Source organism: Janibacter sp. YB324, assembly GCF_014217915.1.
Taxonomy (GTDB): domain Bacteria; phylum Actinomycetota; class Actinomycetes; order Actinomycetales; family Dermatophilaceae; genus Janibacter; species Janibacter indicus.
This window is the reverse complement of sequence record NZ_CP060120.1, coordinates 3,212,921-3,325,530: the sequence shown is the minus strand read 5'-3', so window position 1 is coordinate 3,325,530 and position 112,610 is coordinate 3,212,921. Positions and strand designations below refer to the sequence as shown.

Here is a 112,610-nt window from a genome sequence, read left to right as displayed (position 1 = left end):
CCGACGACGTGTCGGGGGTACCGATGCACCAACCCTCCTGTCACGGAGAGACCGTGACCGCACAGACCGAAGGAGGCGGGTTATCAGCATGCGTCAGTACGAGCTCATGGTCATCTTCGACCCCGAGACCGACGAGCGGGCCGTTCAGCCGCTGTTCGACAAGTTCCTCACCGTCGTCACCAAGGACGGCGGCAGCGTGGACAAGATCGACCACTGGGGCCGTCGTCGTCTCGCCTACGAGATCAACAAGAAGGCTGAGGGCCTCTACGCCGTCGCCAACCTGACCTGCACGCCGGCCACGAGCAAGGAGCTCGACCGCCAGCTGGGTCTCTCCGAGCAGGTCCTGCGGACCAAGCTCATGCGCGTCGACGCCTGAGGCGTCCACTTCCAGCCTGTCGGTCCCGGCTGACAGGCTCACCTGAGAGATCACCGATCGACAAGGAATCCCCATGGCAGGCGAGACCCCCATCACCGTAATCGGCAACCTCACGGCGGACCCGGAGCTGCGGTTCACGCCGAGCGGCGCGGCCGTGGCCAACTTCACCGTGGCCTCGACCCCGCGCACCTTCGACCGTCAGACCAACGAGTGGAAGGACGCGGAGACGCTCTTCATGCGCTGCTCCGTGTGGCGTGAGGCCGCCGAAAACGTGGCGGAGTCGCTCAACCGCGGGACCCGCGTCGTCGTCACCGGTCGTCTCGTCTCCCGCTCGTGGGAGGACAAGGAGACCGGGCAGAAGCGCTCCGTCATGGAGATGCAGGTCGACGAGGTCGGCCCCTCGCTGCGCTACGCCACGGCCAAGGTCACCAAGACCCAGCGTGGCGGCGGTGGCGGCGGTCAGGGCGGCGGCTCCTGGGGCGGCGGCGGTGGCCAGGGTGGTTCCGGTGGCGGCTTCGGCGGCCAGCAGGACGACCCGTGGGCGACCGGCGGCGGCCAGGGTGGCGGCCAGCAGGGTGGCGGCGCGTGGGGCGGTGGCCAGCAGGCCCCGGCCCAGGGTGGCGCTCCCCAGGGCGGCGGCCAGGGCGGCGGTGGCTGGGGCAATGCCCCGAGCTACGACGAGCCCCCCTTCTGATCGATCTCTTACGCCTGACCCCGGTCGGGCACTGACACCACTTCCATCCCGAGGACCAACCTCGGGCTCTCATTGACACGAAGGAGAGCACCACGATGGCCAAGCCCGTAGTGCGCAAGCCCAAGAAGAAGGCCAACCCGCTCAAGGCGGCGAAGGTCGAGAACATCGACTACAAGGACGCGAACCTGCTGCGCAAGTTCATCTCCGACCGCGGGAAGATCCGTGCGCGTCGCGTCACCGGCGTCTCCGTCCAGGAGCAGCGTCGCATCGCGACCGCCGTCAAGAACGCCCGGGAGATGGCGCTGCTGCCCTACTCCTCGTCCAACCGCTGATCCGCGGCCGAGAAGCAAGGAGCAGACATGAAGGTCATCCTCACCCACGAGGTCACCGGCCTCGGTACCGCCGGTGACGTCGTCGACGTCAAGCCGGGCTACGCCCGCAACTTCCTCTTCCGCCGTGGCCTGGCCACCGCGTGGACCAAGGGTGCGCAGAAGCAGGTCGAGGCGATCGCCGCCGGCCGCGCCGCTCGCGCCGTGAAGTCCCTGGAGGAGGCCCAGTCGATCAAGGGCAACCTCGAGGCCCAGCAGGTCACGATCAGCGCCCACGCCGGTGACTCCGGTCGCCTCTTCGGCGCCGTGACCAGCCGCGAGGTCGCCGAGGCCGTCAAGGCCGGCGGTGGCCCCGAGCTCGACCGCCGCACCATCGAGATCCCGACGCCGATCAAGTCGGTCGGCCCGGCCCAGGCGCTCGTGCGTCTGCACCCCGAGGTGCAGGCCACGGTCGCGCTGGACGTCGTCGCCGGCTGACCCTGCACGACCCCGTGCGAAGGGGGCGCCCGCCGACGAGGCGGGCGCCCCCTTCGTCGTCCCGGTCACAGGGGAGTCCTCCCCCTGCCACCCACTCAGCCCGTGCTCTAGTGTGGCCGCGGTTCGTCATCAGCTTGGGGAGAGAGACATGCGTACACGTGCCATCGCGCTGGGGGCGGCCGCCGTCCTCGCGCTCAGCGGTTGCTCGATGCTGGGTGGGGACGACGAGGGAGCGGACGCCACCTCCCAGACCTCCGGAGTCGTGACCGGCAATCCTGACGAAAACGGGGCCAAGGTCGCCGGGATCGACCTGAAGAACCCGCCCGCGGCCATCGCCGAGGCGACCGTACAGATCAACAACGACTCGGTCGACACGACGAAGATCGAGCTGCTCGAGCTGCGGCGCGACGACAACGTCATGCTCGCGACTTTCCGCCTGACGGGCGAGGGCCGCGGCACCGAGAACAAGTCCGCCTTCAAGTTGCTCGGCTGGAGCTCCTTCGAGCCGGTCCTGATCGACATGAAGAACCTCGAGAAGTACCGCCACGTGGACGACCTCACCAGCGATGCGACGGAGGCGAGCGCTCCTCTGGGTCAGCCGGTCTACGTCTTCACCGCCTTCCCGCTCCCGCGCGAAGGCGTCACCGCGATGGACCTTCGGGTGACCTCTGAGTCCCCGGCCATCGAAGACGTCCCGATGCCGCAATGACCACCCGCACCCGCGGTCGGATCCTGATCGCCGCCACGATCGTCGCCCCTTTCGTCGTCGTCGGGGCCTCCACCGCCGGCGCGGTCGACGACGAGCCGTTGACGAGCGACACCCTGCCGACCCTCTCCGACAGCGAGGTCAACGAGCACCGGAGCCCGATCGACGTCCCTGAGGTGGATGCGATCGACGTCCCGGACATCGACCCCTTCGAGCCCGAGGTGACGACCTCGGGCGGCAGTACCGTCGTTACCCTCGACACCGACGTGCTCTTCGAGTTCGCCGAGGCCGAGCTCGGCGAGAGCGCCCAGGAGGCCGTCGCGGAGGCCGTCGCCGACGTCCCCGACGGCGCGAAGGTCACGGTCGTCGGCCACACGGACTCGGTGGGTTCCGACGCAGCCAACCTGAAGCTGTCCAAGGAGCGAGCCCAGGCGGTGGCAGACGTCATCGAGGACGAGCGGGACGACCTCGAGCTCGACGTCAGCGGCAAGGGGGAGAAGGACCCGGTCGCGGACAACGACAAGGGTGGCGAGGACAACCCCGAGGGCCGGGAGAAGAACCGCCGCGTGGAGATCCGCTACCAGGGCTGACGGTGGGTAGTCCTCCCCATGGTCTGCGCAGCCCCGTCGACCGTAAGGTTCCGGTAAGGACACCACGAGCACGGGGAGAACCACCATGTCGCAGCCACCCTTCGGTCAGCAGCCGCCCACGCCCGGGCCCGGTCAGCCGCCGCCCCCGCCCGGCTACGGGCCGGCCCACGGCCAGCAGCCCCCGCCGCCTGCCGGTTACGGGCAGCCCGGTGGGCAGTACCAGCAGGGCTACGCCCAGCAGGGGTACCAGCCCGGTCACCCGCAGCAGCCCGGCCAGTGGGGCCAGGCGCCGGTGCAGCCGCCGGCCCCGAAGTCCACCAAGGCCCTCAAGTGGGGGGCCTTCAGCGTGGCGGGTGTCGTCGCCCTCGGCGTCGTCGGTGGTGGCGCGGTCTTCGCCTACAGCAAGCTCAACGGTGGCGGGGCCCAGCCGGAGGAAGCCCTCCCGGCCACCTCGGTCGCCTTCGCCAAGATCGACCTCGACCCCTCGGCAGACCAGAAGGTCGACGCCTTCCGCTTCGCCCGCAAGTTCCCCGGCATGCGCGACTCCCTCGAGGGCGTCGACGAGAACGGCGACCTGCGCAAGGAGATCTTCGACGCGATCAAGGAGGACGGCGGGCTCGAGGGCGTCGACTACGCCCAGGACGTCGAGCCGTGGCTCGGCCAGCGCTTCGGTGTCGCGCTCCTGCCCGCAGCCGACGGTGGCACCGAGCCCGAGGTCGTCGTCGCCCTCGCGAGCACCGACCAGGACGCCGCCAAGGAGGGCCTGTCCAAGGTCACCAACGGCGAGGGTGGCTACTGCTCGGTCCAGGCCGACTTCGCGATCTGCGGCGAGGAGCAGTCGGTCGTCGACAAGGCGGTCAACGACGCCGCGGGCGCCAACCTCGCCGACAGCGACGCCTTCCGGCAGGACATGGACGACCTCGGCGAGGACGGCATGATGACCGGCTGGATGGACGCCGGCCGGGTGAGTGAGCTCGGGCTCTCGACGGGCACCGTCCAGGCCGACCAGCAGGGCCGGATCGCCGCGGCCGTCCGCTTCGACGGGCCGACCCTCGAGGTCGCCGGAAGGGTCAACGGCCTGCCGGCGGGCAGCGTCCCGTCGGGCGAGGGCACGATGGTCGGCGACCTGCCGGCCGACACCCTCGGGGTCTTCGCCGTCACCGGTCTCGACGAGTCGCTGCGCAAGGCCTGGCCCGAGCTCGACAAGAACGCCAAGAGCATCCTCGGCGACGACTGGCAGGAGGGTCTGGACTCCTTCACCAACGAGACCGGCGTCTCGGTGCCGGACGACCTCGCCAAGGCCGTCGGCAGCGACACCGCGATCACCGTCGGCGCGTCGGCCGACGAGCCCAAGGTCGCGCTCGTCACCAACGGCGACCGCGGCATCATCGACAAGCTCACCGGCGCGGTCGACTCCGGGGGCACCTCCGGCGCCCCGCAGATCACGGTCAAGGACGCCGGTGACAACCGCACCGTCGTCGCCACGCCGGCCGGCTACGCCGACGAGGTCGCTCGCGGCTCCGGCCTCGGTGACAGCGATGCCTTCAAGGACGCCGTGCCCGAGGCCGACGACGCGAGCACCGTGCTCTACGTCGACATCAGCAAGGCCGTCGAGCTCTTCGGCGACGAGCTCGACGACGAGGAGCGGGCCAACATCGAGCCGCTCTCGGCGCTGGGCTTCTCGATGACCGGCGAGGACGACCACGCCGAGTTCGCGCTGCGCCTGACGACGAAGTGACCCGCCTGCCCGGCACCGGACTTTCGCCGGTGCCGGGCAGCAGGCAGGATGCAGGGGTGACTTCCATGGGGCAGACGGACGGCAGCACGCGCGAGGACTACTGGCGCACGGTCGGGCAGGTCGGCGCGCAGCGTCGGCCGCTCGGTGACACCGACGAGCCGGCGCAGTGGCCGGGCGGGTCGTCGACCTACCGGCACGTGACGACCCCGCACTCGGGGATCATCGCGACCGACGGGCTGTCCGACGGCGCCGGCGACTCGCTGGGCCTCGAGATCTACGTCGAGGGCCGCGAGCTCGTGCAGGACCCCGACGGCGAGGGCCGCTGGCTCGTCGCGGCGCTCGAGGAGGCCGCTGGTGCGCTCGCCGCTGCGGGGGCCGAGCAGGTCGACGCCGCGCTGCGCGACCACACCCTACTCTCGCTCGAGATCTCCGCCGGCGAGGCGCCGTCCGACTGGGCCGACGCCGGGCGTCTGGGTGTGCTCGTGGGCGTCGAGCTGCCGGGGCGCCCCCAGTCCATCGGTTCCGACGTGCGGGTCCTGGCGATCACGCCGCTGCGCCCGAGCGAGCTGGCCGTGGTGACCAGCGAGGGCCCCGGTGGGCGTCGCCGCATCGCCGAGGCCCTGGCGGGCCAGGGGTGGTACTCCTACGCCGACAGCACCCGCCCGCCCGTCGCCTGACGTCGTCGGCACACGTCGCCGGACCGCCCGACCGGAGCGAGGTACCCCCCACCGGATAGGCGGTCGCGACCACCTCGACCCGTGGATCAGCGGGTCGCGCCGGTGACCGCCCACGCGTCGCCCCGGATGCGCCAGGCCATGCAGGCCCCGCGCAGCACCATGAAGGCCGTGAAGGCCAACCACAGCGTCACCACGGCCGCCTCGGGACCGTGGTCGCCGCCGACGACCCGGGCCAGGAGCACGACGGGGACGTAGGCGAGCAGCACGAGGCTCATCGACCCGGCGAGCCAGCGACCGTCGCCGGCCCCGATGAGCACCCCGTCGACGACGAAGACGTAGCCGGACAGCGGCTGGCACAGGGCGACGAAGACCAGACCCGCGGCGATCGCGCTGCGCACGGCGGGGTCGTCGGTGAAGAGCGCGGGCAGGACCCGGTGCAGCGAGAGCAGCCCGACACCGAGCACGACGCCACCCCAGATGCCCCACCGGACCATGAGCGCCGTCGCGGCGCGGGCACCGGCCGCGTCACCACTGCCGAGCTGGGCTCCGGTGAGGGCCTGGCCGGCGATGGCGAGGGCGTCGAGGGCGAAGACGAGCAGTGACCAGATCGTCGTCGTCACCTGGTAGGCGGCGAGCGGCACGTCGCCGAAGGCCGCGGCGGTCGCCACGGTGAGCAGGATGATCGCGCGCAGCGCGAGCGTGCGCACGAGGAGGGGGACCCCGTCGAGGGCCGCGGACACCACCCGTCCGACGTGCGGGCGAAGGGAGGCCCCCGCGCCTCGTCCCTGCCGCAGGATGACCGCGAGCAGCGCGAACGCCATGCCCCACTGGGCGATGACCGTGCCCCACGCGGCACCGCCGATGCCCATCCCCGCCCCGAGGACGAGGGCGATCGACAGCACGGCATTGGCACCGAAGCCGATCGCGGAGACGACGAGCGGGGTGCGGGTGTCCTGCAGGCCGCGCAGGATCCCGGTCGCGGCGAGCACGAGGAGCATTGCGGGCAGACCGAGGGCGCTGATCCGCAGGTAGACGACGGCCTCGTCGAGGGCGGCCGGGGAGGAGCCGAAGGCCTGGGCGAGCGGCCGCGCCCCCAGCCCGACGACGATCGCCGCAAGCGCCCCGAGGCCCGCAGCGAGCCAGATCCCCCCGACCCCGACCTCGATCGCACCGCGCCATGAACCGGCGCCGAACTGCCGGGCGACGACGCTCGTCGTGCCGTAGGCGAGGAAGACGAAGACCCCGGCTGCGGTGAGCAGCACCGAGCTCGCCGCCCCCAGGCCGGCGAGCGGGACGACGCCGAGCCGGCCGACGACGGCCGCGTCGACCATGAGGAAGAGTGGCTCCGCGACGAGCGCGAGGAAGGCGGGGACGGCGAGCGAGAGGATCTGCCGCGGCCCGACCTGGGCTGCGGGTGCGGGTGAGGTCACCCCCGCACCCTACGAGCGCCCTGCCGGCCCGGGTCTCGCGCCCGCGCGACCCCGCCCGAACCTGCATTGCCGTAGGGCAATGCAGGTTCAGGTGGCATGAGGGCGCATTGCCGTAGGGCAATGCGGGTTCAGGTGGGCTCGGGTTGGGTCAGGGGGGTCGGGTGGATCAGGGGGGTCGGGTGGTCTAGGCGGCCCAGAGGCGGGCGTAGCGGCCGCCGGCGGCGACGAGTTCGTCGTGGGTGCCGGCGGAGCGGTGCCCCCGCCGTCGCGGGAGGGGCCGGCTGCTCGATCGCCGCCCCATGAGAGCACATCGGCGCTCGGCCGCCATCACGGGCGAGGGAGCGCTACAGTTACTCGCGAGTAGGAGCTTGGCATGACCGCACCGCACCGCCGCACGAGGCGAGGGTTGATCCCCTTCGTCCTGCTCCTGCTCGTCGCCCTGCTCGGCGGCAGCGCCACGGGGGCGGGAGCGGACCCCCAGCCGTGGTACGAGCAGAGCGACCCGCTGCCGGAGGACTCCGAGCTCGGCGTCACCGGGGCGCCGTTCACCGGGACCGGGCCGAAGGGGGAGGTGCGTGGCCTCATCGACGCGCACACGCACCTGATGTCCGACGAGGGCTTCGGCGGCGACATCGTCTGCGGCAAGACCTTCAGCGAGCTCGGCATCGAGGACGCCCTCACCGACTGCCACAGCCACGGCAGCGACGGCCGCACCGGCCTCATCGAGAACGTCACCCACCTCGAGGGCAAGGGGCCGCTCGACCCGCACGACACCGATCTCTACCCGACCTTCAAGGACGCCCCCACGTGGTCCTCCCTCACCCACCAGCAGATGTACTACCGCTGGGTGGAGCGGGCCTGGCGCGGTGGCCAGCGGATCATGGTCGCGGACACGGTCAACAACTCCGTCCTGTGCTCGCTGCCGACCCAGGTCAACACCAGCTCGTGCAACGACATGGACGTCGTGCGTCGCCAGGTGAAGAAGACCAAGGAGCTCGAGGCCTTCGTCGACGCGCGCCACGGCGGCCCGGGCAAGGGCTGGTTCCGCATCGCCTACTCGCCGGAGGAGGCCCGGCGCTATGTCGAGCAGGGCAAGATGGCCGTCATCCTCGGCATGGAGGTCTCCGCTCCCTTCGGCTGCGGCATGACCCTGGGCGTCTCGCACTGCTCCAAGGCCAAGATCGACGCCGGTCTCGACGAGGCCAAGGAGCTCGGGATCCGCTCGATGTACCTGTGCCACAAGTTCGACAACGCGCTGTGCGGGGTGCGCTTCGACTCCGGGACCCAGGGCATCGTCGTCAACGTCGGCAACTTCCTGACGACCGGGCAGTTCTGGCAGGTGGAGCGCTGCCGGACGCAGCTGCACGACAACACCGTCGAGGGCGGGGTCATCCCGCCCAAGGTCGCCGAGCTCGTCCCCGGACAGGTGCTGCCGATCTACCCGGAGGGCCCGCACTGCAACCGGCGCGGGCTGACCTCGCTGGGCGAGTACGCCCTGCGCGGGATGATGGACCGCGACCTCATGGTCGAGATCGACCACCAGAGCGTCAAGGCGGCCTCGCGGACGATGGAGATCCTCGAGTCCGAGGCCTACCCCGGCGTCATCTCGAGCCACTCGTGGATGGACAAGCACTTCACCGAGCGGGTCTACCGGCTCGGCGGGTTCATCACCCAGTACGGCCACGGTGCCGAGGAGTTCGTCGAGGAGGGGCACGCCGAGCGGCCGGTCCGGCAGAAGTACGACGTCGGCTACGGCTTCGGCATGGACATGAACGGCTTCGGCGGGACGCCGCCGCCCCGTGACGACGCGGCCGACACACCGCTCGTCTACCCCTTCGCTCCCGTCACGGGCTCCGGGAGCGTCGACCGGCAGGTGACCGGTCAGCGGATCTGGGACTACAACCGGGACGGCGTCGCCCACTACGGGATGGTCCCGGACTGGGTCGAGGACATGCGCAGCAACCACGGCACGGAGGGCCGGCAGGTCGTCGACGACCTGCTGCGCGGTCCCGAGTCCTACCTGCGCACCTGGGCGGCGACGACCGGCTGGGAGCAGGGTGCCGACCTGACGAAGGGAGCGGTCGCCACCGCGAGCAGCACGGAGTGGAGCCTCACCGGCAAGCTGCGCCCCGGCAGTGCCATCGACGACGACGCCGCGACTCGCTGGTCGAGCCGGTGGGGCGACGACGCCTGGTGGGCGGTCGACCTCGGCACCCCGCGGATCGTGCGCCGGGTGAGCCTGGACCAGGAGGCCGCCCACGCCTCGCGCTACCGCGTGCAGACCAGCCTCGACGGGCAGTCGTGGACGACCGTGGCGACGGTGACCGACGGCGACGGCGGGCTCGACACCCACACCATCAGCCCGACGTCCGCGCGGCACGTGCGGGTGGTCACCGACGAGCGGGCCACGAGGTACGGCGTCTCGCTGCACGAGGTGCGGGTGACGAGCTAGGTCGCCGGGTCTCGACCACCGTGGGGCCGGGGGAGTGCTCCCCAGTGCCCCGGCCCCGGTGACTCCGTAGAGTGGCGCCGTCACCACGGACACCACAGCGAAGGGGAGCGACGTGCCGCCCACGAGCAGGATCAGCAAGGACCAGCTGGAGCGGGCCCGGAGCCTCGTCGCCTCGGTCGACAAGGGCTTCGAGTCCAAGGTCGTCGGCCAGCGACGGCTGCGCGAGACCCTCCTCATCGGTCTGCTCACCGGCGGTCACGTGCTGCTGGAGTCGGTGCCCGGCCTGGCCAAGACGACGGCCGCGCACGCGCTCGCGACGGCCATCGGTGGTTCCTTCAAGCGGATCCAGTGCACCCCCGACCTGCTGCCGAGCGACATCGTCGGCACCCAGGTCTACGACGCCAGCCAGGGCAAGTTCGTCACCCAGCTCGGCCCCGTGCACGCCAACTTCGTCCTGCTCGACGAGATCAACCGCAGCTCGGCCAAGACGCAGTCGGCGATGCTCGAGGCGATGCAGGAGCGGCAGACCTCCATCGGCGGCCAGGTCTTCAAGGTGCCCGAGCCCTTCCTCGTCCTCGCGACGCAGAACCCCATCGAGCAGGAGGGCACCTACGTCCTGCCCGAGGCCCAGCTCGACCGCTTCATGCTCAAGGACCTGCTCGACTACCCCAGCCCGGCAGAGGAGGCCGAGGTCGTGCGCCGCATCGACGCCGGCGTCTTCGAGCAGCCCGAGCGGGCGATGATCGACATCGCCGACGCCCGCGAGCTGCAGCGTCTGGCGGGGTCGGTCTACCTCGACAAGGCGATCCTCGACTACATCACCTTCCTCGTGGCGGCGACCCGCACCCCGCACAAGGTCATGCCGCCGGAGCTGGCCCGCTACGTCGAGATCGGCGCCAGCCCGCGAGCCTCGATCGCCTTCGCCAAGGCCGCCCGGGCCGCCGCGCTCCTCCAGGCGCGCGACCACGTCATCCCCGAGGACGTGCGCCACCTGGCCCATCGCGTCCTGCGCCACCGCGTGCTCCTCACCTACGAGGCCACCGCCGACGACGTGCGCGTCGAGACGATCATCGACGCCATCGTGCGCTCCGTGCGCACCCCGTAAGGACGTCATGACGCGTCTGGTCCACAAGGTCAAGGGCAAGCTGTCGATCCACGTCCGACGCCGGTCGGTCGCGCTGCTCGACGGCGGCTACGCCTCTGTCCACAAGGGCCGCTCGATGGACTTCGACGACCTGCGCGAGTACGCGGTCGGTGACGACATCCGGGACATCGACTGGAAGGCATCGGCCCGGCACGGCTCGATGCTCATCAAGCGTTATGTCGCCGAACGCCACTTCTCGCTCATCATCGTCATGCCCGCCGGCCGGGAGATGGCCGCGACGGCCGCCGGTGGTGAGCCCAAGCGCGACATCGCCGTCCTCGCCGCCGGGGTCCTGGGCTGGCTCGCGATCCGGCACGGCGACGACGTCGCGATGATCAGCGGTGCCCCCGGACGCATCCACGCGACCCGCGCCCGCAGCTCCGAGGGTCACCTCGAGCACCTGCTGCAGGAGACCCTGGCGCGCTCGCAACCGGACTCGCCCTCCTCGGACCTGCCCGGGCTCCTGCGGCACATCACCCGCAACGTCAAGGGCCGCAAGGTGCTGCTCGTCGTCGCCGACGACGGCGTCGAGCCCGCCGAGGTCGAGGACACGCTGCGCTCCCTTCGCCTGCGGCACGAGGTGATCTGGGTCGACGTCGCCGACCTCGACCCGCTCGGGGTCGACCCCGAGACCCTCGTGCGCGATGTCGCCGTCGACCACCCGCTGCCCGACCTGCTGCTCTCCGACCGGGAGCTCGCGACCGCCTTCACCCGGTCCGAGAGCACCCGCCGCCACGACATCGAGGCCATGCTGCGGCGCACCGACGTCTCGTCGGCCCGCGCCGGTCACACCGACGAGGTCGTCCCGATGATCGTCAAGATGCTCGAGAGGAGGCGTCGTGGACGCTGACCCGATCTACCTCGAGCCGCAGGGCTACTCGGTCATCTGGCCCGTGCTCGGCTTCTTCATCATCTTCGGGCTGCTCGTGTGGGCCGCGTGGATCTGGCTGCTCACCCGGCCCCCCGAGTCCGAGGACGGCTCCGGCTCGCTGCCGCCCGCGGCGCTGCTCAAGCTGCGCCGCGACGCCCTCGCCCGGATCGACAAGGTCGAGGCGGCGGTCGCCGCCAAGAAGACCTCGCCGCGCGCCGGACACCACGAGCTGTCGCAGATCGTGCGCGGCTTCGTCAGCAAGGCGAGCGGGCTCAAGGCCGAGACGATGACCGCCGCCGACCTGCGTGAGCGCGGTCCGGCGCACCTGGCCCAGCTCATCGAGGAGTACTACCCGCGGCAGTTCGGCCAGGCCGAGGCCGACCCGCCGAGCTTCGCCCGCTCCGCCAAGGCCGCGCGTGACGTCGTCGGGGGGTGGTCGTGATGGGTCTGGCCTTCTGGTGGCTCACCCTGCTCCTGGTCCTCGCGGTCCTCGCGGTCGCCGGCCTCGGCTGGTGGCGAGCCGGGCGCGACACCGCCGCCCGCGACGCGGTGCTCGTCGCCCACTCACGGCGACTGACCCGGCTGCCGGCCTACCGCGCCGCGATCGGGCGGCAGAAGGTGCGCCTCGCGAGCATCGCCGCGCTGCTGGCCGTCGTGCTCCTGCCGCTCGCCGTCGCCGCCGGTCGCCCCGGTACGACCGAGACGATCGACCCGGAGAAGAACAACCGCGACATCATGCTCTGCCTCGACGTCTCCGGCTCGATGTACTCGACCGACCGGGCCGTGCTCGAGAACTTCTCCGAGATCGTCAAGAGCTTCCGCGGCGAGCGGATCGGGCTGGTGCTCTTCAACAACCAGGCCGTCACCGCCTTCCCGCTCACCGACGACTACGACCTCGTCTCGGAGCAGCTGGCCGGCTACGCCGAGGGCTTCACGCTCTTCGGCGGCAGCGAGTACGACCCGACCTCGGGCACCTTCAACGAGCGCATCCTCGCCAGCTCGCTCGTGCCCGATGGACTCGCCAGCTGTGTGCAGAACTTCGACCACGCCGAGGAGGACCGCCCACGCGCGATCATCCTCGGCACCGACAACGACGTGCACGGCGACGGGGTCTACACCCTCGACGAGGCGACCGAGCTGGCCAAGGAGCGCAAGATCCGCGTCTACGCGCTCAACCCGCTCGCCATCGGCAGCGACCACACCGAGCTCTCGGCCGCGACCGAGGAGACCGGGGGCCGGACCTGGGGGCTCGACCAGCCCGGGGCGACCGAAGAGGTGACCAAGAACATCGAGAAGCTCGAGGCCGCCCGGCTGCCCGATGTCGCGCCGGTCCATGTCCGCACCGACCTGCCGCGGGTGTGGCTCGTGCTCAGCCTCATCGGCCTGGTCGTGCTCTACCCGCTGCTGTGGAGGTGGCGCCGATGAGCTGGCACCCTGTCCTGCCCTGGCCAATCGTCGTCGTCCTCGGGCTGCTCCTCGTCGGCTTCACCCTGTGGCGCCTGCTCGTCGACTCCCACCACCGGGTGCGCTGGGGGCTGCGGCTCGCGACCGCCGTGGCGATGGTCGTCGCCCTCATGGGCCCGGCCGTCAACGGCGCGATCGCCCGTCAGGCCGCCTCCGACGTCAGCGTCTTCTTCGTCGTCGACACGACGACCTCGGCGATGGCGCGCGACCACAACGGTGACAAGACCCGCCTCGAGGGCTATCGCGAGGACATGGCCAAGATCCAGGAGGAGATGCCCGGGGCACGCTTCGCCATCATCACCTTCGACTACACCGCCCGCGTGACGATGCCGCTCACGACCGACACCAATGCGCTGAAGACGGCCGCCGACAACCTCCGGGCCGAGAACAGCCTCTACTCCGGCGGGTCGTCGGTGACCGTTGCCCAGGAGCGGCTGAAGCTCACCCTCGAGGGGGCCAAGAAGCGCCAGCCCGAGCGCTCGCGCGTCGTCTTCTACCTCGGCGACGGCGAGCAGACCGCGAGCGAGGAGCCGGCCCCGTTCGACCTGGGTGACCTCGTCGACGGTGGCGCCGTCCTCGGCTACGGGACCGAGGCGGGCGGCCGGATGGCGTCGACCTCGGCGGACGGCACGACCGGTGAGGACATCAAGGACAGCCAGGGCAACCCCGGCGTCAGCAAGATCGACGAGAAGCAGCTCGAGGAGATCGCCGACCAGCTCGGCGTGCCCTACACCCACCGCGCCGGCGGCGACATCGCCCCGGCCCTCGAGGACGCCGACCCCGGCACGACGGTCGAAGGGGAGGGCGCGGCCATCGAGACCTACACCTCGCTCATCTGGGTCTTCGCCCTGCTCATGTCGCTGCTGCTGCTCATCGACCTCTTCGTCACCACGCGCGAGATCGGCCGACTGCGGCGGGTCGAGGCAGGAGGCACGCCATGACGGCACCCATCGAGCCGCGGCTGCGGCGCCGCCGCCGGATGATCCTCGCGACCATCCTCCCGGCGATCGTCCTGGTCGTCCTGGCCATCCGCTTCCTCACCCTGCCCGTCTTCATCGGGCAGGCGCAGGACGCCCACGGTGGCGACGACGGTCCCGGCATGGTCAAGGCGGCCGACCGACTCCACCCGCTCAACATCGTCGAGCGGTGGCGGGCCCCCTTCGTCGAGGGGACCGGCAAGTCGATCGACGGTGACCTCGAGGGCGGCCGGGCCGACCTCGAGACCGCGCTGGAGCGCACCAAGAACCCGCAGGACGACTGCACGGTGCGCACCAACCTCGTCATCACGATCTCCCAGCAGGCCGATGCCGCCAAGGAGGCCGGTGACGAGGACAAGGAGAAGTCGCTGGCCGAGGAGGCGCTGAAGCTCATCGAGGAGGGCCCCGAGGGCTGCCTCGACGGCAGCGACGACGGCAACGGCGGCGAGGCCGGCCGCAAGCAGCAGGAGCAGAAGGACAAGCTCGAGGAGCAGACCGGCAAGTCCCAGCCCGAGGAGCCGCAGGAGCCCGAGGACAAGGGCGACGACGGCGAGGGCGAGGACGAGGAGAAGAAGGACCCGAAGCAGAAGGAGCTCGAGGAGCGCAACCAGCAGGGTCAGCGCCAGTCCGAGACCGACCGCCGCGAGGAAGAGGGCGAGGAGAAGGGCAGCTCCGGCGCCGGCGTCGACAAGCCCTGGTGACTCAGCAAGCCCTGGTGACTCAGCGCTCGTCGAGCATGAGGTCGATCGTGTAGTCCTCGGCGCGGTAAGCGTGGTCGCCGAACTCGATGGCCGCCCCCGAGGCGTCGAAGGCCATGCGGGTCATCGTCAGCACCGGCTGGCCGGAACGCAGCCCGAGCGCCCGCCGCTCGGCGGCCGTCGGCATGCGCGCCCCGATCGACTGGCGCGCGACGACCGGCTTGACCCCCCGCTTGCGCAGCAGCGCGTAGAGCCCTTGGGCCTCGAGGCTCTCGAGGGTGATCTCGGCGTGGGCCGGCGGGAGCCAGTTGTGCATGATCGCCAGCGGCTGGTCGCCGGCGGAGCGCACCCGCACCACCGAGAGCATCTCGGTGTCGGCCGCGAGGTCGAGTGCCGCGGCGGCCCGCTCGTCGGTGCGCATCTCCATCTCGATGACGCTCGTGCGCGGCTCGCGCCCCTCGGCCTCGAGGTCGTCGAAGAGCGAGGACAGCCGGGCCTTGCGGTGCACCTTGCGGTTGGCGACGGTCGTGCCCAGCCCCCGGCGGCGCACGAGCAGCCCCTGGTCGACCATCTCCTGGATCGCCCGGCGGACGGTCGGCCGGGAGAGCGAGAGGCGCCCCGCGAGGGCGACCTCGTTTTCGAAAGGGTCGCCGGGCTCGAGGCGTCCGTCGTCGATCGCGGCGGTCAGCTGCTCGGCGAGCTGGTGGTACAGCGGCACCGGGGACTCCCGGTCGATGACCACCTCGAGCTGCATCGCTGACATGGTCGGAGCATACGCGGCGGGGTGCATGACAGCCATACGTCAGTATGTCCTGACAAACTGTTGACAGGCCCCTTGGCGTGGGGAAGAGTGACCCGCACACCCCGCACGAACCACGCAAAGGAGCGTCCCCGGATGCGGATCGGACTCGTCGGCCTCGGCCGGATCGGCGCCTTCCACGCCGAGACCCTCGTCGGGTTGCCGGAGGTCGACACCCTCGTCATCACCGACGCCCGCGACGGCATCGCCGACGAGGTCGCCGCCCGCCTGCGCGCGACCGGTTCGGTGGCGCAGGTCGAGGTCGTCGCCCCCGACGCGCTGATCGACGCGGACCTCGACGGTCTCGTCGTCGCGACCGCCACCAACGGCCACGCCGAGTGGATCCGCCGCGGTGTCGAAGGGGGCGTCCCCACCTTCTGCGAGAAGCCCGCTGCCGGCAGCCTCGACGAGACGATCGAGCTGGCCCGTCTCGAGGCGAGCAGCGGGGTCCCGGTGCACATCGGGCACCAGCGGCGCTTCGACGTCGGCTTCCGCCGGGCGCAGGAGGCCGTCGCCTCCGGCGAGCTCGGCTTCGTCCACACGATCCGGGCCAACACCCACGACCAGGCGCCCCCGCCGGCGGAGTTCATCCCGACCTCGGGCGGCATCTTCCGCGACTGCGGGGTCCACGACTTCGACGCGGTCCGCTTCGTCACCGGCCGCGAGATCGCGAGCGTCTACGCGGTGGGCGCCAACAAGGGCGCCGACTTCTTCGCCGAGGCCGGCGACGTCGACACCGGCGCGGCGGTGCTCACCCTCGACGACGACACCCTCGTGCTGATGTCGACGACCCGCTACAACGGCGGGGGCCACGACGTGCGCATGGAGGTCATGGGCGAGCGCGGCACGATCACCGCCGGCCTTGACCACTCGCTGGCCATGGTGAGCGCCGAGCCCGACGTCGACTTCCCCCGCGGCCCGCAGCGCTGGTCCTTCATGGAGCGCTTCCTGCCGGCCTACCGGGCCGAGCTCACCGCCTTCTTCGAGGTGGCCGTCGGCCGCCGCGAGAGCCCCTGCACGATCGCCGACGCGCTCGAGGCCTATCGCACCGCCGAGGCGTGCGAGCTCTCGCGCGCCGAGCGCCGCCCCGTCGCCATGACCGAGATCCGAGGACTGTGACCATGATCGCCGCCACCACGCGTCGCCCGCTCACCGAGCGCATCGCCGCCGCCCCGATCTCCTGGGGGGTGTGCGAGGTCCCCGGCTGGGGCTGGCAGCACCAGCCGCCGACCGTGCTGACCCAGATGCGCGACCTGGGCATCGCGGCGACCGAGTTCGGGCCCGACGGCTTCCTCCCCGACGACCCGCAGGGCAAGGCCGACACCCTCGCCGAGTACGGCCTGGCGGCGGTCGGGCAGTTCGTACCCGTGGTCCTGCACGACCCGGCGATCGACCCCCTTCGCACCGTCGAGACCGCGATGGCCGGCCTCGTCGCGGCCCGGGCGACCACGGTCGTCATCGCCGCCGCGACCGGCGCGGAGGGCTACGACGCCCGCCCCGAGCTCGACGACCAGCGCTGGACCACGCTCTTGGCCAACCTCGACCGGATCGCCGATGCCGCTGCGGCGCAAGGCCTCACGGCCACGCTGCACCCGCACGTGGGGACGATGGTCGAGTCCGGCGAGGAGACCGACCGGGTGCTCGCCGGCTCCCGCATCGGGCTCTGCCTCGACACCGGTCACCTGCTCATCGGCGGGGGTGACCCCGTGCGAGTCGCCCGGGAGCACCCGCAACGGATCGCCCACATGCACCTCAAGGACGTCGACCTCGCCTGGGCCCGCAAGGTGCAGGACGGCTCGGCCAGCTACACCGATGCCGTCGCGGCCGGCATGTACGTCGCCCTCGGTCGCGGTGACGTCGACATCGCCGCCATCGTCGCCTCCCTCGAGACCGCCGGCTACGGCGGCTGGTACGTCCTCGAGCAGGACACCGTCCTGGCCGGTGACCCCGCCGACCCCGTCACGCCGCAGGGGGCCGCGGACCCGGTCGCCGACGTGCGCGAGTCGGTGGGGTACCTGAGTGAGGTCGCGCGGGTGGTCGAGGGGTCTCGAGGCTCGTCGCAGAGCTCCTCGCACCTCGACCAGCGAGAGGGGACGCAGGCGTGACCTACGACCTCATCACCATGGGCCGGACGGGGGTGGACATCTACCCCCTCGACCACGGGGTCCCGCTGGAGGAGGTGCGCACCTTCGAGAAGTTCCTCGGCGGGTCGGCGACCAATGTCGCCGTCGCCGCCGCGCGCCACGGTCGCTCGGCCGCCCTCATCACCAAGACGGGGGCCGACGCCTTCGGCCGCTACGTGCGCGCCGAGGCCGAGCGCCTCGGTGTCGTCGGTGACTTCATCACCCCGATCAGCGGTGACGGGCCGCCGACGCCGGTGACCTTCTGCGAGGTGCATCCGCCCGACGACTTCCCGCTGTACTTCTACCGCTACCCGACCGCGCCCGACCTCATGCTCACCGAGGAGGACCTGCCGCTCGAGGCGATCCGCGGCGCGCGGGTCTTCTGGACCACGGTCACCGGGCTGAGCGCCGAGCCATCGCGGGCGACCCACCACGTCGCCTACGCCGCGCGTGGCCGGGCCGAGCACACCGTCCTCGACCTCGACTACCGGCCGATGTTCTGGGCCGACCCGAGTGAGGCGACCCACGAGGTCGGCCGCGCCCTCGAGCACGCGACCATCGCCGTCGGCAACCGTGAGGAGTGCGAGGTCGCCGTCGGCGAGACCGACCCCCAGCGCGCTGCCGACGCCCTGCTCGAGCGCGGACTCGAGCTGGCGATCGTCAAGCAGGGCCCCCGCGGGGTGCTCGCCGCGACCGCCGACGAGCGGGTGGAGGTTCCCCCCTTCGCCGTCGAGGTGGTCAACGGACTGGGTGCCGGTGACGCCTTCGGCGGGGCCCTCGTCCACGGGCTGCTCGAGGGCTGGGACCTGCGGCGGATCCTCGAGTTCGCCAACGTCGCGGGAGCGATCGTCGCCTCCCGGCTCGAGTGCAGCACCGCGATGCCCACGGTCGCCGAGGTCGAGGCCGGCCTGGCCAAGTGGGCGGCGAAGGGAGTCCGGGCATGAGCACGCAGCCGGTCACCGGGGCGACGCGCCCCGTTGCGGTCGACATCGCCGACATCACCGGCACCCGGGCCACCGACCCCGGTGCCATCGCCCGCGGCTGGGCCGCCCGCACCCGCCGCCCGCTCCTGGCCGACGACGGCCGGATGCTCCTCGTCGCCGCCGACCACCCGGCCCGCGGCGCCCTGGGCGTGCGGGGTCAGGCGATGGCCATGGCCTCGCGCTCGGACCTGCTGCGCCGCCTGGCCACCGCGCTGTCGCGGCCGGGCGTCGACGGGGTGCTGGGCACCCCCGACGTCCTCGACGACCTGCTGCTCATGGGGGCGCTCGAGGGCAAGGTCGCCATCGGGTCGATGAACCGCGGTGGGCTGCAGGGCTCCTCCTTCGAGCTCGACGACCGCTTCACCGGCCACACGGCCGCCGAGATCGTCGCCAGCGGCATCGACGGCGGCAAGATGCTCACCCGCATCGACCTCGACGACCCAGCGAGCGTCGCCACCCTCGAGGCGAGTGCCCGAGCGGTCACCGAGCTCGCCGCGCACTCGACCATGGCGATGGTCGAGCCCTTCTGGTCGACCCGTCGCGACGGCAAGGTCGTCAACCTCCTCGACCCCGACTCGACGATCCGCTCGATCACCGTCGCCTCCGGGCTCGGCGCCACGAGCGCGCACACCTGGCTCAAGCTGCCCGTCGTCGACGAGCTGGAGCGGGTCATGGACGCCACGACCCTGCCCTCGCTGCTCCTCGGCGGCGACCCCCAGGGCGACCCCCGCGACACCTACGCCTCATGGGGCCGCTCGCTGACCCTCCCGCAGGTGCGCGGGCTCGTCGTCGGGCGCGCCCTGCTCTACCCGCCCGACGGCGACGTCGCGACCGCCGTCGACATCGCCGCCGACCTCGTCCACGGAGGCGCCGCATGAGCCACGCCCCTCGCACCGGAGCCGACAACGACCGGTGGTACCTCCCCTTCGCGCCGCAGGGAGCCGCCTGGGCCGTCGAGGTCACCGACGAGATCGACGGCTGGCAGCACACCAGCCTGCGGGTGGCCGTGCTCGCGCCGGGTGCGTCCGTCGGCCACCGGCTCGACGGTCAGGAGGCGCTCGTCGTGCCGCTCGTCGGCGGGGTGAGCGTGACCGCTGACGGCACCGAGCACGTGCTGGCCGGTCGCCCGAGCGTCTTCGCCGGCCCCACCGACGCGCTCTACGCCCCTGCGGGGACGGCCCTGGAGCTGACCAACACCGGCGACGCCGAGGCACGCGTCGCGGTCTGCGGTGCCCGGGTCGACGACCCTAGCGGTGGGGGACGCGAGGTCGTCGTGATCGGCGCCGACGGGGTGCCCGTCGAGCAGCGCGGCGCCGGGGCGTGCAGTCGTGAGGTGCGCGGTCTCGGCATGCTCGACACGCTGCCGGCCGCCGAGCAGATCCTCGTCTGCGAGGTCGTCACGCCCGCCGCCGGCTGGTCCTCCTACCCGCCGCACAAGCACGACACCGACCGGCCCGGTCAGGAGAGCGAGCTGGAGGAGATCTACTACTTCGAGACCCAGTCCGTCGGTGACGCCGACGCTGGGCGGGCGCCGCTCACCCGGGGCACCGACCGCGAGGACGGCCGCCAGCCCGTCGGCTACCAGCAGGTCTACGGAGCGGAGGGGCGACCCATCGACGTGCTCGTCGAGGTGGCCACCGGTGACACCGTGCTCGTCCCGCACGGCTGGCACGGCCCTGCGATGGCCGCGCCCGACGCCGACCTCTACTACCTCAACGTCATGGCCGGCCCCGGCCCCGAGCGGGCCTGGCTGATCTGCGACGACCCGGCGCACGGCGCGATCCGGGAGACCTGGGCCCTTCGAGACAGTCGCTGCGCGACTTCCTCAGGAACCGAGGAGGCGCGATGACGGGTGCGGCTGACCGTGGCGCAGGCGGTGGTGCGCTTCCTCGGCGCGCAGTGGAGCGAGCGCGACGGGGAGCGCCAGCGCCTCTTCGCCGGGGTGCTCGGCATCTTCGGCCACGGCAACGTGGCCGGCGTCGGCCAGGCCCTGCTCCAGGAGGAGCTCGCCGCCGGCGAGGGCGGGCCCGCGCTGCCCTACGTGCTCGCCCGCAACGAGCAGGCGATGGTCCACACCGCCGTCGCCTACGCCAAGCAGCGCGACCGGCTCCAGACCTGGGCGTGCACCGCCTCGGTCGGCCCCGGCAGCACCAACATGCTCACCGGAGCCGCGCTCGCGACGATCAACCGGCTGCCGGTGCTCCTCCTGCCGAGCTCGACCTTCGCCACCCGGGCCGCGGGGGCGCTGCTGCAGGAGCTCGAGCAGCCGCACGGCGGCGACCTCACCGTCAACGACGCCTTCCGCCCGCTCTCGCGCTTCTACGACGAGGTGCGCCGGCCCGAGCAGCTGCCGGCGATCCTCCTCGCCGCGATGCGGGTGCTCACCGACCCGGCCGAGACCGGCGCGGTGACGATCTCGCTGCCGCAGGACGTGCAGGCCGAGGCCTTCGACTGGCCGGTCGAGCTCTTCGCCGAGCGCACCCACCACATCGCCCGGCCGCCGGCCGAGGCCTCGCGGATCGCGGCCGCCGCCGAGATCATCCGCTCCGCGCAGCGCCCGATGATCGTCGCCGGCGGTGGGGTGCACTACTCCGGCGCCGAGGACGCCCTCGCCGCGCTGTGCGAGGCGACCGGGATCCCCGTCGGCGAGACGCAGGCGGGCAAGGGGTCGCTCCTCCACGGCCACCCGCAGCTCCTCGGAGCGGTCGGGTCGACCGGCACGACGGCCGCCAATGCCGTTGCGGCGCAGGCCGATGTCGTCATCGGCATCGGCACCCGCTACCAGGACTTCACGACGGCGAGCCGGACCGCCTTCGCCGCCGACGGGGTGCGCTTCGTCAACCTCAACATCACCCCCTTCGACGCGGTGAAGCACTCCGGCCTGACCGTCGTCGGTGACGCCCGCGAGGCGATCACGGCCCTGACCGCCGCCCTCGACGGCTGGGGCGTCGACGACGACCACCGGCAGGAGCAGACCCGGCTGTGGGCGGAGTGGGACGCGCAGGTCGAGGCGGCGCACCACCCGTCGCCCGAGGTCACCGATGCGCTCGCCGACGGGCTGCTCACCCAGGGCGAGGTGCTGGGACTGGTCAACGAGCTCTCCGACCCGCGTGACGTCGTGCTCTGCGCTGCCGGTTCGATGCCCGGCGACCTGCACAAGACGTGGCGGGTGCGCGACCGGCGCGGCTACCACGTCGAGTACGGCTACTCCTGCATGGGCTATGAGGTGCCCGCCTCGATCGGGATCCGGTGGGCCGACCCGACCCGCGAGGTCTGGGCCATGGTCGGCGACGGCGGCTACCTGATGATGCCGACCGAGCTCGTCACGGCCGTGCAGGAGCGGACCAAGGTCATCGTCGTGCTCGTGCAGAACCACGGATTCCACTCCATCGGGTCGCTGTCGGCCTCGCTCGGCAGTCAGCGCTACGGCACCGCCTACCGGGCCCGGGGCGACGGGGGCCGCCTCGACGGCGACCGGCTGCCCGTCGACCTCGCCGCCAATGCCCGCTCGCTCGGCGCGCACGTCATCGAGGTGCACGACCGGGCGGGCCTCGAGGCCGCCATCGCCGAGGCCAGGGCGGCGCCGGCCGACGCAGGCCCCGTCGTCATCCACGTCGAGACCGACCCCATGGTCTTCGGGCCCGACTCGCGCTCGTGGTGGGACGTGCCCGTCGGCGAGGTGAGCGAGCTCGAGAGCACCCGCGCCGCGCGGGCCGAGTACGAGCAGGCGAAGTCCCGGCAACGAACGCATCTCGCCCCGGCGGATCTCCCGCCGTCCGGCACACCGGACAGCGACACTCACAACTGAATCGAAGCCGGCGCCACCCGGGCGCCGCTCCCCGACGTCCCCCGCAACGGAGCGGGAGAGATGAAGAAAGGCTGGACCCATGTCCCGTATCACCCGCGTCAGCGTCGTCGCGACATCGGCCGTGGCCGCTCTCGCCCTGGCTGCCTGCTCCTCCTCCGGGGGCAAGCAGACGGACGAGGGAGGCGGCGGTGGCGGTGGCGGCGTCGACACCCCTGAGATGACGGTCGCCTTCATCACCCACGCCGAGCCCGGAGACACCTTCTGGGACCAGGTCCGTGCGGGGGCCGAGGACGCCGCGAAGAAGAACAACGTCAAGCTCGAGTACACCGCCAACCCCGAGGGGGCCGGGCAGTCCAACCTCGTCCAGCAGGCCACGGACAAGAAGGTCGACGGCATCGCCGTCACCCTCGCCAAGCCCGAGGCGATGAAGGGCAATGTCGAGAAGGCCGTCGCCGCCGACATCCCCGTCGTCGCGCTCAACGCGGGCATGGACGACTGGAAGGAGATGGGCGCGCTGTCCTTCTTCGGCCAGGACGACGAGCTCGCCGGCGAGGCCGCCGGTGAGCGGCTCACGGAGGAAAAGGCGGGCACGACCCTCTGCGTCATCCAGGAGCAGGGCCACGTCGGCCTCGAGTCCCGGTGCAAGGGCGTCGCCGCGACCTTCGACAAGTCGGAGAAGATCTACGTCAAGGGCACCGACACCGCCAACGTCCAGTCGACGATCACCGCCAAGCTGCAGCAGGACAAGGACATCACCCACGTCCTGACGCTCGGGGCCCCCTTCGCCCTCATCGCCCAGAAGTCCGTCGACGAGGCCGGCAGCAAGGCCAAGGTCGCGACCTTCGACCTCAACGACGAGGCGCTGCAGCAGATCAAGGACGGCAACATCGAGTGGGCCGTCGACCAGCAGCCCTACGTCCAGGGCTACCAGGCCGTCGACTCGCTGTGGCTGCGCGTCAACAAGGGCGCGTCCGTCGGCGGTGGCGAGCCGAGCTTCACCGGCCCCGCCTTCGTCGATGACAAGAACGTCGATCTGCTGCTCGAGGACTGATCCACCGATGACCGCACCTTCGATCGCCCCCGAGGCCGATGACCGGGTCGTGGCGAAGGGGAGGATGGGCCTCCTCTTCGCCCGACCGGAGGTCGGGGCCCTCATCGGGGCCCTGGCCGTCATGGCCCTCTTCCTCGCCGTCGCCCCGTCCTTCCGCAGCCTGGGCAACACCGGCACGATCCTCTACGAGGCCTCGGCCATCGGGATCATGGCCGTCGGCGTCTCGCTGCTCATGGTCGGTGGCGAGTTCGACCTGTCGACCGGTGTCGCCGCCACCGCGTCGGGCATCTGCGCGGCCCTCACGGCGTGGAACTTCGGGCTCAACGTCTGGATGGGGGTGATCGCGGCCCTCGTCTTCTCGCTCGCCGTCGGTGCCTTCAACGGCTGGCTGCTCATGCGCACCGGGCTGCCGAGCTTCCTCGTGACGCTCGGGACCTTCTTCGTCCTCCAGGGCGCCAACCTCGCGGTCACCCGACTCGTCGGTGGGACCGTCTCGACGCCGACGATCTCGGACATGGACGGCTTCGAGTCGGCCCAGCGGGTCTTCGCGTGGAGCGTGTCGATCGGGCCGGTCAACATCAAGGCCCTCGTCGTCTACTGGCTCGTCATGGTCGTCATCGGCGCCCTCGTCCTGCAGCGCACGCGCATCGGCAACTGGATCTTCGCCGTCGGTGGTGACGCCGACGCCGCCCGCGCCGTCGGTGTCCCCGTCAAGGCGGTGAAGATCGGGCTCTTCATGACCGTCGGCTTCTGCGCGTGGATGCTCGGCATGCACCTGCTCTTCAACTACCAGGTGATGCAGTCCGGCGAGGGTGTCGGCAACGAGTTCATCTACATCATCGCCGCGGTGGTCGGTGGCTGCCTGCTCACCGGTGGCTACGGCTCGGTCGTCGGTGCGGCCCTCGGCGCGCTGATCTTCGGCATGACCCGCCTGGGCATCAACTACGCGGGGTGGAACGTCGACTGGTTCTACACCTTCCTCGGCGCGATGCTCCTGCTCGCCACCCTGGTCAACCTCTACGTCAAGAAGAAGGCGGATGCGCGATGAGCACGCAGACCGGGCCGCGGCGCGCGGCCGACGTCCAGCCCCTCGTCGTCATGCAGGACGTCGGCAAGTCCTACGGCAACGTCAACGCACTGCAGGGCGTCAACCTCGAGGTCTACCCGGGTGAGGTGACCTGCGTTCTCGGCGACAACGGCGCGGGCAAGTCGACGCTCATCAAGATCATGGCCGGCCTGCACGAGCACACCGCGGGCACCTTCGAGATCAACGGGGTGAGCCGAAACCTCGCCTCGCCGCGCGCGGCGCAGGCCCTGGGCATCGCGACGGTCTACCAGGACCTCGCCCTGGCGCCGCTCATGTCGGTGTGGCGCAACTTCTTCATGGGCAACGAGATCCGCAAGGGTCCCTTCCTCGACTCGCGGGCGATGCGACGCATCGCCGACGAGGAGCTGCAGAAGATGGGGATCCACATCGGGGACCTCGACCGGCCCGTCGGTGGCCTCTCGGGTGGGCAGAAGCAGTGCATCGCCATCGCCCGCGCGATCTACTTCGGCGCCAAGGTCATCATCCTCGACGAGCCGACCGCGGCCCTGGGCGTCAAGCAGTCGGGGGTGGTCCTCAAGTACATCGCCAAGGCTCGCGATGCCGGCCTCGGGGTCGTCTTCATCACCCACAACCCGCACCACGCCTACCTCGTCGGCAACCACTTCATCATCCTCAAGCTCGGTCGGCTCACCCTCGACGCGCACCGCGACGAGCTGACGCTCGACCAGCTGACCGCGGAGATGGCCGGTGGCCAGGAGCTCGACGCGCTCAAGCACGAGCTCGGCGACGTCGACCCCGGCAAGACCGTCGACCCGGACAACCCGGAGGTCCAGCTCGCCGGACCGGGCAAGCCCCAGGTGCAGGAGGAGGAGCCGCAGTGACCTCTCTTCGCCCACCGGTCCCTGAGGTGCGACGAAGCAGCCTCGAAGGGAGCCTGCGGTGACCTCCCTTCGCGTCGGGGTCGTCGGCGTCGGCCTCATGGGGGCCGACCACGCCCGCCGCCTGGCCACCCGCATCGCCGGCGCGAGCCTGGTGGCGCTCGCCGACCCCGACGTCGAGCGGGCGCAGGCGCTCGCCGACGACCTCGGCGGGGCCGGCGGCCCGGTGCGGGTGCACGCCGACCCGCTCGACCTCGTCGCCGACGAGGGTGTCGACGCGGTGCTGCTCGCCTCGCCCGGGTCAGTCCACGAGGAGCAGCTCCTCGCGTGCATCGAGCGCGGGGTCCACGTCCTGTGCGAGAAGCCGCTCACCATGGACGGCGACTCGTCGCGGCGGGTCGTCGAGGCCGAGCGCGCCGGTGGACGTGACCTGGTGCAGGTGGGCTTCATGCGGCGCTTCGACCCGGAGTACGTGCGGCTGCACGAGATGCTCGCGGACGGGCGCTTCGGTCGCCCGCTCGTGCTGCACCAGACGCACCGCAACCTGTCCGTGCCCAACCCCGACTTCCGCTCCGAGATGATCGTGCGCGACTCCCTCGTGCACGAGGTCGACTGCGCGCGCTGGCTGCTCGGCGAGGAGATCGCCTCGGTCCAGGTCATCGGCCCGACGCCGACGCGGCACGCCCTCGACGGGGTGGTCGACCCGCAGATCTCGATCTTCCGGATGGCGTCGGGCGCGGTGGTGACCAATGAGGTCTTCGTCAACAGCCGCACCGGCTACGAGGTCCGCGTAGAGGCCGTCGGTGAGGACGGCAGCGCGATCATCGGCCGCCCGTGGGGCGAGGTCTACACGACGACCGCGGGCCACGACGGCGCGGCCGGCACGTGGGGTGGGCCGATCGTGCCCGACTACCGCGTGCGCTTCGAGCGGGCGTACGACCTCGAGGTCCAGGCCTGGGTCGACGCGAGCCTGCGTGGCGAGGTCGTGGGTGCCACGAGCCGGGACGGGTGGATCTCGACGCTCGTCTGCTCCGCCGGCATGGAGTCCCTGGCGAGCGGACGACCGGTCGACGTCGCCCTGCCCTGAGGCTCCCCCTTCGCCCGACGAAGGGGGGTGACGCCCCCTTCGGTAGTTGTTAGTATGTAAGGACAAAGTCCGCCGTTGCCCAAAGGAGGGCACAGATGAGCGCCACCACGACCGCGCCCGGTCGCATCACCCACCTCGTCGGTCACCATTCGTGGCAGGGGGAGCCCGGCCGCACCAGCGAGGTCTACAACCCCGCGACCGGTGAGGTCACCGGCACCCTCGACCTGGCCAGCGCCGACACGGTCGACGAGGTCGTGGCCAAGGCCAAGGCGGCGGCACAGGAGTGGGGGCACGTCTCGCTCGCCCGGCGCGTCCGGGTGCTCTTCGCCTTCCGGCAGCTGCTCGAGGAGCGCAAGGACGAGATCGCCAAGGCGATCACCGCGGAGCACGGCAAGACCTACGAGGACGCCAAGGCGGAGATCTCGCGCGGCCAGGAGGTCGTCGAGTTCGCCTGCGGCATCCCGCAGCTGCTCAAGGGCGGCTTCTCCGAAAACGTCTCGACGAGCATCGACGCCTACTCGATCCTCCAGCCGCTCGGGGTCGTGGCGATCATCTCGCCCTTCAACTTCCCGGCGATGGTGCCGCTCTGGTTCGTCCCCGTGGCTGTCGCGACGGGCAACACCGTCGTCATCAAGCCGAGCGAGAAGGACCCGACGGCGGTCAACCTCATCGCCGACCTGTGGCGCGAGGCCGGGGTCCCCGACGGCGTGGTCAATGTCGTCCACGGCGACAAGGAGGCGGTCGACGCGCTGCTCGACCACACCGACGTCAAGGCGGTCTCCTTCGTCGGGTCGACGCCGATCGCCCGCTACGTCTACGAGCGCGGGGTCGCCGCCGGCAAGCGCGTCCAGGCGCTCGGCGGCGCGAAGAACCACATGCTCGTGCTGCCCGACGCCGACCTCGACCTGGCCGCCGACGCCGCGGTCAACGCCGGCTACGGTGCGGCGGGGGAGCGGTGCATGGCCATCTCGGTGGTGATCGCGACCGACGCGATCGCCGACGAGCTCGTCGCCAAGATCGCCGAGCGCACCCGCACCCTGCGCACCGGTAACGGCATGGGCGAGTCCGACATGGGCCCGCTCGTCACCCGCGCGCACCTGGACAAGGTCACCGGCTACGTCGAGGAGGGGGTCGCCTCCGGCGCGGAGCTCGTCATCGACGGGCGCGAGGGTGCGGGCGACCTGGGTGAGGGCTTCTTCCTGAAGCCGACGCTCTTCGACCGGGTGACGCCGGAGATGTCGATCTACACCGACGAGATCTTCGGCCCGGTGCTCTCGGTCGTGCGGGTGGGGTCCTACGACGAGGGCCTGCAGCTGATCAACGACAACCCCTACGGCAACGGCACGACGATCTTCACCAACGACGGTGGGGCTGCGCGGCGCTTCCAGCACGAGGTCGAGGTCGGGATGGTCGGCATCAACGTGCCGATCCCCACGCCGATGGCCTACTACTCCTTCGGTGGGTGGAAGAACAGCCTCTTCGGTGACACCCACGCCCACGGCATCGAGGGCGTGCACTTCTTCACCCGGACCAAGGCGGTCACCCAGCGCTGGCTCGACCCGAGCCACGGGGGCCTCAACCTCGGGTTCCCGCAGAACGACTGACGACGGCGCGGCGCGCCGACCGAGCGTCAGCGAGGGTGGGTGAGCGGCCTGGCGGGCAGCGTTATCGCCACCCGGCGGCGTTGGTGTCACCTGGTTGCCCTTCTCCGGGGGGCCAGGTGACACCAACGCCGTCAGGCTCGACCCCGTCCCCCTTCGACCGGGGTGGCTCGCGGGCTCCCTTCGTCCGGGGAGCCCGATCAGCCGATGTGCTCGTGCACGAAGGCGAGGACGTCGTCGAGGACCTCTTCGCGGTTGGTCTCGTTGAAGATCTCGTGGCGGGCGCCGGGGTAGCGCTTGGAGGGGGCGCCGTCGGGGGCGATGTGCGCCCAGCCCTCGTCGGAGCGGTCGATCGGCACGAGCTGGTCGTCGGCGCCGTGCAGCCAGATCGTCGGGACCGTGAGGCGCCCACCGCGGGTGATCGCCTCGAGGCAGGCGCGCAGCGCGAGCAGGGTCGGGCGCTTGAAGTCGCCGTGCCAGACGAGCTCGTCGGCCTCGTAAGCGCGGCCGACGTCGGGTTCGCGGCTGAGGGTGGTGATGTCGATCGGCGTCGGCGGGATCTCGTCGAGGTCGGCCAGGGTGGTCGGCTCCCAGGAGCCGAGCACCGGGCCGGAGAGCACCGTTGCCGTGAGCGTCTCGGGGTGGCGCTGGGTGTAGCGGGCGGCGATCATGCCGCCCATCGAGTGCCCGATGAGCACGAGCGGCAGGTCGGGCTGCTCCTCGTGCGCGCGCTGCACGAGCAGGTGCAGGTCGTCGACGACACCCTCGAAGTCGTCGACGAGCACTCGCTCGCCCTCGCTGCGTCCGTGGCCGATGTGGTCGTGCGCGTAGACGACTGCGCCGTCGGCGGTGAGCCGCTCGGCCACCCACTGGTAGCGCCCGACGTGCTCGCCGTAGCCGTGGGCGATGACAGCCACCCACGTCGGATCGGCAGGGGGCTCCACTGCGAGCCGATGAGCAGGCCGGCGTGGCCCTGGGTCTCGATGTCCTCGGGCGGGATGGAGCTCACGGGGTCCTCCTGGGTGACGTCGGTGTCCGGCTCCAGTCTGTCAGCGGACCCGCTCGAAGGGGGACGACGTCCTGTCCGCGGGAACACATCCCTGTCCCGGGTGCGTTGGACAGGGCCGCACTCGACGACGGGGGACCGCGTGACCGCAGGCAGGACCGACCAGATGACCGGGCAGGACGCGATCGGTGAGGAGCAGGAGGCACTCGACGCGGCACACGTGCGCCGCCTCGAGATCCAGGCAGAGCTCGAGCAGCGGTTGAGGGGCAGCGCCGAGGAGGGCTCGGTGGTCGCGGCGGCGATGCGCTCGACGCAGACCCGGCTGCACGAGCTGACGCAGGCCGAGCAGGGACTGGTCTTCGGGCGGCTCGACAGCCGCGACGGCGACGTGCTGCGGGTCGGCCGGGTCGGTGTGCCGTCGGCCGACGACGACGCGGACCCCCTCGTCGTCGACTGGCGGGCCGAGGCATCCCGCCCCTTCTACACCGCGACCGCCGTTGCGCCGCAGGGGCAGTCGCGGCGCAGGCACATCCGCAGCGAAGGCAGCACGGTCGTCGGCGTCGACGACGAGCTCCTCGACGGGTCGACCGACGGTGACCTCGTCGGTGAGGGCGCGCTGCTCGCAGCGCTCGACGAGCGCCGCACCGGCCGGATGGGCACGGCGGTCGCCACGCTCCAGCGCGAGCAGGACGACATCGTGCGGGCCGACGCGCGAGGCGCTCTCGTCGTCCAGGGTGGTCCGGGCACGGGCAAGACCGTCGTCGCGCTGCACCGCGTCGCCTACCTGCTCTTCGCGCACCCTCAGCTCGCCCGCTCGGGTGTCCTCGTCCTCGGGCCGTCCCAGCGGTTCCTCGACTACATCGGCCAGGTGCTTCCCGCCCTCGGCGAGACCGCGGTCGTCGCCGCGACCTGCGAGAGTCTCGTCCCCGGTGTCCGACCGGAGCGAAGGGAGAGCCGCACCCTCGCGGAGATCAAGGGCCGGGCGCTGTGGCAGCGCGCGCTCGCCGACCACGTGGCCGGGCTGGTGCCGCCCCCTTCGGACCTGACGCTCCACTGGGACGGCGAGGAGCACGTCGTGCCGGCCGAGAGGATCGAGCGGCTGCAGCGCGGCGCGCTGTCGGGACGCTCCTACCACCACGCCCGGCGGGTGCTCACCGCTCAGCTCGTCGACGTGCTCACCGAGCTCGTCGCCGACCGCGCGGTCGAGCTGTTGGCCTCGGCGGAGGAGGGCTTCGAGGAGATCCTTGACCGCGTGGACAAGAGCCTGGCCCGCCAGGACGACCGCGGCGCGCGGACCCAGAGCTCGAGCGGCTCGGTCGACGGCGAGCTCAGCGAGGACGAGGTCGAGGGGCTGCGGCAGCGGATCGAGGCCGATCCCGGCATCGCCGCCCGGCTGGCGCTCCGCTGGCCGGACCGGGACCCGGCCGACGAGCTGCGCCGGCTGCTCGCGGACCGTGCCGCCCTCGCCGGGGTACCGGGCCTGACCGATGCCGAGCGCGACCTCGTGGCCGCCGAGCCGACCCCCTTCGCGCCCAGCGACATCGCGCTCCTCGACGCGCTCGCCGACCTCCTCGGTGAGGCGGAGCAGCGCGAGCGGCAGGGCGAGTTCACCGCCGATCGTGCTGCGGCACAGCGGGACTGGGTCTACGGGCATGTCGTCGTCGACGAGGCGCAGGAGCTCTCCGCGATGGAGTGGCAGATGGTCGCGCGCCGCTGCCCTGCCTACTCGATCACCGCCGTGGGCGACATCGACCAGACCGAGGCGCCGCACGCCCACACGACCTGGGAGGGTGCCGTCGGCGAGGTGCTCACCGACCGGTGGCGTCGCGCCGACCTGACGATCTGCTACCGCACCCCGCGCGAGGTCATGGAGCTCACCGGGCCGGTCCTCGAAGCCGCCGGCAGCACCAACGAGCCGCCGCGGGCGGTGCGCAGCAGCGGGGTCGAGCCGTGGCTGCGCAGCGTGCCTGCGGACGACCTCGCCGCCACCGTCGCGACCGAGCACGCCGCGCTCCTCGAGCGCTGGGCAGGCGGCTCGGTCGGCGTCGTCGCGCCGGTCGAGCAGGTCGCCGACCTCGCCGCAGCGCTCGGCCCCGACGCGATCGTCATGTCCGCCACCCAGGCCAAGGGGCTGGAGTGGGACGCCGCCCTCGTCGTCGACCCCGACGGCATCGTCGCCGAGCCGCGCGGGTGGAATGGCCTCTACGTCGCCCTCACCCGCTGCACCCAGGAGCTCGGCCGGGTGGAGATCGCGTGACCGCCGCCGGGCCCTGTGCGAAGGTCGGGACATGAGCGAGAGCACGCGCGGGCCGGAGCAGGTCGTCGTCGTCGGGGCCGGCGAGTGCGGCACCCGGGCGGCGATGGCGCTGCGCGAGCGCGGCTTCACCGGCGAGATCACCCTGCTCGGCCGCGAGGAGGTCATCGCCTACGAGCGCCCGCCGCTGTCCAAGGCAGCCCTCGCCGCCGACGACCCCGAGCTCGTCCACCCGTGGACCGAGGAGGCGCTCGCGGAGGCGGGGATCTCCCTTCGTCTCGGGGTGGAGGTCACCGCCATCGACCGCGAGGGCCGGACCGTCGAGACGACCGACGGCCCCGTGCCCTACGACCGGCTCGTGCTCGCGACCGGCGCCGGGCCCCGCCGGCTGGGCCTGGACCACGTGCACTACCTGCGCACCCACGCCGATGCCGCGACGCTGCGCGACCTCGTGCGCCGAGGGGGTCGGCTCCTCGTCGTCGGGGCCGGCTTCATCGGGCTCGAGATCGCTGCGGGTGCCCGGGAGCGGGGCATGGAGGTCGTCGTCGTCGAGGCCGCCGACCGGGCCCTGGCCCGGATGGTGCCGTCGGTCGTGGCCGACAGGGTCGTCGCCCTCCATGCCGAGCACGGGGTGACGGTGCGCACGGGTACGACCGTGACCTCCGTGGAGCGGCACGCCGAGGGTCTGCGCGCAGCCCTGTCCACCGGCGAGGGCCTCGAGGTGGACGCCGTCGTCGCCGGGGTCGGTGCCGCACCGCACACCGAGATCGCCTCTGCCGCAGGGCTGCTCGTCGAGGACGGCATCGTCGTCGACGAGCAGCTGCGGACGAGCGACCCGCGGATCTGGGCGGCCGGCGACTGCGCGGCCTTCCCCGACGCCCGCAGCGGTCACCGGGTGCGCGTCGAGTCCTGGCGCAGCGCCCACGACCAGGCGGTCACCGTCGCCGCCTCGATGACCGGCGGGCAGGAGCCGCACGTCGCCGTCCCGTGGTTCTGGTCCGACCAGTACGACCAGATGCTCCAGACAGCCGGCCTGCCGACGACCGCCGTCACCGACGTCGAGCGCGAGCGCGCTGACGGCTCGCTGATCCACTTCGGGCTCGATGCCGGTGGGCGGCTCGTCGCGGCCACCTCGCTCGGCCGGGGCCCGGTCGTCGCCAAGGACATCCGCGTCGCCGAGCAGCTCATCGCGACGCGAGCGACCCCCGACCCCGCGGCACTCGCGGACCCGGGGGTCGCCCTTCGCTCCCTGCGGTGACTCAGGGCTCGCTGCGGTGACTCAGGCGCCGGCGGCGGCGCGCGCCTCGTCGATCGTCACGGGCCGGTGCTCGGCCAGCGACAGCGTCGCGGCCTCGGCGGCCCAAGCGGTGCCCATGGCGTCGGTGACGGTGCAGGGGTTGTCGACCTCTCCGGCGGCGACGCGGGTGAAGACGCCGAGCTCGATGCGGAAGGCCTCGGCAAGCCGGTCCATGAAGAACCCGTGGGCCGGGCCCGCGGGCCAGGTCGCGCCCGGCGTCGTCGAGCGAAGGGGGAGCCCCTCGTCGAGTCCCGCGGCGACGGCATCGGCCACGCCGTGGACCTCCAACCTCACGTCGTAGCCGCGGCCGTTGGTGCGGGTGTTGGACACGACGCCGATGGTGCTGTCGGAGAGGGTGAGCAGCGCCGAGACGGTGGAGTGGTCGCCGTGGGCGGCGTACATCTCGGCGGGGGCGTCGGGGTCGACCGCGCCGGTGGCGTAGACCTCGACGACCTCCTGGCCGGTCACCCAGCGCACCGCGTCGAGGTCGTGCACGGAGCAGTCACGGAAGATGCCACCGCTCACCGCGAGGTAGGCCGCCGGCGGCGGGGCGGGGTCGAGGGTCGTCGAGCGGACCGTCGTCACCCGGCCCAGCTCGCCCGAGCGCACCGCGTCACGCGCGGCGACGAAGGCCGGGTCGAAGCGGCGCGGGTAGCCGATCTGGACCGGCACGTCGCTGCCTGCGACGGCGGCCTCGACGGCGAGCGACTCGGCGATCGTGCCGGCGACCGGCTTCTCGCAGAAGGTCGGGACCCCCTTCGCCACGGCCGCGCGGATGAGGTCAGCGTGCGCATTGGTGGCCGCCGCGATGACGACGCCGTCGACGCCCGACGCGAGCAGGGCGTCGGGGTCGACGACCGCGGTGGCCTTGCCGATCCGGCCGGTGACGGCCTCGACGGCCGCGGCGACCGGGTCGGTGACGACGAGCTCGTCGACGTGGTCGAGCCCCGCGAGGGTGTCGGCGTGGAAGGCGCCGATGCGCCCGAGTCCGATGAGTCCGATGCGCATCTCAGTCCTGTCCTCCGATGACCTGCTGGTCCCAGTCGATGACGGAGCCGGTGACGACCCCGCTGCGGTCCGAGAGCAGGAAGACGACCGCGTCCGCGATCTCGTCGACCTGCCCGAGCTTGCCCATGGGCAGGCGGGCGTTCGCCTGCTCCACCCAGTCGTCGCCGGCGTCGTGGAAGCGGCGCTGCGTCGCGTCCTCGCCCGCGGTCTGCGTCCACCCGATGTTGAGCGCGTTGACCCGGATGCGGTCGAAGCGGTGGGCGTGGGCGACGTTCTTCGTCAGGCCGAGCAGGCCGGCCTTTGCGGCGACATAGGGCGCGAGATAGGGCTGGCCGCCCTGGGCGCTGATGCTCGCGATGTTGACGATCGTGCCCGGCGCCGAGCGTGCGGTCATGTCGGCGATCGCGGCCTGCATGGTGAAGAAGGGGCCGCGCAGGTTGGTCGCGATGTGCGCGTCGAAGAGCTCGGGCGTGGTGTCGAGGACGGAGCCGCGGTCGGTGAGCCCGGCGCAGTTGACGAGGCAGTCGATGCGGCCGTGCCGCTCGATGGTCGCGGCGACGACTCCCTTCGCCTGCTCGGGGTCGGAGACGTCGCCGGTGACGGCGCTCGCGCGCTCGCCCAGCTCCGCGGCCAGGGCGTCGCCCGGCTCGGGTCGGCGCCCGGAGACGACGACGGTCGCGCCCTCGCGGACGGCGGCGCGGGCGATGCCGGCGCCGACGCCGGACGTGCCTCCCGCGACGAGGACGATCTTGTCGGTGAGCAGCTGCTGCATCGGGTTCCTTCAGGAGGTGCGGCGGGCGGCGGCGTGCCCGGCGAGTCGGGTGGTCAGATCAGTGGGTGAGGCGCCGTCGGCCAGTGCCTGCCGCACGATGTCGGCCTGCGAAGGGGGTGACATGCCGTCGACCGGCTGGTCCAGGTCGAGGTTGGTCGGGAAGGCGTAGCCCTCCGCGCTCGCGCTCACCGCGTGGTCGACGTCGTGCCCAGCAGCCTTGCGGGACAGGAGCGTCGGGTAGATCGCGGTGACCACGCGCTCGCGGTCCACAGCCTCCATGGCGCGGCCGAAGGCCGAGCTGATCTGCAGCAGGTTGGCCACGCGGCGCACGTCGCTCGTCGTGTTGGACCCGGCGGCGTGGAAGAGCGCGGGGTTGAAGAAGACGGCATCCCCCTTCGCCAGCGGCAGCTGCACGTGGTGCCGGGTGAAGTACTCCTGGAACTCGTCGAGCCAGTAGGCGAGGTAACCGTGCGGGTACTTCTGCGAGTGCGGCAGGTAGAGGGTCGGCCCGGTCTCGATCGGCATGTCGCAGTGGGCGATCGCGCCCTGGAGGGTGAGCACGGGGGAGAGGGCGTGCACGTGCGCGGGGTAGCGCTCGGTGACCTCCGGCGAGGCGAAGCCGAGGTGGTAGTCGCGGTGCACGGTCTGCCCGACACCACCGGGGTTGACGACGTTGACCTGACTGGTCACCTGGTATCCGGGGCCGAGCCAGGCGCGGGCGGCGAGGGCGATGAGGTCGTCGCTGTAGTAGTCGACGAAGTCCTCGGGGTGGTCGACCGCGAGCTTCTCCAGAGCATTCCAGATGCGGTCGTTGACGCCGCCGGCGGCGAAGTGGTCGCCGACCTCGCCCCCCTTCGCCCGCTCGGTGGTGATGATCTCCTCGAAGGCCGCGGACACGCGGTCGACGACGGGGTGGGCCAGCGCGCCGGTCATGACGAAGATGCCGGGTCCGTCGGCGAGGACGTGCGCCAGCTCGGACTCGACTGCGGCACAACCCTCCTCGGTGCCGATGGCCGCCCGCAGGGTGGCCGCGTCGTAGACCGGCACCTGCTGCTCGATGCGGTCGGTGAAGGCCAACTGCGGGTCGGGCTGGGTCTCGAGGAGCTCACGCAGGTCCTCGACCCGGCAGTCGGCCTGCCGCAGCCGTCCGGCGAAGGGGGTGGACGTCGGTGTCATGCGCTCCAGCCTTCACTGTCCGGCCGGGCCGCGTCGGGGTCAAAAGACCTCAAAAACCCCTCAGAAGGCCCCGGGTGAGTGCGGTCGCACGACACCGCGGGTAGATTGGTAGACCTGAGGGTAGAAGGGAGTCGACGATGGGTCTGAACATCAAGAACCAGCGTGTCCATGACCTCGCGAGGGAGGTCGCGCAGCGCACGGGCACCACGCAGACGAGCGCGATCGAGGAGGCTCTGCAGCGCAGGCTGGAGGCGCTGCGGGCGGCCGATGACGACGACGCCCGCCGCCGGCGGCTGCTGCGTCTCATGGACGAGATCGAGTCCGACACGACGGCCGCGGACCGTGCCCGGACCGCGCAGATCCAGGAGGAGCTCTACGACGACCGTGGGCTGCCGGCGTGATCGTCGATACGTCGGTGCTCGTCTGCATCCACGACGGTGAGCCCGAGGCCCGCCGCTACCTGGAGGTGCTGCTCGACGAGCCCTCGCCACGCATCTCCGCCGGGTCGCTCCTCGAGGCCTCGATCGTCCTCGACGCGCGGCAGCCCCTGCGGACCTCTCGACGCCTCGACCGACTCGTGGCCGACCTGCGCCTCGACGTGGTGCCGGTGGACGAGCAGCAGGTCAGCGCTGCGCGAGCGGCCTACCGCGACTACGGCAAGGGGTCCGGGCACGCGGCCGGGCTCAACTTCGGCGACTGCTTCGCCTATGCCCTGGCCGCCACGACGGGAGAGCCCCTGCTCTTCAAGGGAGACGACTTCACCCACACGGACGTGCTGCCCGTGGTGTGACGCAGGGCCTCACACCACCGAAAAATCGGCCATCATCATCCGGTCCTCGTGCTCGAGGTTGTGACAGTGCAGGACGTAGCGCCCGCGATAGCCCTCGATCGGCACGAGCACCTCGGCGCGCGAGGTCGGGCCGACGTCGATCGTGTCCTTCCAGACCGGCGCGCCGTCCTGCTCGACCTGGAAGCCCACGAGGTGCGCGTGCACCGGGTGGTGCACGTCGGTCGTGAAGCGCCACCTCTCGAGGGTCCCGAGGCGGGGTCGGGCGATGTCGACCCCCGGCCGGTAGGGCTGGTCGTTGACCGTCCACATCGCGAGGTTGCCGCCGCCGCTGCCGTCGCGACCCCCGCCGCTGCTGCCACTGCCCGTGCTGCCACCGCTCGACCCGTGCGACCCGTGCCCCTGACCACGCGCGCCGAGCGAGAGCTTGAAGTCGCGCGTGACGACGACGTCGGCCGGGTCGAGCCGCTCGATGCTCGCCAGCCGTGAGGGCACGCGCGAGTCGTCCTTCGCCCGGCGCGCCACGTCGAAGCGCAGGACCTCACCCATCGCCCCGTCGTCGAGACGGTTGACGAGGGTCACCTGAGAGCCGACCTCGTGCTCCGAGAAGTCGACGACGACGTCCGCGCGCTCGGCCGGTGCGAGCGTGAGGGTGGAGCGTCGGTGCGGACGGGTCATCAGGCCGAGGTCGGTGCCGACCTGGACGAGGTCACCGCCGGGGTCGAGGGCCAGCTCGAGCCGACGGGCGTTGCAGGCGTTGAGGATCCGCAGTCGGTAGCGGGCGGCGTCGACGTCGGTCCGCGGCCAAGGCGCTCCGTTGACGAGCATGACGTCGCCGAGCAGGCCGCCGTGGTAGCGCGAGTCGATGACGCCGTCGGTCACCGGGTAGACCAGCTCCGCGTCGTCACCGAAGCTCCGGTCGGTGATCACGAGGGTCAGCTCGCGCTCCTCTCGCGGCAGTCCGACGTCCTCCTCGGCCGGGTCGCGCAGCACGAAGGCCCCGGCCATGCCGGCGTAGACATTCGGTCCCGTGAGGTCCATCGCGTGGTCGTGGTACCAGAGTGTCGCCGCGCGCTGGTCGAGCGGGTACTCGTAGACCCGCGAGGCGCTCGGCTGGACGAAGTCCGTCGGATAGCCGTCGTGCTCCGGCGGCACGACGCCGCCGTGCAGGTGGTTGACGATCGGGACGTCGAGCTCGTTGGCCACGGTCAGGTGCAGCGGGGCCCCCTTCGTCGCCTCGATGGTGGGTCCGGGGAAGAGGCCGTCGTAGCCGGCGATCTCCGTCGTGCGCCCGGGCAGGATCTCGACTCCCTTGCGCCGCACCGTCACTCGCGCCCGACCGTCACGATCAGGACGAAGGGGGGTCAGCCGCGGCAGGTCCGTGCTGAAGGGTCGCGGCAGGGGGACCGAGCTGGTGAGGAGGGTCCCGGTGGACCCGCCCGGCGAGGTCATCGCGATGCCGCAGGCGGTGAGGGCGACGCCAGAGACGATGCCGCCGGAGAGGCCGAAGAGCTGGCGACGGGACAGGCTCATCGTCGCACCCCCCTCGCGCCGCGGGTCCACGGCCAGATCGCCAGCCACAGGGCGAGCGCCACGAGGGCGACGCCGAGCGGGACGTGCAGGACGAGGAGGCGGGTCGAGCCGAGCGCCACCTGCATCGTCGTGAGGAACCCGAGGGCCACCGAGGCCGCGACCAGCCACCAGTGCCGACCGACGACTCCGAGGGCCAGGCCGCACACCCCCGTCATCCACGTGACGACGACGAGGATCCCGCCGGTGATGAGGTGCACGTCGAGCGCCGCCCACGTCCCCTGGAGGAAGGAGCCGATCGAGATCGGTTGCAGCACAAAGGCGATCGCCTGCGGCAGCATGACCAGTCGGGTCAGCCACAGCAGCGCGGTGTGCAGCCCGGACCGGGGTGCGGCCGGCGGCGCAGAGGGGGCGAGGGTGGGCGTCGTCATGGTCTTCGACGCTATGGATCGGCGCGACCGGCCACCATGGGCCGGGCACCCCAGGGCGAAGGGGGGCTGCCCCCACCTCGCCCACCGCTCCCTGAGGTGCGAGGCCGCTCGCGGCCGAGCCTCGAAGGGTGGGGCTTGACCCTCACGCGACGTGAGGCACCACGCTCATCCCATGACCAACGCGCACACTGGCCTCATGGAGGCGTTCACGGTGGGGCAGGTGGCCGAGACCTTCGGCGTGACGGTGCGGACGCTGCACCACTACGACGAGGTCGGGCTGCTGCACCCGAGCGAGCGCACTCCGGCGGGCTACCGGCTCTACACCGGTGAGGACCTGCAGCGGCTGAGCACGATCGTCGTCTACCGGCGGCTGGACTTCAGCCTCGAGGAGATCGGTGAGCTGCTCGACGCCGACGGTGCCGAGGTGATCGACCACCTGCGGCGGCAGCGCGAGGAGGTCAGGGCCAGGTTGGCGCAGATGTCCGACCTGGTCGACGCGATCGACCGACGACTGGAGGCAGAGATGGACAACCAGCCCGCGACGACCGAGGACCTCAAGGAGCTTTTCGGCGACGGCTACCAGGAGGAGTACCAGGACGAGGCGGAGCGCCGCTGGGGCGACACGGACATGTGGAAGCAGTCCCAGGAGCGCACGGCCCACTGGACCAAGGAGGACTGGTCCCGCGTCAAGGAGCAGGTCGAGGACTTCGAGTCGCGCCTGGGTGCCGCGGTCCGCGAGGGCGTGGCCGTCGACGGCGACCGCGCGGCGGGGCTGGCCGAGGAGCACCGCGCGGGCATCGGGCAGTACTACGACTGCACGCACGAGTTCCAGGTCTGCCTGGCGCAGATGTACCTGTCGGACCCGCGCTTCACCGAGCACTACGAGCAGATCGAGCCCGGCACGGCGCAGTGGCTGCACGACGCGATCGTTGCCAACGCCGCCAACGCTGGCTGACCGAGCGTGCACAAGAGGTCGTCCTGAGGCGCGGACGTGGCTGCGAGTGCCACGAGATGCACGAGGACGACCTGTTGTGCACGCCGTCAGTGACGCGCGGCCGCCGAGGCGAAGCCCAGCCAGGTGTGCCGGTTGCCCGCCCAGCACCAGCCGACCTTGGGCGCGCCCTTGCGCTCACGCCCGTCGCGGCCGGTGCCGTTGCTGATCCAGATGGCGGGGGTGCGGGCGTCCAGGCCCTTGGCCTTCGGCTTGCGGGAGGCGATCGTCATGAAGCACCGGTTGCGCTCGAGCCGCTCCGGCTCCTGCAGCAGCCAGCTGATGCCCTCGCTCACCGTGAGCGGGTGGCGGCCGCGCTCGCGGATCGCCGGCAGCGCCTCGTCGGGTGACCAGCCCGCCATCTCGTCACCGCGCTCGATGTCGGTGATCCAGTAGAGCGGTGCATCGGGCACGACCTCATCGGGCAGCGGCACGAAGTCGGCCAGGTCGGTCATGTCCGTCACGACGAACCCGGGCTGGTCCCCCTTCGTCAGCAGCGGGGCGAGGTCTGCCGCCGGCACGAGCGAAGGGGAGACCACGAGCACGCCGTCACCCTCCGGGGCGTCGGGGACGAGGTCGGCGAACGCGGTGGCGGTGAGGCCGGCGAGGTCGTGGACCCCGAGGGCGATGAGGCGGGCGGTCTGGGCAGCGGCATCGGCAGTCATCGGTGGCAGAACGCGGCTGGGTGATACTTCCTTCCCGACGATGTCGAGGCGCGCCCCGCGGCTCCGACGTCCGTGGTGTCATGGCCAGCAGGCCGCATCCCGAGGCCGCCCCGGCGGCAGGAGGCACCACCATGAAGTTCGTCATCCTCGTCCACTCCACGCCCCAGCCCTGGGGGCACCCCACGGGTGACTTCGTCGCCGCGCACCAGGCGTTGCCCGCCGAGCAGCGCCAGCAGATGGAGCGTGACTTCGAGCAGCTGCTCACCGAGATGCAGGAGGCGGGCGAGCTCCTCGGCGGTGAGGCCCTCGGCGACCCGGCGACGGCGCGGCTCTACCGCTGGGCCGACGGCGAGCCGATCGCGACCGACGGGCCCTACGCCGAGACCAAGGAGCAGTTCGCCGGCTTCTTCCTCGTCGACGTCGCCGACCGGGAGCGGGCCGAGGAGCTGGGCCGGGCCTTCGCCGGCCCCGGCGAGACCATCGAGATCCGTCCGACGATGTGGCCCGGCGGCGAGGAGCAGTGACCGGGGCCGAGGACGTCTGGCGGGAGTACACCGCCGACGTCCTCGCCGCCCTGCTGCGGCGCAGCGGCGACTTCGGGGCCTGCGAGGACGCGGTCCAGGAGGCGCTGCTCGCCGCGGCGGAGCAGTGGCCGCGCGAGGGCCGGCCCGACGACCCCAAGGCGTGGCTGGTCCGGGTGGCCTCCCGCAGGCTCATCGACGCCCAGCGCTCCGCGGGTGCCCGTGAGCGCCGGGAGGAGGGCGAATCCCGCTCCGCCGCACCGCTGCTCGAAGGGAGCAGGGCCGCCGTCGGCGACCCCGGAGGCCTCGTCGACGGGTCGCCGGTCGATGACGACACCCTGCGGATGGCGATGCTCTGCGCCCACCCCGACCTGTCCGATGCCACCCGGGTGGGGCTCACCCTGCGGGCCGTCGCCGGCCTGACGACCGCGCAGGTCGCGGCCTGCTTCCTCGTGCCCGAGGCGACGATGGCGCAGCGGATCAGCCGGGCCAAGGCGACGATCAGGGCGAGCGAGGCTCCCTTCGCCCCGCCGACGCAGGAGGACGCCGTGGCGCGCCTGCACGCGGTGCGGCACGTCGTCTACCTCGCCTTCACCGCCGGCCACACGAGCGCCGCCGGCGACGCGCTCGTCGACGTCGACCTCCAGCGCGAGGCGCTGCGCCTCGCCGAGCGGCTCCACCGGGCGCTGCCGCGTGATCCCGAGACCGCCGGCCTGCTCGCCCTGCTGCTGATCGACCACGCGCGCTCGGCGGCACGAGCGGATGCCGCCGGCGACCTCGTCCCGCTCGACGCCCAGGACCGCTCGCTGTGGGACCACGATGCGATCGCGCGCGGCGTGCGGATCGTCGAGGAGGCGCTGGTGCGCGGGGCGGTCGGTCCCTTCCAGCTGCAGGCGGCGATCGCGGCGGTCCACGGCGAGGCGCCGACCGCGGCGGAGACCGACTGGGAGCAGATCGTCGTCCTCTACCGGATGCTGCGGCGCATCGCGCCCTCGCCGGTCGTCGAGCTCAACCTCGCCGCGGCCCTCGGCATGGCGCAGGGGGCGGCGGCCGGACTGGCCGCTCTCGAGCCGCTGCTCGAGGACTCGACGCTCGCACGAGGGCACCGGGTGCACGCCGTCCACGCCCACCTGCTCGAGCGGGCCGGTCGACGCGAAGAAGCCTGTCCCGCATACCTGCTCGCCGCCAGCCGCACCCAGAGCATCCCCGAGCAGCGCTACCTCAACCGCCGCGCCCCCGAGTCCGCATTGCCGTAGGGCAATGCGGCCGGGAGTCTGCATTGCCGTAGGGCAATGCGACCTGAGGGGTTGACAACGTACAACCTTATGGTTGTACGTTGGAGCCATGGCACCGACGGACGAGGAGAGGGCAGACGCCTTCTTCCACGCGCTCTCCGACAGCACGAGGCGGGACATCCTGCGTCGCGTGCTCGCGGGGGAGCACTCGGTGTCCGCCCTGGCCGCCGACTACCCGATGAGCTTCGCCGCCGTGCAGAAGCACGTGGCGGTGCTCGAGCGCGCGGGGCTGATCACCAAGCGCCGCAGCGGACGAGAGTCGCTGGCGAGCGGGGACGTCGAGGCCGTGCGTGCCGTCGGTGCCCTGCTCGCCGAGCTCGAGGCCGTGTGGCGTGGCCGGGTCGCGGGGATCGACGCCCTGCTGGCCAACGACAGCACCACCCCCACCGCATGACCCAGGCTGCACGAGCCACCAAGGAGATCACCATGCCCATCATCGACGTCACCACCGACCTCGACACCCGCACCCTCGTCATGACCACCGAGTTCCCCGTCAGCGTCGAGCGCCTCTGGCAGGTGTGGGCCGACCCGCGCCAGCTCGAGCAGTGGTGGGGTCCCGAGGGCTACCCGGCCACCGTGACCGAGCACGACCTCACCCCCGGCGGCACCGTGAGCTACCACATGACCAGCCCCGAGGGGGAGAAGTTCCCCGGCGGCTGGACCGTCGTCGCCGTCGACGAGCCGCGCCGCCTCGAGCTGCGTGACTACTTCGCCGACGCCGATGGCAACCCCGTCGACACCGCCCCGACCTCCACGATGGTCGTCGAGTTCGTCGCGGTCGACGGTGGCGCCCGGATGGTCAACACCTCCACCTGGGAGTCCGCCGACGACATGCAGAAGGTGCTCGACATGGGCGTCGTCGAGGGCTCGACGTCCGCGGTCAGCCAGCTCGACGCGCTGCTCGCCGCCTGAGCGCCGACGTTTCACCCACCGTTCGCCCGGGGGACCCGTGAGGGTCGCCCCGGGCGAACACCTGCTTGCTGGACTGCGGGCGTCCCCTCGACCGATCCCAGGAGTCCTTATGTCCACCCCCGCCCCCCTCGACCGCCGCACCCTGCTCGGCGGCTCCGCCGGCGCCCTCGGCCTGCTCGTCGCCGGCAGCGCCGCCCCCTTCGCCTCGCACGCCTCAGCCGCCCAGACCACGCGACTGGCCTCCGGCTACGGCCCGCTGGCGCGTGCCGGCGAGCTGCTCGCCCTGCCCGAGGGCTTCTCCTACACGGTCCTCGCGGAGTCCGGCACGACGACCGTGGGCGGCTACGCCGTGGCCGGCAGCCAGGACGCGATGGGCACCTTCGCCCGTCCCGGCGGCGGCTCGGCCATCGTCTGCAACCACGAGATCGGCGGCTCGGACGACAGCGTCGTCCCGCACGTCGACGGCCTCGTCTACGACAAGGGCGCGAAGGGCGGTACCTCCACGATCGTCGTCGACGCCGACAACACCGTGCTCGAGCACTACACCTCCGTGGCCGGCACCGTCGACAACTGCGCCGGCGGCGTCACCCCGTGGGGCACCTGGCTCACCTGCGAGGAGACCGACGAGCGCGCCGGCACGCACGAGGACGACGGCGTCACTTACACCTTCGAGCAGGACCACGGCTACGTCTTCGAGGTCGACCCGACGAGCCAGGCGGCCAACATCGGCAAGGCCAACATCCCGCTGAAGTTCCTCGGCCGCTTCGAGCACGAGGCCGCCGTCGTCGAGGAGGCGACCGGCCGGATCTACCTCACCGAGGACGCCGACGAGCCCAACGGACTCTTCTACCGCTGGACCCCGCCCGCCGGCTACCGCCAGGGCAAGGGCGTACTCCACGCGCTCGCGGCCGACGGCGCCGTCGAGGTCGGCACCCTCGAGGCGCTCGTCGCCTTCGAGCGCAACGGCACCCACGTCACCGACCTGTCGAAGGCGACGAAGACCAACACCACCTACACCGTGCGCTGGGTCGAGGTCCCCGACCGCGACGCCCGGGCGACCCCGATCCGTGAGCAGCTCGCCGACGACGAGGTGACCCGCGCGCGCAAGCTCGAGGGTCAGTGGTGGGGCGGCGGCGGCGTCTACGTCGTCTCGAGCTATGCCCGCAGCGACGACGGCTCGCTCCACGAGCACGACGGCCAGGTGTGGTTCTTCGACCCCCGCAAGCAGACGATCACGCTGACGACGATCTTCGCGGTCAACGAGGACGGCGCCGGCGTCGACGGCCCGGACAACATCACCGTCTCGCCCCACGGTGGGCTCGTCCTCGCCGAGGACGGCGAGGGCGCCTCGCAGCTCATCGGCGTCACCGACCAGGGCAAGGCCTACCGCCTCGCGCTCAACCTCGTCGACGACAGCGAGTGGGCGGGCCCGACCTTCGACGCTGCGGGCACGACCCTCTTCGCCAACATCCAGGGCGACCCGGGCCGCACCTTTGCGATCACCGGGCCGTGGGGTCGTCCGTCCAACGCCCGGGAGTCGGCCCGCGGCTGACCCCCCTTCGCGCTCAGCAAGAGAAACCCGCGGTTCGCAAGAGTTTCAAACCCTTGCGAACCGCGGGTTTCTCGGGTCACCCGGAAATCGTGGGGTCGATGGGGTGCCAGGGCCGGTCCGGTCGGGTCTCGACCGGGCTGGCCCCCACCCGCACCGCGTAGACCGGGGGCGGGCCGGGCTCGGCGACGCCCAAGTAGTCGTGGCCGGTGATCCGGCACCACGCCGGCAGGTCGATGGGCGCCACCGGGTCGGTGGTGCTCAGGTGCACGATGCTGCCGGCGGGCAGCTCGGTGACCCGCGCGCGCAGCAGGACGAGCAGCCGCGCGCAGGACAGGTCGCCGCCGTCGATGGTCTCGGCCGGCTGCTCCGTCGCGTCCACTCAGCCGATGGCGGAGCGAAGGGAGGTCAGCACCCGCTCGTCGTCGGGCGTGACCTGGGGGCTGAAGCGCGCGAGCGGCGTCCCGTCGGCGGCGATGACGAACTTCTCGAAGTTCCACCGGATGTCGCCGCTCTCACCGGCCTCGTCCGGGGTGTCGACCAGGCCCGCGTAGACGGCGTGGCGGCCGGGGCCGTTGACCTCGACCTTTTCGCTCATGGGGAAGGTCACGCCGTAGGTGGCGGAGCAGAACTCGGCGATCTCCTCGGCCGTGCCCGGCTCCTGCCCGCCGAACTGGTTGCACGGCAGCCCGACGACGGTGAACCCCTGCGGGGCGTACTCCTCGTGCAGCGCCTCGAGCGCGGTGTACTGCGGGGTGAGGCCGCACTTGCTGGCGACGTTGACGAGGACCGCCGGCCGGCCTCCGGTGAGGTCGCGCAGCGTGCCGGGGGTGCCGTCGAGGCGGGCGATGGGGGCGTCGAGGAGGCTCATGGCCCGACGATAGACCGTCGGGTGTCGAGGCTCCTTCGTCGCACCTCCACCAGCGGGGTCGCCGTAGGCTCGGGCCATGCCCGCGCTCGCCGCCCTCGTGGTCGTCACCCTCGTCCACCTGGCATCCCAGGCGGTGGCCCCGGGGGGTGTGCTCGCCGACCTCACCCAGGTGCTGCTCATGCCCGTGCTCGCGTGGCTGCTGTGGACCACCACCCCGGACCCGAAGTCGCAGCTCGCACGCCTGGCCCTCGCGGCGCTCGGCCTCTCGTGGCTCGGCGACACGCTCCCGCGTTTCTTCGAGGACGGCAGCGACGCTGGCTTCTGGGCGATGGTCGTGCCCTTCCTGCTCGCCCAGATCGCCTATGCCGCAGCCTTCCTGCCCTTCGTCGACCGGAGCATCGCGCGCACCCGACCGGTCCTCGTCGCCCCCTGTGTCGTGGCGGTGCTCGCCGTGCTGGTCTTCACCGCGCTGTGGACGGGAGCGATCTGGCCGGTCCTCGTCTACGGGGCCGCCATCGTCACCATGGCCGTCCTCGCGACCGGGCTCGACCGGGTCGCGACGGTCGGCGCCGTCGTCTTCCTCGTCTCCGACGGGCTCATCGCGCTGCGCACCTTCGCCCTCGTCGAGCTGCCGCTCCACAGCGTGCTCGTCATGCTCACCTATGTGATCGCCCAGTTCCTCCTCGTCGCCTCGATCGCGCACCACGACCGGGCGGCCCGAACGCTGCGGGGCTGAGTGCGCAGCCACCGCGTCGCCGACATCGCCGAGCAGGCCGGCCTGTCCGAGGCCACCGTCGACCGGGTCCTCCACGGCCGGCCGGGTGCCAGTCCCCGCGCCGTCCGCGCGGTGGAGCAGGCGGTCGCCGAGCTCGACCGGCAGGCGAGCGCCCTGCGCCTAGGGGCACGCTCGCTCGTCCTCGACGTCGTCATGCAGGCTCCCGACCGCTTCAGCGGAGAGGTCACGGCGGCGCTGGAGTCCCAGCTGAGCGGGGTGCGGCCGGCCGCCGTGCGCGCCCGCTACCACCTGCGGGAGTCGGGCACGGTCGACGACGTCGTCGCCACGCTCGAGGGCATCGGGCGAAGGGGGCGGACCAGCCACGGCGTGCTCCTCAAGGTCCCCGACGAGCCGGCCGTCGCGGCCGCGATCGACGACCTCGCCGACCACGGGATCCCCGCGGTCACCCTCGTCACCGACGTGCACGGATCGCGGCGCATCGCCTATGCCGGGCCGGACCACGTCTCGGCCGGCCGCACCGCCGCGCACCTCGTGCAGCACTGGGGCAGAGGCGATCTCGCGAACGTCCTCGTCACGCTGAGCCGCTCATCCTTCGTCGGGGAGCGGACCCGGGTCGAGGCCTTCGTCGAGCAGATGAGCGCCACCGCACCGCACGTCGAGGTGCGCCGGGTCGCCGATGCCGACGGGCTCGACGCTGCGACCGCGGCCGTCGTCGCAGCCGAGCTCGAGGACGTCACGGCACCCCTCGGGGTGTACTCCGTCGGAGGCGCCAACCGGGCGATCCTCGCGACGCTCCGCGCGAAGGGGGTCCCCCCTTCGGTCTACGTCGGGCACGACCTCGACGCCGACAACCTCGGGCTGCTGCGCACGGGCGAGATCGACCTCGTGCTCCACCACGACCTGCGCGAGGACGCGCGCGCCGCGATCACCGCTGTGCTCCAGCACCACCGGCTCGTCCCGGGGGCGCCGACCTCGCTCGCGTCGGGAGTACAGGTCGTCACCCGGCACAACATCCCCGCGCGGATGGTCCGGGGGTCGGCGTGAGGCACGAGGGCTACCTGCCGGGCAGCAGCGGCTACCGGCGGATCGTCTGGTCGCTCTTCGCGGCGGGACTCGCGACCTTCACCCTGCTGTACTCGACGCAGGCACTGCTGCCGGACCTGCGGCGCGATTTCGACGTCTCGACGGGTGCCTCGACCCTCAGCGTCTCGCTGGCGATGTTCGGCATCGGCGCCGGGTTGCTCATTGCCGGTCCGCTCTCCGACGTCGTCGGACGCACCCGCCTGATCCACCTCTCGCTCGGGGCCTCGGTCGTCATCGGCTTCGCCTCGGCGCTCGCGCCGACCTGGGAGGCGCTGCTCGCGCTGCGCTTTGCGGACGGCTTCGCGCTCGCCGGGCTGCCCGCGGTCGCCACGGCCTACCTGCGCGAGGAGCTGCACCCCTCGAGCCAGGGGCGCGCCGCCGGGCTCTACGTCGGGGGCACGGCCTTCGGCGGGATGTCGGGCCGACTCGTCTCCGGATTCGGCGCGGAGCTGGGCGGCGGGTGGCGCTGGGGCATCGCCGCGACGGTGCTCGTCGGCCTGGCGTGCGCGGTCCTCGTGCGGCTCGCACTGCCGGCCTCGCGGGGCTTTGAGCCGGCGCCGGGCAACCCGCGTGCGCTGGCGGCGATGACCCGACGGGCCCTGTCGGACCCGGCGCTGCTCGCCCTCTACGCCATCGGCGGCTGCTCGCTCGGGGCCATGGTCGCGCTCTTCAACACCATCGGCTTCCGGCTGGCGGATCCCCCCTTCGCGCTGGGGATCGGTGCGGCGAGCCTCGTCTTCCTCGTCTACCCGCTGGGGACGGTCAGCTCGACGTGGTTCGGCGACCTCGCCGACCGTCACGGCCGGCGCACGGTCATCCCGATCGGGGCGGCCGTCGCGATCGTCGGGGCGCTGCTCACGCTGCCCGACGTGCTGTCGCTCGTCGTCGCCGGGATGGGCCTGCTCGTCATCGGCTTCTTCGCCGTGCACGGGGTGGCGAGCGGCTGGGTGCCGCTGCGGGCCCACCTCGGCGGGACGAGCGCCGGCCAGGCGGCCTCGCTGTACCTCTTCACGTACTACCTCGGGTCCGCGGTCTTCGGCACCGCCTCCGGCGCCGCGTGGACCCGGGCCGGCTGGCCGGGCTCGGTGGCGCTGTCCGTGGTGCTCATGCTGCTCGTCGTGGTGCTGGCGGTGCTGCTGCGGCGCACGCCGTCGCTCGTGCCCGGGATGCGCTGACCGGGACCGGCAGGGTGGGGCGGCGCCAAAGGCGTAGTCCTCGCAAGGACCCCGCACTCTCGCGGCTACTCGTCGGCCGGGTCCTCGACCGGCGTGCTGACCATGAGACAGGTCGCGACGCTCACCGCCGCGGCCACCGCGAGCATGATGCAGGCGGCCTGGACGCCCGAGGTGCGCTCGGCCGTGCTCGGGTCGGACCCGGCGACGAGGGACATGACGGCGATGCTCGTCGCGGTGCCGGCGGCGCCGAAGACCTGCTGCGAGGAGCCGAGCAGCGCCGACCCGTGGGCGTGCAGGGAATGCGGCAGCGACCCCAGGCCCGCGGTGAAGAGCGGGGTGAAGAGCAGCGCGAGCGAGAGGCTGAGCAGCACGTGCAGGACGAGCACGGTCCACATGCCGACGTGCGGCAGCAGCACGGCGAAGAGCGTCAGCGACAGGGTCATGCCGACCGCGCCGGGGACGACGAGGCGTCGGGCGCCGATGCGGTCGTAGAGCCGTCCGATCGACGGCCCGAGCAGGCCCATGGCCAGGCCGCCGGGGATGAGCAGCAGCCCGGTCTCGAGGGTGCTCAGGCCCAGCCCGCGCTGGAGGTGGATCGGCAGCAGGATGACCGAGCTGATGAGCGCGGCGAAGCCGAGGCACATCGTGACGAAGGCACCGGTGAAGCTGCGGTGCCGGAAGGCGCGCAGGTCCATGAGCGGGTCGCCGGTGCGAGCGAGGGTCAGCTGTCGCCAGGCGAAGACCGCGAGGGCGAGGGCTGCGACGCCGGCCGCGAGAAGGGGGTCGACGACGGGCTCGGGAGCGGGACCCCCTTCGCCGCCGTGGCCGCCACCGAGGCTCGAGAGGCCGTAGACGATGCCGCCGAAGCCGACGACCGCCAGGGCGACGCTCGGCAGGTCGAGGCGGCTGTGCTCGCGCTCGCCGGTGTCGGGCAGCAGACGCAGGCCGAGGGCGAGGGAGGCCGCGGCGATCGGCAGCACGGCGAGGAAGATCAGCCGCCACGTGCCGAGCTCGAGCAGGACCCCGGAGACGGCCGGGCCCATCGCGGGGGCGACGGCGATGACGAGCGAGACATTGCCCATCGTGCGGCCGCGGTCGGCGACGGGCACGAGGTCCATGAGGGTGGTCATGAGCAGCGGGATCATCACCGCGGTGCCGCCGGCCTGCACGACGCGGGCGGCGACGAGCACCTCGAAGGTCGGGGCGGCCGCGGCGATCGTCGTGCCGACCGTGAAGAGGCCCATCGCCAGGGCGAAGGTGCGCCGCGTCGCCAGGCGTCGCATGATCCAGCCGGTCATCGGGATGACGACGGCCATCGTCAGCATGAAGGCAGTCGTCAGCCACTGCGCGGAGGTCTCGACGACGCCGAAGTCGTCCATGAGCCGCGGGATGGCGTTGTTCATGATCGTCTCGTTGAGGATCACGACGAAGGTGGCCACCGTCAGCACGCGCAGGATCAGCGTCGTCTGGGCAGGGGTGGTCACGGGGTGCGGCGCCGCCGCGGTGATGGGCATGTCCTCCATGGTCCGCCAGCCCACCGGCAGCGACCAAATGCCTTGTGACCGGCGAAGGGGGGTGCTCCTGTCGGTCAGCAGGAGGAGACTGGATGGCATGTGCCGAAACATCCGACAGCTGCACAACTTCGAGCCACCGGCCACGACCGACGAGGTGCGCGCCGCCGCCCTCCAGTACGTGCGCAAGGTGAGCGGGTCGACGAAGCCGAGCCAGGCCAACCAGGCCGCCTTCGACGAGGCGGTCGAGGAGATCGCGCAGGTGACCCAGCACCTGCTCGACCACCTCGTGACCAATGCGCCGCCGAAGGACCGCGAGGTCGAGGCGGCCAAGGCCAAGGAGCGGGCGCGGGCCCGCTACGAGCGCGCCGGCTGATCGCTCCCGTGACCCGTGTGACCGGGCGGGCCGTCCGGCGATACGGGGCTTGCGGGATCGGCCCCGATGTGTCGTGGAGCGCGTCGTGGTCTGTGGATGGCGGACTGGCTGATCTTTTTGGGGTCCACACCTGTTCGTCGGTGTTTGCGCAGGTCAGAGGCGGTGTCGGTGCTGGTTCGGACCGGAGATCCACAGACTTGTCCACGGGCTGTGCACAGACCAGTGGCGCGTCGTCCACACCCGGTCCACACCTCTGTCCACAGGGCCGTTTGGCGTTGTCGGCACCGGGTGCGACAGTGCTCTGACGTCCCCTCGCGGGGGCGCGCGGACCCCCCCTTCGGCCGGGTCCGGTGCAGGAGACGGAGGGTAGCCCGGGTGACGACGTTCGAGCAGGACACGAGGTCATTCGGCGACTCTGACTCCTACTCGTCCAGGCCTCCCGCCGACCGGCTGCCCCCGCAGGACCTGGGCGCCGAGCAGTCGGTCCTCGGCGGCATGCTGCTGTCCAAGGACGCGATCGCCGATGTCGGTGAGGCGGTGCGCGGGCACGACTTCTACAAGCCGGCCCACGAGCTGATCTTCGACGCGGTCATCGACCTCTACAGCCGCGGCGAGCCGGCCGACGCGATCACCGTCTCCGACGAGCTGAGCAAGCGCGGCGATCTGCAGCGCGCCGGCGGCCAGGCCTATCTGCACGACCTCATCCAGTCGGTGCCGACCGCGGCCAATGCCGGCTACTACGCGCAGATCGTCGCCGAGCGGGCGGTGCTGCGCCGCCTCGTCGAGGCCGGGACCAAGATCGTCCAGATGGGCTACGCCCAGGGCGGCGGCGACGTGGAGGAGATCGTCAACGCCGCGCAGGCCGAGGTCTACACCGTCGCCGAGAAGCGTGGCGGCGAGGACTACGCCCCACTGTGGGACACGCTCAACGAGACGATGACCGAGATCGAGGTCGCCGCAGGTCGCACCGACGAGATGACCGGTGTGCCGACGGGCTTCACCGACCTCGACGAACTGACGCACGGCCTGCACCCGGGGCAGATGATCGTCGTCGCGGCCAGGCCGGCGATCGGCAAATCCACGCTGGGTGTGGACATCGCCCGCGCGGCGGCGATCCACCACCAGATGGCGACCGCGATCTTCTCCCTCGAGATGAGCCGCAGCGAGATCACCATGCGTGTCCTCGCGGCGGAGGCGAGCATCCAACTGCAGCACCTGCGGCGGGGCAAGATGAGCGACCCCGACTGGCGCAAGCTCTCCCGCGTCGTCGGCCGAATCAGCGACAGCCCGCTCTACATCGACGACTCGCCCAACCTCGCGCTCATGGAGATCCGCGCCAAGGCGCGGCGCTTGAAGCAGCAGCACAACCTCAAACTCATCGTCATCGACTACCTGCAGCTGATGACCTCGGGCAAGAAGGTCGAGTCCCGCCAGCAGGAGGTCTCCGAGTTTTCCCGAGCCCTCAAGCTGCTGGCCAAGGAGCTGCAGGTCCCGGTCATCGCGATCAGCCAGCTCAACCGTGGTCCAGAGCAGCGCACCGACAAGCGTCCGGCGATGAGTGACCTTCGTGAGTCCGGTTGCCTGCCCGCCGAGACGCGCATCCTGCGTGCGGACACCGGTGCAGAGACGACGATCGGAGAGCTGGTCGAGACGGGCGCCAAGGACATCGACCTGTGGGCGCTCGACGACTCCCTGCGCTACGTGAAGCGCAAGATGACGCACGCCTTCTCCACCGGCACGGCCGTCGTCTTCAAGCTGACCCTCGCCTCGGGCAAGACGGTGCGCGCGACGGAGAACCACCCCTTCCTTGCCTACGAAGGGTGGACCCCCCTCGCCCAGCTGCGGCAGGGCGATCGTGTGGCAGTGCCCCGCCACGTCCCCTCACCGCGGGCGCTCACCGAGTGGGAGGACGCGCGCGTCATCCTGCTGGCGCACATGCTGGGCGACGGGTCCTTCGTGAAGCGTCAGCCACTGCGCTACGCGAGCGTCGACGAGGCGAACCTCGAGGTCGTCACCAAGTCCGCGCTCGCCTTCGGCATCACCACGGTCCGTGACGACTACGCGGCAGCGCGGGTCAGCACGCTGCGGCTGCGATCCCCGTTCCCCGTCGCCAGGGGCAAGCGCAATCCCTTGGCGGAGTGGCTCGACGGGCTCGGGCTCTTCGGGCTGCGCTCGCACGAGAAGTTCCTCCCCGACGAGATCTTCAGCCTGCCCAAGGTGCAGATCGCCCTCTTCATCAAGCACATCTGGGCGACCGACGGCTCGGTCACGGTCAACAAGAACGGTCGAGGGGGCCGGATCTACTACGCCTCGACCTCGCGCCGACTGGTCGACGACCTCAGCCGGCTGCTCCTGCGCTTCGGCATCCAGACGCGCCTGCGGACGACCCACAAGGACGGGTATCGCGACGGCTACACGATCGACATCCTCGGGTGTCGACTCGCAGCGCAGGTTCCTGCAGAGATCGGTGTCTTCGGCGCGCGCGGAGCGAACGCCGAGCGACTCCTCGAGATCGTCCGCGACGTCAAGGCCAACACCAATGTCGACACGATCCCCAAGCAGGTGTGGGCGGACGTCAAGGACGTCATGTCGGACGCCGGGATGACGACGCGTGAGTTCCAGGCCGCACTCGGGACTCAGTACTGCGGCTCGGCGCTCTACGCCTCGGCTCCCTCGCGGGAGCGGCTGACCCGCGTCGCGCAGGTCCTCGACTCCGCGGAGCTGGAGCTCATGGCTGTCAACGACGTCTTCTGGGACACGGTGGTGGCGGTGGAGGCCGACGGCGTCGAAGAGGTCTATGACGCGACGGTTCTCGGTCGTCACAACTTCGTCGCCAACGGCATCGCGGTGCACAACTCGATCGAGCAAGATGCTGACCTGGTGATCCTGCTCCACCGCGACCGCGACCCCGGGTCCGAGCGCGAAGGGGAGGCCGACGTCATCGTGGCCAAGCACCGAAACGGCCCGACCGCCGACATCGTCCTCGGCTTCCAGGGTCACTACGCCCGCTTCTCGAACCTGGCGAAGGACTCCGGCGGGTTCTGATTGTAGAGAGGGGGCCTAGTTTGTACAAACGGCTCTGTACATTGTTTACGGCCACTTGCGGCGTGTCGTTAGGAGTTTCGCCCACGGCGTGGTATTGGAGCGCCAGCGTTCGATAGTGTCGCTGTGCAGACAAAGTTCGAGGGCGTCCCGTTGGCCCGGGACGCCCTCGTGAACAACTACCTGATCCCTTGGCTGGGTGGCAGGAGGAGTCGTTGTGTCCACAGTAGATGTTGCGGTGCCCGAAACTCAATCTTCGGACCCGGAGTGGTCTTTCGCTGTGGGAGGCCAGGTCGTCTCTGGCTGGGACTGGGGTGCTGGACCTCCAGATGTGCGGCAGCTGGGGTCGGTCCGCAAGGTTCGCTCCTCGACGTACTCGCGCAACGTTCCGGTGCATGCCTTCTCGATGACAATCGGGGACGATCTGACACTGGAGTCGGGCCTGGAGCATCAGTTGATGATGATGCTCGACCGCGACCGGGACGTCGCGTGGCTGGTGGCCCAACCGTTCCTCCTTCGGTGGTCACCGAAGAAGTCGCACTATCCCGACCTGCTCAGCGTGGGCGTCGACGGGTCGGTGACGGTGTGGGATGCGCGCCCGGCCGAGTTACAGGACATCGACTTCAATTGGAAGGTCGAGAAGACTGCTGAGGCGTGCACCGCCCGGGGGTGGAGGCACCGGGTCTTTCCCGGACTCTCTGGCGAGGAGGAGGTCAACCTGCGGTGGCTGTCGATGGCCCGCAGGCAGCAGCCGTGGATGCCAGCCGCGACGTCACGTCTACGCGAAATCACCCACGGCGCCGGCGTGACCTTCGGGGACATCGCCGCAGCCGATGAGGGCGGCTATCTGTTGTCGACACTGTGGCACCTGGCTTGGCGGGGCGACGTCGAGTTGGACCTTGCCGACCGGTGGAGCGAAGACACTCCTGTGGTCTGGGCGGGACGGTCGTGAGCGTGCGTGTCGCGCTGCACGACGGCGCGACCATCCAAGGTGAAGATGGCCGCCCGCTGCTGGTGGTGGGTGTCCGCCCGCTGAGCGTGCGCGTCGAGACCATCCACGGCGAAGTTCTCGACATTCGGTTCGAGGACCTCGAGGTCGCCGTCGGGATGCTCGATGGCCGCGTTGATGCCGTGGCGGGGCCCTTCCGGCACAAGTTCGAGAGCGTCCGTGAGGCCGCGCGCCAGTTGGCGCTCGACCGCGAGGAGATCGTCCTGACCGTCGAGACGGGCTTCGCGCGGGGACATCGTGCCTTGGCGCGCGAGGGTGAGCCCTTCTGGCCGTTCGATCCGGCAGACGGAATCTCGCTGGCTCGCAAGCTCTCGGCGATGGTCGAGCAACTGGCAGCCGAGGATGATCTGGATCGTCAGGCTAGTCGTGACCGTGAGGCAGGTCGCTCGACGCGGCCGGGTCGGATCGGGTCCCCGACCGCCAACGCCATCCGGAACTGGCACCGGGACTACTTCGGGGAACCGGGGGGACTGTTCGAGCTGGTCGATGGCCGCAGCCGGAAGGGCCGGTCGCAGTTCGACTCGTTGGACGAGGAGATCAAGGACGTGTGCAAGGGGGTCGTGGGCCGGTTCGACGGGACGGAGTCCGCAAAGCGGCAGAAGGACATCTACCGCCAGGTCCTGTCCAAGCTCAGTGCGGACGGCTTCGTGATGGAGGAGCTGCCTCGGGACACGCTGCGCAGGTACATCGCGCACGTGGTCAAGCCGTTGGGACGCACGACGCGGGCGCACAAGACGAACAAGCTGCGGACCACTGCCTCGTATTCGTCGTTCGCGACGGTCGGTGTGGGGCAGGTGGTGGCGATCGATGTGACCCGCGCGGACAACTTTTGCTTCGACCCGTTCACCGGGTCCGCGGTCAGCGTGGAGGTGATGACGGCGATCGACCTGGCCAGCCGGGTGATCGTGGGGACGAGGGTCTTCCCCCGCAGCCCGACCGGGTTCGAGGCCGGCCTGCTGCTGGTCGACATCCTGCGGCCCTACAGCCTCGCGGTGGATCCGGCCCGGGTGGATGACTGGCGGTGGGCCGGGGTCCCGGAGCACATCGGGTTGTTCCCGCATGCACTGGCCGAAGCCGAGCGCATCGATGGGCTCGCGGGCCGGCCGTTGGTCGGTGAGCACGGCATCCCCGGTGTGCTGCCGGATGCGATCCGAGCGGATCGGGGCAGTATTTTCACCGGGACGCATTTTCGGGCGTTGTGTCGCCAGTTCGGGATCAACTTGCTGCTCTCCCGTGGTGCGCACCCGACCGACAACGCGGTCATGGAGCGCTTCTGGGAGACCCTGCAGGCCTGTTTCCAGGCCGCGCCTGGGTACAAGGGCCACAACGTATCCGAGCGGGGCTCGAAGGTCGGGCGTATCACCTTGGACAAGGCCGGTCAGCCGGTCTTCCACGGCGGTGCCCCGGCGCTGACGCCGCGGGAATTGGAGCGGCACATCCGGGAGTGGATCGCCACGACGTATCACCGCAGCCCGCACTCCAGCCTGGTGCTGGCCGACAAGAGCATCACCGCCGAGGATGCCCGGATGCGGCTGACCCCACTGGACGTCTACGACAGCCTGATGGCCGCCCAGGGGCGCATCCACGTGCTCCAGCGTGCGGACCTGATCTACGACGCGATGCCCATCCGGTGGGGCCAGATCGGCGCCAACGGCGTCGAGTTCGACGACTTGTACTACGACTGCCGAGAGCTGGATGAGTTCCGCAACGTGCGGGACTGGACCTTCCGCTCACCTGACCAGACCGGGCACACCGGTGATCGGCGTGCCTGGGCCGGAGCGAAGGCGGCGCCGTTCTACTACGACCCTCGGGATGTCTCGGCGTACTGGCTGCGTCACCCCGACACCGACCGGATCATCCGGGTGCCGTGGCGCCGGGAGCACGAGTTGCGGGCACCGATGACCGGGGTGACGTTGCGGCATGCGAAAGGCCTGATGAAGAAGCGCGGCGCCTACCGGGACCTCTCCCGCGACGGCATCGAGGAAGAGGTCCTGACCACCCTGAACACGGCTGACGGGTACGACCGGTTGCGGGGGGACCCGGACCTGGCGGACTGGCACGGCAACATGCTCACCGCCGCCGCCATGCGCTCGGGCCAGTCCAAGCACGACCACGGCGAGGCGGCCTCCGCCGCCGGCGGTCGCACCCCATCGACCGGCGGAGCGCCACGCCCGCGGTCGCGCCCCGCACCGCCGGCGAAGACGACCAGGGCGCCCTGGGAGACCGACGCCGCCGACTGGTCGAACTTGGAGGAGCAAGAATGAAGGCCGACCTGCTGCACTCCCTGGCCTTCACTCCGCCGATCGGGCCACCGCCGATGATCACCACCCGCGAGGCCAACTGCATGTCCGGCGAGGAGCGACGCGCCCGTGCGAGCGAGGTGCGCCGCTTCCTGGCGGGCCGCTACTTCGACTCCGACCGCGACCGCGGCATCCGGCAGCGCCTGACTGCCCTGATCGAGGGCAACGCGCAGTCGCTGACCGGGACCAAGGACGTGGCGATCGTGACCGGCGACAACGTTCTGGGCAAGTCCACGATGCTCTACCAAGTCGCCTTCGAGGCGCACCGACGCCTGGTCGCCCCGCACACCGACCCTGATGTCCGTCCCGTGACCACCGCCCGCACCATCACCGGACGCAGGGTCGAGAACCTCGAGGTCGACCACGTGCCCGTCCTCTTCCTGTCCCTGGCGGCCGGCACGACGGTGGCGAAGTTCAACGCGCAGATCGTCCAGGCCTTGGGCTACCCGCCCGGTGTCGAGAAACGCGTGCGCTACCTCGATCTCCTTGAACGACACGGTGTCCGCCTGCTGATCGTGGACGACCTGCACCTGCTGAAAACCTCACTGAAACTGGGCCGCGAGGCGCTGGACCACCTCAAAGCCGTGGTCACCGCTGTCGGCGAGCTCGGGGCTACCGTCATCCTCGCCGGCGCGAATCTGCACACACATCCGGTCATGGACGACCCGCAGGTGACCGGGCGGGCCTACGAGATCCCCGTCGCGCCCTATTCGGGCACCACGAAGGCCGACAGGCTGGCCTTCCAACAGTTCCTGCGTGAGTGTGCGAAGCACGCCCAGCCCTACCTTCCGGCCGGTCGGCCCGACCACATCTGGAAGGAACTGCCACACATCTGGCTCGAACGCAGCGCCGGCTACCACCGCGACCTGCTCCAGCTGCTGCGCGACGCCACGACCGCCGCCATCGAGGACGGAACCTGGGCCATCACCGAGAAGCACCTCGCCGGCGTCACGCTGGCTGCGCGAGCCGAACGACGAAACGCAGACGCTCACGCCACGCGGCGGCGAGCGACCGCCCCGGTCGGTGACCCTTCGGCTACCGCTGCCCCAAGGTCAGGAGCCTCGGCATGACCGAGCCAGCGCCGCCGCCGCTGCCCGCTCGTCCAGACCTGCGACCCGGCGAGGACATCGCGGCCCTTCTGGCGCGCACCGCCAGCGCGAACCACACCACCGTCCGCGAGCTGACCGGCCTGCAGGTCCACTCGCGGGTCTGGGAAGAGCCCCCGGATGACCTGCTGCACCGCGTCGCGGCACTCACCTCGACCGCCGTGGACGAGCTGAGGCCAGCGACCCTGCGTGGCGCCTACCCGGGGATGGCGCCGGAGCGAGCCCGCACCGGCCGGCGGTATGCCGGTCAACCCGCCACTTGCCCCCAGTGCCAGATTGCGACCGTCGCCGCGCGGCTGAACATTGTCGTGCTGTGCCCCAACTGCGGCTGCTTCCTGCACGACGCCTACTTCCCGCACCCCAGCCACCCGGGACCCGACATCGAGGCGGTCCACCGTGAGATGCTCGCCACCCTCTGCTCAGCCGGTGAGTCTCAGCGTGCTCGAGACCGGCTGACGCGACTCGAATCTCTGATGGCCGGTCTCGAGCACGCGTTGTGGACCAACTGGCCCCCACTCCTACCCGGAGAGTCCACCCTCTGGCGTGAGGCCGTGGTGGATTTCCTGCGCTGGGGGCTGCAACCGGGCCGGGTCGTTGCCAGGCCGCCGTACATCAGCGCGACGACCCTGGCGCTGACCTGGGCCGCTTCCGCCACACAGGCCGCGGCCCGTGACCTCGCCGACCAGATCGCCATCATGGGCGACCCGTGGTTGCCCGCCAGGGACCTGGTGCCGCGATGGCCCGACGCTCACACGGGGTGCGAGGCCGTGCTCTCCCTGATCCTGGACCACGGCATCCACGTCGGGCACATCCCTACGACCATGCGCCGCAACCACGACCTCCTCGTGCTGCCCGAAGCGACCCGCACCATCCGCACCGCCGAGGCAGTCGCCCTGACCTCACTCGTCGCCCAGGCCCGGAACAGCGACCTCTCGATCCGCGACATCCACACGCTGCACGCAGCCACGATCAACCCTCAGGTGGCCCGGCTCGCCGAGCACATCACCGAAGACGTGGACACCTACCGCCGCCTGGCGGCCCACCTGGCCTTCCTCCTCGAAGAAGGGCTGCCGCCGCTGGCGCAGCGTCGCGAGGCGCTGCGCAACGTCAAGATGATTCCCCACGGCGTCATCGAAGAGCTGCCGGCCGCTGCGGCGCACACGCCCGATGCCGGGAGGCTGGCAGCGGCTTGGGTGTGGCTGGATGCCACCCTCGGGCGTCCGGCTGGTGGACCACATGCCCAGATGGCCCCTCGGCTGCTGTTGGCCTTCGACCACGACATGAACCCCGAAGGCCGACTGCTCCTGCGCGACTGGTGGCAGCACCACCTGCAGCTCAGCGCCACGGTCGCCGTCGACGCCCTCCCGCGACTAGGCCGTGATCACGGTGAGCGTCGTGTCTCCTGACCCCGGCCGCAACCTGCCGGCCCGCCCGACCCTGCACGCCGGCCAAGCCCTGGACTGCTACCTCGAGCACGCCGCCGACGCCAACCACATACCGGCGGCCACGGTCATGCGCGCCATCACCGACGCGTGCGACACCACCCGCTACGTGCTGCTGCGCCCCACCCCCCGCACCCTCGAGGTCCTCTCGGGCCTGACCGGCCAGTCGACCGCGGCGCTGACCGCGGCGACGCTCGCCGCCGTCGACGGGACGCTGCTGGACCTGTCCGGTCTCGACCCGCACCACCAGCCCAGCTACCGCGCCGTCGCCGCCCGAGGCTGGGCACCCGGTCAAGGCACCCAGATCTGTCCCCGCTGCCTCGCCGAGACCGGCACCTGGGACATCTCGTGGCGAATCCCCACCACCACCGTCTGCCTCCGCCACGGCTGCTACCTGCTCTCGACGTGCCCGGGCTGCCAGCGGCCCTTCCGCGCCACCAGATCCACGCTCCTGCGCCCGATCGGCGCAAAGACCCGCTGTGGCAATGCCCTGGGTCGACGCGGCCATTACTGCCCAACGGACCTCAGCACGCTCCCGATGGAGCCGGCCGACCCCGGCTGCGTCGACCGGCAAGCACGTACCCAGGCCCAGTCGCTGGTGGCGCGACCACCCCAGGTCTTCGGTGAAGGCACCACGGCCCGCCGGTTCATGGCGGACGTCCATGGCCTGACCGCCCTGCTGCTGCACATCGCCACCGCCACCACCCGTCCCGGCCTGCTGCCCGAATGGGCGGGACAGGTCCACGCTGCGACCCATACACAGCAGCGGGCACCCCGATGGGGCCTGAAACTACCCGCGGACATCTCCACCCGATCCCAGGCGCTGACTACGACTGCGGACATCCTCACCAGTAGCGGCATCGAGGAGGCCGTCACGCGCTTCGCGCCGTGGGTGGAGGCGATCCCGCGCACCCCGGACGGTTTGCTGGGCTGGGTCGGCGACCACACCCGGCACACCAGCTCCACGACCCGCCTGGTCATGGCCACACATGCGCCACGCCGGCGCCTCTCGCGCCTACTCGACGCGACGCCGCCGCTGACGGTCTCCACCCGGCAGATCCCCCAGGTCCTGCCGGTCGAGCTCTACGAGGAGCACTTGGGCATTCTGTTCACCTCCCGACCCGAAACCGTCCAGCTGTTCGCTTCCCTGACCATGGCCCTCACCCACCCCGGCATCACCACCTGGGCCGCGGCCGCACAAGCCCTCGGACTGCCTCCAGATCTCGGATCGCGGTGCGCCGCAGCCGCCGCGGCCAGCCAGACCGCTTCACCCGCGGCCGTCCTCGAGGCCATAACCGCCGCCGCGGGCGATCTCGACCGGCGGGATTACCGAGCCCTGGAAGACCAGGTCCATGCCCTCGCCGCATCGACCTCGTGGTTCATCGCCTGGGCACGTAGATACCGGCCAGGCACCCGGGCCTCAAACTGGTCTCTGGCCGTGCAGTGGCTATGGGTCAAGGCGGCCCATGCCCACCCGGGGACCGCGCCTCTGGCAGATCCAGCACGAATGCGGAGATTCTCCGCCACCCTCAGTACCGCGCAACAGGTCAGCCTGCGACAGGTCCTAGACCAGCCCACATCAGAAGCGGAGAGTCCATGAGCCCACGCAGCGCCGCGCCGATCACCGACGACGTCATCGCCGCGATCGCAAAGTTCTTTCACGGCGGAGCCGGACCCAGTCACAGCGAGATCAGCCGAGTGCTCACCGGCACCGGCTACAGCGACGACTACACCTATGACCCCGACGTTCAAGGGCCCAACAAGGAGAAGCGTGTCCTGCGGGGCCTAGCTCTGGCCAAGCGACAACCTGCCCGGGCTCGGGAGCTCGTCGACGGCCTGCTGTCCCTGCTGCGCGTCAACGGCCTGATCGGTGAAGGCGCGGCAGGTGAGGACGTCGACCGCCTCCGGCGAGCTCTCGGGTCCGCCGGTTGGCGCCTCACCCAAGAGGGCCATGTTCATCCGTTCGGCCAGGTCGACCTGGACACCGGGGGCAGGGCCGCTCTCGACGAACAGGTCGACCGGCTACGCCGCTCCACCAGCGATCCGGCGCTGCTGATCGGGACGGCCAAGGAGCTGCTGGAGTCCGTCTCGAAGTTCGTCCTTGAAGAGACGGGCTTCCCGGTCAACGAGAAGATGGACTACAACCAGCTGTGGCACCTCGCCCGCGAACGCCTCGGTGTCCTGCCCCAGCAGGTTGACCCGAACGTCCCAGGCGCCAACGCGATCCGCGCGATCCACCAGTCAACCTGGAACATCGCCGACCAGATCAACGCGCTACGCAACCTCCAAGGCACCGGCCACGGACGGACCCTGCCATCAGGGGTATCTGAAGATCTCGCGATGCTCGTCGTCCGCGAAGCCGCCACCGTCGCCGACTACATGCTCGCCAGACTCGAACGCGAGAAGGGATGACCGCCAGCTCGACCCGCCCTGGGGCGGCCGCACGTCCCTGTCAACGCTGCTCGAGGTCTGACGGTGCGCGCGAGACCCCAGCCCACAGGGCATCCAGATGGTCGCGACTTGTCCCACGACGAGGTTGGGGACGCGGTAGCACGCACCGTCCCGGCCTTGCAATAGCTAACGAGCGCAATTACACCGTCTCTGGCATGGACCTGCGGAGGCTGCGCGAACAAACCGACGAGGCCGTTCACGCGACGATCGAGCAGGCTGGGTAGACCACCGCAGCCAGCGCCTGACATCTCACGGCAGGGTGACTCATAGACTGTGGGTCATGGGCCCTCGACTGCCGAGCCCGCGCGCGGGCTGGTCGCGCGCTTCAGCCTCGATGGGGCCTGCTGATTCTGGGGCTGGTCACCGCGGTGGTCGCCGGCATCCTTGCCATGCACGGATTCTCCGTCGGCCATCAGATGCCGGGCGAGGCGTCCACACAGCAAGTGGAGGCGAGCGCGGGTCACCCCACGCACCTTGACCCAGCGAGCTCGGGCGCACATTCATGTCCGTCCCCCGGCTGCGACGAGCACGGCGCGATGGCCGCGATGTGCTTGTTCATGCTGCTGTGGCTGGTGCCCCTCGTGCCACGGCGTGGTGGCTCCTCGTGGCGATGGCAGCCCCCGTGGGTGACCTGGCTCGCTGCCCAGTCGCCGCCCCCACCGGGGCACCTGTCACGCGTGTCGTTGATTCGGCTGTGCATCATCCGAACGTGAGCAGGCGTCTCGCGTCCGAGCACGCCACACGGCGTCGCCGGACGCAGTCCTGCCCGATCAACGACACCAGACAAGGAATCGCGATTTCGCATGCGCAAGAACACCATCACCAAGACATTGGCGACCGCCGCGGCAGCCACCCTCATCGTCAGTGGCTGCTCCCAAGGCAGTAGCAGCCACGACTCCCACGGCGGCAGCGAGAGCGGCAGTAGCCAGGCGTCGGCACAGTTCAACGACGCCGACGTCACCTACGCCGAAGGCATGATCATGCATCACCAGCAGGCCGTGGAGATGTCCGACATCATCCTCGACAAGTCCGGGGTCAACCCCGACGTGGTGGAGATGGCCAAACAGATCAAGAAGGCCCAAGGGCCAGAGATCAAGGAGATGCAGACCTGGCTCAAGGACTGGGGTCAGGACGACTCGGGCCACGAGGGCCACGGTGGCGACTCCGGCTCCGGAGACGAGATGAGCCATGACGGCATGGTCAGCCCCGAGGACATCAAGAAGCTCAAGGCAGCCGACGGCGAACAAGCCTCTACGCTGTTCCTCGACCAGATGATCGAGCACCACCAAGGCGCCGTGAAGATGGCCAAGGACCACCGCCAGGACGGGGAGAACCCCGACGCGGTGGAGCTGTCCAAGAACGTCATCAGCGACCAGAACGCCGAGATCAAGGAGATGCGGACCTTGCGCTCCTCGCTCTGATTTCTCGCAACGGGCCCTGATCGACACCAGTTCACGCACCCCCAACGATCAGCCGACGCAGTCTGCTCCTGGTCGGCATCGGGTCGGCGTGTCAGTGACGGACTAGACGCCCCACACGGACCGCGAGATGCTCACGAAGCGCACAGAGGTCCTGCAGGCGGCCCGGTGCTCAAGGACCACCGTCGGTTGCCTGTTGCGTGTTCCGCATGCGGCCCACGAAGGGCACGAATCTGCCTACGCGAGCGGCGTAGGCAAGGAAGTCCGGACCATGTGCCTTCAAGAGGTAGGGCTCCTCGACGGCTCTGACTTGGAGCTCCATCCCTGCGATGAGGGCCATCAGTGCGGCAGCCGATATGGCGTTGGGCGTCATGATTAGTACGCCCGCCATGGCCAGAACCATGGTGGAGAAGATCGGTTGCGAACGGCCGCGAAGGCCCCTGTGGTCACCAAGCCGGTTCGTTCGGACGGGTCCACTCCGATGCGCCACGAATCTCCCATCGCCTGCTGCGCTGCCAACACGAGGGCCGGCCCGATCACGGCCAGCCCAAGGCCGAGCCACCAGGCCCAGCGAGGCATTGCGATCGTTGAAGCGGGAACGAGCAGCGACAAGAATGGTCCAGCCGCCCCAAGGATGAGCGCGCCGGCGAACAGCCACACACCCAGACGGCCAGCCTTGCTGCTGTCCGAAGCGATCCGACGGATCCCGGGGTCCCCGGTCCGCCGGTGGTGCTGCAAGGTCCTCACCCCGAATGTCAGCGCGAGGCCGATGAGGTAGACGGTGAGCGCTATGAGTGCCTTCGCATCTGGGGATGTCGTCATGTCGGGTGCTTCCCATCGATTCGAGCGGACTGTCGGGAGGACTCGTTCTAGAAGTGCTCAACCCCGGTGCAGGTGCGTTCTCGCACTGCTGTCGTCTCCATCTGGATGGTGGCGTGCTCGAAGGAGACGGGGAAGTGCTCCTTCAGGCAGGATCGGATCTGCTCGAGGATCTGCGGTGCGTGGCCGGATTCGAAGCAGTCGTCGTCGATGACGACGTGCGCGGAGACGACTGGCAGGCCGGTGCCGATCGTGGAGGCGTGCAGATCGTGGACCTCGTGGACGTGGTCCAGCTCGAGGATGTGGGCTCTCACCGCGTCCAGATCGACGTCCTTCGGGGTGAACTCCATCAGCACTCTCACGGTCTCACGCAGGAGGCGGTAGGCGCGGGGCAGGATCAGGGCTGCGATGAACAGGCCGGCGATGGTGTCCGCTCGCTGGAAGCCGGTCGTGGCGATGACGATGGCAGCCACGATCACCCCGAGGGAGCCCAGGGCGTCGTTGAGCACTTCGAGGAAAGCTGCGCGCATGTTGAAGTTCGCGTCACGACTGGAGGACAGGACCACCATGGCGGCGATGTTGGCCGCCAGTCCGATGATGCCGAAGAACAGGAGCTCCTTGCCCTGGACCTCGGCAGGTTCAAGCAGTCGGCGCAGTCCTTCGACGGCTGCGTAGGAGCCGACCACGAGCAACAGGAGTGCCTGTCCTAGTGCGGCGACGACCTCGATCCGGGCAAACCCCCAGGTGCGCTTGCTGCTGGGTGGGCGCAGCATCATCGTGGCGGCGATGACCGCTACCAGCAGACCGGTCGAGTCCGAGAGGGCGTGAGCGGTGTCGGTCAGCAGCGCCAGGCTGCCGGTGATGACACTCCCGATCGCCTGGGTTAGGACGATGAGCGCAGTGATGCCGAAGGCGATCAGGAGCCGGTTGCGCAGACCTCGGTCCGCTCGCCCGTCCGTCGGGCCGTGGTGGTGATCGGCTGCCATCACAGCTCCTCGGTGGCCAACTGGTCGTGGTCGTGGTGATCGCGAAGCGACAATGACGCTCCGGACGCTGCGAGCAGTGCATCCGCGCTCTCGAGCAGGTCGGACAGTCGCGAAGGATCGGCCAGCGAGAACCACGACGCGCGGCCCTCGGCCCGCACGGTCACCAGTCCGCAGTCGCGCAGGCACGCCAAGTGCTTGCTTACGGTCGATTGCGCGAGGTGCATGTGCTCCACGAGGTCCCGGACGCGGTGCTCGCCGCTGGCGAGATGTGTGAGCAGAGCCAGGCGGGTGGGTTCGGCCAAGGCGTGGAACAACGCAGCAGAGGCGTCAGGCACCTCAATCGCTGTCGGACCTTCGCTTCTATCATTGATCGTCATATGACGATGCTATCACCAAATGGCGATGCAGGCTTGCGGTGGCCCCGTTGCCCTGCGGATCTCTTGGGTCAGCGGTCGATGTATAGTCAGTGCATGCTGAACAGTGCCGCTCGTCTGGACGTACTCAATCGGCTGGGGAGGGCAATGGCGGACCCGACTCGGGCGCGGATCCTGATGTCGCTGCTGCAGGCGCCCGGTTATCCGGCCCAATTGGCGCGCGACCTCGATCTGAGCCGTACGAATGTCTCGAACCATCTGGCCTGTCTGCGTGGCTGCGGGATCGTCGTCACTGTCACGGAAGGGCGCCGCACCCGATACGAGATCGCCGACGCGCACCTGACGCGCGCTTTGGAGTCGTTGATGGAGGTGGTCCTGGCGGTCGACGACGGGGTCCCCTGCGTGGACGAGGACTGTGACGTGCCGCTGTGCTGCGGGAGCGCGCCTCGTCCCGTCGCCGATGAGCAGGTGGTCTGACGTGAGTGATGCGTGCTGTGGCACCGACGAGCCCGTGATCGAAGAACTCGCACCCTGGTGGCGTGATCGTGCCCTGGCGCTGCCGCTCGTCGCGGGCGTGCTGTGGCTGACCGGTCTGCTTCTGGAGCTCGCCGGCGCCGAAGACCCTGCCGTGGTCGCCTACGTGCTCGGGTTGGCGGCTGGCGCTTGGACGTTCGCTCCGGCAGCGGTGCGGCAGCTGATCACGGGCCGAGGGGCTGGCCGGTTGGGCGTGGGGCTGCTCATGACGATCGCCGCCACGGGTGCCGTGCTGCTAGGGCACGTGGGTGAGGCCGCCGCGTTGGCCTTCCTGTTCTCCATTGCCGAGGCGCTCGAGGACCGCGCCATGGATCGAGCTCGGCACGGGCTGCGGGCGTTGTTGTCCCTGATCCCCGAGACCGCGGTGGTCTCGCGAGCGGGAACGAACGAGAGCATCCCGGCCGAGCAGGTCCGTCGGGGCGATGTCCTCGTCGTCGGCGCCGGCGACCGGGTCAGCACCGACGGCAGCGTCGAGGCCGGGCACTCGTGGTTGGACACCTCGGCGATCACCGGTGAGTCGATCCCCCTCGAGGTTGCTCCCGGTGACGCGGTGGCGGCCGGGTCGGTCAACACCTCGGGAACGTTGCGCATCAGGGCGGTCGCCGACGGGCGCGACAACTCCTTGACCCAGATGGTTGAACTGGTCGAGCAGGCTCACGCGGACAAGGGTGAACGCGCCCGTCTGGCCGACCGGATCGCCCGACCCCTCGTGCCGCTGGTCCTGCTCGCCGCAGCACTGATCGCCGCCTTCGGGTTCGTGATCGGTGACCCGCAGACGTGGATCGAGCGGGCCCTGGTGGTGCTGGTCGCAGCCTCACCCTGCGCGCTGGCGATCGCGGTCCCGGTCACGGTGATCTCGGCGATCGGCTCGGCCAGCAAATTCGGGGTGATCATCAAGTCCGGGGCCGCCTTCGAGCAGCTCGGCACGATCCGCGCGGTCGCCTTCGACAAGACAGGCACCTTGACCCGCAACGAGCCCCGGGTGGTAACCACTCACCCGGCCAGCGGTCACACCGACGCCGAGGTGCTTGCCCTGGCAGCGGCACTTGAGGCTGCCAGCAGCCACCCGCTGGCTGCAGCCGTGGTCGCCGCCTCACCGGACCGGCCCGAAGCGAGCAACGTCCAGGAGCACGCCGGACACGGCCTGACCGGGCTGGTCGGCGGACGCCGGGTGCGCGTGGGCAGCCCCCGTTGGGTCGCCCCCAAGGACCTGACCGCGCAGGCCGGCGCCATGGCCGACGAGGGCATGAGCCTCGTGGTGGTCGAGGTCAACGACCGTGCGTGCGGCGTGATCGGCATCCGCGACGAGCTGCGCCCCGAGGCAGCCCAGGCCATCGCGGACCTGCACCAGCAGGGCGTGTCCACAATGATGCTCACCGGCGACAACACCCGCACGGCCCAGGCATTGGCCAGCGAAGCGGGCATTCGACACGTCTACGCAGAGACCCTGCCTCAGGACAAGGCCGAGCACATCCGAGGCTCGAAGAAAACGAGCCCGACGGCGATGATCGGCGATGGCATCAACGACGCGCCTGCACTGGCCTCGGCCACCGTGGGTATCGCCATGGGCGCCAGCGGGTCCGCGGCTGCGATCGAGTCCGCCGACGTCGCCTTCACCGGCCACGACCTGCGCCTGCTACCCCAGGCTCTCGCGCACGCCCGCCGCGGGCGGGCGATCATGACCCAGAACGTCGTGCTGTCCGTGGCCCTGATCGCCATCCTCTTCCCACTGGCCCTGTTCGGCGTGCTGGGCCTGGCCGCGGTCGTGCTGGTCCACGAGATCGCTGAGGTCGTCGTCATCGGCAACGGGCTCCGAGCCATCCGCACCGAGCGCCCCTCCCAGCCAGAGGACAGGAACAGTGCATACCCTGCGCGCAGCCAGCGCCTTTCGACGATGGGAACCCGATGAGCAAGAGCCTGAAGCTGTCCATGGCCATGATCGTGGCGGTGCTCGTGGCCCTGGTCGCCGCGGTGACGTTCAGCCGCGCCGGTGACGAAGCGACACCCAGCGACTCCGGCAACGGGACGTCCGAGCCGCTGGTGCGCGAGGACAGCCCCCGCCTGACCTCCGGCAAGGAAGCGACATTCGTGGAGTACCTCGACTTCGAGTGCGAGGCCTGCGGTGCAGCCCACCCCGTCATGACGGACCTGCGGGAGAAGTACGGCGATGACGTGACCTTCGTCGTGCGATACCTCCCCCTGCACGGCAACTCGATGAACGCGGCCCTGGCCGCCGAGGCCGCCCGTGAGCAGGGTGAGTTCGAGGCCATGCACGACCAACTCTTCGAGACCCAAGGCGAGTGGAGCCACTCGGAGTCCTCCAAGGCAAAGACGTTCGAGGGGTACGCCAAGGACCTGGGTCTGGACATGGAGCAGTACCGCGCGGACGTGAAGGACCCGGCCATCAAGAAGCGCATCGAGCAGAGCACGCAAGACGCGCAGGAGCTGGGCGTGACCGGTACACCAACGTTCTTCCTCGACGGGGAGAAGATCGAACCGTCCACCATCGGTGACTTCGAGACCAAGCTTGATGCCGCGATCGAAGACTGACCCGGCCACGGGGATGCCCGCACCGGCGACCAGCGCACGTGGACTCGGCCGCCTGCACCTCATCGGGGGCCTGGTCGGGCTGGTCTGCGCTGTCGTGCTGCTGGTGGAGAAGTTCGAGCTGCTCAAGAACCCGGACTACGTCCCTACCTGCAGCATCAACCCGATCCTCTCCTGCGGCTCCATCATGTCCACCCCACAGGCCGACGCCTTCGGCATCCCCAACCCCATCATCGGAGTCGCCGGGTTCGCCGCTCTGGCCACGCTCGGAGCGGTCCTGACCACCGGAGTCAGCCTCCCCCGATGGCTGTGGCTGGCCACTCAGGCAGCAGTGACCCTCGCGGTGGTCTTCATCCACTGGCTGATCTACCAGAGCCTCTACGTCATCGGCGCGCTGTGCCCGTACTGCATGGTGGTGTGGGTCGTGACCATCGCGGTCTTCGCGTACACCACCGTCCACAACCTCCAGCGACTTCGAGACAGAGCCACTCCCCGCGGACAGCGCACCCTCGCCGCCCTGACGGAGTTCCGCGGAGCGATCGTGACCGGCTGGTGCCTCGTGATCACCGTCCTCATCGCCATCAGGTTCTGGGACTACTGGGTCACGCTCCTGTAGCAGCCGACCATGGGCGAGTGCACCGCTGAAGCCAACAACGAGGACCTTGGACCGACCATCAGGAGCATGACCCGCATGACTGCCCTCCGTCCCACCCGCCGCGCCGTGGTCGCGACCGCTAGCACCCTCGCCGTCGCCGCGATCACCGGATGTTCCGCCGACTCCGGCGCTTCGGAGGCGGCCCCGGATGCCGGTTACCGCGCTGGGGACGGCAGCGTGACCCTCTTCGACACCGACGAACGCGGCGAACCCGTCGAGCTCGCTGGTGACACCTTGGACGGTGAGACCTGGGACAGCGCCGACCACCGAGGCAAGGTCGTCGTGGTCAACGTCTGGGCCAGCTGGTGCGGCCCGTGCGCCAAGGAGGCCCCGCACCTCGTCGAGCTCAACAAGGAGCTGAATGAGAAGGAAGTCGAGCTCGTCGGGATCAACTACCGCGAGTCCTCAGTGGCGACCGGCCGGTCCCAGGCCAGGACGTGGGGCTTCACCTGGCCCTCGATCTATGACAAGAGCGGGTCGACCGCCATCGACATGCAGGGCAAAATGACCACCCAACCCTCGACCGCTGTCCTCGACCGCGAGGGCCGCATCGCCGCCGTCGTCCTCGGGGCAACCACCCAGTCGACCCTCCAGGGCCTGGTCGAAGACGCCCTCGCCGAAGGCGCATGACCACTGCACTCCCGTCCCTCACCGGGCTGTCTTCCTCGCTGAGCGACCAGGTAACCGACGGAGCCCTCCCCCTCGCGGTGCTCGTCGCCGCCCTCGCCGGGCTCGTCTCCTTCGCGACCCCGTGCGTGCTGCCGCTCGTGCCGGGCTACCTCGGCTACGTCACCGGCCTGTCCGACGTAGCCCTCGAGGAGCGCAGCCGCGGCCGCATGATCCTCGGCACCCTAATGTTCATCCTCGGCTTCACGGCCGTCTTCATCCTTGCGTCGATGTTCGTTGCGACCGCCGGGCAGATCTTCGTCGAGCACCGAGTGCTGCTCATGCGCCTCGGTGGCGTGCTCGTGATCCTCATGGCCCTGGTCTTCCTCGGTGCTGGCAAGCAGCGGACCTTCCGCCTTCCGATTAAGCCCGCAACAGGCCTGGCCGGGGCGCCGGTCCTCGGCGCCGTCTTCGGCCTGGGCTGGGCTCCATGCATGGGCCCGACCCTCGCAGCCGTCCTCGCGCTCAACCTCACCGCGGAGGCGTCAATGACGCGGGCGGTGACCCTCGCCGTCGCCTACTGCCTGGGGCTCGGCCTGCCCTTCCTTCTTATCGCCGCCGCCTACGAACGGTGGGCTCCGGTCTCGACCTGGCTGCAGCGCCAGCAGCGTGCGATCCAAGTCGCAGGAGCTGGGCTGCTCATCATCGTTGGTCTCCTGCTGCTCACCGGAGGCTGGGACTCCATGACGCAGTGGCTGCAGACCCGCCTCATCAGCAACTGGGAAGTGCCCCTCTGACGGACGAGAGTCAACGACCGCTCGGGGCATGGCCGTCCACGGTCTGAGGTCCGGCCCAAGGCAAGCGCGATGAGCATGGGGTCAGTCCCTACTTTGCACAGCTGAGCCAATCAGGGGCGATCCGTGCAGAGTGGGCCGCGTGTCGTGTGCAATCTGCGCTGCATCTCGACATCTGATGTCGAGAAGCGCCCTAAATTAGAGCAAGTCGACTTCTATCTAAGATTCGAGGATCCGAGGGCACTAGGACGCCAGACTTCTGGTGCTCGGACGCCGCGCGGGCAGGGGGCTACTGCCGACCGCGTCTCCCTCGGTCTGCTTGCGGTACTGAAGCTCGAGTGGGGGGAGCGCTTGGCTGGCCGTAGTTGGGCGGCTGTTAGTCACCGCTGGGTGAGGCTGGGTCGTCGTCGACCTGGCGGTCTGTCGCGTTCACGGTTGAGATTCGTCGCTCGGCCGACCCTTATCGACAATGGCGTTCAACTGGACTTTCGGGCGGATCGTCTCAGCCTCGTCGGCCGCAGCGCGCTGCAAGTCTCCACTAGCTGTAGTGACCGGACACGTTGATCGAGCGATCTGGCATTCTCTGGCAGCCCGAACCCCTCGCATCGTGTTCCGCTGTTGTCCGCACGGGAGGGCTTCAGGAGCTGACTCCGTCTGGCTCGGTGGCGATGGCAAGCCTTGTTGCCCAGCCCCTCGCGTGGACGATGGCCTCCTCCGGGCCGTCGATGGTGAATGGGGCACCGATCGCCACCAAGGCAAATGTGGCCCAGTCCAAGTCTGTGGCTGCGATGACAACGAGGCAGGTAATTGGGTCGATCGGGGTGGCGGTGCCCCACTCTCCGAGCGCGCGTTGGGCTGCCTGTGCGGGGGTCTGGATGGTGGCGGTGAGGTTGTGGACCACCGGGGCGCTCATCACGCTCGTGCGCACATATTCGGCCGGATCAGCCACTGGCAGCTGGCGCGGCGCAAAAGTCTCCCTCGTGCGCTTGGGCTTCGCGATCCGGTCCATGCGGAAGGTACGCCAGTCTGAACGCTGCAGGTCGTAGGCGACCAAGTACAGGCGCTGGTGCAGGGAGACCACGTGATGGGGTTGCGTCGTGCGCTGTGATCGGTTGCCGTGTGCATCTGTGTAGACGAACTCAACGGTCTCGTGGTCGCGCGCTGCCAACGACAGCGTCGTGAGCGCAACTGTGTCAACAGTTGGCGGGATTCCATAGGGGCCGGGCAAGGTGGCGACGTGTCGGAGGGAGTCAATGCGTCGGCGAATCTTGGTGGGCAGGACTTGGACGATCTTGGACAGGGCAGTCACGGCAGCGCCCGACTCGGTGGAGTGGGCGCCAGTGGCTGCGTCCTTCAATGCCAGGACCACGGCGGCCGCCTCGTCCTCGCTGAGCACCAAAGGCGGTAGACACCCCCCGGGCGCAAGTTGGTAGCCGCCTCCTGTCCCTCTGGTCGTGACGATCGGGTAGCCCAGTTCCACCAAGCTCTCGACATCGCGTCGCAGTGTCCGAGGGCTGACCCCCAGACGTTCAGCCAACTCCTCGCCGGACCAATGACGTCGGCTCTGGAGGAGCGCGAGAAGCTCCAGCACCCGTGCACTGATCGTCGACATGCCACGATGCTACGAGGTCTTGTGGTCATATTTCGTCCACATGGGTCGCTTGGATGAACACATGGTTCACCACTCACCACCCATGATCTCCGTCGATGGCTTGCGCCGCGTCTTCGCCGCCCGCGGCGGGGAGGACGTAGTCGCAGTTGACGACATTTCCCTGTCGGTGCCCCAAGGCGAGACCGTCGCAATCCTCGGCCCCAACGGCGCTGGCAAATCGACGCTGATTCGGATGCTCACCACGTTGCTCCCACCATCGGCAGGCAGCGCCCGCGTTGCTGGCTGCGATGTCGTCAGGGCGGCCAGTCGTGTGCGCTCAGTGATCGGCTACGTCGGTCAAGGCAACAGCGCAGGACATGCACAGCGCGCCAAGGACGAGGTCATCAGTCAGGCCAGGATCTACGGCGCCAGCCGTGACCAGGCAAGCCGGCGTGCTGATGAACTGTTCACCACCTTCGATCTCCAAGGCATGGAGCAGCGACGCACGCGCGAGATGTCGGGAGGCCAGCGCCGCCGCCTCGACCTGGCCATGGGGCTGGTCCACAACCCGCGCCTGCTGTTCCTCGATGAACCCACCACCGGCCTCGACCCCCAGAACCGCGCCTACCTGTGGGAGCACATCCGTCGGCTCCGAGAAGACACCGGAATGACGGTCGTCCTCACCACGCACTATCTCGACGAGGCAGACGCCATGGCCGAACGCATCATCATCGTGGATCACGGGCGCATCCTGGCCGACGGGTCCGCCCGGGAACTCAAGGATCGCCACGTCGGCAGCCACGTCACCTTGGTCACCAGCGACCAACCTTCCGCGCATGTGCTGGCTGCGCACCTGGGCGAGGCCCAAGAAGTGCTGCACGCCTCCGCGAGCGGTTGCACCGTGCGCGCCCACGTCACGGATACCCGCTCGTCCATGCCCCATCTGCTCACCCTGGCCGCAGGCCACGGGATCACCGTCACCCGGGCACACGGCGAGGAATCCAGCCTCGACGATGTCTTCCTCACCTTGACCGGGCGCAGCTTGCGCGACACCGCCACCACCAAGGAGTCCGCATGACCACCATCAGCACGTCTCGGCGAAGCATCGCCACCGATACCCTCTTGGTCGCTGCCCGCGAGCTCAAGCCCGTGGCGAGCGACCCCTCTCCCTGGTGGTCGGACTCGTCCAACCCCTGTTCTTCCTGCTCCTGTTCGGCCCCTTGCTGAACACCGAAGGCGGACCCTCATGGAGTTGGTTCGTGCCCGGTGTCCTGGTGATGATCGCCTTGTTCGGTACCGCTGGGGCAGGCTCGAACCTGCAGATGGACCTCGTCAGCGGAACCCACGAACGCCTCTTGGTCACCCCACTGGCACGACCGGCCCTCTTCCTGGGCGAATCCCTCAAGGAGTTCACACCGCTGACCGCCCAAGCACTGGTGATCATCCTGGTCATGGTGCCCTTCGGATTCAGGCCCAGCCCCGCAGGCGCCCTCATTGGCCTACTCCTCCTGGGAATCCTCGGCCTCGGGATCGGATCACTCAGCTACGCGCTGGCCCTGGCGGTCCGCGAGCAGGACTGGCTGTTCTGGACCGTGCACCAGACCTTGCTCTTCCCGCTGATGATCCTGTCCGGAATGCTCCTGCCCCTCGACGCCGCACCCCAGTGGATGCGGGCACTGGCCACGGCCAACCCCCTCACCCACGTGGTCAACGCCGAACGCGACCTGTTCGCGGGACAACTGGCCACTACCAACGTCGGCTGGGGCTTCGCCGCGGCTCTCCTAACCGCCGCAATCGGCGCCCTCGTCGGGATCCGCTCTCTGAACCGCAGCACCACCTAGCCAACCCATCGCGAAAGGACACACCAGCATGAACATCCTCGTCACCGGCGCCACGGGCCGCATCGGCAGCCACCTCGTCCACCAACTCCTGTCCGAGGGTCACCACGTCCGCGCCCTCACACGGCATCCTGATCAGGCCCAACTTCCCAAGGACGTGGAGGTCGTCCAAGGTGACCTCACCGACACCGACTCGCTGCGCCGCCCGCTTCGCGAAATCGAGGCAGTCCACCTCATCACCTTTGGAGGAGACTACGGCGAACCCCTCGCCAACGGCGCCGACATCATCGCCCTCGCGATGCAAGCAGGCGTCCAACGAGCAAGTGTCCTCGCAGGCTGGGCACCCACCAGCATCGAAGAGGCCCTCGAGGACAGTTTTCTGGCCTGGAGTCGAGTCGAACCAGTCGAAGTCATGTACAACACCACCGACTGGTCCGAAGAGATCAGAGACCGCAACACGGTGTCCACCTTGGCCACCTACCCGAGCGCCATCGTCCACGAGGCAGACATCGCCGATGTCCTCGCCTGTGTCATCACCCAAGACGGACACGCAGGGCAGAACTACCGAGTCACCGGCCCAGAGGCCCTCACGCCGGCCAAACGGACCGAAATCCTGTCCCAGGCAATCGGCCGCCCAATCCGTCACGTCCAGCTCACAGAGGACCAAGAGCGGGCACGACTGGCAACACATGGCCTCGGCGATGACTACGTCGAGTTCGGCATCCAACTCGCCACCAACCCACCTGAAGGAGCCGGGCACGTCCTGGACACCGCCCCCCGACTCACAAAGCACGCCGGACGGACCTTCGAAGAATGGGCACGCACGCACGCCGCCACCTGGTGACCATCAACGACGCCCCCGCGCACCAGCCAAGACTTGCTCAGCCCACCGGACGCGGGCGGCAGCTTCAAGGCCGCCGCCCCCTTGACCTTGGAGCACCAACGTCGCACCTGGATCTGAACCGCCCCGGCGTGTCCGGAGGCTCCGTTCCTTGGGAAGGATGGAGTCATGTCAGGGAGTACATCGAAGAGGTATCCGGCCGAGCTGCGTGAGCGGGCGGTACGGATGGTCGCCGAGGTCCGGGCCGAGCACGAGTCGGAGTGGGCCGCGATGAGCCGGGTCGCCGAGCTGCTGGGGGTGGGCACACCGGAAACGGTGCGCAAGTGGTGTCGCCAGGCGCAGGTGGACGCCGGCCAGCGCCCGGGGGTCACGTCCGAGGAGTCGGCAGAGCTGAAGCGGCTGAAGCGGGAGAACGCCGAGCTCAAACGCGCGAACGCGATCCTCAAGAGCGCGTCGGCTTTTTTCGCGGCCGAACTCGACCGGCCACAGCGCTGATCGTGCGCTACATCGACGAGCACGTCGGTCAGCAGCACGAGGACGCCGACGGGCAGGGTCTGCGATGGGGTGTCGAGTCGATCTGCGCCGCGCTCACCGAGCTCGGCTGCATGATCGCCCCCGCGACCTACTACGAGCACCGAGGCCGCCAGCCGAGCGCCCAGCAGGTGCGCGACGAGGAGCTGAAGCCGATGATCGAGCAGGTCCACGCGGCCAATTACGGCGTCTACGGCGCACGGAAAGTGTGGCTGACGCTCAACCGTCAGCGGGCAGCCGACGCATCGCCGATCGCGCGCTGCACCGTCGAGCGGCTCATGGGCGAGCTTGGGCTGGCAGGCGCGGTGCGCGGGAAGGTCAAGCGCACCACGATCAGCGACCCGAAGGCCCCGAAACCGCTTGACTTGGTCGATCGCAACTTCGAGCCGTTGGCGCCGGACCGGCTGTGGGTGGCCGACTTCACGTACTGCTCGACGTGGTCGGGCTGGTGTTACACCGCCTTTGTCATCGACGCCTACGCCCGGCGGATCCTGGGCTGGTCGGTGTCGACCACGATGACCAGCCAGCTCGTCCTGGACGCAGTCGAGCAGGCCATCTGGACCCGCGGCCGCGAAGATCGTGGCGGTGACCTGACCGGCCTGATCGCCCACCACGACCACGGCGCGCAGTACATGTCCGTGGCCTACTCCGAACGGCTCGACACCGCGGGAATCAAGCCCTCGACCGGCCTCGTCGGCTCGTCGCACGACAACGCGCTGGCCGAGTCGATCATCGGGCTCTACAAGACCGAGCTGGTCAAGCGACAGCGGCCGTGGAAGGGCTTCGACGACCTCGAGATCGCCACCGCCGAGTGGGTCGACTGGTACAACTGTGAGACTGCTCAGGCATCCGCTGGCCAGGGTCTGACCCCTGGTTACAACTGACCCGTCCCCTTGGACGGTGTCCTTCGAGTGGACCTGTCGACCCTGAGCCGGCGGATGCGTCCCGGTGATCAGACCGGCCGGGCAGTGACCTGATAGAAGCCTGATCTGACTTGGTCTCGTCACAGTTCTGTCCCGCTCCGGCCGGTCCGTTCGCTGTCCCGCACCGATCAGTGGAGGCCAGCAGTGAGCATCATGACGAATACGAGCCCATCACATCCACGCGGACGCATCGAGGCACCTGGCCTCATCGTCGGCGTCGACACCCACAAGGACTTCCACGTGGCCGCAGCCGTGGATGAGCGCGGTGCTCTACTCGAGATCGCTCGCTTCAGTGCCACACGGACCGGATATGACCGCCTCGCACTGTGGGCCGAGGGCCTGCGCCGACAGGTCACTGGCCAGGTGGCGGACGTTGCCCTGACGTACGCCATCGAAGGCACAAGCTCGTATGGGGCCGGACTGGTCGCGGCCCTGCGCCCCACGGGCGTCACGATCCATGAGGTCGCCCGCCCCAACCGGCGAGACCGTCGCCTGCGCGGCAAGACGGACGCCTTCGACGCGGAGAACGCCGCCCGTGCCGTGCTGGCCGGGACTGTCACCGCAACCGCGAAGACCGCGGACGGGAACATTGAGATGATCCGCGTCATCAAGTGCGCCAAGCACGCCGCGGTCAAAGCCCGGGCCGCCACGATGATCAGCCTGCGGCACCTGATCGTCACCGCTCCTGCCGATCTGCGCGAGCAACTCGAGCCGCTGACCAAGATGGCCCTGCTGCGCCGCTGCGCAGGGCTCAGGCCAGGCGAGGTCGATGACCCCACCGCCGCGACGAAGTATGCGCTGCGCGCGATGGCTCGCCGGTGGCTCTACCTCAGCGAGGAGATCACTAAGCACGAAGCGCAGCTGGACCGGTTGACCACCGCGGTCGCTCCCCAGCTCCGCGAGGGGTGCGGCATCGGCCCCGACGCGGCCGCCGAGCTCCTCACAGTCATCGGCGACAACGTCGCCAGGGTCACCAGTGAGGCCGCCCTGGCCAAACTATGCGGCGTCAACCCCATCCCAGCCTCTTCCGGCCGGACCAACCGTCACCGACTCAACCGAGGTGGACACCGGCAGGCCAACGCAGCGCTCTACCGCATCGTCATCGTCCGCATGAGGCTCGACGAGCGCACCAAGACCTACGTGACCCGACGAACGGCCGAGGGCAAGACCAAATCCGAGATCATCCGATGCCTCAAACGACACCTCATCCGAGAGATCTGGCGCACCACCCGACACCTACGGACCCAAGAGCAAACCGCCCCAGCCGCCGCTGCTTGACGCATATAGAAGCGTCCACCGCCGACCCCACGAGTACTGCGACGACCTCACCCCAGTGCAGGCCGAGCAGGCTCACTACGCTCACCACCAGGCCCCAGCAACCGCTGGAGTCTCAAACTAGAAGGTCTCCGGACACACCGGGGCGGTTCAGCCGACTACTTCTTCAGTGACGGGCCCGGGGTGGCGGGCGTTGTGGTTGCGCTTGCTGACGCGTCCTATGAGACAGCCCATGACCAGCGGACACCGGGATGACCGAGGGCCAAGCATCGCCGAAGTCGGTGGACTGCGTTTGACTGGTGGACCATGAGCTTCCCGGATGATCCCTGGTACCTGACCCAGCGAGCAAACGATGCCGAGGAGTTGACGAGGGCCCACAACCAACGCCGGGAAAACAGCAGCGGCAAGACGCTAATCGACGGCATTTACCATCCACACCTGGTCGACGGTCCCGGTACCTCGCCCATCGAGGCTGGTACCGGCGCCCTCGGGCAAACGTATCTGACCGCAATCGCCGGATTCTTGACCTATGTCTCGATGCCTCGACTCGATCTAGCCTACGAGCGGTCGGGACCGCTAGCGCCCCCCAAGTTCGAAGCCTACGGCGAAGACTTCGACTGGTCCGGAGCCCACTTTCCCAGCGAGCCCGACTGGCCAAAATGGGGCAGAAATTTGGGTTCGGGTCGCGTCGCCATTCGCGACTTCCGCCTGGCTGTGGACCCGGGAGATTCTGCGCCCAAGGACGCTTCGGAAGCAGTGCAGGCGGCGATCGGCGACTGGTGGCGCCTCGCGAAGGTGTGGATCGAGATCCTCACGTCCCAAGACCTTGAAGGGGCCGACAGGTTCCATTGGTCGACCGGCTCGCTGCACCTGCTCTACCGCGATCGTCTAGGCGGCGCTTGGACCACTGAGCTGCGCAGGTCGTCTCTCCGCCAGTCATGGCGGCCCAGCATGGGGTTCGGAGCGAGTGGCAGTCTCTCGTCGGCCTTTCATGCTGCTGGCTGCGGTCATGCCCCGCCGCTCGAGTGGCAGCTACTCCGCGAGGCTCTTCGGGCGTTCGAGATTGGCCAGTATCGCCGTGTCCTCATCGAGGCGGGCATCGCGGCCGAGGTGGCTCTCACCGAGTACCTCACCCGAGTTCGCCGGATGCCCAAAGCGGGCAAGCCGACCCTTGGCACGCTTGTGACAGAGGAGGAGGCCGCTGGTGATTCCAGCATCCTGCCTGCGAGATTCCGGGAGTCCGTTCTGACGGCACGCAACCAAGTCATCCATCACCGTCTGTTCCCCACGGACGACGACGCCGTGGCCGCATTCCAACTCACCGTCGACCTTCTTGAGAGGGCGTCGCCGCGCGACCGCCTGGCCGAGCCGTACGGGCTCACCGTCCGCGAAGACCCGCCCTTCGACTCGCGGGTACAGACAGGCCGCTAGCCCAGAGCTTGCAGGGGCCACTGACGGCAAGGGCACCCAGTCGATGCGGTTAGTCGCCAGCCATCTGACATGGGTCAAGTCCGGTGACGTGGTGTACGACAGGGTGATCCTTCGTCGTTGGCGGGTCAGGCCGTGGTGGTCTGAAGGGCTGGTGCGTTCACCTCCTCGTCGGTGGCGGTGTTGGCGGCCTGTGATCGGGCGAGGACGTCGAGTCCGAGGTAGCGGCGCCCTTCGGCCCATTCGTCGTGCTGCTCGGCCAGGACGGCCCCGACGAGCCGGATGACGGATGCGCGGTCGGGGAAGATCCCGACGACGTCGGTGCGTCGGCGGATCTCGCGGTTGAGGCGTTCGTTGGGGTTGTTCGACCAGATCTGACGCCAGATCTCCTTGGGGAACGCGGTGAAGGCGAGGATGTCGGCGCGGGCGCCGTCGAGGTGGTCGGCCACGGCGGGGAGCTTTTCGGCCAGCGCGTCGACGACGCGGTCGAACTGGGCGTGGACCGCATCAGCGTCGGGCTGGTCGTAGATCGAGTGCAGCAGCGCCTTGACCCAGCCCCAGCTGGATTTCGGGGTCGCGGACATCAGGTTCGCGGCGTAGTGGGTGCGGCACCGCTGCCACGCGGCACCGGCCATAGTGGCGGCGATCGCCGCGGTCAGTCCGCGGTGAGCGTCGCTGGTGACGAGCCGGACACCGGACAGGCCGCGGGCGGTGAGGTCGCGGAAGAACGCCAGCCACCCGGCGCCGTCCTCGCTGGTGGTGACCTGGATGCCGAGGATCTCGCGGTGTCCGTCGGCGTTGACGCCGGTCGCGATGAGCGCGTGTACCGGCACGACGCGGCCACCCTCGCGGACCTTGAGGACCAGTGCATCGGCGGCCACGAACGTGAACGGCCCGGCCTCGGCCAGGGAGCGGGTGCGGAACTGCTCGACGTGGGCGTCGAGCTCCTTAGCCATCTCAGAGACCTGGGACTTCGACAGGCTGGTGATGCCCAGCGAGGCCACCAGCTTGTCCATCCGACGCGTGCTGACTCCGAGCAGGTAGCAGGTCGCCACCACACTGGTCAGCGCCCGCTCGGCGCGCTTCCTGCGTTCGAGGAGCCACTCGGGGAAGTAGGACCCCTGACGGAGCTTGGGGATCGCGACGTCCAGGGTGCCGGCGCGGGTGTCGAAGTCGCGGTACCGGTAGCCGTTACGACGGTTGACCCGGTCCGGGGTACTCGTGCCGTACTCGGCACCACAGACCGCGTCGGCCTCAGCCGACAGCAGCGTGTTGATGAACGTGGCGAGGAGCTCGCGCAGCAGATCGGGGCTCGCCTGGGCGAGCTGTTCCTCGAGCAGGGTCGATACTGGTGTTGACGGTCATCGTCGTGTCCTTCTTCGAGTCGGTTGTAGGAGATCACTCGAAGGATCACGCGGTGGCCGTCACTGCTTCTACAGCGACACGCTCACCGGGAGCCGTACACAGAGATGATGGATTCGGCTCCGGCGCCGGCGTGACCCGAAATTACACGGACGCCGTTCGCGGCTGTCTTTTTGTGGATCTGTCCGTCGACGCCGGGGTCGCTGCGGGCCGGGCGGGTACATGACTTGATAGGAGCCTGACCGGGAAGTCGTCTCACCTTTGTGCTGTCTGCACTCACCCGACCCGCGGTGACGTTCACCCACCGTTGGAAGGGATTCCCGTCAATGACGAGCATGACACCCGACGCGCCGCTCACCAACCCGCTACCGCCACCGTCCGGGCTGGTCGCAGGCGTCGACACGCACAAGAACACGCATCACGTCGCAATCCTCGATCTCGTCGGCAGACCTGTCGCCGACCGAGAGTTCCGCGCAGACGGCCGCGGCTACGCGCAGGTCATCGCGTTCCTCCACGAGCACGGCGATGTCGCACGGGTTGGTGTTGAGGGGACTGGTTCCTACGGGGCCGGTCTCGTCCGAGCGCTGAACGCCGCCGGTCTGACCGTCATTGAAGTCGCACGCCAGGACCGGCAAACACGACGGCGTCGAGGCAAGTCCGACCCGCTCGACGCGCACCAGGCAGCCGTCGCGGTCCTAGCCGGCACCGACACCGCGATCCCGAAGTCTGGTGACGGAGCAGTCGAGTCGATGCGGATCCTGCTGGCAGAGCGACGCTCCGCAGCGAAGGCGCGAGCACAGGTAATGAACCAGATCCATGCACTGCTGATCACCGCGCCCGAGCTGGTGCGACAAGCATTCCGACACCTCAGCGGGCAGCGACTGGTGAACACGCTCGCAAAGACCAGGCCCGGGACGATCCCGTCTCCTGACCCGGACGTGGTCGCCCGGCAGACACTGCGGCGGTTCGCGCTTCGCTACCTCACGATGCAAGCTGAGATCGACCTCATTGAACAGCAGCTGGACTTCCTCGCCCGGCAAGTCAACCCCACGCTGCTGTCACTGAGCGGGAGTCGGCCCGGTCACCGCCGCGACGCTCCTGGTCGCCGCCGGCGACAACCCCGAGCGGCTCGGCACCCGGGCGAGCTTCGCCGCTCTCGCCGGCGTCGCCCCGATCCCCGCCTCGTCCGGGCAACGCACACGGCACCGGCTCTCTCGCGGCGGGAACCGGCACGCGAACGCCGCCCTGCACCGCATCGTGCTGCTGCGCATGCGGCACCGCGAGCCGCGCACGACGGTCTACTTCGAACGGCGTCGCGCAGAGCAACTCACGGACCGCGACATCATGCGGTGCCTGAAACGACATGTCGCGAACGAGGTCTACGCCGCCCTGCTCAACCCTGCCAAGGACCACCCGGCCGGACACGAGCTCCGAGCCCGGCGACAGGCGATCGGCACCCCGATCAGCGTCCTGGCTCAAAGCCTTGGCGTCCCCTACCAGCGCCTACGACGACTCGAGATCGGCACCCGCGCCGACCCCGAACTCGAACGCCTAGCCACCCTCGCTCTGGACAAGATCAGCCCACCACAGGACGCTTGACAGCAATAGGAGCATCCACTCTGCAGGACGTCACTCCTGGCGCCCAGCTGCCGATGATTCCGAGGCATCGTCGAACTGGTGGTGCCGCGCGGTTTCCGGCGATCTTCACGGTCAGCGCACGAGCGGTAGGGAGATGGTGAAGCATGAGCCCTTTCCGGGGCCGGGGCTGGATGCGGTGAGTCCTCCGTGATGCGCGTCGATGATGGCTTTGCTGATGGTCAGGCCGATGCCAGATCCTCGTTGGTCGTTTGTGCGGGCCGAGTCGCCGCGGTAGAAGCGTTCGAATGCGTGCTGCACCTGGTCGGGGGTCATGCCGTCGCCGGTGTCGGTGACGGTGATGATGGCTTCTCCGCTGTCGCGTCTCGCCGCAAGGGTGACTGTTCCTTCCGCCGGTGTGTGCCTGAGGGCGTTGGTGAGGAGGTTGGTCATGACTTGGGCGAATCGGACCGGATCGACAAGGGTCTCCAGTCCTGTTTTCTCGTCCAGGTCCAGTACCAAATTGAGCCCCTTGTCGGAGTAGCTGTCACGCATGCCTCCGTAGGCGGCCCACAGTAGGTCACCGACGTTGTGGCTGCGGAGATCGAGGGCGAGGTGTCCTTCTTCGGCTGTGGAGACCTCGTTGATGTCCTCGGCCAGTCGCGCCAGCCGTTCCGTCTGGGCGGTCAACGCGAGACGAGAGTCATCACCGAGGGTCACCACGCCGTCGTGCAGTCCCTCGTGGTAGGCGCTCAAGGTCGCGATCGGCGTGCGCAGTTCGTGGGCGAGGTCGGACAGCATCCGTCGTCTGGTGTCCTCGACTCCTTCCAAGCGGGCCGCCATCACGTTGAATGCTCCGGCGAGGGTCTCGAGCTCAGTCCCCGCACCGACATGAGGCACGCGGGTGGAGTAATGGCCACGGCTCAGTTCGCGCGCGGCATCGGTCATCTGCGCCAGCGGTTGACGCAGCCGTCGGGCGAGGAACCAGGCCACCGCAGTCGCCCCAGTCAGAGAGATGAGCAGGCTCACACCCGAGGCGATGAGCGAAGCGTCCCGGTAGGCCATCTCGATGTGGACCAGCTCGGGTGCGTTCTCCTGGTGCCCCGCTTGGAGGAGGTGGTCGTGGAAGATCGGGGGGCCGATGACGGCGGCGACGAGCCCGGCTGTCAGTGCTCCCGCAAGGAGTACCAGGATCTGTCCCGCCAGTAGTCGAGGCGCCAGACCCTTGGAGAGTGTGTTGACGCGCTTGTTCATCCGGGCCCCATCCGGTAACCGATGCCGCGCACCGTGGTGATGTAGCGAGCGAGATCGGGGTTGTCTCCGAGCTTGCGTCGCAGGTGAGCGATGTGGACGTCGACCAGGTGCTCGTCCCCGACCCAGCCGCCACCCCAGACCTCCTCGATGAGCTGCGTGCGGGAGAAGGCCATCGAGGGCCGTTGGGCCAAGGTCATCAGCAGATCCCGTTCGGTCGGTGTCAGCGGAACTGGTTCTCCCTTCAGGTGGACCTGCTGCCCGAGCGGGTCGACCTGAAGATCGCCGAATACCCATGGGGTCGCCGCAGCGCTGGAGTTGCCGGCGTTCCCGCCCCGTGGGCGACGCAGGACCGTCTGCACGCGTGCCATCAGCTCGCGCACGCTGAAGGGTTTGGTGACGTAGTCATCGGCGCCCACGGACAAGCCGATCAGGGTGTCCACCTCGTCCGATCGGGCGGTCACGACGATGACGTAGCAGTCGCTGAAGGTGCGGATCTGGCGGCAGACCTCGATGCCGTCCAGTCCGGGCAGTCCCAGGTCGAGGATCACCACGTCTGGGGACTGCTCTCGTGCTGCTTCGACTCCGGCGACGCCGTTGTGCTCGACTGTGGTCTGGTACCCGCTGCGGGCGAGATAGGCGGCGATCATCTCTGCCAGCGTCTTCTCGTCCTCGATGATGAGCACCTTCGCCAACGGCTCGACAGGGGTTCGTGTGCTCACGACAGACAGTCTCACCCGAGGGTCGCACCACGGCCGACATCAGCGGCGAATCGACGAGGATCTTCGTCAAACCTCAACGCGGCGACCACCAACCCATGACCTTCCCGCCGGAGCCTGTCTGCATGCCGGGAGGTCGGCTTCAAGAAGGAGTCTCCGATGATGTGGAACCACGGCTGCGACATGATGTGGCTGGGTATGGCCGCAGGCGTCCTCGCCTTCTGGGTGATCGTCGTGCTCGCCGTGCGCGCACTGTTCCCCGGCCAGAGCAGCACCGCCACAGGCCCTACCCGGGCCGACGCGCTGACGCTTCTCGACGAAGGACTGGCCCGCGGTGACATCAGCGTCGATGAGTACGAAAAGCGACGTCACCTGATCATTCACGGCCGCTGACGCGCGTCGGTACATCGACGCTTGGAAGGGAACTATGAACACCATCACTCGCCGTGGCCTGCTGATCGGCGGTCTCGGTACCGCTGGCGCAGCGGGCTTCGGAGCCTATGCCGCCACCCAAGGATCGGGTGCCAGCGCGCCGAAGGGCACCTTCGGCGCTCCGACGCCGGTCTCACCTGACCCGGGCCAGACGGTGGTGACCAAGACGTTGACCGCCAAGCCGATCACCCTCGATCTAGCGGGCCGCACCGTCTCGACCTGGGGATACGGCGACGCCGTGCCTGGCCCACTTCTGCGGGCCACCGCCGGCGACTTCCTGCGGGTCACTCTCGACAACCGACTTCCGGACGAAACCACCATCCACTGGCACGGTCTTCGCTTGCGCAACCCGGCCGACGGCGTCCCCGGCATGACCCAGGACCCGGTGAAGCCAGAAACCTCCTACGTCTACGAATTCACAGCGCCCGACCCGGGCACGTACTTCTTCCACCCCCACGTCGGCGTCCAGCTCGACCGGGGACTGTACGCCCCGTTGATCATCGACGACCCGAACGAGCCAGGCGACTACGACACCGAGTGGGTCCTCGTCCTCGATGACTGGATCGACGGAACGGGCACCACGCCCGACGAGGTCCTGGAGAAGCTCTTGGCCAACGACTCCGGATCCGGAGGCATGGGTGGCATGGACCACGGCGAGATGGATGGCATGAACCAAGGCGCCATGGACGAGGCCGCGCCCTGGGGTGACGCCGGCGACGTGACCTACCCCTACTTCCTCATCAACGGACGGCCGCCAGCAGACCCCGAGACGCTCACGGCCAAGCCGGGGCAGAAGGTTCGTCTGCGAATCATCAATGCCGCCTCCGACACCATCTTCACCGTTGCTCTCGGGGGGCATCGGATGACGATCACGCACAGCGATGGGTTCCCGGTCGAGCCGACCGAGACGGATGCGTTCTACATCGGGATGGGCGAACGTTACGACGCGATCGTCACCCTCGAGGACGGGGTCTTCCCCTTGGTGGCCAAGCCGGTCGGCAAGACCAGCGGCGGTCAGGCCATGGCCCTGGTCCGCACCGGAAGCGGCGCCGCCCCCGCAGCGGACGCCAACCCACGAGAACTCACTCGAGAAGTCCTCGTCGGCTCTGACCTGAGACCGGTCCAGGCAGCCAAACTGCCCAGCAGGAGACCCGATGCAACCGCGCGGCTCACTCTCACCGGATCGATGCAGCCCTACGCATGGGGGATGAACGGAGCTCCGTTCGGCAAGAACGAGCCCCTGACCGTCCGGGCCGGGCAACGACTGCGGATCAACGCCACCAACATGACGATGATGACCCACCCGTTGCACGTGCACGGCCACACCTTTGCCCTGCCCTCCGGGCTCAGGAAGGACACCGTCCTCATGGCCCCCATGCAGTCTTTCGCCATCGACCTCGACGCCGACAACGAGGGCGACTGGCTGATCCACTGCCACAACATCTACCACGGAGAGGCTGGCATGATGATCGCCCTGGAGTACACCGCATGAGGCCCCGTCGACGTCGCGGCGTCCTTGGTGTCGCTGCCGTCGCTGTCCTGGCGCTGCTGGCCGGCTGCTCTTCAACATCCGACACCGGGAACGAGTCCGCCGGCGTCGAGTCATCGACGGGCACAGCACAGGACGGCGCGGCCGGGCAGCCCACGCCCCTGATTCATGTTCATGGGATCGCTCGTCACCCACGCACCGACGACCTGCTGGTGGCCACTCACCACGGCTTGTTCCATCGAGTCGACGGCGAGCTCGTCCGCAAGGGTCCTGCCATCGACCTGATGGGCTTCACCATCGGCGACGACGGCACTCTCTACGCCTCCGGTCACCCAGCGCCCGGCACCGACCTCCCCCAGCCGGTGGGTCTCATCACCTCGCAGGACACGGGCCGCACGTGGCAGGTCGCCTCACTCGGTGGACGCTCGGACTTCCACGCTTTGACCGCCGGCCCGAACGGGGTCATCGGGTTCGACGGAACGCTTCGACACACCAGCGACAAAAAGACCTGGGACACGCGGGACATCCCCTCGCCACCACGGGTACTGGCCGCTTCTCCCACGTCCGGGACGTTGCTGGCCACCACCAGCGCTGGCCTGCTGATGAGCCAGGACGACGGCGTCACCTGGACCTCCCTCGCCCCACCGGAGACCGCCGTCCTCGCCGCCTGGGCCGACGAAGAGACCATCGTGATCTCGTCAGCCGAAGGAAGACTGGCAACCAGCAGCGACGCCGGCCAGACCTGGACCCTCCACCCCAAGAGCATCGGCCCGGCCGAAGCGCTGTGGGCGGGCCGCACCAGTGACGGGCAGCTGGAGATCATCGCGTCTGTCGAAGGGCGCGTGATCAGCACCACGGACGCAGGAGCGACCACCCAGACGTTGGGGCAGTGACTCGTCGCCGTCATCCCTGTTGCAGGTCAGGCGCTGCGATTCGCCGATTCTCCACCGGCACCGGGTGGCCTTCATCCAACCTCAACGAAAGCGGGATCGAATCATCATCTCGCGACGTGAGGGTGACCCTGTCCTCGACAATTTTGCGAAGGAGTCCCCAATGACCCCCCCTGGACGGCGCGCTGCCCTCGTGGTCGCGACAACCCTCACCGCAGGCGCCTTGGCTGCCTGCTCCAGCGGCTCAGACGGATCCATGTCCGGGATGGACCATGACAAGACACCGATGAGCGCCAGCGATACCTCTACGACGGCGGACGGTCGGCAAGGCGACATCATGTTCGCCCAGATGATGATCCCCCACCACGAGCAAGCGATCACGATGGCCGACCTCGCTCTCGATCCGTCCGCCAAGGCATCAGGGCAGGTCCGTGACTTCGCCAAGGACATCAAGGGTGCCCAAGGTACCGAGATCCAGACGATGGAAGGTTGGCTCGAGGACTGGGACGCCCCCACCGCCAGCTCTTCCGGCATGGACCACGGGTCCGGGATGATGACGCAGGATGAGATGTCCAAACTCGAGTCGGCCACTGGCGCCGAGTTCGACAAGCAGTGGCTCACCCTCATGATCAAGCACCATCAGGGCGCTGTGACCATGGCAGAGCAAGTTCTCACCACGACTGAGGACGATGCAGTCGAGAGGATGGCCAAGGCCATCGTCAAGGCCCAGAAGGCCGAGATCAAGGCCATGCAGCGCGAACTCTGAGCGCGACAGCCATCGCACGTCCGGCTGAACGGACGAGCGATGGTCGCGCGAGCTGCACTCGGGTAGACGGTTAGGTGAGCGAACTGATCAGCTCGCGGCAGGCCCGCTCACAACGCCGGCACGCCTCGGCGCAGATGCGGCAGTGCTCATGCATCGAGGCATGCTGCTCGCAGCTGTCGCCGCACGACGTGCATGCTGTTGCACAGGCCTCGAGGAGGGCCCGCGTCACGTTGGCGTCGTAACCGGTGTGGCGCGAGAGCGCCGATCCGGTCGTGGTGCAGATGTCCGCGCAGTCGAGGTTGGCGCGGATGCACTGGGTGAGATCAGCCACCTTGTCCTCGCTCAGACAGGCGTCGGCACAGGCTGTGCAGGTCTGGGCGCACTCGAAGCAGGCTTGGATGCACTCGGTCAGCTTGGCCCTGTCGATGCCACCCAAGTCCTTGGGGTAGGTATCGAGCATCTGTTCCACGGTGTGCATGTATTGCTCCTTCATCCGATGGTGCGGCGCGCACGATGGTCGGTGCGGCGCGCAGACGAGTTCGTGGTACCCGGGCGAGATATGCCGAAACACGCTCGGCATTGCCCAAGAGCGGATCGTCGCTGGGATGCCGGCGTTGCCACTGCTGGTCAGCATGGCGCCCTCTCTCTGGACAGACTGACGCTAAGGGGCTTCCCGGTTCGCCCTGCACAGGCGATACCGCCTAGGGGTATAGCGTGGGAGGACACGAAAGAAGGGAGATGGCATGACAACGGCCAATCGGCGGGTTCGCGTGGCGGCGACTGCCGCGGCGGCAGTCGCGCTGCTTGCAGGCTGCGGAGGAACAGCTGAGGAGGATGCGACGCAGTCGTCGGTGACGTCTGACTCGTCTGCGTCCGGCAGTGAGACCAGCGAAGCAATGGGCAGCCTCGTGGCAGAGGACGCCTTGTAGGGTCGATCCATCTGCTGCCTCACGAGAGTTCGTTGTCTAAAGGTCGAGAAGGGCGGATCGCGGTGTACGGGATCGTGGCCATGGCGCTGGTGGCTGTATTCGCTGTGGTGTCCCTCTATGCGCTCCACCGGGCTGTGAGTGTGTTGGCCGATCCGCTGACTGCGCTTCCTGCTCAGTCGGGGTGGGTTCCGCAGGAGCATGCTCTGTCTCGGTTCCATGCACGCTGGTATCCCGCCTCGATCGTCTTTCTCGCCTTCGACGTCGAGATGCTGTTCATGTACCCGTGGGCAGTAATCGTGGCCGAGGAAGGGATCTCTGCGGTCGTGGAGATGTTCCTGTTCCTGGGAGCACTGCTCATCGCCGTGACGTGGGCATGGCGGGAGGGGGTCTTCCGATGGGTCTGACCCGGATGCTCGCCCATCTGGCGATCCGCACCGCCCGTGTCCTGATCGTCGAGGCACCGGGTCAGTGGCTCACGCGCGCGGAGCTCGAGCAGCAGATGCTGCGTCGAGGCTGGCGTGCCGCATGGACGCCGGCAGAGGCTGACGTGCTGGTCGTGTGCGGTGTGCCAGGCCCCGAGCTAGGCGAACTCGTGGAGCGCCTGTGGGAGCAGATGCCCGGCCCACGGGTGCGCGCCGACGTCCCCTCGCCCACAGCTGTGGGCGGCGCCCTCGATGCCGCCGCATCGCTCCTGCTCGACACCCCGTATCACCGGATGGACGCCCAAGCACGGGCGCGAGAGCCTCAGATTCCGGACGACCACGGCCAGATGGACCCTGAGGGTCACGGCCACCATCAGGATATGGGCCACGAGGGCATGGACCACGGCGGGCACGAAGGCATGGACCACGGCGGGCACGAAGGCATGGACCACGGCGGGCACGAAGGCATGGACCACGGAGACCACGAAGGCATGGACCACGGAGACCACGAAGGCATGGATATGGCCCCGGCTGGGATCGCGCTGGCCCAAGGCGGTCAGGACCGGGACGGTCTGGAGATGGATGTCCTGCATCTCCCACTTGGTCCTGTCCTTCCGTTCTGGCCGGCCGGTCTGGTGCTGCTCTGCTCGCTGCAGGGTGACGTCGTGGTCGATGCCGAGGCGTCCATCGTCGATGCTTCGGGCCAGACTTCCGGCGGGAGCGAGCCTGAGGCGCATCCTGCGTCAGCCACTGCGCTGCGGTGCGACGGCGTGATGGCACTGTTGGCGATCGCTGGGGCCGGGCACGCGACCACATGTGCTCGCCATGCCCGGGACGCACTGTTGCGTGGTGATCAGCCCGCCGCCCGAGAGGCCATCGAGGCGCTGCACCGCACGGTGCGGAAGTCGTGGCTCCTGCGCTGGTCCCTACGTGGTGTACTGCCGCTCGATCAGTCCGATCTGGCACGTCACGACCTGCCGAAGGGCTGCCGAGGAGACGCCCACGACCGTCTTTCGTCCATGGTGGAGGGGCTTCGGGCCGAGATCGGCGGCGCGGGTCTGGCGCCGGCCGTGACCGACGCAGTGCCGTGGGAGGCTGTGCCGCAGCTGGTGGTCGGGTTGGAGCTGGCCACCGCGCGACTGGCCGTGGCCAGTTTGGGTCTGGAACCGTTCGCTGCCACCCAGGGGGTGGGGCATGCCTGAAGGTGTGCTGGTGACCATTCCTGTGGGGTGGGCCGTGCTGGCCGGCATCCTCCTGTGCGCTCTGGCTTACTTCGCGGTGGCGCTGGATGCGGTGCTGTCGGCCCGCGAGCACGGCCTTGGCGGCGGGTGGGCCGCGCCACTGAGCCGCACTGCCCGGCTGCTCCGGCAGCGGCGACGCACCACCGTGGCCGCGGACACCCTGCTGTGGCGGATCGGTGGCGCCGGGATGTTCGTCGGCGCGTTCTTGATGGTCGCAGTGATCCCGATGGGCCGGTGGGTGCTGGCCGATCCCGATGTCGGCATTGTGTGGTTCAACGTCGTCGACGTCATGGTCTGGGCGTTGGTGTGGCTGACGGGATGGGGCGCGAACTCCACCCACAGCCTGGTGGGGGGCTACCGCTTTCTCGCCCACGGACTTGCCTACGAACTGCCGCTGATGTTCGCCCTGGTGGCTCCGGCGATCGCCGCCGGCAGCCTCGGCGTCGGGGACGTGGTGGCCGCGCAGGACGGCCTGTGGTTCGTGGTGTGGATGCCGGTGGCGTTTGTCATCTACCTGGTGGGCGTGACCGGGTTCTCCGTGTGGGGACCGTTCGCCCCCGCGCTGGCGCCAGACATCGCCGGTGGGGTGCTGGCCGAGCTCTCGGCTGTGGACCGCCTGGTCTTCCAGGCCGGGCGCTACCTGTTCCTGGCCGCCGGAGCAGCCTTCTCCGTGCCGCTGTTCCTGGGCGGTGGCGCCGGGCCGGTGATGCCTGGCTGGGCATGGATGCTCGCCAAGACCGTGGTTGTGCTGGCCGTGCTGGTGTGGCTGCGCCGAAAGATTCCGCTGGTGCGCCCGGACCGGTTCATGGAGATCGGGTGGATGGTGCTGCTCCCGGCGGCCGTGCTCCAGGACCTCCTCGTGTCCCTCATCGTCATCCGGGGAGGCTGAACCGTGCTGACCGGAGTCGCGTTCTGGACGCTGGCCGTAGCGGCTGTGGCCTCGGGCGTCGCCGTGTTCGTGGTGGACTCCATGGCTCGAGCCACGTACGCACTGGCCCTCTCGTTCATCGCCGTGGGCATACAGATCCTCCTGCTGCAACAGGGCTACCTCGGGCTGATCACGATCCTGATGATGGTGATGGAGATGGCTGTGATGGCCATCTACATGGTGATGTTCATGGGCATGAATCCGGCGCTGATGCCCATGGACATGACCCACGGAAAGAAGACGGCGATCGGCGCATCGGTCGGGGCCTTCGTGCTGCTGGCCGGTGGTGCCCTGCTCATCCCTTGGCCGCAGCGCCGCGGCGCCGCCCCCGACGACCTGACTCGCGCCCTCGGTCTGGAGATCATGGGCGAGAAGATGCTGGTCATGGCCGTGCTGGGGCCGGTCATGGTCGCAACGATCGTGGCCGGGGTGGTCCTGGCTGCCCACCGCACCCGCTATGACCGGTTCGGCGATGATCTGCAGCGTCGCCCGGCCGAGGGCCCACAACGGGGAAATGCGGGCCGATGACCCTCGAAGCCGTGCTCGTGGTGGCTGCCGCACTGTTCGCGGTAGGTCTTTATGGTGCCCTGTCCCAGCAGGTCGTCGTGATGGTGATGATGGGGCTTGAGCTGATGATCAACGGAGTGCTCCTGGCTGCCGCAGGATTCTGGTTCTTCCTCGCCCCGGACCCTTCCGGGCAGGTCCTGCTGCTGGTGGTGCTGGCCGCGATGACGGTGGAAATGGCCATGGGCTTCGCCGTGGCCACGCTGCTGCATCGCCGGCAGCAGACGGACATGACCGACATGGCCCAGGAACTGTCCCGATGACCGGCGCCCAGACCGCACTCGTGGCCATGGTGGTGCTCCCAGCCACCGTTGGCGGTGCACTCGCCCTTCTGCGCCCGCACCGCGCCGCGGCACCGATTGCTCTGGTGACCTCAGGGCTCGCGACTGCCCTGGCGCTCGGCACTGCGCTGACTCGCCCGGCCGTGTCGTACCCCTTCATCGTGGGCGCTGACTTCGCGCTGGACGTCGACGCTCTCGCCGCGCTGATCGTGCCGATGATCACCACAGTCACCTTCTTCGTCCTCGTCTTCTCGGCCGGGAACATTCGAGAGTCCCAGGGTCGCTTCCACGGGCTGATGCTCATCTTCTCGGCGGCCGCCCTGGTCACTGCGACCGCCGCCAGCATCCCGGCACTGCTGTTCGCCTGGGAGGTGATGGGCGCGACTTCCTACGCCCTGATCGGCTTTTGGTGGCGAGATGTTGACCGCGTCTCAGCAGGCCTCACTGCGTTCGTCACGACCCGCACGGCCGACCTGGGCCTCTACGTCGCTGCGGGCGCTGCCTTGGCCGGAGGGACGGGGATGGCCTTGGCCGACCTCCCGGCCGCGCAGGGATCGTGGCGGCACGTCGCCGCCGCCGGGATCGTGGTGGCGGCATTGGGCAAGGCAGCGCAGCTGCCCTTTTCCTTCTGGCTCTCCGGAGCGATGAAAGGACCCAGCCCAGTCAGCGCGCTGCTGCACTCCGCAGCGATGGTCGCGATGGGCGGATACCTGCTGTTGCGCGTGGAGCCCCTGCTGGCCTCGACCGCCTGGGCCGGGCCGCTCACTGCGTGGGTCGGCGTGTCCACGGCGGTGCTCATGGGGATCGTGGCGTTGGCGCAGCGGGAGCTCAAGCAGCTGTTGGCCGCCTCCACGGCCGCCCAGCTGGGCTTCGTGGTGCTCGCCGCCGGCGTGGGCACAGTCAGCGGCGGCGCCGCCCACCTGGTGGCGCACGCCTGGGTCAAAGCTCTGCTGTTCCTGGCCGCGGGTGCGTGGCTGACGGCACTGGGCACCGAGGAGTTCACGAAACTACGGGGTGTCGCCCGTCGGTGGCCGGTCGTGGGTGTGGCCGCGAGCGTGGCGGCGTTGGCCTTGGCCGGGGTCGCGCCGCTGTCCTTGTGGGCGACCAAGGAGGCCGTGCTCACCGCTGCGCTCGAGACATCCCCGTGGCTCTACGCCGCAGGGTTACTGGCCGCGGCATTGTCGGCCGCCTATGCCGGCAAGGCACTGTGGGCGATCTGGCGGCGCGACTCTCACGCGGGAGTCCGGGTTGACGGCGCCAATGAGGTGAGCGCCTGGGAGCAGGCGCCGCTGGTCATGCTCGCCCTTGGTGCGGCCGTCCTGGGTGTGCTCGCTCTGCCTCCGATCGGTGGCCTGCTCGCCGACGCAGTGGGCGGTCGCGGTGAGGTCCCAACTGTCGAACTGGCCGTCTCTGCCGTGATCGCGGTGGTCGTGGTGCTGCTGATGCTGCGGCTGCGTGCCCCTGCGCCGAGATGGGCGCTCGGGTGGTTGGGGCTGGAAGCGGCTGCGCAGGGAGTCGTCGTGCGTCCGTCCTTGGCCTTGGCACGCACTCTGGCGCGGTTCGACGACCACGTCCTGGACAGGGCCGTGAATGCTCTGGCTGGGACGGCCCTTGTGCTGGCGCGGGTCGCCGCGCGCGTCGATGACCTCGTGGTGGACAGGGTTGTAAATGCCCTGGCTGGGGCAGCCCTTGTGCTGGCGCGGGTCGCCGCGCGCGTCGATGACGTCGTGGTGGACCGGGCCGTTGCATCCGTCGCCGGACGGGTCCGCCGCCTCGGACACTTGGCACGGGCCCCGCAGACAGGGGCCATCCACCAGTACTTCCTTCAGACCGTCGCCGTCCTCGCCGCAGGCGCCGTGGTCTGGTCCGTCTACTCCGTGATGGGTTGAGCATGCTGAGTCTGATCGTCTTCCTTCCCTTGGTCGTCGCCGCGGTCGTGGCTGCGGTTCCCACGCTCGGCGCCGCAGCCGCTCGGTGGGTGTGGGTCGCGGTAAGCGCCGTGGAACTGGTACTCGTCGGCGTGCTCTGGGCCGGCTACGAAGACCCCGGATCGAATGGGTTGGCCTTCGAGGAGCAGGTGCCGTGGATCCCGGGGGTCGGCAGTAGCTACCACGTTGGCGTGGACGGGCTGTCGTTGCCGCTGGTGGCCATGACGGCGGTCGTCTTCTTCGCCTGTGCCGTCTACGCCCTTCGCGACTGGGAACGGCCCCGCGCGCAGACGGCACTGTTCCTGTTCCTGCAGGGCGTGAGTCTCGGGGTGTTCGTGGCCGCCGACCTCATCTTGTTCTTCGTGTTCTTCGATCTGTCCATCGTGGGCATGTACTTCGTGATCGCCGGCTGGGGCCACGGGAACGCCGCCCGATCCGCGCTGAAGTTCTTCCTCTACACGTTCCTGGGATCTCTCGCCCTGCTGCTGGGATTCATCGGGCTGTACGTGGCTTCGGATCCGCACACCTTCGACATCCCCGAGCTCGTCGCGGCCGCGCCCTTGGAGGACAACCCGCTGGCCGGAGGGCTGGTGCTCGCGGCGATCCTCGTGGGTCTGGCCGTGAAGACCCCCACCGTGCCGTTCCACACCTGGCTGCCCCCAGCCCACACCGACGCACCGGCCACCGGCTCGGCCGTGCTGGCAGGCGTGCTGCTGAAGATGGGGACCTACGGCTTCGTGCGCATCGCCATGCCGATCCTGCCCGAGGCCTGGCGCGCATGGGCCTGGGCGATCGTGGTGATCGGCATCGTCTCCGTCCTGTACGGAGCGTTCGTGGCACTGGCCCAGACCAACCTCAAACGGATGATCGCCTACACCTCCGTGAACCACATGGGCTACATCGTCCTCGCCCTGGGTGCGGTCGGCCTCGTCGTCGACAACTCCGCCCAAGCCCGTTCGGTGGCAGTCACCGGCGCGGTCGTGCAGATGGTCAGCCATGGGCTGATCACCGCCGCGCTCTTCCTCCTGGCCGGGGTGATGCACACCCGCGCCGGCACCTACGACTTGGGTTCCTACGGCGGTCTGGCCAAGCCTGCACCGCGCTACGCGACGCTGTTCGCGGTGGCGGCGTTCGCCTCGCTGGGCCTGCCCGGATTGTCCGGGTTCATCGCTGAGTTCCAGATCTTTGCCGGCAGCATCGCAGTCGCCCCGGTCACCGCGATCGCTCTGCCGGGCATCTTGGTCACCGCCGCCTTGTTCCTGCTAGCGCTGCAGCGAGTCTTCACCGGCCCCACGCAGGGCCAATCGCCCGGATTTGCAGACCTACACGGCCGGGAGCTGTGGTCGATCGGTCCATTGCTGGCCCTGTCGCTGCTCATCGGGGTGTTGCCCCAGGTGCTGCTCGGGGTGATCGAGCCGGCCTCCGCCGCCCTCGTCGACCTCGTCGGGAGATAGCGGATGGACGGCTCGATGCAGATGCAACCGGCACTGCTACTACCAGAGATCACCACCTTCATCGGTGGCCTCATCGTCCTGCTGGGCGGGTCATTCCTCCCCCGAGACCGTCAGTGGATCGCCCGCGCCGTGGCCGCCCTCGCGCTGCTGGGCGCCGCGACCGCAGCGGTCCTGGCCATGGCCGGGCCCGCTCAGACCGCGTTCTCCGGAACCTTTGCCGTGGACACCGCCACCGGCGCCGCCCGGGTGATCGCCGCACTGACCACCCTGCTGATCTTGGGCGTGGCCTCCGGGGAGATCGCTGGTTCAGCCCGCGAGTCCGACACCTACGCACTGCTGCTTTTCGCCACCACGGGGGTCATGGTCCTGGCCGGAACCACCGATCTGCTCGTGCTCATCGTCGGATTCCTCCTCGCCAGCATTCCCTTGTACGGGGTCGTGGGACTCACCGGCGGGCGCACCGGGGCCGAGGCGGCCTTGAAGACCTACCTCATGGGGGCCCTTTCGGGCATCCTGCTCATGCTCGGGGTCACCGTGCTCTACGCCCTGACCGGCGCCACCGACTACGCCCGGCTCAAGGAGGAACTGCCTGGGGCGCCGGGCGCAGCCGTGGGCGCAGGCGTGTTGTGTGTGCTCGTCGGGTTGCTCTTCAAGGCCGGCGGGGTGCCCGTCCACTTCTGGGTGCCCGACGCCGCCCAAGGTGCCGGTGTCACCGCCGCGACCTTCCTGACCACCGTGCCCAAGATTGGAGCGCTGGTGGCCGTGTACCGGCTGATGGCCATGGTCTCTGCCGGGAACGAGTCCTGGCTGGTCGTCGTGGCGGTACTGGCCACGGCATCGATGTTCCTGGGCAATCTGGCCGCCTACTGGCAGCGCGATCCACGCCGGCTGCTGGGCTGGTCGACGGTCTCCCAGGTCGGGTTCCTGCTCGTGCCCGTGGCCGCCGCGGGGCGCAGTGATCTCGCCCTGCCCTCGCTCCTTTTCTACCTGGCCGCGTACGCCCTGACCAACGTTGCCGCCTTCGCCGTCACCGCGGCCCTTCCCGAGTACCGGGACTTGACCGCCTACCGCGGCCTAGCCCGCGCCCGCCCCGGGCTCGCGCTGGCACTGCTCGTCGCGCTGCTCGGACTGGTGGGCACCCCACCGACGGCCGTGTTCGTCGGCAAGCTCACCACCGCCACCGCCGCCTGGGACGGCGGGCACGGCTGGCTGGCCCTGGTCGTGATGCTCAACAGCCTGCTCAGCCTCTTCTATTACCTGCGCTGGTTCGGCCCCGTCTTTGCCCGTCCGGTGCCGGACTCTCCTCAAGCTCCGCGCCTGGTCGGGGAGGCCATCTGGCCCGCGGCCACCGCCGCTGCCGCTGCCTCCGCGAGCCTGGCACTCGGGATCCTCGCAGGCCCCCTGTGGACGGCTCTGGAGACGCCACTGCTGCTGTAGACGAGGCAGCTCAGTACTGCTCGTCCATGCCTGAGATCTGCGGCCGGTCCGGCACGCCAGGTACGGGTGAAGAGCTCGACCTCGGCATCGGCTCCCAAAGTGTGCAGACTTCTCGCGGCAGAGGTTCCTGCCGCGCCGGCGCCGATGATTCCGATCCGAGGAGAGCTCATCGTTCTCCCGTCTCCGTTGCAGTGAAGGCCGGCAGCAGGATCGCGTCGATGAACCAGGGCGCGTCGTCGGGATCGAGCCTGCCGATGCGCACTTCCTCGGCTGCACCGTTCAGCACGACGTGCGTGGTGGTCAGCAGCCAGGTCACCGGTAGGTCGACGCGGAAGGCGCCCTCGCGCTGACCGCGCAGCAGCAGACCGCGCATGCGGGCTTCGGCCTTCTCGTGCAGCTCGCGGATGCGCGCCGCCGAGAGCTCCTTCTGCGCTGTGGCCAGCAGGGCGCGGGACTGGTCGACGAACATCCAGCTGGAGGCCACCAGCCGCTGGAACGCCTCGCCCGCGTCACCGTCGAGGGGGATCTCGCTCAGTACCTCTTCGGCGCGTTCGAGGCTGTCGACTAGGGCGGCCTCGATGAGCTCGGCGCGGGTCTGGAAGTGCCCGTACAGGGTCATCCGCCCCACTCCGGCCTCCGCGGCGATGTCGGCAACCGAAGCGTCGGGATTCTTCCGGATCGCGATGACGGTCGCCGCCAAGATCTTCGCCCGGTTGCGCTGGGCGTCGGCCCGCTGATTGGCGACACGGCTACCTGTCGCAGGGGCGCGTCGGGTGCCTCGTGTCGTCTGAGCCTTCTTCGTCGGCATCGTCCACCTCGTAAGTCGTACTGGAATGTATGAGATAGTGTAGCCGTTACAACTCGTACCCTACTGATTGACTTAGGAGTCGGAGATGACCACACGCACACAACCCGACAGCACGACGTCGGCCTACCCCAGACGCTGGCTGGCGCTCGCCTTGCTGGGCACGGCCCAGTTCATGCTGATCCTCGACGTGACCGTCGTCGCGATCGCACTGCCACAGATGGAGGCGGACCTGGCGCTCTCCCGCGAGGCCCTGACCTGGGTCGTCGCGGCATACACGGTCACCTTCGGCGGGCTGATGCTCCTCGGTGGCCGAAGCGCTGACCTGTTCGGCGCCAAACGCATCGTCTATTCCGGCCTGCTTACCTTCGTCGCCGGTTCCCTGGCCGCCGGTTTCGCCGACAGCGGAACCGTGCTGCTCGCGGGGCGCATCGCTCAGGGGATCGGAGCGGCCATGCTCTCCCCGGCGGCGCTGTCCGTGGTGGTGCGGCTGTTCGAGGGCGATGAGCGCAACCGAGCGCTGGGCATCTGGTCGGCGCTGGGTGGTGGCGGGGCCGCCGTCGGCGTGCTGCTCGGCGGGCTCATCACGGCCGGCCCAGGCTGGCCGTGGGTGTTCTTCATCAACGTGCCCGTGGGCGCGATCGTCTTGATCGGCCTGCTGCGCGTCCTCCCGCCGCTGCCGCCGCAGCCCGGTGCCCGCGCACGCCTGGACGTCCTCGGCGCCGTTCTTGTGACCGGTGCCACGGGTCTGGCGATCTACGCACTCACCGTCGCAGGGGAGATTGGGTGGACCGCGCCGCGGGCGCTCATCATCGCGGGGATCGCGGTGGCGCTCTACCTGCTGTTCGGTTGGTGGCAGAACACGACGAGCTCGCCGCTGATGAACCTCTCCCTGCTCGGCAGGCGTCCGGTGTTCTCTGGCGTGTTCGTGCTCGGGATTGCCACCGCGCTGATGGTTGCGGTGTTCTTCCTCGGCACCTTCTACTTCCAGCAGTACGCCGGCTACGGCCCGCTCGTTACCGGCCTGCTGTTCCTGCCCGTCGCCCTGGCGACGATGGTCGGCGCGCAGGTGGCAGGAAAGCTCGTTGGTAGGCTCGGCGCCCGCAGGCTCGGCGCGATCGGCATGACCGTCGGCGCCATCGGGCTGCTCGTTCCCGCACTGTGGTCGACCACCCTGACCACGACCATCGGGATCAGCTTCGGCTCGCTCGGCATCGGTGCGCTCTTCGTGGTCGCCTCCGCAACCGCGCTCGGAAACGTCGCGCCGGAGGAGGCCGGCATTGCATCCGGGCTGCTGAGCACCTTCCACGAGATCGGCGCCTCGGTCGGCGTCGCGACCGTCTCCAGCATCGCCGCCGTCAGCCTGACCAGTGGCGGCGACACCGGGTTCCAGCAGGCGTTCCTGGCCGCCGCGATCGCCGCGATCGCCGCGACCGTCATCGCCAGCATCGCCATCCCCGGACGCCCGCGGAAGTCATCACCAGCACCCACGCATTGATCTATACCCCCTAGGGGTATAAATCAAAGAAAGTCATACACGAGTGAAGGAGTTTTGGTCATGAGCACGAACACGACCGAGTACCAGGTGACCGGAATGAGCTGCGGACACTGCGAGGCCGCGATCCGCACCGAGGTCTTCGAGATCCCCGGCGTCACCGACATCGACGTCAGCGCGGCTACCGGTCGCCTGGCTGTGACCGCCACTCAACCGGTTGAGGACGCCGCGGTGGTCGCGGCGGTCGACGAGGCAGGATACACCGCCGTCAGGAGCTGAGATGAAGGCACCTGCACGGCTGGGCCTGTACGGGCTGGTCCTCGTGGCCGTGTTCGCCGTGGCTGGATTCACGGCGAACGCGGTCATCCCCGAGGAGACCGTGCAGAGCTGGGCAGAAGACACCGCACAGAACACCCATCACGACGAAGGAGACAACATGGACACAGCCGGGCACGAGGGCCAGCCAGGCGACACGGCCCCCCTCGGCCTGGGCGGAGGTGAGGTCCGTGGTTGCTGAGAGGTGCCGAGCTCGTTCGATGCGAAGCCGTTGGACGAAGCCGAGCGGAGTGAGGTTGAGCGCCGCACGGACTCGTCGTTCGAGGGTGCGCCGGCTGGTGCCAAGTGACTGCGCGACGAAGGCGACGTTGAACGGTTCGTCCAGGCGGGCGCGCACGAAGCGTTCGAACTCGACGACGATCGGGTCCTCGTGCCGGAGATGTTCGTAGGCGACGAAGGCCGCCTGCGACGGGCGCTCGTCGATGATGAGGAGCTTGGCGACATGTTGGGCCAGGTCGGGGCTGATCGATCGCACGAGTGAGAGCGCGAGGTCGATGTGGGCGAAGGCGGCGCCGGCGGTGACGAGGTTCCCGTCGACCACGACCATGGTGTCGAGATCGAGGGCGACGGTCGGATAGCGCTTCAGGAACTCCGGCCCCAGGAACCAGCTGGTCGTCGCCCGCCGATGATCCATCCGTCCGGTCTCGGCGACGGCGAACACGCCGGTGCACGCCGCGGCGATCCGGGTGGTCGCGTCGTCGAGGCGCCCGAGCGAGGCGATGACCGAACGAACATCTCGGCTCTGTAGGGCGTCGTTGGTAGCGGCGGCAGTGAGGGTTCCAAGCGCAGGGACGACGACCACGTCGAACTCTGCGGACTCCGACAGCGGGTGGTCCACCGACAGGGTCATCGATGCCGTCGTGGTCACTGTCCGTTTCGGTCCGAGGATGGCGAGTTCGATCGGGTCGATCCGCGGGTCGACATCGCCGCGGGCTCCGTCGGCCACCCGCACGATGTCGATGACCGACGCGACAGCCGAACCGAAGCAGCCGTCGACCGCGATGAGTCCGATACGCATGGCGCAAACAATAGCAATACTGCCGTATACGCCACTCCCCATCGGCCCTCGCTCGTCATACGCTGAACTCGTCCCACGAAGAACCCCGATTTCAAGGAGAGTCCCTCATGTCCACACCCGCATCACTTCCGTATGCCTTCGTCGCCAAGATCGTCGCGGCCGATGGACAGCACGACGCGCTCGCCGATCTGCTCGCCGGCGCTGTCGCACTCGCCAACGATGAAGTAGGAACGATTGTCTGGTTCGCGGTCAGGACCGACGCCGACACCTTCTGGATCTTCGATGCATTCCCCGACGAGGCCGCTCGCGACGCCCACGCCAACGGCGCCATCGTCGCAGCCCTGATGGCCAATCAGCACCTCCTCGGCGCAGCACCCGAGATCATGGCGGCCGACGTCCTCGCGTCCAAGCTCCCGTAGTCCGCCAACGCACGAGACGATCGCGCCCCTCCGAGCCGTCGCCAGGTCGCGACGCAACGCCATGCTGCGTTGCCGAGCGGTGCGAGGCCTATCGGCACACGGACAGGATGCCGGCCGCGAGCGCTCAGCCGGCGAGGGGTCCGTCGCAGAGGAGAGCGACGTCGGTGTCGGGCAGAGCCGTGAGGGCAGCGCATCGCGCGACCACCAGACCCGAACAGCCACTGCCCTGCATTTCCGCAGGTCAGGGGCTGTTCGCCGGAGCCGCCTGTCGGAATCGAACCGACGACCTCATCACGTCGGCTTTGCGTCTATCGCTTGATGCGCCCACTGGGCGAACGAGCCGCTGACCTGCGCAAACGCCGAGCATGGGGGACGCCGCCATCCGGTGGTGACCGACGACGACCGACCAGTCGCAGGGTGGCGGCATCCGACCCCTCAAGAGCCGGTGCCCACGCCGACCGGATGGTCCCGCGGCCCGAGTATGTAGCGGAGTGCGGGCCGTGATGCCCACTCGCACCTGGCTGCTGGCCGCATCGAGCGTCCTCGTGAAGCAGCGCGGTCAGGGCGGCGATATCACTGGCCTCGGTCGCGGCGATGTGCCGGGTCAGAAGGTCGCGCTCCTCCTGGGTGCTGCTGCCCGATACCCAGTCCGAACGGTTTGGTGGGAGATGCCGTCGGAGTGTCTCCCGGGCCCGTTGGAGCGCACTGTTGACTCCCGCCACGGAAGATGTGGACTGCTCGCTGCCGAGGGGGAAGGTGCTGCTATCTAAGATGCGAGGACCTGAGGGCCACTAGGGCGCATTCACTCGTCGGTGTCGCGGCCCAGGAGTTTTGCGGTGCTGCGTGCCGGGGTCAGGTCGAGGCGCCGCAGGAGCTGGGCGTTGAGGGCGACTACGACGGTGGAGGCCGACATGAGGATCGCGCCGACGCTCATCGGAAGGACGAAGCCGACCGGGGCGAGAGCGCCCGCGGCCAGTGGCACGGAGATGAGGTTGTACCCACCGGCCCACCACAGGTTCTGCTTCATCTTGCGGTAGGAAGCTCGCGAGAGGTCGATGACCGAGAGCACCGAGCGCGGGTCGGAGCTGGCGAGGATCACGCCCGCGGAGCCGATGGCCACGTCGGTGCCGGCGCCGATGGCGATGCCGACGTCGGCTTGGGCCAGGGCGGGGGCGTCGTTGACGCCGTCGCCGACCATGGCGACCTTTCGCCCTTCGTCCTGCAGCTCGGTGACCTTGGCGGCCTTGTCCTGCGGGCGGACGCCGGCGAAGACCCGGTCGATACCCAACTCGGTGGCGACGGTATCGGCCACCGCCTGGGCGTCTCCGGTGATCATCACGACTTGGGCGCCTGCGGCGTGCAGGGCGTCGACGGCGTCGCGGGACTCGGCGCGGACCTCGTCGGCCAGGCGAAGGGCGCCGATGACCCCGCCGTCGGCGAGGACGTGGAGGATGATCGCGCCCTCCTCGCGCCAGGTATGGGCGACGGGCAGCTCCGCCAGATCGTGGTGCTCGAGCAGGTAGGGGCCACCGACCTCGATCACCGTGCCGTCGACGCTCGCCCGCACCCCCACTGCCGGGGATGAGGAGAAGTCACCGGCGCGCGGGACCTCAAGCTCGCGGGCGCGTGCGGCCCCGACGATGGCCCGGGCCAGCGGGTGCTCACTGTCGGCCTCGGCGGCTGCCGCCAGCGCGAGGATCTGGTCCTGGTCGTGACCGCCGTGCGCCTCGATGCCGGTGACGGTGGGCTCGCCCTTGGTGAGGGTGCCGGTCTTGTCGAAGAGGACAGTATCGACGGTGCGCATCGACTCCAGCGACAGGCGGTCCTTGACGAGCACGCCACCGCGGGCGGCGCGCTCGGTGGCGATGGAGACCACCAGCGGGATGGCCAGCCCGAGGGCGTGGGGGCAGGCGATGACGAGGACGGTGATCGTGCGCACCACCGCGCTGTCGGGCAGTCCCTGCACCGACCAGACGAGGGCCGTGATCGCAGCGGCGCCGAGGGCGAACCAGAAGAGCCAGGCTGCGGCGGTGTCGGCGATGCGCTGGGCGCGGGAGGAGGAGGCCTGGGCGTCGGTCACGAGCTTCTGGATGCCGGCCAGGGCGGTGTCGTCACCGGTGGCGGTGACCTCGACGCGCAGGCCGGAGTCGGTGGCCACGGTGCCGGCGACGACGTTCTCCCCCTTCTCGCGGCGCACGGTCTTGGACTCGCCGGTGACCATGGACTCGTCCATGCTGGCCGAGCCGTCGACGATCCGTCCGTCGGCGGGCACGGATGCCCCGGGGCGGACGATGGTGACGTCGCCGACCACCAAGTCGGCCGGTGCGACGGTGACGACCTCGTCGCCGTCCACCTTCTCGGCCTCATCGGGCAGGAGCGCGGCCAGGGAGTCCAGTGCGGAGGTGGTCTGGGCCAGCGAACGCATCTCGATCCAGTGGCCCAGCAGCATGATGACCACCAGGAGGGCCAGCTCCCACCAGAAGTTCAGCTCGTGGTCGAGCACGCCCAGGCTCGCGCCCCAGGAGGCGATGAAGGCCACGGTGATGGCCAGGCCGATCAGGAGCATCATCCCCGGCTGGCGAGTGCGGATCTCGTCCACGGCGCCGGTGAGGAAAGGCCGGCCGCCCCACAGGTACATGGCCGTGCCAAGTGCGGGCGAGACCCACGGCACCCAGCCTCCGTCGGGCAGGTCGTAGCCGATGAGGTCGGCGAACATGTCGTTGAAGCCGACGACCGGGACCGCCAGCACAAGCATGATCCAGAACAGGCGGCGGAACTGCCCGACGTGGTCGCCGTGCCCCTCGTGGCCGCGGTGCTCGCCGTGGCTGTGCTCAGCGTCGCGGCCAGCCTTCCGCGGCTGGTGATCACGCGGATGACGCCCGTGCACCTGGTCGGTCACGTGGGCTTCGGGGTGGCTCTCGTGCGTGTCCCCTTCAGGCGCGAACTGGTGGTCGTAGTTGGCGCTCATGCCTGAAACCTATACCCCCTAGGGGTATGAGTCAATGCGTGGCCTCGCTCCCCGAAAGGCAGGCGTCGGGGCGGAGCCACACGGAAGTGGGTGCCCCTACCGCCCGGAGCGGGGGATGGTCAGCCCCGAGGCGACGCCGTCCTCGGCGGGCTCGATCCGGCCGAGGGCAGTGGCCGAGGCGACCACGAACAGTGCGCCCGTGCCCATTCCGCCCGCGCCGAGCCGCTTGGCCCCATGGTTGCGATGTGCCGGCCGCCGAGGTTGGCGCCCAGCATCGTGGCGACCACGTCGAGCGGATCGAAGGGGTCAGCGACGTCAGCGTCGAGATCCCCAACGGGCGACTGACCGTCCACTCCACGCCCACGGTCACGGACGAGGCCGTGCACGCAGCGATCGGGCAGGCTGGCTACACGATCGCAGCCAGCGCCTGACCGTGCCCACAGCCTTCTCGCCGCCGACATCCCACGACAGGCGACCCATAGAATGTGGGCCATGGCCCCCGACCACAGCGCGCGCACGCAGGTTGGTCGCACGCCTCAGCCCCTTGGGGTACTGGTTCTGGGGCTGGCCACCGCGGTGGTCGCCGGCATCCTTGCCATGCACGGATTCTCCGTCGGCCATCAGATGCCGGGCGAGGCGTCCACGCAGCAGGTGGACTCGAGCACGAGCCACCAAACGCATCAAGACCCAGCGAGCTCGGGCGCACATTCATGTCCGTCCCCCGGCTGCGACGAGCACGGCTCGATGGCCGCGATGTGCTTGTTCATGCTGCTGTGGCTGGTGCCCCTCGTGCCACGGCGTGGTGGCTTCTCGTGGCGATGGCAGCCCCCGTGGGTGACCTGGCTCGCTGCCCAGTCGCCACCCCCACCGGGGCACCTGTCACGCGTGTCGTTGATTCGGCTGTGCATCATCCGAACGTGAGCAGGCCTCTCGCGTCCGAGCACGCCACACGGCGTCGCCGGACGCAGTCCTGCCCGATCAACGACACCAGACAAGGAATCGCGATTTCGCATGCGCAAGAACACCATCACCAAGACATTGGCGACCGCCGCGGCAGCCACCCTCATCGTCAGTGGCTGCTCCCAAGGCAGTAGCAGCCACGACTCCCACGGCGGCAGCGAGAGCGGCAGTAGCCAGGCGTCGGCACAGTTCAACGACGCCGACGTCACCTACGCCGAAGGCATGATCATGCATCACCAGCAGGCCGTGGAGATGTCCGACATCATCCTCGACAAGTCCGGGGTCAACCCCGACGTGGTGGAGATGGCCAAACAGATCAAGAAGGCCCAAGGGCCAGAGATCAAGGAGATGCAGACCTGGCTCAAGGACTGGGGTCAGGACGACTCGGGCCACGAGGGCCACGGTGGTGACTCCGGCTCCGGAGACGAGATGAGCCATGACGGCATGGTCAGCCCCGAGGACATCAAGAAGCTCAAGGCAGCCGACGGCGAACAAGCCTCTACGCTGTTCCTCGACCAGATGATCGAGCACCACCAAGGCGCCGTGAAGATGGCCAAGGACCACCGCCGGGACGGGGAGAACCCCGACGCGGTGGAGCTGTCCAAGAACGTCATCAGCGACCAGAACGCTGAGATCAAGGAGATGCGGACCTTGCGCGACTCGCTCTGATTTCTCCCAACGGGCCCGGCCGGCTGTACGCCGGCCGGCCCCCCCCACACATCGAAGGTCCTGATCCAATGTTCACCAGTTCACGCACCCCCCAACAGATCAGCCGGCGCACCCTCCTCCTGGCCAGCATCGGGTCGGCGTCCTTGCTGACCGCCTGCGCGGACGAGGGCCCGGCGCCCACCGCGAAAGAGACGTCGTTGCCCGCAAAGGTCGCCGACTACGGAGTCGACCCGGAACAACTGGTGATGACTGTGTACAAGGATGCCTCCTGCGGGTGCTGCGGCGGATGGGTCGCCCACGCCGAAGACAACGGGTTCACCATCACCACCGAGCACCCCGAAGCCCTCCACGAGGTCTGGGAACGCCATGACATCGCCTTGGACATGCAGTCCTGCCACCTGTCGCTCACCTCCGACGGAGACGTCTTCGTCGGACACGTCCCGGCACGATTCGTCCTGAAGTACCTAGCCGACCCACCGAAGGGCGCACGCGGCCTGAGCGTGCCAGCCATGCCTGTCGGGACGCCCGGCATGGAGCAGGACAACGAGTTCGACCCCTACAAGGTCATGCTGCTCACCGACGGCGAACCAAGGGTCTTCGCCGACGTGAGGAAGGCATCGCAACAACGGACGTGACATGACCGACCACAGGCTGCCCAAGTGGAAGGAGCCAGCGCCCCGCGACACTCCCAGATCGCGGGTCGCTGGTGTATGCCCACCATGCAACCGTGGTGGAGCCGAAAAGCCCACGTGACGGGCAGGCCCCTCAGAGGCCTACTTTGCACAGCCGCGCCATGCAGGACGATTCGTGCAAAGTGGGACGCATGTCGTGAGCAGTCTGGACTTGATCTCGACAGCCAATCTCCTCCGAGAGTCGGTCAAGGCGCGCGCCTTGACCGTGCCCTCAGAGAACAACAGTCAACCTCATTGAGGGTGAGGAATGTCGAGCGGGCACTCAGCGACACATCTGAGAACCGATCAGGCCGGAGCCGCCGACATGTCGGCGCACAGCACGCCCCGGTTGCCCTCCGGGTCGGCGATGACCGTGAGGCCGGGCGCTTGGCTGTCGTCGACGACCTCGCCGCCGGCCGCGACGGCCGCGGCGACCCTCCCTTCGACCTGCTCGGTGGCCACGTACACCTCAAGGTGGAAGCGCTGACCGCCCCCACCCTCCGGGTCCACTTCCCCGAACCACAGGTTGGGGATGCGCACGTCGGCGTCCCGGATCTCGTCGCCCGGCGTCCCGCGGCCCTGCGACTGCGGGTCGCCGGTGAGCAGCGCGGCCCACACGGGCGCGACCTTCGCGGAGTCCGTGACGTCGAGCCCGAGCTCGACCTCGCTCACGCCAGCCGGGTCAGCGGTCAGCCCGAGTTCGGCGGCGATCTGCGTGATCCGGCGCGCGAGGTCGACGTCGCGCTGCGTCACCCACTCGATCCCGTGCAGCTCCGACCCGTCCTCGTCGTCGCGGTAGACCGCGTCCTGGCTGACGACCTCGAGGTCGACGACACCCTCCCCGATCCGCACGCGCGGATGATGACCGAGGTCGTCGCCCCCTACGCCGACGGCCGTGACGAACCGCGCCGCCTCCCCGAAGCCTACGACCCGATACCTCGCGTGCAGCCCTTGGGCGAGCTTGCGCCAGTCGGTGAGCCCCTCGGCAGCGATCTGATCTCCCCTGATCATGTCCATGGCGTCCACGCTAGCGGCGAAGGGGGTGCCGTTGCGGTCCGCTGACCGCCCCGACGTGGTCAGCCGGAGACGACCTCGGCGAGCACGACGAGCAACCTCTGCGTCAGCTCGGCGCCTGTGAGGGTGTCGGTCACCTACCTCAGTGCCCTCTTCCCCTGCCTCCCGGGCGCCTTGGCCTCGACTCGGGCGCCTGGGGCGGGGTCAAGGCGCCGGGCCGGGGTCACCTGGGCAGCGTGACGCGGACGAAGTGCGGCCGGTACCGCAGCGGGTCCTCGACCACGCGCTCGCTGTTGGTGTCGTTGGTGCTGTACGACGCGACGACGCTCCCGGCCTGCGGGAAGAGCGAGGGGTGCGCCAGCGGCATGTAGCGCACCTGGCCGGTCTCTCCCTTCGACACCTGGGCGACCGCGGTGCCCGATGACCACGGCCCGGTGGGGGAGTTCGCGGTCCACACGGTGATGTCGCTGCCGAGCAGGTCGTTGCGCTTGCTCAGGGCGTACCAGCGCCCGCCGCGGGTGAAGACACTGAGCGTCTGGGAGACCCCGTCACGCGCCGCGATCATCTCGGTCGCGTCAGCCTGCGAGCGAGACCACCCGCTGCCGTCCCAGTAGCGCCAGCGCGACTGGTTCAGCAGGTCGTCGGGCCGCACCCGCGCGACGCGAAGGGAGTACCCCCACGCCCTGTCGGGGCCCGGGTTGGCGGTGCCGTAGACGTAGACCCACCGGTCCTTGCCGCTGCCGACGAGCGCGGTGGCGGCACCCCACGTCGGGTGCTCGCGGCCGGAGCGGTCGGCGCCGATGTCGCGCTGCTCGATCAGCTGCGGGGTCGCACCGGCGGGGACGACGAAGACGGCGATCGACAGCCCGAGGTTGTGGAAGTCGAAGGCGTCGGACCCGGTCGTCTGCACCCGTTGCGTCGTGACGTAGACGAGGTCGTAGCCCGTGCGGCGGTCGACGATCGTCGACATCGGCCAGTGGCCGACGGGGTTGTCCCCGCTGCTCGCTCGGTCCGGGATGAGGGCGCCGCCGGACTTCGGCAGGACGGCACGCAGGCACCGGTCGTCGGCGACGAGCATCGAGTTGCGGACATAGGTCGGGCCCGTCTGCCCGCCGCGCAGCGTGTCGCCGAAGAGCCACAGCCGCCGGCCGTCCTGCAGGAGTGCGTCGGCGCCGACGTCACCCCCGCGGAAGTCGTCGGTCCCGCGCAGGCCGGCGATCCGATTGAGGTCGTCGACCGAGGTCACGGACCCGGAGGCGACGCAGTCCGCGGTCGCGGCCAGCGAGGCCACGGGGCGCGGGGTGGCCGCCTCGGCGCGGGGCACGACGACGGCGAGCGCGAGCATCGCTGCGGTGAGCGGCGCAACGACGCCGAGGACCCGCACCCGCCACGCGTTGACCCCGCTCAGGTCCCGCAGCGACTCGTCGCCGACCGGCTCGGGCACGGCGTAGCGGCGCCGCACCGATCCGGCGAGGACGACGACGAGCAGCGAGGTCGCGATCCACACGAGCAGCACCGCGACCGGTCCGACGGCGAGCTCGCCGCGCAGGGTCACCGCGGTCGCGGTGTCGACGCCGGCGCCCGGCACCCCCAGCCCGGCGAGGCTCGCCCACGGCTCGCCGACGAGATAGGGGTCGACCCGGGCGAGCACCGGTGCGCCCGTGGCGAAGAAGGCGACGACCACCAGCCCGAGACCCGCCCACCCGAAGAGTGCTTCGAGCGCGATGGTCGAGACCGCGGCCGCTCCGGCGACGGCGGCCGCCACGAGCACCTCGACCCAGCTGCCGCGCATCACGAGCACACCGATGAGCGCCCCGCCGACGACGGAGGCGGAGCCGATGACGAGGGTCCGGCGCAGCGCGCGCAGGTGGGTGCGGGACACCGGCCCGTCGCGCAGGCTCGTGCCCACCGCGAGGAGGAACCCCAGGAGCAGGGCGAGGGCGACGGCAAGGCGGGCGGCCTCCCTTCGCTCGTCGGCGTCAGCGGGGCCGACGGTCTCGACGTCGACGGTGCGGCCAAGACTCTCGTCGGTCTGCTCGACGCGGTCGCGAATCGCCGCGTCGAGGGTGTCGTCGTTGGCCGAGGCGAGCAGCAGGCGGTCGACGGACCCCTCGAGATCGACGATGAGCGCGGCCCGCGCAGACCCGTCGTCGAGTGCCGCGCGTGCCGTGTCCTCGTTGGTCACCGCACGCAGGTCGAAGGGGTCGCCCGGCAGGTCGTCGTACTGCCGGGCCACGCTCTCGGCGACGACCGGGTCGGCGGCGACCACCGCGGGCACGGCGTGCGGACGCAGGTCGTCGGACCCCGCGAGGACAAAGGCGGCCCAGGCGATCTCGGCGACCACGACGACGGCGAGCACCATCGCGACCGCGGGGGGCATGACCTGCCGCAACCGCGGTCGGTCCGGATCGGTGGGGCCCACGGCCGAAGGCTAGGGGAATTCCGGTTGGCATGTCGGGTTCGGTGACACGCGTTTGACTCGGTCGTGACGCGCTGTGAGTGTGAAGGAGTCAGAAGTTCACCACGCACAACCATTGGAGACTCGCCATGAAGGCTGTCGTCTATCAGGGGCCCAGAGATGTCGCTGTCAAGGATGTTCCAGACGCGAAGATCGAGCGCCCCACCGATGTGCTGGTCAGGATGACAACGACCAATATCTGCGGCTCGGACCTGCACATGTACGAGGGACGGACCTCCTTCGAGGAGGGCCGCACCTTCGGCCACGAAAACATGGGGGAGGTGATAGAGATCGGTCAGGGCGTGGAGAAGGTCCAGGTCGGCGACCGGGTCGTGCTGCCCTTCAACATCTCGTGCGGGTTCTGCAAGAACTGCGAGCGCGGACTCACGAACTACTGCCTCACCACCCAGCCTGACCCGTCTGCCGCCGGTGCGGCCTACGGATTTGCAGAGATGGGCCCGTACGGCGGCGGCCAGGCCGAGCTGCTCCGGGTCCCCTTCGGCGACCACAACGCACTGCGCCTGGGCGAGGACGCGGAGGACAAGGAGAATGACTACGTCATGCTCTCCGACATCTTCCCCACCGGTTACCACGCCACCGAGATGGCTGGCGTGATCCCGGGCGACAGCGTCGTGATCGCTGGAGCCGGTCCGGTGGGTCTGATGGCTGCGCTGTCCGCGACGATCAAGGGCGCCGCGAAGGTCATGGTGGTCGATCGCCACCCCGACCGGCTCGCGCTGGCCGAGCAGATCGGAGCGATCGCCATCGACGACTCCAAGACCGACCCCGTGCAGGCCGTGCTGGACGAGACCATGGGGCTCGGAGCCGACCGTGGCTGCGAGTGCGTGGGCTACCAGGCCCACGACCCGCAGGGGAACGAAGACCCGGCTGCCACCTTGAACATGCTCATCAACTCGGTGCGTTTTACCGGCGGGATCGGCACCGTCGGCGTGTTCGTCCCCGAGGACCCGGGGGCCAAGGGCGAATTGGCCAAGCAGGGCAAGGCGGCCATCGACTTCGGCACCCACTGGTTCAAGGGACAGACCATGGGCAACGGTCAGTGCCCGGTCAAGAAGTACAACCGCCGGCTGCGTGACCTGATCGCGGCTGACAAGGCGAAGCCGTCCTGGATCGTCTCCCACGAGATCTCGCTGGACCAGGCCGCCGACGCCTACAGGAACTTCGACTCCAGGTCCGAGGGCTGGACCAAGGTCGTCATCAAGCCGGGTATGTCCGACGGAAAGAAGGCAAACTGACATGGCAGCAGAACTGCAGGGCAAGAGAGTCGCGATCCTCGCCGCGGACGGGGTCGAGCGCGTCGAACTCGAGCAACCCCGCGAGGCTCTGGACAGGGCCGGCGCTCGGACCGAGGTCCTCTCGCTCGATGAGGGCGAGATCCAGGCCCGCGAGAACGACCTGGATCCGGCGGGGACGTTCGGCGTCGACGGGCTGGTGGCTGAGGCCTCGGTGGCCGACTACGACGCCTTGGTGCTTCCGGGCGGCACGGTGAACCCCGACAAGCTGCGGGTCGACGAGGACGCTGTCGCCTTCGTCCGGGACTTCGTCGAGAGCGGCAAGCCGGTGGCGGCGATCTGTCACGGACCGTGGACGTTGATCGAGGCCGGCGTGGCCAACGGTCGCACCCTGACGTCCTTCCCGAGCATCCGCACGGATCTGCGCAATGCCGGCGCGAACGTCGTTGACCAGGAGGTCGCGGTCGACAAGAACCTCATCACCAGCCGCTCGCCGGAGGACCTGTCGGCGTTCTCCGCGGCGATCGTGTCCCAACTCGCGGGCACCACGACGACGGAAGCTGAGAAGTCATGAGTGTGACCAAGGGACTGCTGGTCAGGTTCGACGCGCTGCCCGGCAAGGAGGACGACGTGAAGGAGTTCCTTGACAGCGGCCGTGCGCTCGTTGAGGAAGAGCCGGCGACCACCGCGTGGTTCGCGATCCGCCTCGGGCCCTCCTCCTTCGGGATCTTCGACGTGTTCCCCGATGACGCCGGACGTGACGCTCACCTGTCCGGCGCTGTTGCGGCAGCTCTCGGCGAGCAGACCGGCGCGTTGTTCTCCGAACCGACGATCGAGAAGCTCGACGTGTTGGGCTCCAAACTTCCCGCCTGACACCACAGACCGGGAGTACTGACCCGGACATGAGGGGTCGCTGCCCGCGGTGACTTCGGGCTGACACAGTCCGTTGACGTCGTGGCAGCGGCCCCTTCTCTTGCGGCCTAACGCACATCCCTCACAGATCGAGGAACCGCGATGACAGGAACTGACGACGTTGCCACGACGCGTTCACCCGAGGTAGCAGTGATCGGGGGCGGGATCGTCGGTCTGTCGACGGCGTACGCGCTGCGGGAGCAGGGCGTTCCGGTGCGCTTGTACGAGGCCGGTGTGCCCGGAACGGGTCAGTCCGCAGGCGAGTCGCGGATCTTCCGGCATGCCCACGACGACTCGCGACTCGTCGCTTTCGCGCGCGAAAGCCGCGGCGTATGGGATGAGTGGGCCGAACACTTCGACGTCGAGCTGGTCTCGTCAGACGGTGTCGTGGCGATCGGCGACAGCGCCCTGGCGCGCCTGCGGGTGCTCGACCAGGTCGGCGGCGTGGAAGCGCACGAGATCGATGCAGCCGAGCTCGCCCAGCGAATGCCGCTGCTCGCTGGGTACTCGGGGCCAGCGATGCTCGACGAGTCGGGCGGCGCGATCCGCACCCGCTCCGCGATCACGGCACTCGCGGGTGCCCTCGCAGATGCCGTCACCACCGCAGAGGTCATCTCCATCGATCCCCGCGCCGATGGGACGGTCGAGGTGCGCAGCGTCAACGACCGGGCTGTCTACTCCAAGGTCGTCGTGTGCGCCGGCCGCGAAACCGCCCGCCTGGCCCGCAGCGTCGGCCTGTCGCTGCCGGTTCGCCTTGCCGCACACGTCCGGCTGACCTTCGACGTGAAAGCCGCCGCCCCGGCACGAGTCGCGTGCCTGCAGGACAGCAGCGGCGTCTTCGGCGAAGTCGGCGTGTACGCGACGCCGCTACCGGGCAACAGCAGTTATTCGGTCGGACTCAGCGATACCGTCGGCGTCCGCGACGACGGAACGTTCATCGACCCTGCGGCGATTCGATCGCTGGACGAACGCGCACGCGAATACGTGACACGGGCGCTGCCCGGTCTCCACCCAGAGCCGCGCGACTTCCTTCACTGCTGGGTGACCGACCTCCCATGGAGCGAGGACGGCGTCGCCGTGTGGGAGGCAGGCTCTGTCCTTTTTGTGGCCGGTCACAATCTGTTCAAGCAGGCACCTGCGCTGGGTCGCGCTCTGGCCCGGGCTGCGACCGGCGGCGGTCTCAGGGGCGAGCTCACGCCTGAAGCGTGCCTCGGCGAAGCCCAGGACTAGTGGCCGGTGACCCACGGATGCGGCGCTGCGCCAGCTCGAGAAGCTTGACGTCCTGGCGTCGAAGCTCCCCGCCCGACCCCACCTCCATGGGCGGCCCGCCGACCTGTAGAGGGCGGGTGCCATGATGCGTGGATGCCTGACCCACGGACACTTCTCGACGCCGAGCGAAGGGAGACCCTCGCTCGTCTCGCGACCCTCACCGGGGACTTCGACGCGCTCGTCGAGGCCAGCGAGGGGAGCAACGCCGACGACGAGCACGACCCGGAGGGGGCGACGA

At 69.6% G+C, this 112,610-nt stretch carries 108 protein-coding genes and 3 pseudogenes (1 of these 111 cut by a window edge); 87 read left to right on the top strand and 24 right to left on the bottom strand.

Annotated elements, in window-relative coordinates:
- Positions 1–88 precede the first annotated feature (88 nt).
- The 8 genes from rpsF (at position 89) to H7A72_RS16305 (ending at position 5,587) form a co-directional block, all read left to right on the top strand.
- Positions 89–376, top strand: a complete 288-nt coding sequence (gene rpsF / locus H7A72_RS16340) for a 30S ribosomal protein S6 (protein ID WP_084451046.1) — start codon at positions 89–91, stop codon at positions 374–376.
- A 73-nt stretch (positions 377–449) separates the two neighbouring features.
- The gene (locus H7A72_RS16335; protein WP_185221177.1) at positions 450–1,070 is read left to right on the top strand and encodes a single-stranded DNA-binding protein; all 621 of its coding nucleotides are present in this window, start codon (positions 450–452) and stop codon (positions 1,068–1,070) included.
- A 95-nt stretch (positions 1,071–1,165) separates the two neighbouring features.
- On the top strand, positions 1,166–1,402 hold the full coding sequence (rpsR, locus tag H7A72_RS16330; RefSeq protein ID WP_007925814.1) for a 30S ribosomal protein S18: 237 nt from the start codon (positions 1,166–1,168) through the stop codon (positions 1,400–1,402).
- A 27-nt stretch (positions 1,403–1,429) separates the two neighbouring features.
- Positions 1,430–1,876: a 50S ribosomal protein L9 gene (gene rplI, locus H7A72_RS16325; RefSeq protein WP_185221176.1), complete on the top strand. Its 447-nt coding sequence runs from the start codon at positions 1,430–1,432 to the stop codon at positions 1,874–1,876.
- A gap of 148 nt (positions 1,877–2,024) precedes the next feature.
- Positions 2,025–2,585, top strand: coding sequence for a hypothetical protein (locus tag H7A72_RS16320; RefSeq protein ID WP_185221175.1), 561 nt, complete (start codon positions 2,025–2,027; stop codon positions 2,583–2,585).
- A complete protein-coding gene (locus H7A72_RS16315; protein ID WP_185221174.1) occupies positions 2,582–3,172 on the top strand; it encodes an OmpA family protein in 591 nt (196 codons plus the stop codon). Before H7A72_RS16320 ends, H7A72_RS16315 begins: the two co-directional genes overlap by 4 nt.
- An 85-nt stretch (positions 3,173–3,257) precedes the next feature.
- Positions 3,258–4,910: a DUF3352 domain-containing protein gene (locus H7A72_RS16310; protein ID WP_185221173.1), complete on the top strand. Its 1,653-nt coding sequence runs from the start codon at positions 3,258–3,260 to the stop codon at positions 4,908–4,910.
- 65 nt (positions 4,911–4,975) lie between these two features.
- On the top strand, positions 4,976–5,587 hold the full coding sequence (locus tag H7A72_RS16305; RefSeq protein ID WP_084451053.1) for a hypothetical protein: 612 nt from the start codon (positions 4,976–4,978) through the stop codon (positions 5,585–5,587).
- 86 nt (positions 5,588–5,673) lie between these two features.
- Here the strand turns inward: H7A72_RS16305 and H7A72_RS16300 are convergent, their stop codons facing one another.
- Positions 5,674–7,017 carry an MATE family efflux transporter gene (locus H7A72_RS16300; RefSeq protein ID WP_185221172.1) on the bottom strand — a complete coding sequence of 448 codons (1,344 nt, stop codon included), beginning with the start codon at positions 7,015–7,017 and terminating at the stop codon, positions 5,674–5,676.
- A gap of 373 nt (positions 7,018–7,390) precedes the next feature.
- Here H7A72_RS16300 and H7A72_RS16295 point away from each other — a divergent pair, with 373 nt between their 5' ends.
- The 7 genes from H7A72_RS16295 (at position 7,391) to H7A72_RS16265 (ending at position 14,626) form a co-directional block, all read left to right on the top strand.
- Positions 7,391–9,469, top strand: coding sequence for a discoidin domain-containing protein (locus H7A72_RS16295; protein WP_185221171.1), 2,079 nt, complete (start codon positions 7,391–7,393; stop codon positions 9,467–9,469).
- A gap of 112 nt (positions 9,470–9,581) precedes the next feature.
- Positions 9,582–10,574 carry a MoxR family ATPase gene (locus H7A72_RS16290; protein ID WP_084451059.1) on the top strand — a complete coding sequence of 331 codons (993 nt, stop codon included), beginning with the start codon at positions 9,582–9,584 and terminating at the stop codon, positions 10,572–10,574.
- A 7-nt stretch (positions 10,575–10,581) separates the two neighbouring features.
- The gene (locus H7A72_RS16285) at positions 10,582–11,463 is read left to right on the top strand and encodes a DUF58 domain-containing protein (protein ID WP_185221170.1); all 882 of its coding nucleotides are present in this window, start codon (positions 10,582–10,584) and stop codon (positions 11,461–11,463) included.
- Positions 11,453–11,926, top strand: a complete 474-nt coding sequence (locus H7A72_RS16280; RefSeq protein WP_185221169.1) for a hypothetical protein — start codon at positions 11,453–11,455, stop codon at positions 11,924–11,926. Before H7A72_RS16285 ends, H7A72_RS16280 begins: the two co-directional genes overlap by 11 nt.
- Positions 11,926–12,909, top strand: a complete 984-nt coding sequence (locus H7A72_RS16275) for a VWA domain-containing protein (RefSeq protein ID WP_143445516.1) — start codon at positions 11,926–11,928, stop codon at positions 12,907–12,909. Before H7A72_RS16280 ends, H7A72_RS16275 begins: the two co-directional genes overlap by 1 nt.
- Complete coding sequence (locus tag H7A72_RS16270; RefSeq protein WP_185221168.1) at positions 12,906–13,889, top strand: VWA domain-containing protein; 984 nt, start codon at positions 12,906–12,908, stop codon at positions 13,887–13,889. The genes H7A72_RS16275 and H7A72_RS16270 overlap by 4 nt, the downstream gene beginning before the upstream one ends.
- Complete coding sequence (locus H7A72_RS16265) at positions 13,886–14,626, top strand: hypothetical protein (protein WP_185221167.1); 741 nt, start codon at positions 13,886–13,888, stop codon at positions 14,624–14,626. The genes H7A72_RS16270 and H7A72_RS16265 overlap by 4 nt, the downstream gene beginning before the upstream one ends.
- Before the next feature lie 19 nt (positions 14,627–14,645).
- Here the strand turns inward: H7A72_RS16265 and H7A72_RS16260 are convergent, their stop codons facing one another.
- Positions 14,646–15,377 carry a GntR family transcriptional regulator gene (locus H7A72_RS16260; protein ID WP_159451185.1) on the bottom strand — a complete coding sequence of 244 codons (732 nt, stop codon included), beginning with the start codon at positions 15,375–15,377 and terminating at the stop codon, positions 14,646–14,648.
- Positions 15,378–15,518: 141 nt separating this feature from the next.
- Between H7A72_RS16260 and H7A72_RS16255 the strand changes: the two genes are divergently transcribed.
- From H7A72_RS16255 to H7A72_RS16205, 11 genes are all read left to right on the top strand, one after another.
- Positions 15,519–16,541, top strand: coding sequence for a Gfo/Idh/MocA family oxidoreductase (locus H7A72_RS16255; protein WP_185221166.1), 1,023 nt, complete (start codon positions 15,519–15,521; stop codon positions 16,539–16,541).
- 2 nt (positions 16,542–16,543) lie between these two features.
- Positions 16,544–17,527, top strand: a complete 984-nt coding sequence (locus H7A72_RS16250; protein WP_185221165.1) for a TIM barrel protein — start codon at positions 16,544–16,546, stop codon at positions 17,525–17,527.
- 17 nt (positions 17,528–17,544) lie between these two features.
- Complete coding sequence (iolC, locus tag H7A72_RS16245; protein WP_185222430.1) at positions 17,545–18,489, top strand: 5-dehydro-2-deoxygluconokinase; 945 nt, start codon at positions 17,545–17,547, stop codon at positions 18,487–18,489.
- Complete coding sequence (locus tag H7A72_RS16240) at positions 18,486–19,406, top strand: deoxyribose-phosphate aldolase (RefSeq protein WP_185221164.1); 921 nt, start codon at positions 18,486–18,488, stop codon at positions 19,404–19,406. The genes iolC and H7A72_RS16240 overlap by 4 nt, the downstream gene beginning before the upstream one ends.
- On the top strand, positions 19,403–20,377 hold the full coding sequence (gene iolB, locus H7A72_RS16235) for a 5-deoxy-glucuronate isomerase (protein WP_185221163.1): 975 nt from the start codon (positions 19,403–19,405) through the stop codon (positions 20,375–20,377). Before H7A72_RS16240 ends, iolB begins: the two co-directional genes overlap by 4 nt.
- 3 nt (positions 20,378–20,380) lie before the next feature.
- Positions 20,381–22,336 carry a 3D-(3,5/4)-trihydroxycyclohexane-1,2-dione acylhydrolase (decyclizing) gene (gene iolD, locus H7A72_RS16230; RefSeq protein ID WP_185221162.1) on the top strand — a complete coding sequence of 652 codons (1,956 nt, stop codon included), beginning with the start codon at positions 20,381–20,383 and terminating at the stop codon, positions 22,334–22,336.
- A 79-nt stretch (positions 22,337–22,415) separates the two neighbouring features.
- The gene (locus H7A72_RS16225; RefSeq protein WP_185221161.1) at positions 22,416–23,387 is read left to right on the top strand and encodes a substrate-binding domain-containing protein; all 972 of its coding nucleotides are present in this window, start codon (positions 22,416–22,418) and stop codon (positions 23,385–23,387) included.
- 7 nt (positions 23,388–23,394) lie between these two features.
- Complete coding sequence (locus H7A72_RS16220; protein WP_084451080.1) at positions 23,395–24,435, top strand: ABC transporter permease; 1,041 nt, start codon at positions 23,395–23,397, stop codon at positions 24,433–24,435.
- On the top strand, positions 24,432–25,316 hold the full coding sequence (locus H7A72_RS16215; protein ID WP_084451082.1) for an ATP-binding cassette domain-containing protein: 885 nt from the start codon (positions 24,432–24,434) through the stop codon (positions 25,314–25,316). The genes H7A72_RS16220 and H7A72_RS16215 overlap by 4 nt, the downstream gene beginning before the upstream one ends.
- Before the next feature lie 58 nt (positions 25,317–25,374).
- Positions 25,375–26,400 carry a Gfo/Idh/MocA family protein gene (locus H7A72_RS16210; RefSeq protein ID WP_185221160.1) on the top strand — a complete coding sequence of 342 codons (1,026 nt, stop codon included), beginning with the start codon at positions 25,375–25,377 and terminating at the stop codon, positions 26,398–26,400.
- Between the two features lie 95 nt (positions 26,401–26,495).
- Positions 26,496–28,004 (top strand): CoA-acylating methylmalonate-semialdehyde dehydrogenase, encoded by a 1,509-nt coding sequence (locus tag H7A72_RS16205; RefSeq protein WP_185221159.1) that lies wholly within the window; start codon positions 26,496–26,498, stop codon positions 28,002–28,004.
- A 197-nt stretch (positions 28,005–28,201) separates the two neighbouring features.
- On the opposite strand, the gene H7A72_RS16200 is transcribed toward H7A72_RS16205, so the two are convergent.
- Complete coding sequence (locus H7A72_RS16200; protein ID WP_223277697.1) at positions 28,202–28,918, bottom strand: alpha/beta hydrolase; 717 nt, start codon at positions 28,916–28,918, stop codon at positions 28,202–28,204.
- Positions 28,919–29,149: 231 nt separating this feature from the next.
- Between H7A72_RS16200 and H7A72_RS16195 the strand changes: the two genes are divergently transcribed.
- Positions 29,150–31,264 carry an AAA family ATPase gene (locus H7A72_RS16195; protein WP_223277696.1) on the top strand — a complete coding sequence of 705 codons (2,115 nt, stop codon included), beginning with the start codon at positions 29,150–29,152 and terminating at the stop codon, positions 31,262–31,264.
- Positions 31,203–32,519 carry an NAD(P)/FAD-dependent oxidoreductase gene (locus H7A72_RS16190; RefSeq protein WP_370543544.1) on the top strand — a complete coding sequence of 439 codons (1,317 nt, stop codon included), beginning with the start codon at positions 31,203–31,205 and terminating at the stop codon, positions 32,517–32,519. The genes H7A72_RS16195 and H7A72_RS16190 overlap by 62 nt, the downstream gene beginning before the upstream one ends.
- A 21-nt stretch (positions 32,520–32,540) precedes the next feature.
- Here the strand turns inward: H7A72_RS16190 and H7A72_RS16185 are convergent, their stop codons facing one another.
- The 3 genes from H7A72_RS16185 to H7A72_RS16175 are packed head-to-tail and all read right to left on the bottom strand — an operon-like array spanning position 32,541 to position 35,514.
- Entirely contained in the window at positions 32,541–33,566 is a 1,026-nt protein-coding gene (locus H7A72_RS16185) for a Gfo/Idh/MocA family oxidoreductase (protein ID WP_072625985.1), read from the bottom strand.
- 1 nt (position 33,567) lies between these two features.
- Positions 33,568–34,338 (bottom strand): SDR family oxidoreductase, encoded by a 771-nt coding sequence (locus H7A72_RS16180; protein ID WP_185221156.1) that lies wholly within the window; start codon positions 34,336–34,338, stop codon positions 33,568–33,570.
- 9 nt (positions 34,339–34,347) lie between these two features.
- Entirely contained in the window at positions 34,348–35,514 is a 1,167-nt protein-coding gene (locus H7A72_RS16175) for a phytanoyl-CoA dioxygenase family protein (RefSeq protein ID WP_185221155.1), read from the bottom strand.
- 137 nt (positions 35,515–35,651) lie between these two features.
- Between H7A72_RS16175 and H7A72_RS16170 the strand changes: the two genes are divergently transcribed.
- Together H7A72_RS16170 and H7A72_RS16165 are read left to right on the top strand one after the other, a co-directional pair.
- Positions 35,652–35,915 (top strand): type II toxin-antitoxin system VapB family antitoxin, encoded by a 264-nt coding sequence (locus tag H7A72_RS16170; RefSeq protein ID WP_185221154.1) that lies wholly within the window; start codon positions 35,652–35,654, stop codon positions 35,913–35,915.
- Positions 35,912–36,304 (top strand): type II toxin-antitoxin system VapC family toxin, encoded by a 393-nt coding sequence (locus tag H7A72_RS16165; RefSeq protein ID WP_084451100.1) that lies wholly within the window; start codon positions 35,912–35,914, stop codon positions 36,302–36,304. Before H7A72_RS16170 ends, H7A72_RS16165 begins: the two co-directional genes overlap by 4 nt.
- A 9-nt stretch (positions 36,305–36,313) precedes the next feature.
- On the opposite strand, the gene H7A72_RS16160 is transcribed toward H7A72_RS16165, so the two are convergent.
- Together H7A72_RS16160 and H7A72_RS16155 are read right to left on the bottom strand one after the other, a co-directional pair.
- Entirely contained in the window at positions 36,314–37,834 is a 1,521-nt protein-coding gene (locus H7A72_RS16160; protein ID WP_185221153.1) for a multicopper oxidase family protein, read from the bottom strand.
- A complete protein-coding gene (locus H7A72_RS16155) occupies positions 37,831–38,262 on the bottom strand; it encodes a hypothetical protein (RefSeq protein ID WP_084451101.1) in 432 nt (143 codons plus the stop codon). The genes H7A72_RS16160 and H7A72_RS16155 overlap by 4 nt, the downstream gene beginning before the upstream one ends.
- Before the next feature lie 172 nt (positions 38,263–38,434).
- Between H7A72_RS16155 and H7A72_RS16150 the strand changes: the two genes are divergently transcribed.
- The gene (locus H7A72_RS16150) at positions 38,435–39,217 is read left to right on the top strand and encodes a MerR family transcriptional regulator (protein ID WP_223277695.1); all 783 of its coding nucleotides are present in this window, start codon (positions 38,435–38,437) and stop codon (positions 39,215–39,217) included.
- An 86-nt stretch (positions 39,218–39,303) separates the two neighbouring features.
- Here H7A72_RS16150 and H7A72_RS16145 read toward each other — a convergent pair whose 3' ends face one another.
- On the bottom strand, positions 39,304–39,918 hold the full coding sequence (locus H7A72_RS16145; RefSeq protein WP_185221152.1) for a DUF5701 family protein: 615 nt from the start codon (positions 39,916–39,918) through the stop codon (positions 39,304–39,306).
- Between the two features lie 131 nt (positions 39,919–40,049).
- Between H7A72_RS16145 and H7A72_RS16140 the strand changes: the two genes are divergently transcribed.
- From H7A72_RS16140 to H7A72_RS16120, 5 genes are all read left to right on the top strand, one after another.
- On the top strand, positions 40,050–40,442 hold the full coding sequence (locus H7A72_RS16140; RefSeq protein WP_185221151.1) for a YciI family protein: 393 nt from the start codon (positions 40,050–40,052) through the stop codon (positions 40,440–40,442).
- Complete coding sequence (locus tag H7A72_RS16135; RefSeq protein ID WP_185221150.1) at positions 40,439–41,695, top strand: RNA polymerase sigma factor; 1,257 nt, start codon at positions 40,439–40,441, stop codon at positions 41,693–41,695. The genes H7A72_RS16140 and H7A72_RS16135 overlap by 4 nt, the downstream gene beginning before the upstream one ends.
- An 88-nt stretch (positions 41,696–41,783) precedes the next feature.
- A complete protein-coding gene (locus tag H7A72_RS16130; RefSeq protein ID WP_072625976.1) occupies positions 41,784–42,128 on the top strand; it encodes a helix-turn-helix transcriptional regulator in 345 nt (114 codons plus the stop codon).
- A gap of 32 nt (positions 42,129–42,160) precedes the next feature.
- Positions 42,161–42,646, top strand: a complete 486-nt coding sequence (locus H7A72_RS16125; protein WP_072626392.1) for an SRPBCC domain-containing protein — start codon at positions 42,161–42,163, stop codon at positions 42,644–42,646.
- Between the two features lie 109 nt (positions 42,647–42,755).
- A complete protein-coding gene (locus H7A72_RS16120) occupies positions 42,756–44,198 on the top strand; it encodes an alkaline phosphatase PhoX (RefSeq protein ID WP_185221149.1) in 1,443 nt (480 codons plus the stop codon).
- 76 nt (positions 44,199–44,274) lie between these two features.
- Here H7A72_RS16120 and H7A72_RS16115 read toward each other — a convergent pair whose 3' ends face one another.
- Together H7A72_RS16115 and H7A72_RS16110 are read right to left on the bottom strand one after the other, a co-directional pair.
- Complete coding sequence (locus H7A72_RS16115; RefSeq protein ID WP_185221148.1) at positions 44,275–44,577, bottom strand: sulfurtransferase TusA family protein; 303 nt, start codon at positions 44,575–44,577, stop codon at positions 44,275–44,277.
- Positions 44,578–45,066, bottom strand: a complete 489-nt coding sequence (locus tag H7A72_RS16110) for a glutathione peroxidase (protein ID WP_185221147.1) — start codon at positions 45,064–45,066, stop codon at positions 44,578–44,580.
- 76 nt (positions 45,067–45,142) lie between these two features.
- On the opposite strand from H7A72_RS16110, the gene H7A72_RS16105 reads away from it, so the two are divergent.
- From H7A72_RS16105 to H7A72_RS16095, 3 genes are read left to right on the top strand one after another with little or no spacing between them, the layout of a single operon-like run.
- A complete protein-coding gene (locus H7A72_RS16105; protein ID WP_185221146.1) occupies positions 45,143–45,802 on the top strand; it encodes a lysoplasmalogenase family protein in 660 nt (219 codons plus the stop codon).
- A complete protein-coding gene (locus tag H7A72_RS16100; protein ID WP_185221145.1) occupies positions 45,803–46,846 on the top strand; it encodes a LacI family DNA-binding transcriptional regulator in 1,044 nt (347 codons plus the stop codon).
- A complete protein-coding gene (locus tag H7A72_RS16095; RefSeq protein ID WP_185221144.1) occupies positions 46,843–48,060 on the top strand; it encodes an MFS transporter in 1,218 nt (405 codons plus the stop codon). The genes H7A72_RS16100 and H7A72_RS16095 overlap by 4 nt, the downstream gene beginning before the upstream one ends.
- Before the next feature lie 65 nt (positions 48,061–48,125).
- Here the strand turns inward: H7A72_RS16095 and H7A72_RS16090 are convergent, their stop codons facing one another.
- Positions 48,126–49,574 (bottom strand): DHA2 family efflux MFS transporter permease subunit, encoded by a 1,449-nt coding sequence (locus H7A72_RS16090; RefSeq protein WP_185221143.1) that lies wholly within the window; start codon positions 49,572–49,574, stop codon positions 48,126–48,128.
- A gap of 97 nt (positions 49,575–49,671) precedes the next feature.
- Between H7A72_RS16090 and H7A72_RS16085 the strand changes: the two genes are divergently transcribed.
- From H7A72_RS16085 to H7A72_RS16045, 10 genes are all read left to right on the top strand, one after another.
- The gene (locus H7A72_RS16085) at positions 49,672–49,947 is read left to right on the top strand and encodes a DUF2277 domain-containing protein (RefSeq protein WP_072625968.1); all 276 of its coding nucleotides are present in this window, start codon (positions 49,672–49,674) and stop codon (positions 49,945–49,947) included.
- A 375-nt stretch (positions 49,948–50,322) separates the two neighbouring features.
- The gene (locus H7A72_RS16080; RefSeq protein WP_223277694.1) at positions 50,323–52,992 is read left to right on the top strand and encodes a replicative DNA helicase; all 2,670 of its coding nucleotides are present in this window, start codon (positions 50,323–50,325) and stop codon (positions 52,990–52,992) included.
- A 277-nt stretch (positions 52,993–53,269) separates the two neighbouring features.
- Positions 53,270–53,941 carry a TnsA-like heteromeric transposase endonuclease subunit gene (locus tag H7A72_RS16075; RefSeq protein WP_370543543.1) on the top strand — a complete coding sequence of 224 codons (672 nt, stop codon included), beginning with the start codon at positions 53,270–53,272 and terminating at the stop codon, positions 53,939–53,941.
- 2 nt (positions 53,942–53,943) lie between these two features.
- Entirely contained in the window at positions 53,944–56,262 is a 2,319-nt protein-coding gene (locus H7A72_RS16070; protein WP_143445518.1) for a DDE-type integrase/transposase/recombinase, read from the top strand.
- Positions 56,259–57,368: a TniB family NTP-binding protein gene (locus H7A72_RS16065; RefSeq protein ID WP_084451129.1), complete on the top strand. Its 1,110-nt coding sequence runs from the start codon at positions 56,259–56,261 to the stop codon at positions 57,366–57,368. The genes H7A72_RS16070 and H7A72_RS16065 overlap by 4 nt, the downstream gene beginning before the upstream one ends.
- Complete coding sequence (locus H7A72_RS16060; RefSeq protein WP_084451131.1) at positions 57,365–58,810, top strand: TniQ family protein; 1,446 nt, start codon at positions 57,365–57,367, stop codon at positions 58,808–58,810. The genes H7A72_RS16065 and H7A72_RS16060 overlap by 4 nt, the downstream gene beginning before the upstream one ends.
- Positions 58,782–60,446, top strand: coding sequence for a TniQ family protein (locus H7A72_RS16055; protein ID WP_084451133.1), 1,665 nt, complete (start codon positions 58,782–58,784; stop codon positions 60,444–60,446). The genes H7A72_RS16060 and H7A72_RS16055 overlap by 29 nt, the downstream gene beginning before the upstream one ends.
- A complete protein-coding gene (locus H7A72_RS16050; protein ID WP_084451134.1) occupies positions 60,443–61,258 on the top strand; it encodes an abortive infection family protein in 816 nt (271 codons plus the stop codon). The genes H7A72_RS16055 and H7A72_RS16050 overlap by 4 nt, the downstream gene beginning before the upstream one ends.
- A gap of 407 nt (positions 61,259–61,665) precedes the next feature.
- Positions 61,666–62,010: a DUF6153 family protein gene (locus tag H7A72_RS17295; RefSeq protein WP_223277693.1), complete on the top strand. Its 345-nt coding sequence runs from the start codon at positions 61,666–61,668 to the stop codon at positions 62,008–62,010.
- A gap of 90 nt (positions 62,011–62,100) precedes the next feature.
- The gene (locus H7A72_RS16045) at positions 62,101–62,718 is read left to right on the top strand and encodes a DUF305 domain-containing protein (protein ID WP_185221141.1); all 618 of its coding nucleotides are present in this window, start codon (positions 62,101–62,103) and stop codon (positions 62,716–62,718) included.
- An 866-nt stretch (positions 62,719–63,584) separates the two neighbouring features.
- On the opposite strand, the gene H7A72_RS16040 is transcribed toward H7A72_RS16045, so the two are convergent.
- A complete protein-coding gene (locus H7A72_RS16040; protein WP_084453184.1) occupies positions 63,585–64,520 on the bottom strand; it encodes a cation diffusion facilitator family transporter in 936 nt (311 codons plus the stop codon).
- Positions 64,520–64,897 (bottom strand): helix-turn-helix transcriptional regulator, encoded by a 378-nt coding sequence (locus tag H7A72_RS16035; RefSeq protein ID WP_084453186.1) that lies wholly within the window; start codon positions 64,895–64,897, stop codon positions 64,520–64,522. Before H7A72_RS16035 ends, H7A72_RS16040 begins: the two co-directional genes overlap by 1 nt.
- 93 nt (positions 64,898–64,990) lie before the next feature.
- On the opposite strand from H7A72_RS16035, the gene H7A72_RS16030 reads away from it, so the two are divergent.
- From H7A72_RS16030 to H7A72_RS16005, 6 genes are all read left to right on the top strand, one after another.
- A complete protein-coding gene (locus H7A72_RS16030) occupies positions 64,991–65,371 on the top strand; it encodes a helix-turn-helix transcriptional regulator (RefSeq protein ID WP_084453188.1) in 381 nt (126 codons plus the stop codon).
- Positions 65,355–67,337 carry a cation-translocating P-type ATPase gene (locus tag H7A72_RS16025; RefSeq protein WP_084453190.1) on the top strand — a complete coding sequence of 661 codons (1,983 nt, stop codon included), beginning with the start codon at positions 65,355–65,357 and terminating at the stop codon, positions 67,335–67,337. The genes H7A72_RS16030 and H7A72_RS16025 overlap by 17 nt, the downstream gene beginning before the upstream one ends.
- 26 nt (positions 67,338–67,363) lie before the next feature.
- A complete protein-coding gene (locus tag H7A72_RS16020) occupies positions 67,364–67,978 on the top strand; it encodes a thioredoxin domain-containing protein (protein WP_223277932.1) in 615 nt (204 codons plus the stop codon).
- A gap of 13 nt (positions 67,979–67,991) precedes the next feature.
- Positions 67,992–68,591 carry a vitamin K epoxide reductase family protein gene (locus H7A72_RS16015; RefSeq protein WP_223277691.1) on the top strand — a complete coding sequence of 200 codons (600 nt, stop codon included), beginning with the start codon at positions 67,992–67,994 and terminating at the stop codon, positions 68,589–68,591.
- Between the two features lie 75 nt (positions 68,592–68,666).
- Positions 68,667–69,260 carry a TlpA disulfide reductase family protein gene (locus tag H7A72_RS16010; RefSeq protein WP_159451243.1) on the top strand — a complete coding sequence of 198 codons (594 nt, stop codon included), beginning with the start codon at positions 68,667–68,669 and terminating at the stop codon, positions 69,258–69,260.
- A complete protein-coding gene (locus H7A72_RS16005; RefSeq protein WP_084453198.1) occupies positions 69,257–70,033 on the top strand; it encodes a cytochrome c biogenesis CcdA family protein in 777 nt (258 codons plus the stop codon). The genes H7A72_RS16010 and H7A72_RS16005 overlap by 4 nt, the downstream gene beginning before the upstream one ends.
- Before the next feature lie 634 nt (positions 70,034–70,667).
- Here the strand turns inward: H7A72_RS16005 and H7A72_RS16000 are convergent.
- Complete coding sequence (locus H7A72_RS16000) at positions 70,668–71,642, bottom strand: YafY family protein (RefSeq protein ID WP_084453212.1); 975 nt, start codon at positions 71,640–71,642, stop codon at positions 70,668–70,670.
- An 82-nt stretch (positions 71,643–71,724) separates the two neighbouring features.
- Between H7A72_RS16000 and H7A72_RS15995 the strand changes: the two genes are divergently transcribed.
- The 6 genes from H7A72_RS15995 (at position 71,725) to H7A72_RS15970 (ending at position 78,460) form a co-directional block, all read left to right on the top strand.
- Positions 71,725–72,699 (top strand): ATP-binding cassette domain-containing protein, encoded by a 975-nt coding sequence (locus tag H7A72_RS15995; RefSeq protein ID WP_084453214.1) that lies wholly within the window; start codon positions 71,725–71,727, stop codon positions 72,697–72,699.
- Positions 72,700–72,793: 94 nt separating this feature from the next.
- Complete coding sequence (locus H7A72_RS15990) at positions 72,794–73,462, top strand: ABC transporter permease (RefSeq protein WP_255494258.1); 669 nt, start codon at positions 72,794–72,796, stop codon at positions 73,460–73,462.
- A gap of 28 nt (positions 73,463–73,490) precedes the next feature.
- Positions 73,491–74,303 (top strand): NAD(P)H-binding protein, encoded by an 813-nt coding sequence (locus H7A72_RS15985; RefSeq protein ID WP_084453216.1) that lies wholly within the window; start codon positions 73,491–73,493, stop codon positions 74,301–74,303.
- A gap of 165 nt (positions 74,304–74,468) precedes the next feature.
- Positions 74,469–75,715, top strand: a protein-coding gene (locus H7A72_RS15980) for an IS3 family transposase (protein WP_223277690.1) whose coding sequence is annotated in 2 segments (ribosomal slippage) — positions 74,469–74,763 and positions 74,763–75,715 — 1,248 coding nt in all. Because the reading frame shifts where the segments join, the coding sequence is not laid out codon by codon here.
- Between the two features lie 192 nt (positions 75,716–75,907).
- A complete protein-coding gene (locus H7A72_RS15975) occupies positions 75,908–77,032 on the top strand; it encodes an IS110 family transposase (RefSeq protein WP_072626112.1) in 1,125 nt (374 codons plus the stop codon).
- 303 nt (positions 77,033–77,335) lie between these two features.
- Positions 77,336–78,460: a hypothetical protein gene (locus tag H7A72_RS15970; protein ID WP_143445640.1), complete on the top strand. Its 1,125-nt coding sequence runs from the start codon at positions 77,336–77,338 to the stop codon at positions 78,458–78,460.
- Between the two features lie 125 nt (positions 78,461–78,585).
- On the opposite strand, the gene H7A72_RS15965 is transcribed toward H7A72_RS15970, so the two are convergent.
- Positions 78,586–79,797, bottom strand: coding sequence for an IS256 family transposase (locus H7A72_RS15965; RefSeq protein WP_084453123.1), 1,212 nt, complete (start codon positions 79,795–79,797; stop codon positions 78,586–78,588).
- A gap of 348 nt (positions 79,798–80,145) precedes the next feature.
- On the opposite strand from H7A72_RS15965, the pseudogene H7A72_RS17290 reads away from it, so the two are divergent.
- Both H7A72_RS17290 and H7A72_RS16825 read left to right on the top strand, forming a co-directional pair.
- Positions 80,146–80,586 (top strand): annotated as a pseudogene (locus tag H7A72_RS17290) (transposase); the annotation flags it as partial.
- A 313-nt stretch (positions 80,587–80,899) separates the two neighbouring features.
- A pseudogene (locus H7A72_RS16825) lies at positions 80,900–81,418 on the top strand (transposase); the annotation flags it as partial.
- Between the two features lie 111 nt (positions 81,419–81,529).
- Here the strand turns inward: H7A72_RS16825 and H7A72_RS15955 are convergent.
- Positions 81,530–82,648: a cell wall metabolism sensor histidine kinase WalK gene (locus tag H7A72_RS15955; protein ID WP_084453121.1), complete on the bottom strand. Its 1,119-nt coding sequence runs from the start codon at positions 82,646–82,648 to the stop codon at positions 81,530–81,532.
- Positions 82,645–83,367 carry a response regulator transcription factor gene (locus H7A72_RS15950; RefSeq protein WP_255494255.1) on the bottom strand — a complete coding sequence of 241 codons (723 nt, stop codon included), beginning with the start codon at positions 83,365–83,367 and terminating at the stop codon, positions 82,645–82,647. The genes H7A72_RS15955 and H7A72_RS15950 overlap by 4 nt, the downstream gene beginning before the upstream one ends.
- A 156-nt stretch (positions 83,368–83,523) precedes the next feature.
- On the opposite strand from H7A72_RS15950, the gene H7A72_RS15945 reads away from it, so the two are divergent.
- The 4 genes from H7A72_RS15945 to H7A72_RS15930 all read left to right on the top strand — a co-directional run bounded on the left by H7A72_RS15945 (position 83,524) and on the right by H7A72_RS15930 (position 86,941).
- Positions 83,524–83,757, top strand: coding sequence for an SHOCT domain-containing protein (locus H7A72_RS15945; RefSeq protein WP_084453117.1), 234 nt, complete (start codon positions 83,524–83,526; stop codon positions 83,755–83,757).
- Positions 83,758–83,791: 34 nt separating this feature from the next.
- Positions 83,792–85,288: a multicopper oxidase family protein gene (locus H7A72_RS15940; RefSeq protein WP_084453115.1), complete on the top strand. Its 1,497-nt coding sequence runs from the start codon at positions 83,792–83,794 to the stop codon at positions 85,286–85,288.
- Positions 85,285–86,178 carry a F510_1955 family glycosylhydrolase gene (locus tag H7A72_RS15935; protein ID WP_084453113.1) on the top strand — a complete coding sequence of 298 codons (894 nt, stop codon included), beginning with the start codon at positions 85,285–85,287 and terminating at the stop codon, positions 86,176–86,178. The genes H7A72_RS15940 and H7A72_RS15935 overlap by 4 nt, the downstream gene beginning before the upstream one ends.
- Positions 86,179–86,461: 283 nt before the next feature.
- On the top strand, positions 86,462–86,941 hold the full coding sequence (locus tag H7A72_RS15930) for a DUF305 domain-containing protein (RefSeq protein WP_223277689.1): 480 nt from the start codon (positions 86,462–86,464) through the stop codon (positions 86,939–86,941).
- A gap of 70 nt (positions 86,942–87,011) precedes the next feature.
- Here H7A72_RS15930 and H7A72_RS15925 read toward each other — a convergent pair whose 3' ends face one another.
- Complete coding sequence (locus H7A72_RS15925; RefSeq protein WP_084453131.1) at positions 87,012–87,419, bottom strand: four-helix bundle copper-binding protein; 408 nt, start codon at positions 87,417–87,419, stop codon at positions 87,012–87,014.
- A gap of 513 nt (positions 87,420–87,932) precedes the next feature.
- Here H7A72_RS15925 and H7A72_RS15920 point away from each other — a divergent pair.
- From H7A72_RS15920 to H7A72_RS15885, 8 genes are read left to right on the top strand one after another with little or no spacing between them, the layout of a single operon-like run.
- Positions 87,933–88,274 carry an NADH-quinone oxidoreductase subunit A gene (locus H7A72_RS15920; RefSeq protein ID WP_200811261.1) on the top strand — a complete coding sequence of 114 codons (342 nt, stop codon included), beginning with the start codon at positions 87,933–87,935 and terminating at the stop codon, positions 88,272–88,274.
- Positions 88,265–89,494: a hypothetical protein gene (locus H7A72_RS16820; RefSeq protein WP_223277688.1), complete on the top strand. Its 1,230-nt coding sequence runs from the start codon at positions 88,265–88,267 to the stop codon at positions 89,492–89,494. The genes H7A72_RS15920 and H7A72_RS16820 overlap by 10 nt, the downstream gene beginning before the upstream one ends.
- Positions 89,495–89,504: 10 nt before the next feature.
- Positions 89,505–90,422: a complex I subunit 1 family protein gene (locus H7A72_RS15910; protein ID WP_223277687.1), complete on the top strand. Its 918-nt coding sequence runs from the start codon at positions 89,505–89,507 to the stop codon at positions 90,420–90,422.
- A 3-nt stretch (positions 90,423–90,425) separates the two neighbouring features.
- The gene (locus tag H7A72_RS15905; RefSeq protein WP_084453108.1) at positions 90,426–90,989 is read left to right on the top strand and encodes an NADH-quinone oxidoreductase subunit J; all 564 of its coding nucleotides are present in this window, start codon (positions 90,426–90,428) and stop codon (positions 90,987–90,989) included.
- Positions 90,986–91,288, top strand: coding sequence for an NADH-quinone oxidoreductase subunit K (locus H7A72_RS15900; protein ID WP_084453106.1), 303 nt, complete (start codon positions 90,986–90,988; stop codon positions 91,286–91,288). Before H7A72_RS15905 ends, H7A72_RS15900 begins: the two co-directional genes overlap by 4 nt.
- A complete protein-coding gene (locus H7A72_RS15895) occupies positions 91,285–93,195 on the top strand; it encodes a proton-conducting transporter membrane subunit (RefSeq protein WP_185221140.1) in 1,911 nt (636 codons plus the stop codon). Before H7A72_RS15900 ends, H7A72_RS15895 begins: the two co-directional genes overlap by 4 nt.
- A gap of 2 nt (positions 93,196–93,197) precedes the next feature.
- Complete coding sequence (locus H7A72_RS15890; RefSeq protein WP_084453104.1) at positions 93,198–94,688, top strand: NuoM family protein; 1,491 nt, start codon at positions 93,198–93,200, stop codon at positions 94,686–94,688.
- Positions 94,689–94,691: 3 nt separating this feature from the next.
- Complete coding sequence (locus H7A72_RS15885) at positions 94,692–96,125, top strand: NADH-quinone oxidoreductase subunit N (RefSeq protein WP_185221139.1); 1,434 nt, start codon at positions 94,692–94,694, stop codon at positions 96,123–96,125.
- Between the two features lie 166 nt (positions 96,126–96,291).
- Here H7A72_RS15885 and H7A72_RS15880 read toward each other — a convergent pair whose 3' ends face one another.
- A complete protein-coding gene (locus H7A72_RS15880; protein WP_084453103.1) occupies positions 96,292–96,933 on the bottom strand; it encodes a TetR/AcrR family transcriptional regulator in 642 nt (213 codons plus the stop codon).
- Between the two features lie 85 nt (positions 96,934–97,018).
- On the opposite strand from H7A72_RS15880, the gene H7A72_RS15875 reads away from it, so the two are divergent.
- Entirely contained in the window at positions 97,019–98,428 is a 1,410-nt protein-coding gene (locus H7A72_RS15875; protein WP_084453102.1) for an MFS transporter, read from the top strand.
- Between the two features lie 60 nt (positions 98,429–98,488).
- The gene (locus tag H7A72_RS15870) at positions 98,489–98,704 is read left to right on the top strand and encodes a heavy-metal-associated domain-containing protein (RefSeq protein ID WP_084453100.1); all 216 of its coding nucleotides are present in this window, start codon (positions 98,489–98,491) and stop codon (positions 98,702–98,704) included.
- 208 nt (positions 98,705–98,912) lie between these two features.
- On the opposite strand, the pseudogene H7A72_RS15865 reads toward H7A72_RS15870, so the two are convergent.
- Positions 98,913–99,779, bottom strand: a pseudogene (locus tag H7A72_RS15865) (GlxA family transcriptional regulator); the annotation flags it as partial.
- 107 nt (positions 99,780–99,886) lie between these two features.
- Between H7A72_RS15865 and H7A72_RS15860 the strand changes: the two are divergent.
- A complete protein-coding gene (locus tag H7A72_RS15860; RefSeq protein WP_185221138.1) occupies positions 99,887–100,198 on the top strand; it encodes a putative quinol monooxygenase in 312 nt (103 codons plus the stop codon).
- 802 nt (positions 100,199–101,000) lie between these two features.
- Here the strand turns inward: H7A72_RS15860 and H7A72_RS15855 are convergent.
- On the bottom strand, positions 101,001–103,166 hold the full coding sequence (locus H7A72_RS15855) for a heavy metal translocating P-type ATPase (RefSeq protein WP_370543542.1): 2,166 nt from the start codon (positions 103,164–103,166) through the stop codon (positions 101,001–101,003).
- Between the two features lie 245 nt (positions 103,167–103,411).
- Between H7A72_RS15855 and H7A72_RS15850 the strand changes: the two genes are divergently transcribed.
- The 4 genes from H7A72_RS15850 (at position 103,412) to H7A72_RS15840 (ending at position 105,430) form a co-directional block, all read left to right on the top strand.
- Positions 103,412–103,597, top strand: coding sequence for a heavy-metal-associated domain-containing protein (locus tag H7A72_RS15850; protein ID WP_084453157.1), 186 nt, complete (start codon positions 103,412–103,414; stop codon positions 103,595–103,597).
- Positions 103,598–103,649: 52 nt separating this feature from the next.
- Complete coding sequence (locus tag H7A72_RS17285; protein WP_370543541.1) at positions 103,650–104,087, top strand: DUF6153 family protein; 438 nt, start codon at positions 103,650–103,652, stop codon at positions 104,085–104,087.
- A 90-nt stretch (positions 104,088–104,177) separates the two neighbouring features.
- Positions 104,178–104,795 carry a DUF305 domain-containing protein gene (locus H7A72_RS15845; protein WP_185221137.1) on the top strand — a complete coding sequence of 206 codons (618 nt, stop codon included), beginning with the start codon at positions 104,178–104,180 and terminating at the stop codon, positions 104,793–104,795.
- 68 nt (positions 104,796–104,863) lie between these two features.
- Positions 104,864–105,430: a DUF411 domain-containing protein gene (locus H7A72_RS15840; protein ID WP_185221136.1), complete on the top strand. Its 567-nt coding sequence runs from the start codon at positions 104,864–104,866 to the stop codon at positions 105,428–105,430.
- A 342-nt stretch (positions 105,431–105,772) separates the two neighbouring features.
- Here the strand turns inward: H7A72_RS15840 and H7A72_RS15835 are convergent, their stop codons facing one another.
- Positions 105,773–106,483 carry a VOC family protein gene (locus H7A72_RS15835; RefSeq protein ID WP_185221135.1) on the bottom strand — a complete coding sequence of 237 codons (711 nt, stop codon included), beginning with the start codon at positions 106,481–106,483 and terminating at the stop codon, positions 105,773–105,775.
- 220 nt (positions 106,484–106,703) lie between these two features.
- Entirely contained in the window at positions 106,704–108,902 is a 2,199-nt protein-coding gene (locus H7A72_RS15830; RefSeq protein ID WP_185221134.1) for a DUF4185 domain-containing protein, read from the bottom strand.
- Between the two features lie 125 nt (positions 108,903–109,027).
- Between H7A72_RS15830 and H7A72_RS15825 the strand changes: the two genes are divergently transcribed.
- From H7A72_RS15825 to H7A72_RS15805, 5 genes are all read left to right on the top strand, one after another.
- Complete coding sequence (locus H7A72_RS15825; protein ID WP_185221133.1) at positions 109,028–110,194, top strand: glutathione-independent formaldehyde dehydrogenase; 1,167 nt, start codon at positions 109,028–109,030, stop codon at positions 110,192–110,194.
- 1 nt (position 110,195) lies between these two features.
- On the top strand, positions 110,196–110,765 hold the full coding sequence (locus H7A72_RS15820; RefSeq protein ID WP_185221132.1) for a type 1 glutamine amidotransferase domain-containing protein: 570 nt from the start codon (positions 110,196–110,198) through the stop codon (positions 110,763–110,765).
- Positions 110,762–111,064 (top strand): putative quinol monooxygenase, encoded by a 303-nt coding sequence (locus H7A72_RS15815; RefSeq protein WP_185221131.1) that lies wholly within the window; start codon positions 110,762–110,764, stop codon positions 111,062–111,064. Before H7A72_RS15820 ends, H7A72_RS15815 begins: the two co-directional genes overlap by 4 nt.
- Before the next feature lie 141 nt (positions 111,065–111,205).
- On the top strand, positions 111,206–112,333 hold the full coding sequence (locus H7A72_RS15810) for an FAD-binding oxidoreductase (protein ID WP_185221130.1): 1,128 nt from the start codon (positions 111,206–111,208) through the stop codon (positions 112,331–112,333).
- Between the two features lie 132 nt (positions 112,334–112,465).
- Positions 112,466–112,610: the 5' end (the start) of a TraR/DksA C4-type zinc finger protein gene (locus tag H7A72_RS15805; RefSeq protein ID WP_007929433.1), read on the top strand. Its footprint extends 194 nt past the window's final position; 145 of the gene's 339 nt are visible here — the first part of the coding sequence; the start codon lies at positions 112,466–112,468; its stop codon lies beyond the right edge, outside the window.

What these genes read in the sequence shown, in the direction of transcription:
- H7A72_RS15875 (WP_084453102.1), top strand. Translation starts at nt 97,019, where the DNA reads ATGACCACACGCACACAACCCGACAGCACGACGTCGGCCTACCCCAGA.
- H7A72_RS16150 (WP_223277695.1), top strand. Translation starts at nt 38,435, where the DNA reads ATGACCAACGCGCACACTGGCCTCATGGAGGCGTTCACGGTGGGGCAG.
- H7A72_RS15955 (WP_084453121.1), bottom strand. Translation starts at nt 82,648, where the DNA reads ATGAACAAGCGCGTCAACACACTCTCCAAGGGTCTGGCGCCTCGACTA.
- H7A72_RS15885 (WP_185221139.1), top strand. Translation starts at nt 94,692, where the DNA reads ATGGACGGCTCGATGCAGATGCAACCGGCACTGCTACTACCAGAGATC.
- H7A72_RS16255 (WP_185221166.1), top strand. Translation starts at nt 15,519, where the DNA reads ATGCGGATCGGACTCGTCGGCCTCGGCCGGATCGGCGCCTTCCACGCC.
- H7A72_RS16140 (WP_185221151.1), top strand. Translation starts at nt 40,050, where the DNA reads ATGAAGTTCGTCATCCTCGTCCACTCCACGCCCCAGCCCTGGGGGCAC.
- H7A72_RS16175 (WP_185221155.1), bottom strand. Translation starts at nt 35,514, where the DNA reads ATGACACCGACGTCCACCCCCTTCGCCGGACGGCTGCGGCAGGCCGAC.
- H7A72_RS16045 (WP_185221141.1), top strand. Translation starts at nt 62,101, where the DNA reads ATGCGCAAGAACACCATCACCAAGACATTGGCGACCGCCGCGGCAGCC.
- H7A72_RS16205 (WP_185221159.1), top strand. Translation starts at nt 26,496, where the DNA reads ATGAGCGCCACCACGACCGCGCCCGGTCGCATCACCCACCTCGTCGGT.
- H7A72_RS16250 (WP_185221165.1), top strand. Translation starts at nt 16,544, where the DNA reads ATGATCGCCGCCACCACGCGTCGCCCGCTCACCGAGCGCATCGCCGCC.
- H7A72_RS16040 (WP_084453184.1), bottom strand. Translation starts at nt 64,520, where the DNA reads ATGGCAGCCGATCACCACCACGGCCCGACGGACGGGCGAGCGGACCGA.
- H7A72_RS15890 (WP_084453104.1), top strand. Translation starts at nt 93,198, where the DNA reads ATGCTGAGTCTGATCGTCTTCCTTCCCTTGGTCGTCGCCGCGGTCGTG.
- H7A72_RS16320 (WP_185221175.1), top strand. Translation starts at nt 2,025, where the DNA reads ATGCGTACACGTGCCATCGCGCTGGGGGCGGCCGCCGTCCTCGCGCTC.
- H7A72_RS15995 (WP_084453214.1), top strand. Translation starts at nt 71,725, where the DNA reads ATGATCTCCGTCGATGGCTTGCGCCGCGTCTTCGCCGCCCGCGGCGGG.
- iolC (WP_185222430.1), top strand. Translation starts at nt 17,545, where the DNA reads ATGGGCCGGACGGGGGTGGACATCTACCCCCTCGACCACGGGGTCCCG.
- H7A72_RS15835 (WP_185221135.1), bottom strand. Translation starts at nt 106,483, where the DNA reads ATGGACATGATCAGGGGAGATCAGATCGCTGCCGAGGGGCTCACCGAC.
- H7A72_RS16065 (WP_084451129.1), top strand. Translation starts at nt 56,259, where the DNA reads ATGAAGGCCGACCTGCTGCACTCCCTGGCCTTCACTCCGCCGATCGGG.
- H7A72_RS15985 (WP_084453216.1), top strand. Translation starts at nt 73,491, where the DNA reads ATGAACATCCTCGTCACCGGCGCCACGGGCCGCATCGGCAGCCACCTC.
- H7A72_RS16215 (WP_084451082.1), top strand. Translation starts at nt 24,432, where the DNA reads ATGAGCACGCAGACCGGGCCGCGGCGCGCGGCCGACGTCCAGCCCCTC.
- H7A72_RS16050 (WP_084451134.1), top strand. Translation starts at nt 60,443, where the DNA reads ATGAGCCCACGCAGCGCCGCGCCGATCACCGACGACGTCATCGCCGCG.
- H7A72_RS16240 (WP_185221164.1), top strand. Translation starts at nt 18,486, where the DNA reads ATGAGCACGCAGCCGGTCACCGGGGCGACGCGCCCCGTTGCGGTCGAC.
- rplI (WP_185221176.1), top strand. Translation starts at nt 1,430, where the DNA reads ATGAAGGTCATCCTCACCCACGAGGTCACCGGCCTCGGTACCGCCGGT.
- H7A72_RS16090 (WP_185221143.1), bottom strand. Translation starts at nt 49,574, where the DNA reads ATGCCCATCACCGCGGCGGCGCCGCACCCCGTGACCACCCCTGCCCAG.
- H7A72_RS16260 (WP_159451185.1), bottom strand. Translation starts at nt 15,377, where the DNA reads ATGCAGCTCGAGGTGGTCATCGACCGGGAGTCCCCGGTGCCGCTGTAC.
- H7A72_RS15820 (WP_185221132.1), top strand. Translation starts at nt 110,196, where the DNA reads ATGGCAGCAGAACTGCAGGGCAAGAGAGTCGCGATCCTCGCCGCGGAC.
- rpsF (WP_084451046.1), top strand. Translation starts at nt 89, where the DNA reads ATGCGTCAGTACGAGCTCATGGTCATCTTCGACCCCGAGACCGACGAG.
- H7A72_RS16305 (WP_084451053.1), top strand. Translation starts at nt 4,976, where the DNA reads ATGGGGCAGACGGACGGCAGCACGCGCGAGGACTACTGGCGCACGGTC.
- H7A72_RS15935 (WP_084453113.1), top strand. Translation starts at nt 85,285, where the DNA reads ATGAGGCCCCGTCGACGTCGCGGCGTCCTTGGTGTCGCTGCCGTCGCT.
- H7A72_RS16030 (WP_084453188.1), top strand. Translation starts at nt 64,991, where the DNA reads ATGCTGAACAGTGCCGCTCGTCTGGACGTACTCAATCGGCTGGGGAGG.
- rpsR (WP_007925814.1), top strand. Translation starts at nt 1,166, where the DNA reads ATGGCCAAGCCCGTAGTGCGCAAGCCCAAGAAGAAGGCCAACCCGCTC.
- iolB (WP_185221163.1), top strand. Translation starts at nt 19,403, where the DNA reads ATGAGCCACGCCCCTCGCACCGGAGCCGACAACGACCGGTGGTACCTC.
- H7A72_RS15930 (WP_223277689.1), top strand. Translation starts at nt 86,462, where the DNA reads ATGAGCGCCAGCGATACCTCTACGACGGCGGACGGTCGGCAAGGCGAC.
- H7A72_RS15870 (WP_084453100.1), top strand. Translation starts at nt 98,489, where the DNA reads ATGAGCACGAACACGACCGAGTACCAGGTGACCGGAATGAGCTGCGGA.
- H7A72_RS15970 (WP_143445640.1), top strand. Translation starts at nt 77,336, where the DNA reads ATGAGCTTCCCGGATGATCCCTGGTACCTGACCCAGCGAGCAAACGAT.
- H7A72_RS16310 (WP_185221173.1), top strand. Translation starts at nt 3,258, where the DNA reads ATGTCGCAGCCACCCTTCGGTCAGCAGCCGCCCACGCCCGGGCCCGGT.
- H7A72_RS16015 (WP_223277691.1), top strand. Translation starts at nt 67,992, where the DNA reads ATGCCCGCACCGGCGACCAGCGCACGTGGACTCGGCCGCCTGCACCTC.
- H7A72_RS16035 (WP_084453186.1), bottom strand. Translation starts at nt 64,897, where the DNA reads ATGACGATCAATGATAGAAGCGAAGGTCCGACAGCGATTGAGGTGCCT.
- H7A72_RS16145 (WP_185221152.1), bottom strand. Translation starts at nt 39,918, where the DNA reads ATGACTGCCGATGCCGCTGCCCAGACCGCCCGCCTCATCGCCCTCGGG.
- H7A72_RS16060 (WP_084451131.1), top strand. Translation starts at nt 57,365, where the DNA reads ATGACCGAGCCAGCGCCGCCGCCGCTGCCCGCTCGTCCAGACCTGCGA.
- H7A72_RS16820 (WP_223277688.1), top strand. Translation starts at nt 88,265, where the DNA reads ATGGGTCTGACCCGGATGCTCGCCCATCTGGCGATCCGCACCGCCCGT.
- H7A72_RS16170 (WP_185221154.1), top strand. Translation starts at nt 35,652, where the DNA reads ATGGGTCTGAACATCAAGAACCAGCGTGTCCATGACCTCGCGAGGGAG.
- H7A72_RS15845 (WP_185221137.1), top strand. Translation starts at nt 104,178, where the DNA reads ATGCGCAAGAACACCATCACCAAGACATTGGCGACCGCCGCGGCAGCC.
- H7A72_RS16180 (WP_185221156.1), bottom strand. Translation starts at nt 34,338, where the DNA reads ATGCAGCAGCTGCTCACCGACAAGATCGTCCTCGTCGCGGGAGGCACG.
- H7A72_RS15900 (WP_084453106.1), top strand. Translation starts at nt 90,986, where the DNA reads ATGACCCTCGAAGCCGTGCTCGTGGTGGCTGCCGCACTGTTCGCGGTA.
- H7A72_RS16020 (WP_223277932.1), top strand. Translation starts at nt 67,364, where the DNA reads ATGATCGTGGCGGTGCTCGTGGCCCTGGTCGCCGCGGTGACGTTCAGC.
- H7A72_RS16110 (WP_185221147.1), bottom strand. Translation starts at nt 45,066, where the DNA reads ATGAGCCTCCTCGACGCCCCCATCGCCCGCCTCGACGGCACCCCCGGC.
- H7A72_RS16125 (WP_072626392.1), top strand. Translation starts at nt 42,161, where the DNA reads ATGCCCATCATCGACGTCACCACCGACCTCGACACCCGCACCCTCGTC.
- H7A72_RS15855 (WP_370543542.1), bottom strand. Translation starts at nt 103,166, where the DNA reads ATGAGCGCCAACTACGACCACCAGTTCGCGCCTGAAGGGGACACGCAC.
- H7A72_RS15940 (WP_084453115.1), top strand. Translation starts at nt 83,792, where the DNA reads ATGAACACCATCACTCGCCGTGGCCTGCTGATCGGCGGTCTCGGTACC.
- H7A72_RS16275 (WP_143445516.1), top strand. Translation starts at nt 11,926, where the DNA reads ATGGGTCTGGCCTTCTGGTGGCTCACCCTGCTCCTGGTCCTCGCGGTC.
- H7A72_RS16005 (WP_084453198.1), top strand. Translation starts at nt 69,257, where the DNA reads ATGACCACTGCACTCCCGTCCCTCACCGGGCTGTCTTCCTCGCTGAGC.
- H7A72_RS16105 (WP_185221146.1), top strand. Translation starts at nt 45,143, where the DNA reads ATGCCCGCGCTCGCCGCCCTCGTGGTCGTCACCCTCGTCCACCTGGCA.
- H7A72_RS15840 (WP_185221136.1), top strand. Translation starts at nt 104,864, where the DNA reads ATGTTCACCAGTTCACGCACCCCCCAACAGATCAGCCGGCGCACCCTC.
- H7A72_RS16220 (WP_084451080.1), top strand. Translation starts at nt 23,395, where the DNA reads ATGACCGCACCTTCGATCGCCCCCGAGGCCGATGACCGGGTCGTGGCG.
- H7A72_RS16155 (WP_084451101.1), bottom strand. Translation starts at nt 38,262, where the DNA reads ATGACGACGCCCACCCTCGCCCCCTCTGCGCCGCCGGCCGCACCCCGG.
- H7A72_RS17285 (WP_370543541.1), top strand. Translation starts at nt 103,650, where the DNA reads ATGTGGGCCATGGCCCCCGACCACAGCGCGCGCACGCAGGTTGGTCGC.
- H7A72_RS15825 (WP_185221133.1), top strand. Translation starts at nt 109,028, where the DNA reads ATGAAGGCTGTCGTCTATCAGGGGCCCAGAGATGTCGCTGTCAAGGAT.
- H7A72_RS16285 (WP_185221170.1), top strand. Translation starts at nt 10,582, where the DNA reads ATGACGCGTCTGGTCCACAAGGTCAAGGGCAAGCTGTCGATCCACGTC.
- H7A72_RS16120 (WP_185221149.1), top strand. Translation starts at nt 42,756, where the DNA reads ATGTCCACCCCCGCCCCCCTCGACCGCCGCACCCTGCTCGGCGGCTCC.
- H7A72_RS16295 (WP_185221171.1), top strand. Translation starts at nt 7,391, where the DNA reads ATGACCGCACCGCACCGCCGCACGAGGCGAGGGTTGATCCCCTTCGTC.
- H7A72_RS16130 (WP_072625976.1), top strand. Translation starts at nt 41,784, where the DNA reads ATGGCACCGACGGACGAGGAGAGGGCAGACGCCTTCTTCCACGCGCTC.
- H7A72_RS16010 (WP_159451243.1), top strand. Translation starts at nt 68,667, where the DNA reads ATGACTGCCCTCCGTCCCACCCGCCGCGCCGTGGTCGCGACCGCTAGC.
- H7A72_RS15860 (WP_185221138.1), top strand. Translation starts at nt 99,887, where the DNA reads ATGTCCACACCCGCATCACTTCCGTATGCCTTCGTCGCCAAGATCGTC.
- H7A72_RS15975 (WP_072626112.1), top strand. Translation starts at nt 75,908, where the DNA reads ATGACGAATACGAGCCCATCACATCCACGCGGACGCATCGAGGCACCT.
- H7A72_RS16225 (WP_185221161.1), top strand. Translation starts at nt 22,416, where the DNA reads ATGTCCCGTATCACCCGCGTCAGCGTCGTCGCGACATCGGCCGTGGCC.
- H7A72_RS16335 (WP_185221177.1), top strand. Translation starts at nt 450, where the DNA reads ATGGCAGGCGAGACCCCCATCACCGTAATCGGCAACCTCACGGCGGAC.
- H7A72_RS16085 (WP_072625968.1), top strand. Translation starts at nt 49,672, where the DNA reads ATGTGCCGAAACATCCGACAGCTGCACAACTTCGAGCCACCGGCCACG.
- H7A72_RS15945 (WP_084453117.1), top strand. Translation starts at nt 83,524, where the DNA reads ATGATGTGGAACCACGGCTGCGACATGATGTGGCTGGGTATGGCCGCA.
- H7A72_RS16160 (WP_185221153.1), bottom strand. Translation starts at nt 37,834, where the DNA reads ATGAGCCTGTCCCGTCGCCAGCTCTTCGGCCTCTCCGGCGGCATCGTC.
- H7A72_RS16265 (WP_185221167.1), top strand. Translation starts at nt 13,886, where the DNA reads ATGACGGCACCCATCGAGCCGCGGCTGCGGCGCCGCCGCCGGATGATC.
- H7A72_RS16190 (WP_370543544.1), top strand. Translation starts at nt 31,203, where the DNA reads ATGGCCTCTACGTCGCCCTCACCCGCTGCACCCAGGAGCTCGGCCGGG.
- H7A72_RS15880 (WP_084453103.1), bottom strand. Translation starts at nt 96,933, where the DNA reads ATGCCGACGAAGAAGGCTCAGACGACACGAGGCACCCGACGCGCCCCT.
- H7A72_RS16315 (WP_185221174.1), top strand. Translation starts at nt 2,582, where the DNA reads ATGACCACCCGCACCCGCGGTCGGATCCTGATCGCCGCCACGATCGTC.
- H7A72_RS16025 (WP_084453190.1), top strand. Translation starts at nt 65,355, where the DNA reads ATGAGCAGGTGGTCTGACGTGAGTGATGCGTGCTGTGGCACCGACGAG.
- H7A72_RS16000 (WP_084453212.1), bottom strand. Translation starts at nt 71,642, where the DNA reads ATGTCGACGATCAGTGCACGGGTGCTGGAGCTTCTCGCGCTCCTCCAG.
- H7A72_RS15810 (WP_185221130.1), top strand. Translation starts at nt 111,206, where the DNA reads ATGACAGGAACTGACGACGTTGCCACGACGCGTTCACCCGAGGTAGCA.
- H7A72_RS15815 (WP_185221131.1), top strand. Translation starts at nt 110,762, where the DNA reads ATGAGTGTGACCAAGGGACTGCTGGTCAGGTTCGACGCGCTGCCCGGC.
- H7A72_RS16185 (WP_072625985.1), bottom strand. Translation starts at nt 33,566, where the DNA reads ATGCGCATCGGACTCATCGGACTCGGGCGCATCGGCGCCTTCCACGCC.
- H7A72_RS15925 (WP_084453131.1), bottom strand. Translation starts at nt 87,419, where the DNA reads ATGCACACCGTGGAACAGATGCTCGATACCTACCCCAAGGACTTGGGT.
- H7A72_RS15895 (WP_185221140.1), top strand. Translation starts at nt 91,285, where the DNA reads ATGACCGGCGCCCAGACCGCACTCGTGGCCATGGTGGTGCTCCCAGCC.
- H7A72_RS16270 (WP_185221168.1), top strand. Translation starts at nt 12,906, where the DNA reads ATGAGCTGGCACCCTGTCCTGCCCTGGCCAATCGTCGTCGTCCTCGGG.